This window comes from Pseudomonas sp. LPB0260 (genome assembly GCF_013388395.1).
In genome coordinates, this window is record NZ_CP058247.1 from 1,081,339 (window position 1) to 1,192,554 (window position 111,216).

The 111,216-nt window shown below is 68.2% G+C and carries 105 protein-coding genes (2 of these 105 cut by a window edge); 41 read left to right on the top strand and 64 right to left on the bottom strand.

The genetic code is table 11. The features are described 5' to 3' along the window. A protein-coding gene (locus LPB260_RS04625; RefSeq protein ID WP_208707465.1) for an acyl-CoA dehydrogenase crosses the window boundary here: on the bottom strand, nt 1-409 show its beginning. 770 nt of this gene lie to the left of the window's left edge; 409 of the gene's 1,179 nt are visible here — the first part of the coding sequence; it begins with the start codon at nt 407-409; its stop codon lies beyond the left edge, outside the window. A 191-nt stretch (nt 410-600) separates the two neighbouring features. Here LPB260_RS04625 and LPB260_RS04630 point away from each other — a divergent pair, with 191 nt between their 5' ends. From LPB260_RS04630 to LPB260_RS04675, 10 genes are all read left to right on the top strand, one after another. Further along, nucleotides 601-1,509, top strand: a complete 909-nt coding sequence (locus tag LPB260_RS04630) for a LysR family transcriptional regulator (protein ID WP_208707466.1) — start codon at nt 601-603, stop codon at nt 1,507-1,509. Between the two features lie 551 nt (nt 1,510-2,060). Next, a complete protein-coding gene (locus tag LPB260_RS04635) occupies nt 2,061-3,182 on the top strand; it encodes a Re/Si-specific NAD(P)(+) transhydrogenase subunit alpha (protein ID WP_208707467.1) in 1,122 nt (373 codons plus the stop codon). A gap of 14 nt (nt 3,183-3,196) precedes the next feature. Beyond that, nucleotides 3,197-3,511 carry an NAD(P) transhydrogenase subunit alpha gene (locus LPB260_RS04640; RefSeq protein ID WP_192328256.1) on the top strand — a complete coding sequence of 105 codons (315 nt, stop codon included), beginning with the start codon at nt 3,197-3,199 and terminating at the stop codon, nt 3,509-3,511. 2 nt (nt 3,512-3,513) lie between these two features. Continuing rightward, nucleotides 3,514-4,950 (top strand): NAD(P)(+) transhydrogenase (Re/Si-specific) subunit beta, encoded by a 1,437-nt coding sequence (locus LPB260_RS04645; RefSeq protein ID WP_208707468.1) that lies wholly within the window; start codon nt 3,514-3,516, stop codon nt 4,948-4,950. A gap of 415 nt (nt 4,951-5,365) precedes the next feature. Further along, the gene (locus LPB260_RS04650) at nt 5,366-5,581 is read left to right on the top strand and encodes a DUF1127 domain-containing protein (RefSeq protein ID WP_208707469.1); all 216 of its coding nucleotides are present in this window, start codon (nt 5,366-5,368) and stop codon (nt 5,579-5,581) included. Between the two features lie 251 nt (nt 5,582-5,832). Further along, nucleotides 5,833-6,039 (top strand): DUF1127 domain-containing protein, encoded by a 207-nt coding sequence (locus LPB260_RS04655; RefSeq protein WP_208707470.1) that lies wholly within the window; start codon nt 5,833-5,835, stop codon nt 6,037-6,039. Nucleotides 6,040-6,134: 95 nt separating this feature from the next. Next, a complete protein-coding gene (locus LPB260_RS04660) occupies nt 6,135-6,452 on the top strand; it encodes a DUF2388 domain-containing protein (RefSeq protein ID WP_208707471.1) in 318 nt (105 codons plus the stop codon). 159 nt (nt 6,453-6,611) lie between these two features. Beyond that, the gene (locus LPB260_RS04665) at nt 6,612-6,932 is read left to right on the top strand and encodes a DUF2388 domain-containing protein (RefSeq protein WP_208707472.1); all 321 of its coding nucleotides are present in this window, start codon (nt 6,612-6,614) and stop codon (nt 6,930-6,932) included. Further along, nucleotides 6,929-8,881, top strand: coding sequence for a DUF4105 domain-containing protein (locus LPB260_RS04670; RefSeq protein WP_208707473.1), 1,953 nt, complete (start codon nt 6,929-6,931; stop codon nt 8,879-8,881). Before LPB260_RS04665 ends, LPB260_RS04670 begins: the two co-directional genes overlap by 4 nt. 96 nt (nt 8,882-8,977) lie before the next feature. After that, a complete protein-coding gene (locus LPB260_RS04675; RefSeq protein ID WP_208707474.1) occupies nt 8,978-9,886 on the top strand; it encodes an AEC family transporter in 909 nt (302 codons plus the stop codon). A gap of 9 nt (nt 9,887-9,895) precedes the next feature. Here LPB260_RS04675 and LPB260_RS04680 read toward each other — a convergent pair whose 3' ends face one another. From LPB260_RS04680 to recC, 4 genes are all read right to left on the bottom strand, one after another. Further along, complete coding sequence (locus LPB260_RS04680; protein ID WP_208707475.1) at nt 9,896-10,669, bottom strand: ABC transporter substrate-binding protein; 774 nt, start codon at nt 10,667-10,669, stop codon at nt 9,896-9,898. Nucleotides 10,670-10,790: 121 nt separating this feature from the next. Further along, entirely contained in the window at nt 10,791-12,629 is a 1,839-nt protein-coding gene (gene recD / locus LPB260_RS04685; protein ID WP_208707476.1) for an exodeoxyribonuclease V subunit alpha, read from the bottom strand. 103 nt (nt 12,630-12,732) lie between these two features. Beyond that, nucleotides 12,733-16,440, bottom strand: a complete 3,708-nt coding sequence (locus LPB260_RS04690; protein WP_208707477.1) for a UvrD-helicase domain-containing protein — start codon at nt 16,438-16,440, stop codon at nt 12,733-12,735. Further along, on the bottom strand, nt 16,437-19,739 hold the full coding sequence (recC, locus tag LPB260_RS04695) for an exodeoxyribonuclease V subunit gamma (RefSeq protein ID WP_208707478.1): 3,303 nt from the start codon (nt 19,737-19,739) through the stop codon (nt 16,437-16,439). The genes LPB260_RS04690 and recC overlap by 4 nt, the downstream gene beginning before the upstream one ends. A 174-nt stretch (nt 19,740-19,913) precedes the next feature. Here recC and LPB260_RS04700 point away from each other — a divergent pair, with 174 nt between their 5' ends. The 4 genes from LPB260_RS04700 to LPB260_RS04715 all read left to right on the top strand — a co-directional run bounded on the left by LPB260_RS04700 (nt 19,914) and on the right by LPB260_RS04715 (nt 23,379). Then, a complete protein-coding gene (locus tag LPB260_RS04700) occupies nt 19,914-20,585 on the top strand; it encodes a haloacid dehalogenase type II (RefSeq protein ID WP_208707479.1) in 672 nt (223 codons plus the stop codon). A gap of 195 nt (nt 20,586-20,780) precedes the next feature. After that, entirely contained in the window at nt 20,781-22,427 is a 1,647-nt protein-coding gene (locus tag LPB260_RS04705; protein ID WP_208707480.1) for a Na/Pi cotransporter family protein, read from the top strand. A gap of 116 nt (nt 22,428-22,543) precedes the next feature. Continuing rightward, nucleotides 22,544-23,149 (top strand): RNA polymerase sigma factor, encoded by a 606-nt coding sequence (locus LPB260_RS04710; RefSeq protein ID WP_208707482.1) that lies wholly within the window; start codon nt 22,544-22,546, stop codon nt 23,147-23,149. Continuing rightward, on the top strand, nt 23,143-23,379 hold the full coding sequence (locus tag LPB260_RS04715; RefSeq protein ID WP_208707484.1) for a hypothetical protein: 237 nt from the start codon (nt 23,143-23,145) through the stop codon (nt 23,377-23,379). The genes LPB260_RS04710 and LPB260_RS04715 overlap by 7 nt, the downstream gene beginning before the upstream one ends. Nucleotides 23,380-23,413: 34 nt before the next feature. Here the strand turns inward: LPB260_RS04715 and LPB260_RS04720 are convergent, their stop codons facing one another. The 3 genes from LPB260_RS04720 to LPB260_RS04730 all read right to left on the bottom strand — a co-directional run bounded on the left by LPB260_RS04720 (nt 23,414) and on the right by LPB260_RS04730 (nt 28,229). Further along, nucleotides 23,414-25,987 carry a TRAP transporter permease gene (locus tag LPB260_RS04720; RefSeq protein WP_208707486.1) on the bottom strand — a complete coding sequence of 858 codons (2,574 nt, stop codon included), beginning with the start codon at nt 25,985-25,987 and terminating at the stop codon, nt 23,414-23,416. A 129-nt stretch (nt 25,988-26,116) separates the two neighbouring features. Continuing rightward, nucleotides 26,117-27,088, bottom strand: coding sequence for a TAXI family TRAP transporter solute-binding subunit (locus LPB260_RS04725; protein WP_208707488.1), 972 nt, complete (start codon nt 27,086-27,088; stop codon nt 26,117-26,119). Nucleotides 27,089-27,266: 178 nt separating this feature from the next. Continuing rightward, nucleotides 27,267-28,229 (bottom strand): NAD-dependent epimerase/dehydratase family protein, encoded by a 963-nt coding sequence (locus tag LPB260_RS04730; RefSeq protein WP_208707489.1) that lies wholly within the window; start codon nt 28,227-28,229, stop codon nt 27,267-27,269. A 156-nt stretch (nt 28,230-28,385) separates the two neighbouring features. On the opposite strand from LPB260_RS04730, the gene LPB260_RS04735 reads away from it, so the two are divergent. Beyond that, complete coding sequence (locus tag LPB260_RS04735; protein WP_208710049.1) at nt 28,386-29,498, top strand: DUF5924 family protein; 1,113 nt, start codon at nt 28,386-28,388, stop codon at nt 29,496-29,498. On the opposite strand, the gene LPB260_RS04740 is transcribed toward LPB260_RS04735, so the two are convergent. The 5 genes from LPB260_RS04740 to LPB260_RS04760 all read right to left on the bottom strand — a co-directional run bounded on the left by LPB260_RS04740 (nt 29,480) and on the right by LPB260_RS04760 (nt 32,904). After that, nucleotides 29,480-30,709: a nucleoside recognition domain-containing protein gene (locus tag LPB260_RS04740; protein ID WP_208707491.1), complete on the bottom strand. Its 1,230-nt coding sequence runs from the start codon at nt 30,707-30,709 to the stop codon at nt 29,480-29,482. The two genes, LPB260_RS04735 and LPB260_RS04740, sit on opposite strands and share 19 nt — an antisense overlap. Nucleotides 30,710-30,852: 143 nt before the next feature. Continuing rightward, nucleotides 30,853-31,017: a DUF1328 domain-containing protein gene (locus tag LPB260_RS04745; RefSeq protein ID WP_208707492.1), complete on the bottom strand. Its 165-nt coding sequence runs from the start codon at nt 31,015-31,017 to the stop codon at nt 30,853-30,855. A 76-nt stretch (nt 31,018-31,093) separates the two neighbouring features. Continuing rightward, complete coding sequence (locus LPB260_RS04750; protein ID WP_208707494.1) at nt 31,094-31,324, bottom strand: hypothetical protein; 231 nt, start codon at nt 31,322-31,324, stop codon at nt 31,094-31,096. Nucleotides 31,325-31,536: 212 nt separating this feature from the next. Continuing rightward, nucleotides 31,537-31,971, bottom strand: a complete 435-nt coding sequence (locus tag LPB260_RS04755; RefSeq protein ID WP_208707496.1) for a PA2169 family four-helix-bundle protein — start codon at nt 31,969-31,971, stop codon at nt 31,537-31,539. Nucleotides 31,972-32,067: 96 nt separating this feature from the next. Continuing rightward, the gene (locus tag LPB260_RS04760) at nt 32,068-32,904 is read right to left on the bottom strand and encodes a BON domain-containing protein (RefSeq protein ID WP_208707498.1); all 837 of its coding nucleotides are present in this window, start codon (nt 32,902-32,904) and stop codon (nt 32,068-32,070) included. 234 nt (nt 32,905-33,138) lie between these two features. Between LPB260_RS04760 and algB the strand changes: the two genes are divergently transcribed. Both algB and LPB260_RS04770 read left to right on the top strand, forming a co-directional pair. Continuing rightward, nucleotides 33,139-34,485: a sigma-54 dependent transcriptional regulator gene (gene algB / locus LPB260_RS04765; protein ID WP_208707501.1), complete on the top strand. Its 1,347-nt coding sequence runs from the start codon at nt 33,139-33,141 to the stop codon at nt 34,483-34,485. Continuing rightward, nucleotides 34,482-36,257 (top strand): KinB sensor domain-containing domain, encoded by a 1,776-nt coding sequence (locus LPB260_RS04770; protein ID WP_256625498.1) that lies wholly within the window; start codon nt 34,482-34,484, stop codon nt 36,255-36,257. The genes algB and LPB260_RS04770 overlap by 4 nt, the downstream gene beginning before the upstream one ends. Nucleotides 36,258-36,267: 10 nt before the next feature. Here the strand turns inward: LPB260_RS04770 and LPB260_RS04775 are convergent, their stop codons facing one another. Beyond that, nucleotides 36,268-37,044 carry an N-acetylmuramoyl-L-alanine amidase gene (locus tag LPB260_RS04775; RefSeq protein WP_208707504.1) on the bottom strand — a complete coding sequence of 259 codons (777 nt, stop codon included), beginning with the start codon at nt 37,042-37,044 and terminating at the stop codon, nt 36,268-36,270. Further along, nucleotides 37,041-37,634 (bottom strand): MarC family protein, encoded by a 594-nt coding sequence (locus LPB260_RS04780; RefSeq protein ID WP_208707507.1) that lies wholly within the window; start codon nt 37,632-37,634, stop codon nt 37,041-37,043. The genes LPB260_RS04775 and LPB260_RS04780 overlap by 4 nt, the downstream gene beginning before the upstream one ends. A gap of 192 nt (nt 37,635-37,826) precedes the next feature. Here LPB260_RS04780 and LPB260_RS04785 point away from each other — a divergent pair, with 192 nt between their 5' ends. Next, a complete protein-coding gene (locus tag LPB260_RS04785) occupies nt 37,827-39,245 on the top strand; it encodes a DASH family cryptochrome (RefSeq protein ID WP_208707509.1) in 1,419 nt (472 codons plus the stop codon). An 18-nt stretch (nt 39,246-39,263) separates the two neighbouring features. Here the strand turns inward: LPB260_RS04785 and LPB260_RS04790 are convergent, their stop codons facing one another. The 5 genes from LPB260_RS04790 to LPB260_RS04810 all read right to left on the bottom strand — a co-directional run bounded on the left by LPB260_RS04790 (nt 39,264) and on the right by LPB260_RS04810 (nt 43,827). Further along, entirely contained in the window at nt 39,264-41,195 is a 1,932-nt protein-coding gene (locus LPB260_RS04790) for a GGDEF domain-containing protein (protein WP_208707511.1), read from the bottom strand. Beyond that, the gene (locus tag LPB260_RS04795) at nt 41,192-42,073 is read right to left on the bottom strand and encodes an endonuclease/exonuclease/phosphatase family protein (RefSeq protein ID WP_208707514.1); all 882 of its coding nucleotides are present in this window, start codon (nt 42,071-42,073) and stop codon (nt 41,192-41,194) included. Before LPB260_RS04795 ends, LPB260_RS04790 begins: the two co-directional genes overlap by 4 nt. Before the next feature lie 23 nt (nt 42,074-42,096). After that, entirely contained in the window at nt 42,097-42,726 is a 630-nt protein-coding gene (locus LPB260_RS04800) for a thiol:disulfide interchange protein DsbA/DsbL (RefSeq protein WP_208707517.1), read from the bottom strand. Between the two features lie 155 nt (nt 42,727-42,881). Further along, complete coding sequence (locus LPB260_RS04805) at nt 42,882-43,490, bottom strand: cytochrome c (protein ID WP_208707519.1); 609 nt, start codon at nt 43,488-43,490, stop codon at nt 42,882-42,884. Between the two features lie 46 nt (nt 43,491-43,536). Continuing rightward, nucleotides 43,537-43,827: a cytochrome c5 family protein gene (locus LPB260_RS04810; protein ID WP_208707522.1), complete on the bottom strand. Its 291-nt coding sequence runs from the start codon at nt 43,825-43,827 to the stop codon at nt 43,537-43,539. 247 nt (nt 43,828-44,074) lie between these two features. Between LPB260_RS04810 and yihA the strand changes: the two genes are divergently transcribed. Further along, nucleotides 44,075-44,713, top strand: a complete 639-nt coding sequence (gene yihA, locus LPB260_RS04815; protein ID WP_208707524.1) for a ribosome biogenesis GTP-binding protein YihA/YsxC — start codon at nt 44,075-44,077, stop codon at nt 44,711-44,713. A gap of 312 nt (nt 44,714-45,025) precedes the next feature. Here the strand turns inward: yihA and polA are convergent, their stop codons facing one another. Beyond that, the gene (gene polA / locus LPB260_RS04820; protein ID WP_208707527.1) at nt 45,026-47,809 is read right to left on the bottom strand and encodes a DNA polymerase I; all 2,784 of its coding nucleotides are present in this window, start codon (nt 47,807-47,809) and stop codon (nt 45,026-45,028) included. Nucleotides 47,810-47,883: 74 nt separating this feature from the next. Here polA and LPB260_RS04825 point away from each other — a divergent pair, with 74 nt between their 5' ends. Both LPB260_RS04825 and LPB260_RS04830 read left to right on the top strand, forming a co-directional pair. Then, nucleotides 47,884-48,168 (top strand): DUF2782 domain-containing protein, encoded by a 285-nt coding sequence (locus LPB260_RS04825; protein WP_208707529.1) that lies wholly within the window; start codon nt 47,884-47,886, stop codon nt 48,166-48,168. A gap of 12 nt (nt 48,169-48,180) precedes the next feature. Next, on the top strand, nt 48,181-49,131 hold the full coding sequence (locus LPB260_RS04830; RefSeq protein WP_208707532.1) for a homoserine kinase: 951 nt from the start codon (nt 48,181-48,183) through the stop codon (nt 49,129-49,131). An 80-nt stretch (nt 49,132-49,211) separates the two neighbouring features. On the opposite strand, the gene LPB260_RS04835 is transcribed toward LPB260_RS04830, so the two are convergent. The 3 genes from LPB260_RS04835 to znuA all read right to left on the bottom strand — a co-directional run bounded on the left by LPB260_RS04835 (nt 49,212) and on the right by znuA (nt 53,262). Further along, nucleotides 49,212-49,898 carry an NrdJb gene (locus LPB260_RS04835; RefSeq protein ID WP_208707534.1) on the bottom strand — a complete coding sequence of 229 codons (687 nt, stop codon included), beginning with the start codon at nt 49,896-49,898 and terminating at the stop codon, nt 49,212-49,214. Nucleotides 49,899-49,939: 41 nt separating this feature from the next. Continuing rightward, the gene (locus LPB260_RS04840; RefSeq protein ID WP_208707537.1) at nt 49,940-52,081 is read right to left on the bottom strand and encodes an adenosylcobalamin-dependent ribonucleoside-diphosphate reductase; all 2,142 of its coding nucleotides are present in this window, start codon (nt 52,079-52,081) and stop codon (nt 49,940-49,942) included. 173 nt (nt 52,082-52,254) lie between these two features. Next, nucleotides 52,255-53,262, bottom strand: a complete 1,008-nt coding sequence (znuA, locus tag LPB260_RS04845) for a zinc ABC transporter substrate-binding protein ZnuA (RefSeq protein ID WP_208707538.1) — start codon at nt 53,260-53,262, stop codon at nt 52,255-52,257. Between the two features lie 66 nt (nt 53,263-53,328). On the opposite strand from znuA, the gene zur reads away from it, so the two are divergent. The 7 genes from zur (at nt 53,329) to LPB260_RS04880 (ending at nt 59,030) form a co-directional block, all read left to right on the top strand. Further along, nucleotides 53,329-53,814 carry a Fur family transcriptional regulator gene (zur, locus tag LPB260_RS04850; protein ID WP_208707541.1) on the top strand — a complete coding sequence of 162 codons (486 nt, stop codon included), beginning with the start codon at nt 53,329-53,331 and terminating at the stop codon, nt 53,812-53,814. Beyond that, complete coding sequence (gene znuC / locus LPB260_RS04855) at nt 53,811-54,614, top strand: zinc ABC transporter ATP-binding protein ZnuC (protein WP_208707544.1); 804 nt, start codon at nt 53,811-53,813, stop codon at nt 54,612-54,614. The genes zur and znuC overlap by 4 nt, the downstream gene beginning before the upstream one ends. Further along, nucleotides 54,607-55,395 (top strand): zinc ABC transporter permease subunit ZnuB, encoded by a 789-nt coding sequence (gene znuB / locus LPB260_RS04860; RefSeq protein ID WP_208707547.1) that lies wholly within the window; start codon nt 54,607-54,609, stop codon nt 55,393-55,395. The genes znuC and znuB overlap by 8 nt, the downstream gene beginning before the upstream one ends. 83 nt (nt 55,396-55,478) lie before the next feature. Continuing rightward, nucleotides 55,479-56,327, top strand: coding sequence for a PA5502 family lipoprotein (locus LPB260_RS04865; protein WP_208707550.1), 849 nt, complete (start codon nt 55,479-55,481; stop codon nt 56,325-56,327). A gap of 202 nt (nt 56,328-56,529) precedes the next feature. After that, complete coding sequence (locus LPB260_RS04870) at nt 56,530-57,537, top strand: methionine ABC transporter ATP-binding protein (protein ID WP_208707553.1); 1,008 nt, start codon at nt 56,530-56,532, stop codon at nt 57,535-57,537. Continuing rightward, nucleotides 57,537-58,202 (top strand): methionine ABC transporter permease, encoded by a 666-nt coding sequence (locus LPB260_RS04875; protein WP_208707556.1) that lies wholly within the window; start codon nt 57,537-57,539, stop codon nt 58,200-58,202. Before LPB260_RS04870 ends, LPB260_RS04875 begins: the two co-directional genes overlap by 1 nt. Nucleotides 58,203-58,259: 57 nt before the next feature. After that, nucleotides 58,260-59,030, top strand: a complete 771-nt coding sequence (locus LPB260_RS04880) for a MetQ/NlpA family ABC transporter substrate-binding protein (RefSeq protein ID WP_208707559.1) — start codon at nt 58,260-58,262, stop codon at nt 59,028-59,030. Between the two features lie 87 nt (nt 59,031-59,117). Here LPB260_RS04880 and LPB260_RS04885 read toward each other — a convergent pair whose 3' ends face one another. Then, the gene (locus LPB260_RS04885) at nt 59,118-60,008 is read right to left on the bottom strand and encodes a LysR substrate-binding domain-containing protein (protein WP_208707561.1); all 891 of its coding nucleotides are present in this window, start codon (nt 60,006-60,008) and stop codon (nt 59,118-59,120) included. A 112-nt stretch (nt 60,009-60,120) separates the two neighbouring features. Between LPB260_RS04885 and LPB260_RS04890 the strand changes: the two genes are divergently transcribed. Next, nucleotides 60,121-60,546 carry a VOC family protein gene (locus LPB260_RS04890; protein WP_208707565.1) on the top strand — a complete coding sequence of 142 codons (426 nt, stop codon included), beginning with the start codon at nt 60,121-60,123 and terminating at the stop codon, nt 60,544-60,546. 93 nt (nt 60,547-60,639) lie between these two features. Here LPB260_RS04890 and LPB260_RS04895 read toward each other — a convergent pair whose 3' ends face one another. The 5 genes from LPB260_RS04895 to LPB260_RS04915 are packed head-to-tail and all read right to left on the bottom strand — an operon-like array spanning nt 60,640 to nt 64,571. Next, nucleotides 60,640-61,275 carry an SCO family protein gene (locus LPB260_RS04895; protein ID WP_208707568.1) on the bottom strand — a complete coding sequence of 212 codons (636 nt, stop codon included), beginning with the start codon at nt 61,273-61,275 and terminating at the stop codon, nt 60,640-60,642. Between the two features lie 12 nt (nt 61,276-61,287). Continuing rightward, nucleotides 61,288-62,187 (bottom strand): heme o synthase, encoded by a 900-nt coding sequence (gene cyoE, locus LPB260_RS04900; RefSeq protein WP_208707571.1) that lies wholly within the window; start codon nt 62,185-62,187, stop codon nt 61,288-61,290. A gap of 25 nt (nt 62,188-62,212) precedes the next feature. Beyond that, nucleotides 62,213-63,274, bottom strand: coding sequence for a heme A synthase (locus tag LPB260_RS04905; RefSeq protein WP_208707574.1), 1,062 nt, complete (start codon nt 63,272-63,274; stop codon nt 62,213-62,215). Nucleotides 63,275-63,283: 9 nt separating this feature from the next. Beyond that, nucleotides 63,284-63,865: a hypothetical protein gene (locus tag LPB260_RS04910; RefSeq protein ID WP_208707577.1), complete on the bottom strand. Its 582-nt coding sequence runs from the start codon at nt 63,863-63,865 to the stop codon at nt 63,284-63,286. Then, on the bottom strand, nt 63,840-64,571 hold the full coding sequence (locus tag LPB260_RS04915; RefSeq protein WP_208707579.1) for an SURF1 family protein: 732 nt from the start codon (nt 64,569-64,571) through the stop codon (nt 63,840-63,842). Before LPB260_RS04915 ends, LPB260_RS04910 begins: the two co-directional genes overlap by 26 nt. Nucleotides 64,572-64,645: 74 nt before the next feature. Here LPB260_RS04915 and LPB260_RS04920 point away from each other — a divergent pair, with 74 nt between their 5' ends. Beyond that, complete coding sequence (locus tag LPB260_RS04920) at nt 64,646-64,849, top strand: twin transmembrane helix small protein (RefSeq protein ID WP_208707581.1); 204 nt, start codon at nt 64,646-64,648, stop codon at nt 64,847-64,849. Between the two features lie 5 nt (nt 64,850-64,854). On the opposite strand, the gene LPB260_RS04925 is transcribed toward LPB260_RS04920, so the two are convergent. The 4 genes from LPB260_RS04925 to coxB are packed head-to-tail and all read right to left on the bottom strand — an operon-like array spanning nt 64,855 to nt 69,048. Next, nucleotides 64,855-65,742, bottom strand: a complete 888-nt coding sequence (locus LPB260_RS04925) for a cytochrome c oxidase subunit 3 (protein WP_208707583.1) — start codon at nt 65,740-65,742, stop codon at nt 64,855-64,857. 11 nt (nt 65,743-65,753) lie between these two features. Then, on the bottom strand, nt 65,754-66,317 hold the full coding sequence (locus tag LPB260_RS04930) for a cytochrome c oxidase assembly protein (RefSeq protein ID WP_208707585.1): 564 nt from the start codon (nt 66,315-66,317) through the stop codon (nt 65,754-65,756). Between the two features lie 18 nt (nt 66,318-66,335). Continuing rightward, nucleotides 66,336-67,919, bottom strand: a complete 1,584-nt coding sequence (ctaD, locus tag LPB260_RS04935) for a cytochrome c oxidase subunit I (protein ID WP_208707587.1) — start codon at nt 67,917-67,919, stop codon at nt 66,336-66,338. A gap of 4 nt (nt 67,920-67,923) precedes the next feature. Next, the gene (coxB, locus tag LPB260_RS04940; protein ID WP_208707589.1) at nt 67,924-69,048 is read right to left on the bottom strand and encodes a cytochrome c oxidase subunit II; all 1,125 of its coding nucleotides are present in this window, start codon (nt 69,046-69,048) and stop codon (nt 67,924-67,926) included. Nucleotides 69,049-69,410: 362 nt separating this feature from the next. Here coxB and LPB260_RS04945 point away from each other — a divergent pair, with 362 nt between their 5' ends. Beyond that, entirely contained in the window at nt 69,411-70,067 is a 657-nt protein-coding gene (locus tag LPB260_RS04945) for a hypothetical protein (protein WP_208707591.1), read from the top strand. Between the two features lie 63 nt (nt 70,068-70,130). On the opposite strand, the gene LPB260_RS04950 is transcribed toward LPB260_RS04945, so the two are convergent. The 12 genes from LPB260_RS04950 to LPB260_RS05005 form a co-directional block, all read right to left on the bottom strand. Next, nucleotides 70,131-70,844, bottom strand: coding sequence for a carbonic anhydrase (locus LPB260_RS04950; RefSeq protein ID WP_208707593.1), 714 nt, complete (start codon nt 70,842-70,844; stop codon nt 70,131-70,133). A 277-nt stretch (nt 70,845-71,121) separates the two neighbouring features. Then, complete coding sequence (locus LPB260_RS04955; RefSeq protein ID WP_208707595.1) at nt 71,122-72,378, bottom strand: carbohydrate porin; 1,257 nt, start codon at nt 72,376-72,378, stop codon at nt 71,122-71,124. A 176-nt stretch (nt 72,379-72,554) separates the two neighbouring features. Then, a complete protein-coding gene (gene pgi / locus LPB260_RS04960; protein ID WP_208707597.1) occupies nt 72,555-74,219 on the bottom strand; it encodes a glucose-6-phosphate isomerase in 1,665 nt (554 codons plus the stop codon). Between the two features lie 50 nt (nt 74,220-74,269). Further along, on the bottom strand, nt 74,270-75,211 hold the full coding sequence (locus tag LPB260_RS04965; protein ID WP_208707598.1) for a carbohydrate kinase: 942 nt from the start codon (nt 75,209-75,211) through the stop codon (nt 74,270-74,272). A gap of 45 nt (nt 75,212-75,256) precedes the next feature. Continuing rightward, nucleotides 75,257-76,729: a mannitol dehydrogenase family protein gene (locus LPB260_RS04970; RefSeq protein ID WP_208707600.1), complete on the bottom strand. Its 1,473-nt coding sequence runs from the start codon at nt 76,727-76,729 to the stop codon at nt 75,257-75,259. A 33-nt stretch (nt 76,730-76,762) separates the two neighbouring features. Then, a complete protein-coding gene (locus tag LPB260_RS04975) occupies nt 76,763-77,866 on the bottom strand; it encodes an ABC transporter ATP-binding protein (protein ID WP_208707602.1) in 1,104 nt (367 codons plus the stop codon). A gap of 15 nt (nt 77,867-77,881) precedes the next feature. Then, the gene (locus tag LPB260_RS04980) at nt 77,882-78,715 is read right to left on the bottom strand and encodes a carbohydrate ABC transporter permease (RefSeq protein WP_208707604.1); all 834 of its coding nucleotides are present in this window, start codon (nt 78,713-78,715) and stop codon (nt 77,882-77,884) included. Between the two features lie 10 nt (nt 78,716-78,725). Further along, the gene (locus tag LPB260_RS04985) at nt 78,726-79,658 is read right to left on the bottom strand and encodes a carbohydrate ABC transporter permease (RefSeq protein ID WP_208707605.1); all 933 of its coding nucleotides are present in this window, start codon (nt 79,656-79,658) and stop codon (nt 78,726-78,728) included. Between the two features lie 92 nt (nt 79,659-79,750). Then, the gene (locus LPB260_RS04990) at nt 79,751-81,061 is read right to left on the bottom strand and encodes a sugar ABC transporter substrate-binding protein (protein ID WP_208707606.1); all 1,311 of its coding nucleotides are present in this window, start codon (nt 81,059-81,061) and stop codon (nt 79,751-79,753) included. A gap of 226 nt (nt 81,062-81,287) precedes the next feature. After that, a complete protein-coding gene (locus LPB260_RS04995) occupies nt 81,288-82,193 on the bottom strand; it encodes an AraC family transcriptional regulator (RefSeq protein ID WP_208707607.1) in 906 nt (301 codons plus the stop codon). A gap of 157 nt (nt 82,194-82,350) precedes the next feature. Continuing rightward, nucleotides 82,351-83,409: a PA0069 family radical SAM protein gene (locus LPB260_RS05000; protein ID WP_208707608.1), complete on the bottom strand. Its 1,059-nt coding sequence runs from the start codon at nt 83,407-83,409 to the stop codon at nt 82,351-82,353. An 87-nt stretch (nt 83,410-83,496) separates the two neighbouring features. After that, nucleotides 83,497-84,492, bottom strand: coding sequence for a bile acid:sodium symporter family protein (locus LPB260_RS05005; protein ID WP_208707609.1), 996 nt, complete (start codon nt 84,490-84,492; stop codon nt 83,497-83,499). Between the two features lie 97 nt (nt 84,493-84,589). Between LPB260_RS05005 and LPB260_RS05010 the strand changes: the two genes are divergently transcribed. Then, a complete protein-coding gene (locus tag LPB260_RS05010) occupies nt 84,590-85,381 on the top strand; it encodes a helix-turn-helix domain-containing protein (protein WP_208707610.1) in 792 nt (263 codons plus the stop codon). A gap of 16 nt (nt 85,382-85,397) precedes the next feature. On the opposite strand, the gene LPB260_RS05015 is transcribed toward LPB260_RS05010, so the two are convergent. Together LPB260_RS05015 and prlC are read right to left on the bottom strand one after the other, a co-directional pair. Beyond that, entirely contained in the window at nt 85,398-85,670 is a 273-nt protein-coding gene (locus tag LPB260_RS05015) for a YheV family putative zinc ribbon protein (RefSeq protein WP_208707611.1), read from the bottom strand. An 11-nt stretch (nt 85,671-85,681) separates the two neighbouring features. After that, nucleotides 85,682-87,730 carry an oligopeptidase A gene (gene prlC / locus LPB260_RS05020; RefSeq protein WP_208707612.1) on the bottom strand — a complete coding sequence of 683 codons (2,049 nt, stop codon included), beginning with the start codon at nt 87,728-87,730 and terminating at the stop codon, nt 85,682-85,684. Between the two features lie 136 nt (nt 87,731-87,866). Here prlC and LPB260_RS05025 point away from each other — a divergent pair, with 136 nt between their 5' ends. Then, complete coding sequence (locus tag LPB260_RS05025; protein ID WP_208707613.1) at nt 87,867-88,412, top strand: gamma carbonic anhydrase family protein; 546 nt, start codon at nt 87,867-87,869, stop codon at nt 88,410-88,412. A gap of 23 nt (nt 88,413-88,435) precedes the next feature. Further along, a complete protein-coding gene (locus tag LPB260_RS05030) occupies nt 88,436-89,083 on the top strand; it encodes an HAD family hydrolase (protein WP_208707614.1) in 648 nt (215 codons plus the stop codon). Between the two features lie 25 nt (nt 89,084-89,108). Here LPB260_RS05030 and LPB260_RS05035 read toward each other — a convergent pair whose 3' ends face one another. After that, nucleotides 89,109-89,339 (bottom strand): DUF1161 domain-containing protein, encoded by a 231-nt coding sequence (locus LPB260_RS05035; RefSeq protein ID WP_208707615.1) that lies wholly within the window; start codon nt 89,337-89,339, stop codon nt 89,109-89,111. Nucleotides 89,340-89,369: 30 nt separating this feature from the next. Continuing rightward, nucleotides 89,370-90,479: an aminopeptidase gene (locus tag LPB260_RS05040; protein ID WP_208707616.1), complete on the bottom strand. Its 1,110-nt coding sequence runs from the start codon at nt 90,477-90,479 to the stop codon at nt 89,370-89,372. 85 nt (nt 90,480-90,564) lie between these two features. On the opposite strand from LPB260_RS05040, the gene LPB260_RS05045 reads away from it, so the two are divergent. Then, nucleotides 90,565-90,987 carry a hypothetical protein gene (locus tag LPB260_RS05045; protein ID WP_208710055.1) on the top strand — a complete coding sequence of 141 codons (423 nt, stop codon included), beginning with the start codon at nt 90,565-90,567 and terminating at the stop codon, nt 90,985-90,987. A 13-nt stretch (nt 90,988-91,000) separates the two neighbouring features. On the opposite strand, the gene LPB260_RS05050 is transcribed toward LPB260_RS05045, so the two are convergent. The 3 genes from LPB260_RS05050 to LPB260_RS05060 all read right to left on the bottom strand — a co-directional run bounded on the left by LPB260_RS05050 (nt 91,001) and on the right by LPB260_RS05060 (nt 93,394). Beyond that, entirely contained in the window at nt 91,001-92,005 is a 1,005-nt protein-coding gene (locus LPB260_RS05050; protein WP_208707617.1) for an LLM class flavin-dependent oxidoreductase, read from the bottom strand. 198 nt (nt 92,006-92,203) lie between these two features. Next, nucleotides 92,204-92,419, bottom strand: a complete 216-nt coding sequence (locus LPB260_RS05055; protein ID WP_208707618.1) for a dodecin — start codon at nt 92,417-92,419, stop codon at nt 92,204-92,206. A gap of 87 nt (nt 92,420-92,506) precedes the next feature. After that, a complete protein-coding gene (locus LPB260_RS05060) occupies nt 92,507-93,394 on the bottom strand; it encodes a LysR family transcriptional regulator (RefSeq protein WP_208707619.1) in 888 nt (295 codons plus the stop codon). Between the two features lie 106 nt (nt 93,395-93,500). Between LPB260_RS05060 and trpB the strand changes: the two genes are divergently transcribed. Both trpB and trpA read left to right on the top strand, forming a co-directional pair. After that, nucleotides 93,501-94,712, top strand: coding sequence for a tryptophan synthase subunit beta (gene trpB / locus LPB260_RS05065; RefSeq protein ID WP_208707620.1), 1,212 nt, complete (start codon nt 93,501-93,503; stop codon nt 94,710-94,712). Then, nucleotides 94,709-95,518, top strand: a complete 810-nt coding sequence (trpA, locus tag LPB260_RS05070) for a tryptophan synthase subunit alpha (RefSeq protein ID WP_208707621.1) — start codon at nt 94,709-94,711, stop codon at nt 95,516-95,518. Before trpB ends, trpA begins: the two co-directional genes overlap by 4 nt. Before the next feature lie 180 nt (nt 95,519-95,698). On the opposite strand, the gene LPB260_RS05075 is transcribed toward trpA, so the two are convergent. The 6 genes from LPB260_RS05075 to LPB260_RS05100 all read right to left on the bottom strand — a co-directional run bounded on the left by LPB260_RS05075 (nt 95,699) and on the right by LPB260_RS05100 (nt 101,237). After that, nucleotides 95,699-96,184, bottom strand: a complete 486-nt coding sequence (locus tag LPB260_RS05075) for a redoxin domain-containing protein (protein ID WP_218281505.1) — start codon at nt 96,182-96,184, stop codon at nt 95,699-95,701. A gap of 95 nt (nt 96,185-96,279) precedes the next feature. Beyond that, nucleotides 96,280-96,864, bottom strand: a complete 585-nt coding sequence (locus LPB260_RS05080; RefSeq protein ID WP_208707622.1) for a hypothetical protein — start codon at nt 96,862-96,864, stop codon at nt 96,280-96,282. Further along, a complete protein-coding gene (locus LPB260_RS05085; protein WP_208707623.1) occupies nt 96,861-98,111 on the bottom strand; it encodes a peptidylprolyl isomerase in 1,251 nt (416 codons plus the stop codon). The genes LPB260_RS05080 and LPB260_RS05085 overlap by 4 nt, the downstream gene beginning before the upstream one ends. Nucleotide 98,112: 1 nt before the next feature. Further along, a complete protein-coding gene (locus LPB260_RS05090; protein ID WP_208707624.1) occupies nt 98,113-99,102 on the bottom strand; it encodes a phospholipase in 990 nt (329 codons plus the stop codon). Between the two features lie 166 nt (nt 99,103-99,268). Continuing rightward, nucleotides 99,269-100,180, bottom strand: a complete 912-nt coding sequence (pbpG, locus tag LPB260_RS05095; protein ID WP_208707625.1) for a D-alanyl-D-alanine endopeptidase — start codon at nt 100,178-100,180, stop codon at nt 99,269-99,271. Nucleotides 100,181-100,316: 136 nt separating this feature from the next. Continuing rightward, nucleotides 100,317-101,237 carry a LysR substrate-binding domain-containing protein gene (locus LPB260_RS05100; RefSeq protein WP_208707626.1) on the bottom strand — a complete coding sequence of 307 codons (921 nt, stop codon included), beginning with the start codon at nt 101,235-101,237 and terminating at the stop codon, nt 100,317-100,319. Between the two features lie 113 nt (nt 101,238-101,350). On the opposite strand from LPB260_RS05100, the gene betC reads away from it, so the two are divergent. From betC to LPB260_RS05115, 3 genes are all read left to right on the top strand, one after another. Next, nucleotides 101,351-102,859 carry a choline-sulfatase gene (gene betC / locus LPB260_RS05105; RefSeq protein WP_208707627.1) on the top strand — a complete coding sequence of 503 codons (1,509 nt, stop codon included), beginning with the start codon at nt 101,351-101,353 and terminating at the stop codon, nt 102,857-102,859. Nucleotides 102,860-102,937: 78 nt separating this feature from the next. Beyond that, nucleotides 102,938-103,861: a choline ABC transporter substrate-binding protein gene (gene choX / locus LPB260_RS05110; RefSeq protein ID WP_208707628.1), complete on the top strand. Its 924-nt coding sequence runs from the start codon at nt 102,938-102,940 to the stop codon at nt 103,859-103,861. A gap of 90 nt (nt 103,862-103,951) precedes the next feature. Further along, nucleotides 103,952-105,523, top strand: coding sequence for a SulP family inorganic anion transporter (locus LPB260_RS05115; RefSeq protein WP_208707629.1), 1,572 nt, complete (start codon nt 103,952-103,954; stop codon nt 105,521-105,523). Nucleotides 105,524-106,170: 647 nt separating this feature from the next. Here LPB260_RS05115 and aroE read toward each other — a convergent pair. Then, nucleotides 106,171-106,995: a shikimate dehydrogenase gene (aroE, locus tag LPB260_RS05120; RefSeq protein ID WP_208707630.1), complete on the bottom strand. Its 825-nt coding sequence runs from the start codon at nt 106,993-106,995 to the stop codon at nt 106,171-106,173. Next, complete coding sequence (hemF, locus tag LPB260_RS05125) at nt 106,995-107,915, bottom strand: oxygen-dependent coproporphyrinogen oxidase (RefSeq protein WP_208707631.1); 921 nt, start codon at nt 107,913-107,915, stop codon at nt 106,995-106,997. Before hemF ends, aroE begins: the two co-directional genes overlap by 1 nt. Before the next feature lie 192 nt (nt 107,916-108,107). Here hemF and LPB260_RS05130 point away from each other — a divergent pair, with 192 nt between their 5' ends. Next, on the top strand, nt 108,108-109,085 hold the full coding sequence (locus LPB260_RS05130) for an NADPH:quinone reductase (protein WP_208707632.1): 978 nt from the start codon (nt 108,108-108,110) through the stop codon (nt 109,083-109,085). A gap of 181 nt (nt 109,086-109,266) precedes the next feature. Here LPB260_RS05130 and LPB260_RS05135 read toward each other — a convergent pair whose 3' ends face one another. From LPB260_RS05135 to LPB260_RS05145, 3 genes are all read right to left on the bottom strand, one after another. Next, complete coding sequence (locus LPB260_RS05135) at nt 109,267-109,824, bottom strand: L-threonylcarbamoyladenylate synthase (protein WP_208707633.1); 558 nt, start codon at nt 109,822-109,824, stop codon at nt 109,267-109,269. Nucleotides 109,825-109,898: 74 nt separating this feature from the next. After that, entirely contained in the window at nt 109,899-111,005 is a 1,107-nt protein-coding gene (gene dprA / locus LPB260_RS05140; RefSeq protein ID WP_208707634.1) for a DNA-processing protein DprA, read from the bottom strand. Nucleotides 111,006-111,091: 86 nt separating this feature from the next. Next, nucleotides 111,092-111,216, bottom strand: partial view of a LysM peptidoglycan-binding domain-containing protein gene (locus tag LPB260_RS05145; protein ID WP_208707635.1) — the final stretch only. It continues 901 nt past the right edge of the window; only the last 125 of its 1,026 coding nucleotides appear in the window; the start codon falls outside the window, past its right edge; it ends in the stop codon at nt 111,092-111,094.

A 111,216-nucleotide genomic window follows, 5' to 3' on the forward strand; every position in this document is an offset into this window, starting at 1 on the left:
CGAAGCAGCCGATGTATTCGCCGCTGGCCAGCTTGGGCAGGTACTTCTGCCGGGTCGCCTCGTTGCCGAACTCGAAGATCGGCACCATCACCAGGGAAGACTGCACGCTCATCATCGAACGGTAGCCGGAGTCGATGCGCTCCACCTCGCGGGCGATCAGGCCGTAGCTCACGTAGTTCAGCCCGCTGCCGCCGTAGGCCTCGGGAATGGTCGCGCCGAGCAGGCCGGTTTCGCCCATCTCGCGGAAGATCGCCGGGTCGGTCTGTTCGTTGCGGAAGGCTTCCAGCACCCGTGGCGCCAGCTTGTCCTGGGCGAACTGCTGGGCACTTTCGCGCACCATGCGCTCTTCTTCGGTCAGCTGCTGGTCGAGCAGCAGCGGGTCGATCCAGTTGAAACTTGCCTTGGCCATGCCGGGAACCTCGAGTGGGGTCGGTGACGCCGCAGGACGAGCGCCGCTCGCCTGCAACAGAGATGGCATTGATCCTAGGCGCCAATGGCAGGCCGGGCAAACGAGTTATTCGCACGCTGTTGTGCGGTTTTATCACTTCGCGATAGTTTTGATCGCCTAAACCAGCAGAATAAAGTGAGAGGGCCGCACAGATGCGCCGCAAGATCCCCAGCACCGCTGCCCTGGTCGCCTTCGAGTCGGCCGCCCGCCACCAGAGCTTCACCAAGGCCGCCGAAGAACTTGCGCTGACCCAGAGCGCGATCTGCCGCCAGGTCGCCAGCCTCGAGGAATTCCTCAACATCGAGCTGTTCCGTCGCTCGCGGCGCGGGGTCAAGCTGACCGAGGCCGGGCAGTCCTATGCCCGGCGGGTGGCCTCACAACTGGATGCGGTGGAGCGCGACACCCTGGCGGTAATGGGCCAGCAGGGGGCGATGAGCATCGAGCTGGCGGTGGTGCCTACCTTCGGCACCCAGTGGCTGCTGCCGCGGCTGAAGGACTTCCAGCGCCTGCACCCCCAGGTCACGGTCAACCTGACCAACCGCACCCGCCCGTTCCTGTTCGCCGACACGCCGTTCGATGCGGCGATCTACTTCGGCGACGCCGACTGGTCCGGCACCGACTCGCACCTGCTGATGCGCGAGAACCCCATGCCGGTGTGCAGCCCGGCGCTGCTCGCCGGGCGCCAGCAGCTGAGCGCCGAGCGGATCGCCGAACTGCCCCTGCTGCAGCAGACCACCCGCCCCTATGCCTGGCGCCAGTGGTTCGGCTCGCTGGGAATGAACGTGGCCAGGGACCTCAGCGGGCCGCGCTACGAGCTGTTCTCCATGCTCGCCCAGGCGGCCATGCACGAGATGGGCGTGGCCCTGATCCCGCCCTTCCTGATCCAGCGCGAGCTGGCCGAGGGCCGTCTGGTGCTGGCCCTGGAACATGCCTGCCGCAGCGACAAGGCCTATTACCTGATGATTCCCGAGCGCAAGGTGGAATCCGCCGCGCTGCAGAGCTTTCGGGACTGGCTGGTGGCCGAGGCGCGACATTATGCCGCGGCCAGCGACCTGCGATAGGGCTTTGCGCCGGGACCGCGCATGTAGTTAGGCTCTTGGGCGGCGACATCCTGTTTGCCGATTGCGTCATCGTCGCCAGCGCGGGGCCGCTGGACTCGGACCTGCAGCATAGTTGACCCCGTAGTCAGCAAATACTGGCGCTACACTTCGCCCCACCGCTACCCTTGCCGATGTTCGATTTCCTGCACAGAAAGGCTCGTCCAAGCCCCGACGATTCTGGGCTGACGATAAACGGACAGGAAAATGTCGCGCTCAGACAGCCGCGCCCACGGCAATGTCGCCATTATCTGAAAAAAACCGCCTGTACCGTCTGAAAGGCCCAGCCCATCGGCTGGCGCTCGGAAATGCAGAACAGCTGGTCACGCTATGACCTGTAGTTATCGCAAGGTTTTGCTCCAGAACTTCTTGAAGGCCTGGTGCTTCGCCTGCAAAATGCCGCGCCCGCCCCTTGAGAAGCGACTGCTCGGGCGGTTTTGTGCTGATCCTCCCCAATGCCCGCGTGCCACCCGCAGTGCGCCGGTCCACTAAAAAGATCACGCAGGAGAAAAGAAGTGCACATCGGTGTTCCTCTCGAAACCCAAGCCGGTGAGACGCGGGTGGCCGCGACGCCGGAGACCATCAAGAAGCTGATCGGCCAAGGCCATCAGGTAACCGTACAGAGCGGCGCGGGGGTCAGCGCCAGCATTCCGGACAGCGCCTACGCGGCCGTCGGTGCCTCGATCGGCAGCGACGCAGCGGCGTTCGGCGCCGACCTGGTGCTGAAGGTGGTGGCGCCGAGCGAAAGCGAGCTGGCGCACATGAAGACTGGCGCGGTGCTGGTCGGCATGCTCAACCCGTTCAGCAACGAAACCATCGCGCGGATGAACGCCCGCGGCATCACCGCCTTCGCCCTCGAAGCGGCGCCCCGCACCTCCCGCGCGCAGAGCCTCGACGTGCTGTCGTCGCAGGCCAACATCGCCGGCTACAAGGCCGTGATGCTCGCCGCCAACCACTACCCGCGCTTCATGCCGATGCTGATGACCGCCGCCGGTACCGTGAAGGCCGCCCGCGTGCTGATCCTCGGCGCCGGCGTCGCCGGCCTGCAGGCCATCGCCACGGCCAAGCGCCTGGGTGCGGTGATCGAGGCCTCGGACGTGCGTCCGGCGGTGAAGGAGCAGATCGAGTCGCTCGGCGCCAAGTTCGTCGACGTGCCCTTCGAGACCGATGAGGAGCGCGAGTGCGCCCAGGGCGTCGGCGGCTATGCCCGGCCCATGCCGCAGTCGTGGATGGAGCGCCAGGCCAAGGCCGTGCACGAGCGCGCCAAGCAGGCCGACATCGTCATCACCACCGCGCTGATCCCGGGCCGCAAGGCACCGACCCTGCTGCATGAAGCCACCGTGCAGGAGATGAAGCCCGGTTCGGTGGTCATCGACCTGGCCGCGGCCCAGGGCGGCAACTGCCCGCTGACCGTCGCCGAGCAGGTGGTCATCCAGCACGGCGTGACCATCGTCGGCCACAGCAACCTGGCGGCAATGGTACCGGCCGATGCGTCGGCGCTGTACGCGCGCAACCTGCTGGACTTCCTCAAGCTGGTCATCGACAAGGACGGCCAGTTCCACCTCAACCTCGAAGACGACATCGTCGCCGCGTGCCTGATGTGCCGCGACGGCCAGGTCGTCCGCAACAACGGCTAAGGGGAGACGCGCACATGGATATGATTTCCGATGGCATCTACAACCTGATCATCTTCGCCCTGGCGATCTACGTCGGCTACCACGTGGTGTGGAACGTCACCCCGGCCCTGCATACCCCGCTGATGGCGGTGACCAACGCGATTTCCGCGATCGTCATCGTCGGCGCCATGCTGGCCGCTGCCCTGACCGTCACCCCGCTGGGCAAGGCCATGGGCACCCTGGCCGTGGCCCTGGCCGCGGTCAACGTGTTCGGTGGCTTCCTGGTCACCCGACGCATGCTGGAAATGTTCAAGAAGAAGGCGCCGAAAGCGGCTGCGGAGAAGCACTGACCATGAGCATGAACCTGATCACTGTTCTCTACCTCGTCGCCTCGATCTGCTTTATCCAGGCGCTCAAGGGCCTGTCGCACCCGACCACCTCGCGGCGCGGCAACCTGTTCGGCATGGTCGGCATGGCCATCGCCATCGTTACCACCGTTGGCCTGATCTACAAGCTCGGCGCCGAGCTGGCCACCGCCGGCATCGGCTACGTCATCGTCGGCCTGCTGATCGGCGGCAGCGTCGGTACCGTCATGGCCAAGCGCGTGGAAATGACCAAGATGCCCGAGCTGGTCGCCTTCATGCACAGCATGATCGGTCTGGCCGCGGTGTTCATCGCCATTGCCGCCGTGGTCGAGCCACAGTCCCTGGGTATCGTCGCCGCCCTGGGCGATGCGATTCCCTCCGGCAACCGCCTGGAACTGTTCCTCGGCGCGGCCATCGGTGCCATCACCTTCTCCGGTTCGGTGATCGCCTTCGGCAAGCTGTCGGGCAAGTACAAGTTCCGCCTGTTCCAGGGTGCACCGGTACAGTTCGCCGGCCAGCACATGCTCAACCTGGCGGTCGGCCTGGCGATCGTCGGCCTCGGCCTGGTGTACACCTTTACCGGTGACCTCACCTCCTTCGCCATCCTGGTGGCCCTGGCCTTCGTCATCGGCGTGCTGATCATCATCCCGATCGGTGGCGCCGACATGCCGGTGGTGGTGTCGATGCTCAACAGCTACTCGGGTTGGGCGGCGGCCGGTATCGGCTTCTCGCTGAACAACTCGATGCTGATCATCGCCGGTTCCCTGGTCGGCTCTTCGGGCGCGATCCTCTCGTACATCATGTGCAAGGCGATGAACCGCTCGTTCTTCAACGTCATCCTCGGCGGTTTCGGTGGCGCGGCGGATGCCGCCGGTCCTGCCGGCGCCCAGGAAGCCCGTCCGGTGAAGTCCGGCTCGAGTGACGACGCCGCCTTCCTGCTGACCAACGCCGACAGCGTGATCATCGTTCCCGGCTACGGCCTGGCGGTGGCCCGCGCCCAGCACGCGCTGATGGAGCTGGCGGAGAAGCTGACCCATCGCGGGGTCAACGTGAAGTACGCGATCCACCCGGTTGCCGGCCGTATGCCCGGCCACATGAACGTGCTGCTGGCCGAGGCCGAAGTGCCTTACGAGCAGGTGTTCGAGATGGACGACATCAACTCCGAGTTCGGCCAGGCCGACGTGGTGCTGGTGCTCGGTGCCAACGACGTGGTCAACCCGGCGGCGAAGAACGATCCGAAGTCGCCGATCGCCGGCATGCCGATCCTCGAGGCCTACAAGGCCAAGACCGTGATCGTCAACAAGCGCTCGATGGCCAGCGGCTACGCCGGCCTGGACAACGAACTGTTCTACCTGGACAAGACCATGATGGTCTTCGGCGACGCCAAGAAGGTGATCGAGGACATGGTCAAGGCAGTCGACTGACCCGCCGCCAGCACTCGATGAAAAAGCCCGGCCCCGCGCCGGGCTTTTTCATGCCTGAGGGTTTTTCTCAAGCATTTCATAGAGATACAGAGCCGCACCGTTTCAGGTGCCGTTTTGCGTAAAAGCTGAACTCCAGGTCAGGCACACATAGCAGTCAATTTGAAACTGTACCTATAGATAGTCGCTGAATATCAGCTTAAAAATCAGATGAATCCACTGCCAATTTCACATAAACACGATATTTCACTTACGGCCGTTACAGTTTTTACCAAAACAACTGCAACAGTTACAAAGCGAGCTATCTAATAGCCGAACAATCAGTATCAGCTGTGACTACTGATTTATTGGCCAGGAGCGGAAAATGGCCTCCAGTCAAAACACTCTCTAGACCCGCCACAAGCGGAAGGATGTCACCATGGAACGTACACTCAGTTCCGACCTGTTCTACGACAACAGCACCGCCAACGCCGCCGGTTCCCAGCCCCTGCGTCTGCTCGCCAACCTGCTGCTGTGGCAGCGCCGCATCGTCAGCCGCCGCCAACTGGCGCGCCTGGATGCCCGCCTGCTGGCCGACGCCGGCATCAGCGAAAGCCAGCGCCAGGCCGAACTGCGCAAGCCGTTCTGGCGCTAAGCGCCGCGGCGAATAGCCGACCGCGCTCGCAGACAAGACCCGCCCACGCTCAGCGTCGGCGGGTCTTGTCGTTTCAGGACCAGGCATCCGGCTGCGGCGGTACAGTTGGCGCGGCCACCAGCAGAACAGATTCAATCAGCGCAATACTGGACCAGTACAATTAAACCCCGCTGTAGCTGCAAAGCGCTCCTCCACGGCGCGACCATGGTGCTCCATACCCCACCCCCGCCGGACGCGGGAAGGTCAGCGCCATGGAGCACACATTCAGCAGCACCTCACCGACCCGCCAGACCAGTCAGCCGCAATGGCTCAGCCAGCTGCGCGCCGCCTTCGCCCTCTGGCAGCGCAACGCCCGTACCCGCCGGCAGCTGGCCGCCCTCGATGACCGCCTGTTGTCCGACGCCGGCATCTCCCCGAGCGAGCGGCGCGGCGAGCTGGACAAGGCCTTCTGGCATTGAGCCGTGGTGCGGCGGGGGCGTCGCTGGGCTAGGCTTAGGGCGATCGCACACAGTCGATCGCCGAGCCTGGCGACGACTTCTCGGGAGTCCGCACCATGAACCCCATTGCTCTATTCGGCCTGAGCGCGCTGCTGCTGATCAGCGGCGGTGCGGCGGCCTCCAGCTTCGTCGGCACCACCGATGCCATCGGCAATGCCCTGGTGGGCACCTTGGACGCCAGCTCGGATGCCACCTCCTCGTTGCGGGATGACAAGGTGGTACTCGACGCCCGCGACGACGCGGCCAGCTTCGTCGCCAGCGCCGGACAGATCCGCGGCGTGCACCTGGAAGCGGCTCTGGCGCACATCCGCCAACAGCACCCCACGCTGCTGGCCGATGACCTGCAACTGGCCAGGGCCATCCTCAGCCTCTGAATCCGCTTCGCCCCCCTCTCGGGCACCGCAGCAGCCGTGCCGCGATGCCTCTGGCCGGGCGACACGCATTCGGCTAGCCTTGCCGCCGCCAGGCTGGCGCTGGAACCGCGCCCGCCGCCCCGCGTCCAATAACCACCGCTCGCCTCCCGGAGATCCTCCATGCATCGCCCGCTGCTTGCCGCCTTTGCCTGCCTCGCCCTTTCCGTCGGCAGCGCCCAGGCGCAGACCCTGGTCGCCACCAGCAACATCCTGGTCCGCGCGCTGGATCGCAGCCTCGACTTCACCTCGGACACCACCACCTCGATCCGCGACATGAAGGTCGTGATCGAAGCCCGCGACGACGCCGCCAGCTTCGTCGCCAGCCAGGGCGCGATTCGCGGCGCCCATCTGCAGGCGGCGCTCGTCGCCATTCGCAGCCGCGTGCCCGAAGCCCAGGCCGCCTCCGACCTGGAGCTGGCCGAAGCCATCCTGGCGCAGTGAACATCCTGCGCGGCTGGCTGCTGGCCCTGACGCTGCTGGCCAGCGGCGTCGGTCACGCCGCGCTAAGCCTGGCGCTGGAGGGCGACGCGCTCGACAGCGGGCAGCGCCAGGCCAGCCTCGACCTGCTCAACGAAGCCGTCGCCGCCTTGCCCCCGCGCCTGCTTCAGGGGCTCGACCGCCGCGTGGCGGTGCGTTGGCGCGAGATGCCGCGACAGGTCTACGGTCGCGCCGGACGCTTCACCGGCATCGAGCTGAACGCCGCGCTGCTGCCGGCCCTGAGCGACGGCAGCGCTGCCCGCGCGTCCAGCGGGCGCAGCCACGGCACCCTGCGCCGCGAACTGCTGGCGACCCTGGTGCACGAGCTCGCCCACCTGTACGACCGCGCCCGCCTCTGGCCAGCCGCCGAACGCCGCCAGCTGCAACGCTGCCGCCGCCTCGCCGCCAGCCTTGGCCCGGTCGGCCAGCCAGCCGACTGCCGCGGCCAGGCGGCCCGGCGCTTCACCCTCAGCGACGATCCCTACCTGCTCGACCTGGCCGGCTGGCCGCAGCGGGTCGGCAGCCGCGGCCAGCGCGAGCGCGACAACGCCCAGCTGGCGCGTAGCCCGGATGTCTACGAGCTGCGCAATCCGCGCGAGTACGTAGCAGTGAACCTCGAGTACTTCCTCCTCGACCCCGGCTACGCCTGCCGCCGGCCCTCGCTGGCGCGCTACTTCCGTGCCCATTTCGCCTGGACGCCGCCGCACTCCCAACCCTGCGCCAACGGCTACGCCTACCTCAACGCCGGCCGCGATTTCGCCCGACAGCCCCTGGCCAGCCTGGACCCCGAGCGGGTCTACCAGGTCGACTACCTGCTCGCCGAGGCCAACCAGGCCTGGGCCAGCCGCTGGGGCCACAGCATGCTGCGCCTGGTGATCTGCGCCCCCGGCCGGCCGCGGGGGCCGGCCTGCCGGCTGGACCTCGACCAGCACCTGGTGCTGTCCTACCGCGCCTTCGTCGGCGACCTGCAACTGTCCACCTGGGACGGCCTGACCGGCGCCTACCCCTCGCGGCTGTTCGTCCTGCCCCTGGCCCAGGTGATCGAGGAATACACCAAGGTCGAGCTGCGCAGCCTCGCCTCGGTGCCGCTCAAGCTCGAGCGCGCGCAGCTGGAGGCGCTGGTCACCCGCGCCGCCGAGCAGCACTGGAGTTACGACGGCGACTACTACTTCATCGCCAACAACTGCGCGGTGGAGACCCTCAAGCTGCTGCGCAGCGGAATCCAGACCCCGGCGCTGCAAGCCTTCGACAGCATCCTGCCGAACGGCCTGCTCGACGGTTTGGTCGCGCGCGGGCTGGCCGAGCCGAGCGTGCTCGACAATCCGCGCGAGGCCCTGCGCCTGGGCTATCGCTTCGACTCCTTTCGCGAACGCTACCAGGCCATGTTCAAGGTGCTGGGCGAGCGCCTGCCGATCAGCCAGCGGCGGGTCGAGGACTGGCTGCAGCTGCCCGCCGCGGAGCGGCGCGCCTGGTTCGCCCGCGCCGACCTGCGCGCCAGCGCCGCCCTGCTGCTGCTGGAGCAGGCGGCCCTGCGCCGCCAGCTGCTGCTGGCCCAGGACCAGCTCAAGCAGCGCTATCTGGGCGAGCCCGGCAGCGCCGAGCCGAGCCTGCAGCGGGCCGGCGGCGCGCTGCAGCAGATCCTCGCCAACAGCGGCTTTCTCAGCCGCCCGGCGGAACTGCTCGACGGCGGCTACGGCCTGCCCCAGGCCGGCGAGTGGCAACGCCTGCAGACCGAGAGCCAGGCCCGCCAGCAACAGTTGCGCCGCCTCAGCGACGACCTCGACCGCGAGGTGCGCCAGTTGCTGGAGCCGGCGCTGCTGGCCGAACTGCAGGCCGCCGAGGCCAATCTGGGCGAACTGCGCAGCCGGCTGCGCGCCCTGCACGAGGCCGGCGGCGGCCTGCAACTGCCCTGAAGCCGGCCACCCTCACGGCCTGCCGCCAGCGACAGCGGCCTTGCGCCGCCGCGCGCCCCTGGCCAATATGGCCGCTTTTCTGCGGACGAGGCTGTCGTGCTGGAGTTGCTGCTGGCCCTGTGGCCCCTGTTTGCCTTGATCGTCGCCGGCTACTACCTGCGCCGCTGGGCGTTTCCCAACGAAGCCTTCTGGCCCGGCGCGGAGCGGCTGAACTACTTCATCCTGTTCCCGGCCCTGCTGTTCAGCAGCCTGGCCAACGCGCCGCTGGACAACCCGGCGCTGCCGCGCCTGGCCCTGGCGGTGATGCTCGCCCTGGGCATCGCCTGGCTGGCCCTGCTGCTCACGCGCCGTCTGCGCGGCTGGCGCGCCGCGCGTTTCGGCGCCTTTACCCAGGGCGCCCTGCGCTTCAACACCTACCTGGGCCTGGCCGCGGTGGCCAGCCTGTTCGGCCAAGAAGGCCTGACCCTGGCGGCGCTGATGCTGGCGCTGATGGTGCCGACGGTAAACGTGCTGTCGGTCTGGTCGCTGACCGCCGAGCGCGGCGTCAGCGCCCGCAGCCTGCTGCTGCCGATCCTCAAGAACCCGCTGATCCTCGCCTGCCTCGGTGGCGCCCTGGTCAACTTCGCGGGCCTCGGCCTGCCCGGCGGCACCGGGCGACTGCTCGGCCTGCTGGCGGCCGCCAGCCTGCCGCTGGGCCTGTTCTGCGTCGGCGCGGCGCTGAAGCCCGAGCAACTGGGTGGGGAGATTCCGGCCCTGGGCTGGAACAGCCTGCTACGGCTGCTGGCGATGCCGCTGCTGGCCTGGGCGGTGGCCTACGGCCTCGACCTGCCGGCCGTGGAAAGCAGCGTGCTGGTGCTGTTCTTCGCCCTGCCGACGGCGCCGACCGCCTATGTGCTGACCCGCCAGCTGGGCGGCGACAGCCAGCTGATGGCCGGCCTGATCACCCTGCAGACCCTGCTGGCGGCGGCCAGCCTGCCGCTGGTGCTGATGCTGCTGGCGGCCTGAACCCAGGGCTCAGCGTTGAGCCTGGCGGTCGCGGGCCTCGAGATAGCTCCCGAGCAGGCGTTGGAAGCGGTCGCCATCGCGAAACCGCGCCAGGCTCTTATTGATGGTCTGCAGCAGTTGCTCGGCGTGCGGGTGTTCACGCGAAACGATGACATGCAGGCTGGTCTCGCCGAAACTGCCCTGCGAGCGGCGAAAGCGGCTGGCGGGCTGACCGGTGGCGCTGAGCGCGGCGGCCCCAATGGGGCCATTGGCGATGAAGAAATCGTCGCGCCCGAGCAGCAACAGCCGGGCGCATTCGTTCAAGCCCTTGGGTGCATGACGAATCATCCGGCGCTGCTCGACCAGTGCCTGAATCGCAACGGGCAGTTGCCAGCCGAGCGGATAGCACAAGCGCGCGCCATTCAGGGTCGACAGGTCGTCGACCTCGTAGGCGGTGCCGGCCCGGCTGAACAGGTGCTGCCTGACCATCAGCAGCGGTTCGGAAAACAGGAAATGCTCGGCCAGCGCCTCAGAGCGTAGATAAGGGAAGGTGGCATCGTACTTGCCCTGCTGGGTCATCTGCAGACCGCGGCTCCAAGGCAGCCAATCGAGGCTGATGGCGACGTGCTCCTGGCCCAGGGCCTGCTCGACCATCTGCGTTAGCAGGCCCCCACCGGGCAGCTCCTGGCTGGTGAAGGGGGCATAGCCGTCCCCGGTGACTAGGCTCACCTTGTCGACCTCGGCCCACACCGCGCCGCAGAAACACAGACTCAACAAGCCGCTACACAGCACACGACCCCGCATAACCCTGCACTCCTCGAAACCATCGGGCAACGAACCCGCCAGCCGGCAGAGTCCGTTCGTATCGCTCGAGTGTACGCACCATTCCTCGCCGCCCCCATCGACCGAAGTGCTGATACTGCGATCAGTCGAACAAACCCAGCTGACCGGTGGCCACGACTGTCGACTCCTCTGCCGGGGTCGCGGGGCGCCGCGCCAGGCGCTCGGCCAAGCCCGCCGCCCGCTCGGCGCGGGTCGCTACCGCCTCGCCGAGGCGCGGGGCCAGACCCCAGATCTCCACCCGCTGCTTGGCCCGGGTGATGCCGGTGTAGAACAGGCTGCGGGTCAGCAGCGGGCTGGGCTGCTCGGGCAGCGCCAGCAGCACCTCGGTGAACTCCGAGCCCTGGCTCTTGTGCACCGTCATGGCGAAGGCGCTGTCGTGGCTGGGCAGGCGTGCCGGGGCGAAGGGGCGGAAGCCGTCCTCGCCTTCGCCCTCTCCTTCGAAGAAGACCCGCAGACCGTGCTCGCCGTGCAGGCAGATGCCAATATCGCCATTGAACAGGCCCAGGGCGTAGTCGTTCTGCCGCACCATCACCGGCCGCCCGACGTACCAGCGATCGCGGCTGGCGACCTGGGCGCGACGCTTGATCCGCGCCTCCAGCGCCTCGTTGATGCCGCTCACCCCCCAGGCCCCTTCGCGCTGGGCGCACAGGGCGCGGAAGGCATTGAAGGCGGCGAAGGCCGCGGCCGGATCGCCACTCCGCGCGGCGCCGAGAAAGGGCGCGTAGCCCTGCTCCAGGCGCTCGAGCAGGGCCTGCGGAGTCGGCTCGGCGATCCACGCCAGGTCGCCACGATTCTCCCGCAACAGGCCGAAGGTGCCGGCGACATCGCCGCCGTTGATCCGTCGCGCCAGTTCGCCGATGCCGCTGTCGCCGGCGAAGCGGTGGCTGTGGCTCAGCAGCACCACCGCATCGCCCAGGGCCGAGGTGGGTTGCTCCACCGCCACCTGCTGGCCGGTGATGCGCTCGAGCTCGGCCGCCGCCTGGGCATCGAAGCCGCGGCCCTCGCACAGTTCGGCGAACACCGCGCCGGCCTCCACCGCCGCCAGCTGGTCCTTGTCGCCGAGCAGGATCAGCCGGGCGCCGGGCGGCAGGGCATCGACCAGCTTGGCCATCAGCGCCAGGTCGACCATCGAGGCCTCGTCCACCACCAGCACATCCAGGGCCAGGGGGTTGCCGGCGTGATGGCGCACGGCAGGGGTATCACCACGGCTGCCGAGCAGGCGGTGCAGGGTGCGCGCCTCTTCCGGCAGGGCCGCCTTGATCGCCTCGTCAACCGGCAGCGCCGCCTTGGCGCCGCGGATCGCCTCGGCCATGCGCGCCGCGGCCTTGCCGGTGGGTGCGGCCAGGCCGATGGCCAGGCGCTGGTCGCCCTGCTCCAGCAGCGCGGCGAGCAGGCGCACCACGGTGGTGGTCTTGCCGGTGCCGGGCCCCCCGGAGATCACCGCCAGGCGCCGGCGCACCGCCTGGGCGGCGGCCAGGCGCTGCCAGTCGGGTTGCTGGCTGTTGAAGGCGAACAGCCGCGCCAGGCTCTCGCCCAGGCGGGCCTCATCCACCGCCGGGCGATCGCCGGCGCGGCTCAGCAGCTGCTCGGCCAGGCGCCGTTCGTAGGCGTGATAGCGCGCAAGATACAGGCGCTCGCCGTCGAGGATCAGCGGGGTGAAATCGCCCGCTGCGCCGACCAGGGACGAGGCCTCGAGGCGCTTGCGCCAGTCGTCCAGGGCCGGCAGCACGCAGTCATGCTCGGGCCAGGGCCGCCGGCCGGCCAGGCGCGCCAGCGGCAGGCACACGTCGCCCTCGTCCAGGGCGCTGCACAGCAGCGCCGCGGACAGCAGCACCAGCGGCTCGGCGTCGGCCTCGAGGCGCCGCAGGCTGTCGACCAGGGCGCGCTCCAGCGGGCCCAAAGGCAGGTCATCGAGGTTCATGCAACCCTCCTATCGGGTGCCGCGGGGCCGCTTGGGCGATGCACAGTGAAAACGCCTGCAGTGGTGCGCGCGGCGCACCCTACGGCTTGAATGCGCTCGGGCATCAGTGCAAACCCTCGAACAGTCGATCCAGGGCGTCCAGCAGGCTGTCGGCCGGGCGGGCGAAATACACCCCGGCCTGTGGCATGCCGCGCAGGAACAGGTAATAGGCGCCGCCGAGCTGGCTGTCGTCGAAGTCGGCCAGGCGCTGGCGCAGGAAGCGCCGCAGCGCCACCAGGTAGATCAGGTACTGCAGGTAGTAGTGCTCGCCGGCCAGGGCCTGCACCAGCCGCTCACCCTGGTAGTAGCTGGCATCCGGGCCGAGCCAGTTGGACTTGTAGTCGGCGATGTACCAGCGCCCGTCATGCTCGAAGGTCAGGTCGATAAAGCCCTTGAGGAAACCCTTGAGGTCGTCGAACTCCAGGCGCGCGGCGGCCTCGCGCATCGCCGTCGGCAGGCCATGGTCCGGGTCGGCGAGTATCGCCCGCAGGCGTTGCACCGACAGATTCGCCACCGGGAAGGTGAAGCCCAGCTCGGGCAGGCGCCGCGTCGGCTCCAGGGCGGACAGGCGCAGGCCGTTGCCGTCCAGGTCGGCGTCGAGCACCGTCTGCAGCTGCGCGATCGCCACCTCGCGCCAGTCACTGCTGATCCCGTGCCCGCTCAGCGCCGGCTCGACCAGCTCGCTCAGCGCGCCCTTGCCCCGCGCCCAGTCCTCGAGGATGGCGTGCAGGCAGGTGCCGGCACGGGCGCCGCGGGGGAAGGCGAAGAAGCCGCTGCCCGGCTCGCCGGCATCCGGCATGACCAGGCCGTCGCGGTCCGGCGCCTCCAGGTGCAGGCCGGCGGCCAGGCCGGAGAAACTGCCGATGCGCCAGGCACTGTGCAGGCTGCGCTGCAGGCTGGCCAGGCCCTGCGGGGCCGGCGCGCGGCGCTCGCCGGCGGCGCTGGCCTCCTGTTCGAGCAAGGGCTGCAGGGCCATCTTGCCGGCGCTGGCGGCGACCAGCGCCTCGAGCTCGCCGCGCAACGCCGCCGGGCCCAGCTGTTGCAGGTGCGCCGCCAGTTCGCCCAGGGCATCCTCGCCCGGCAGCTGGCGACCGTGCAGCAGCCAGGCCAGGGCGCTGCTGTGCAGGCCCTCCTCGCCGAGGCTGCCGTCCTTCTTCGCCTTGCAGTCCACCGGCCCCCAGTGCAGCCACAGGCGATCGCGGGCCCGGGTCAGAGCCACGTAGGTCAGGCGCAGGCGCTCGGCGAAACGCTCCTGGCGGGCGCGCTGGCGATGTTCGTCGAGCCGTTCGCCGCCGAGGTCGAGTAGCGGCGTGCCGTCGTCGGCGTGGCAGCTGATGTCCTCCTGCTTGCGCAGCAGGGCGCCGTCCCACAGGAAGGGGCAGAACACCAGCGGATACTCCAGGCCCTTGGAGGTGTGGATGGTGACGATCTGCACCCGCTCGGCATCGCTTTCCAGGCGCAGCAGGGCATCCTCGCCATGGGCCTCGGCGCGGCGCTGGTCGTCAAACCAGGCGAGCAGCTGCTCCAGGCCCGGGCGCTGCAGGCTCTCGGCCTGCAGCAGCTCGGCCAGGTGCAGCAGGTTGGTCAGGCGGCGCTCGCCATCGGCCAGGGCCAGCAGGCGTTCGGCCACCCGCTGCTCGTCGAGCCAGGCGCGGAAGGCGCGCATGAAACCCTGCTGCTGCCACAGCTGGTGGTAGCGTTCGGCGGCCTCGCGCTCCTCGTCCCAGGCCCGCGCGTCGTCCTGGCAGGCGGCCAGGTCGCGGGCGCTGCGGCCCAGCAGGCGGGTGGCCAGGGCATAGCGCAGGGCGCCCTCGCGGCCCGGTTCGGCATAGGCGGCGAGCACCGCGGCCAGGGCCTCGGCCTCCTCGCTGTGCCAGACGTTTTCCTTGCCGCGGCGCACGCTGGGCACCCCCCGCGCGGCCAGCTCGGCGGCCACCTCGGCGGCCTGGCGATGGCTGGCGACCAGCACGGCGATATCGCCGCCGGCCAGCGGAGTCCGCTTAAAGCTGCTGCGCCCCGCGATAGCTGCGTCAGGTTCTCGCACCAAGCTCGCCGTACCTTCAGTACTGTCTCGCTTGTCGCTGCGATCCTTCCTTGCTCTCACGGTGCTCGCGACGCTTTGCACGGACTCCGCAGGGTTCTCTTCTTCGAAATAAGCCTCGCCGCGGCCGCTGGCCGCCAGCACGGCGGCGATCCGCCGCGCCGTGTCGCGGGCCGCCAGGGCGCCGGCCTGGCCCTTGCCGAGGTGTTCGTCGTCCAGCCAGACCAGCGCCAGCGGCGCCGCCTGGTCCTCGTCCGGCAGCACCAGCCGCGGCCGCGGCCGCGGGCTGGCGCCGACCGGCGGATACTCCAGGCCCGGCTCGGCGAAGGGCATGGGGCGGTCGAACAGCTGGTTGAGCGCGGCGATCAGTTCGGGGGTGGAACGGTGGTTGGTGGCCAGGCTGTACTGGCGCGCCGCCTCGCGCCGCGCCTGCAGGTAGGTGGCCAGGTCGGCGCCGCGGAAGGCGTAGATGGCCTGCTTGGGGTCGCCGACGAAGCACAGGTCGCCGCCCTGGCTGCCGCCCGCGTCGCCGGCCGCGTCGGGGCTCGAATAGATGCGCCGGAAGATCTGGTACTGGATCGGGTCGGTGTCCTGGAACTCGTCGATCAGCGCCACCGGATACTGCGCGCGCAGGGTGCCGGCCAGGTGCTCGCCGCCCTCGCCATAGAGCGCCTGCTGCAGCTTGTTGAGCAGGTCGTCGAAGGCCAGCAGGCGCTGCGCCGCCTTGCGCTGCGGCAGCTGCTGGTTGAGCTGGCCGATCAGCCGCACCTGCAGGTCGATCAGCCGCTGCTCGGCCTGCGGGCGCGCCGCCTCCAGCGCCTCGCAGAGCCCCTGCAAGGCATCGCCCAGCGGGCTCGGCGGCAACGCCGCGCCCTTCTTGCAGGCCTTGAGCAAGCCCTCGCGGGACAGCCGCGGCAGCGCGTCGAGGCCGGCGAACAGCGCGGCGGCGTCGCTGAAATAGCCGTCCAGCGCCTGCTGCCAGGCGCCCAGCTTGGTCGCGTCGACCATGTTGCCCTTGAAGCCGTCGAAGGCCTTGAGCCGCTCCAGCCACTCGCCGCTGTCACGCTGCCAGGCGGCGCGCGCCTGCTGCCAGGCGGCGCGCAGGCTACCGAGGTCGCTGGATGCACCCGGCGCCGGCTCGATGCGCAGGTAGGGCTTGCCCAGGTGGCTGCGCAGGCGCTGGCGCAGGCGCTGCGGGGTGAGCTTGTGCTGCACCAGGAAGGCCGCCCACTCCGGTTCGGCCAGCGCCAGCTCATGGCGCCAGAGATCGGCGAGCAGGGCGTCGAGCACCTCGCGGTCGTCCTGGGTCAGCTCGTTGTCGAAATCGCCGCCGGCCTCGAAGGCGGCATCCTGCAGGGCGCGCTGGCAGAAGCCGTGGATGGTGAAGATCGCCGCCTCGTCGAAACCGTGCACCGCCAGGAGCAGGCGGCGGTGGCTGGCGTCATCCGGGTACTGGGCGTGCAGGCGGTTGAGCAGCTCGTCCGCGCCGGGCCCCTGCTCGTAGACCGCCAGCAGTTCGGCCAGGCGCCGGCGGATACGCTCGCGCAGCTCGGCGGTGGCCGCGGTGGTGTAGGTGACCACCAGGATCTGCGCCACCGACAGCCGCTTCTCCAGCAGCAGGCGGGCGTAGAGCGCGGTGAGGGTCCAGGTCTTGCCGGTGCCGGCGCTGGCCTCGATCAGCGAGCGGCCGGCGAAGCTGTCCTGCAGCAGGTCCAGGGTGGCGCTGCTCATGCGTCGTCCTCCTCGCCCTGCAGGGCATCCAGGGCCGGGCCGTAGAGTTGCTCGGCCAGGGCCTCGAAACGTTCGTCGAGCGGCTCGCGGTCGCGGAAGGCCAGGGCGTTCCAGGGGTCCTGGCTCTCGCCGGTCATGAAGTCGTTGCCCTGCCACATGAGCCGCGCCTCGCTGCGCGCCGCGTCGATCGGTTCCTTGCGCCCGGGCTTGCGCCATTTCTTGGCGAAGCCGTAGCTGCACTTGGCCAGCACCGGCAGCGGCTCGCACAGCGCCGACTTGTAGGCCTCCAGCCAGGGTTCGAGCAGCTGCCGGGCATCGGCCAGCGGCCCCAGGCGCCATTCGCTCTTGGGCGACAACAGGCGGCTGTCACGGGCGATGCCCGGGCTGGCGGCGCAGTTGAGCAGCAGGTGGCGCAGCCAGAACGGCGCCAGCTCCCAGGCGCCGAGATCGCGCAGGCGGTAGTCGAACAGGCCGTCGGGCGTGACCCCGTCGAGCCAGCCGTGGATGCGCACGCCCGCCAGTTCGAGGTCGACCAGCAGCGGTTGCGCCACGTCGTCGGGACGCTCGTCGAACAGGGTCGGGGCGAAGGCGCGGATCGGCCCGCGGATCTGCCCCCAATGGGCCTGGCCCAGCTCGCCCACCGGCAGCCAGCCCGAGGCGGCCGCCACCGCGCGTTCCTCGGCCTCGCTCCAGCCCCGTTCGATGGCCTGCAGCGCCAGCTGGCGCAGGCCATGGGTGCTGGTCCACTCGACGCTGAACGGCTCGTCGCCGGCCAGGGCTTCCTCGCTCTGCGCCAGGCGTAGGCCGAGGCGTTGCTCCAGCAGGTAGCGCGCCGGGTGCTTGAAGCAGTGGATCAGCTGGCTGGGCTCCAGGGTCAGCGGATCGCCGCCCGGCCCGTCCGGACCGGGCGCGGGCAGGGCGCTGGCGAAGGGCTCGGGCTGCGCCTGCACCGGCTCGCTGAGGCGCTGGGCGGCGCGGAACCACGACGCGGCGAAGCCGGCCCGGCGCCCGGCGGCGAAGTTGTCCGGGGCGAAGGGCTGCAGCGGGTGTTCGAGGGTGATGTGGGCACTGGCGGCGCCGCCGTCGGCGCACGCGGCGGTGAGGTCGACCACCTCCAGCAGCTCGCAGACCAGCACCGAGGGCGGCAGTTCGGCGTTGCTGCGCGGGTCGCGGCCGACGTAGCTCAGGTACAGGCCGCCGCGCGCCGAGAGCAGGGTCTCGAGCAGCAGGTAGCGGTCGTCCAGGCGCCGCGCGCGGTCGCCGCGCCGCGGCTTCTGGGCGATCAGGTCGAAGCCGGCGGCCGGAGTACGCCGCGGCAGGGCGCCGTCGTCCAGGCCGAGCAGGCAGACCTGGCGGAACGGCAGGCTGCGCATCGGCACCATGGTGCAGAAAGTCACCGCGCCGGAGAGAAAGCCCGAGGCGCCGCTGCCCTGCTCCAGCGCGGCGGTCAGCTGCTGGCGCACCAGGGCCAGCTCCAGCGGCCGCTCGATGCCGGCCGCCTCGGCCTGCTCGGCCAGCGCCGCGCAGGCCTTGGACAGCAGCAGCAGGGTATCGCCGGCCTCGCGTTCGTCGAACAGCGCGTCGACCAGCGCCACCAGGGTCTGCGCCCACTCGGCCAGCGGCCGCGGCCGCTGCAGGTCCCGGGCCAGGGCGGCGAGGCGCTCGACGAAGGCGGCCAGGCGCCCGAGCAGCTGGGCGCGCCCGCCTTCCAGGGCATCCAGCGGCCAGCTGTCGCCGAGCAGCGGCGCGCCCTCACCGGCCAGCTGCGGCGGGGCGGCGAAGCCCAGCAGCAGGCGGTCCAGGCCCTGGCGCCAGGTGAAGGCGGCATCGGCCGGCAGGCCGAGCTGGGCGCGGTGGCCGGCGTCGCGGCCCCAGCGCACGCCGGCCTCGCGCAGCCAGTCGCGCAGCAGGCTCAGGTCCTCGGCCTCGATGCCGGCGCGGCGGGCGAGGGCCGGCTGCTCCAGCCAGCCCAGCACTTCCTCCGCGGTGAAACGGCTGTCGGGCAGGGCGAGCAGGCCGAGGAAGGCCTCGATCAGCGGGGTTTCCGCGCGCAGGCTGCGGTCGGCCAGGGTGAAGGGAATATACGCCGCGCCACTGCGTCCCACGGCTTCGCGGGGGGCGCCGCCTCTGGCGGAGAAGACCGCCTCGATATAGGGGGCGTAGCGCTCGATGTCCGGGGTCAGCACCACCACCTGGTCCGGGGTCAGGGCCGGGTCGGCGGCGAAGCGGGTCAGCAGCTGGTCGTGGAGGATTTCCACCTCGCGCAGCGGCGAGTGGGCGATGTGCACCTCCAGCGAGCGGTCGTCCTCGCGCAGCAGCAGGCGCTCCTCGGGGGCGCGGGTGCGCAGGCGCAGGATGTCGTTCTGCAGGGCCTGCAGCAGGCTGCCATCGTGCAGGTCGGCGTCTTCCGAGTAGATGCCGGTTTCCTCGGCGCCCTCGCTGGAGGCCAGGGCGAACAGCGAATCGAAGAAGTCCCGGCCCTGCTTGCCCAGGCTGGCCAGCAGCGGGTGGCCGACGTCCAGGTACCAGTCGTCCGGGCTGGCCTCCGGCTGTTTCGCCAGCTCGCGGATGTCGCGGATCTCGCCCCAGGCCTCGCGACAGGGGTTGAGGGCGAACACCACCACTTGCGTGTGCCGCGCCAAACCGTCGAGCACGCGCAGGTGGTGTGGTGCCAAGGCGCTGATACCGAACAGCAGCAGGCGCTCGGGCAGCCCGGCGATGGGCTCATCGGCGTACAGGCGACGCAGCAGCTCCTCGAGCAGGCGGGCGCGGTGCGGGTGTCCATCGCGGGTCAGCTCGCGCCACAGCAGGGCCTGCCAGGCTTCGTCCGGGCCGAGGCCGAGCAACTCGTTGCGCTCCCAGGCGGCCAGCCAGTCGTCGCGGTACAGCAGGTACTGGTCGAACACGTCGGCGATCTTGCCGGCCAGCGACAGCCGCCGGCGCTCGTCGCCGCCCTCCAGGTAGTGCGCCAGGCGCGGCGCCTCGGCCAGCCGGGCCGGCTCGCACAGCCAGTCGTAGAGCCGCCAGGTCAAGGTGGCGGGGGAGAATGCCGACTGCTCCGGCAACTGGCCGAGCACCTGGCGCGACAGCTCCCAGACGAACTTGGCCGGCAGCTGCACGTCCAACTGCATGGCGATGCCCTGCTTGCGCGCCAATTCCAGGGTCAGCCAGCGGCCGATGCCCTGGCTCGGCACCACCACCTGGGCGGCGGCGAACGGCTCGCGCAACGGTTGCGCGAGCAGGGTGGTGGCCAGTTCGCCGAGGGTTTCCAGGTCGGGGGCATGGTAGAGGCTGAGCATCGGGCAGGGTCGCTTCCGTTCAATCGGGCTAGGTTACCAGTTCGCCCAGCGTGCCGGGGTCGGCCGACAGCTTGTGTCGCCGACCGACCACCCGCGATCTGCGACCAATGGCCAAGTGTCGCCTGCGGCTGACTCTGCAACCCTGAAGCCGGATTCACAACCGAGGTATTGCCCATGACTCCCTGCCTGGCCTTCGATGTCTACGGCACCCTGATCGACCCCAGCGACGTCACCCGCCAGTTGCGCACATGGCTCGGCGAGCAGGCCGAGGACTTCTACCAGCGCTGGCGCGACAAGCAGCTGGAATACAGCTTTCGCCGCGGCCTGATGGGCGCCTACGTGGACTTCTCCCAGTGCACCCGCGAGGCCCTGGCCTTCACCTGCGCCAGCAGCCAGGCGCCGCTCGACGCCCAGGCGCAACAGCAGCTGCTGGACGCCTGGTCGAGCCTGCCGGCCTTCGCCGACAGCGCTGCCGGCTTGCGGCAGCTGCAGCAGCAGGGCGCGCGCCTGTACGCCTTCTCCAACGGCAGCCACCAGGCGGTCAGCGCCCTGCTGCAGCAGGCCGGCCTGGCCGGGTATTTTCAGGATGTCGTCAGCGTCGAGGAGGTGCGCAGTTTCAAGCCGGACCCGGCGGTGTACCAGCACCTGCTGAGCCGCACCGGCAGCGCGGCCGAGGCCACCTGGCTGGTCTCCAGCAACCCCTTCGACGTGCTCGGCGCCGGCCATGCCGGGCTGCGCACGGCCTGGGTCCGGCGCAGCGCCAAGGCGCGGTTCGACCCCTGGGGCACAGAGCCCGATCTGCAGGTCGCCAGCCTGGAGGAATTGGCCGCGCGCCTGGCCGACTGAACATGCCGAACGGCGACCCGCGGCTGGCGCCGCGGCCATTCGCCGTCTACAGCTTAAGAAGGGGCCGGTAGAAAACCATCAAGGCCATATCAATCACCTGCCCGGCGTGTCCGCCACCGGTTCGAGGCCTTTGCCCAGGTGCGCCACATCCGGTTGTTGCCCGTATTTGGGCGACCCAAGACAGGGAGATGCACGATGCTGACCCTGCTCAATCTGTTATCGGCCGTCGCCCTGCTGATCTGGGGCACCCATATCGTCCGCACCGGCATCCTGCGGGTGTACGGCTCGAACCTGCGCAAGGTACTCAGCCACAACGTCAGCCGGCTGCCGATGGCCTTCGCCGCCGGGATCGGCGTGACCGCCCTGGTGCAGAGCAGCAATGCCACGGCCCTGCTGGTCACCTCCTTCGTCGGCCAGGGCCTGATGGCGCTGCCGCCGGCCCTGGGCATCATGCTCGGCGCCGACGTCGGCACGGCGCTGATGGCGCGGGTGCTGACCCTCGACCTAGGCTGGCTGTCGCCGCTGCTGATCACCCTCGGGGTGATCTTCTTCCTCTCGCGCCGGCAGACCCGCGCCGGCCAGCTCGGCCGTGTGAGCATCGGTCTGGGCCTGATCCTGCTGGCCCTGGAGCTGATCGTCAGCGCCGCCACGCCGATCACCCAGGCCCAGGGCATCAAGGTGCTGTTCGCTTCGCTGACCGGCGACCTGCTGCTCGACGCCCTGGTCGGCGCGCTGTTCGCCCTGATCTCCTACTCCAGCCTGGCGGCCGTGCTGCTCACCGCGACCCTGGCCGGCGCGGGCCTGATCAGCCTGCCGGTGGCCATCGGCCTGGTGATCGGCGCCAACATCGGCAGCGGCCTGCTGGCCTTCCTCACCGCCAGCCTGCAGACCCCGGCCGGCCGGCGAGTGGCCCTGGGCAGCCTGCTGTACAAGCTGATCGGCCTGCTGCTGGTGATCCCCATCCTCGGCACCCTGGTCGACTGGCTGGACAGCCTGGAGTGGAGGCCGGCGGAGCTGGTGATCGGCTTCCACCTGTTCTACAACAGCCTGCGCTGCGTGCTGATGCTGCCCAGCGTCGGGCCCATGGCGCGCTTCTGCAACTGGCTGCTGCCGGACCGCCCCGAGGACTCCGGCGTGGCCAGCCCGCGCCACCTCGACCGCACCGCCCTGGCGACGCCGAGCCTGGCCCTGGCCAACGCGGTGCGCGAGACCCTGCGCATCGGCGACCTGATCGAGACCATGCTGCGCCATCTGCTGGAAGTGCTGCGCAGCAACCAGCCGGCCCTGAGCAAGGAGCTCAGACGCCTGGACGACGATGTCGACGCGCTGTACAGCGCGGTCAAGCTGTACTTGGCCCAGGTGTCCCGCGACGGACTCGGCGAGCGCGACAGCCGGCGCTGGGCGGAGATCATCGAACTGGCGGTGAACCTGGAGCAGGCCGGCGACATTATCGAGCGCATGCTCGGCAAGGTGCAGAACCAGAAGACCGCCCAGCGCCACTCGTTCTCCGAGAGTGGCCTGGAGGAGCTGGCGACTCTGCACGCGCAGCTGATGGCCAACCTGCGCCTGGGCCTGAGTGTGTTCCTTTCCGGCGATGCCGAAAGCGCTCGCCAGTTGCTGCGCGAGAAGCGCCGCTTCCGCGCCCAGGAGCGGCGCCTGGCCCACGCCCACGTCGGCCGCCTGCACCGCCAGGTGGTGCAGAGCATCGAGACCAGCGCCCTGCACCTGGAACTGATCGGCGACATGAAACGCCTCAATTCACTGTTCTGCAGCAGTGCCTACGTGGTGCTGGAGGCCGGCGAAACCGGCGCGCTGAAAGCCGAGGAGCCCGTCGGCGAATAGCCGGCGCGCGGACCGAAGGTGTAACAAGGGCCGCTGCGTGCCCTCGAATATCAGGACGGGTCGAGTCCAGCCGTACCGCCCGCCCTCTGCGGCAGTGTCCTGCCCAGGAGGACCCGATGGACAACGAGCAAGAGCTGATCCGCGGCATGCAACGGGGCGACCCGCAAGCCTTCGAGGCCGCCATCCAGGCCCATCACCATTTTCTCGTGCTGATGGCCACGCCGCTGGCGGGTCCCGAGCTGGCCAAGGATGTGGCGCAGGAGACCTGGATCAAGGCCTTCGCCGCCATCGAACAATTCCAGGGCCGCTCCAAGCTGCGCACCTGGCTGGCGCGCATCGCCCTCAACGAGGCCCGGGCGATGCTGCGCAAATACAAGCGCGAGGTGACCTGGGACGCCTGGGGTGCCGACGGCGGCTCACCCATCGAGGGCCGCTTCAACCGCGATGGCAGCTGGACCCGGCCGCCGATCCGCTGGCACCACGACTCGCCGGAGGCCCTGCTGACCGAGGAAGAACTCTACCAGTGCATCCGCGAGCACCTGCACAAGCTGCCCCACGACCAACAATCGGTGGTGCTGCTGCGTGAGGTCGCCGGCCTGGACTTCAGCGAAATCGCCCAGTCGCTGAAGCTGGCCGAAGGCAACGTGCGCGTGCTGCTGCACCGCGGACGCCAGCGCCTGCACGCCATGCTGGAGCACTTCGAGGAGGTAGGCACATGCTGAGCTGCCAGGAAATGTCGGAACTGGGGTCGGACATCATCGACCGCCGCCTGGGCTGGCGAACGCGCCTGGCGGTGCTGATGCACACGCGCAAGTGCGATCGCTGCCAGCTGTATCTCGATCAGCTGCGGCTGACCTCGGAAACCTTGCGCCGACTGCCGCTGGACGACGAACGGGTGGACAGCGCGGCGATACTCGCCGCCAGCCGCAAGAACGCCGAGCCGGGCGCCTGAACCGGCGCCCCCTTGCGGGGCGCCGGGTTGGCACTCAGACGCCGCCGGCGCCAGGCGCAGAAGGCTGCCGCCGCCGGCGTTGCAGCCAGATCACCAGGCCGAACAGGGCGAAGCCCGGCAGCCACATCAGCTCCTTGGCCCAGCGCTCGGTCGGCGCCCGCACCACCAGGATCTGCTGGTCGAACTCCAGCCCCGCCTCGGCCGCCGGGCTGCCGAAGGCGACGCTGTCGATCAGCACCTTGTCGCCGTCCTCGTAGGTCAGCAGGCCCAATGCCTGCAGGCGCTCGGCGCCGCTGGCGCCGTCCGGCACCGCCAGCAGCAGGGCGAACTCGCGCGCATCGCCGACCGCATCCTCACCGCGAATGCGCAGGCGCAGCTGGCTGCCGGCCTCGACATCGCCCAGCGCCTGCTCCAGCTGCGCCGGCGGAATGTCGCGGTAGGGGTCGTGCAGCAGGTCCATCCAGAAACCCGGGCGGAACAGGGTGAAGGCCACCAGGAGGAGGAGCAGGCCCTCGTACCAGCGGCTGCGCACCAGGAAGAAGCCCTGGGTACCGGCGGCGAAGATCAGCATGGCGCAGGTGGCAACCAGGAAGATCAACAGGCCGTGCCAGAAGTCCACGTCGATCAGCAGCAGGTCGGTGTTGAAGATGAACAGGAACGGCAGCGCCGCGGTGCGCAGGCTGTAGTAGAAGGCGGTGATGCCGGTCTTGATCGGATCGCCCTTGGACACCGCGGCGGCGGCGAACGAGGCCAGGCCCACCGGCGGGGTGACGTCGGCCATGATGCCGAAGTAGAAGACGAACAGGTGCACCGCGATCAGCGGCACGATCAGGCCGTTCTGCTGGCCCAGGGTGACCACCACCGGCGCCAACAGGCTGGACACCACGATGTAGTTGGCGGTGGTCGGCAGGCCCATGCCCAGCACCAGGCTGAACACCGCGGTGAGCATCAGCATCAGCAGCAGGTTGCCCATAGACAGCAGCTCGACCAGGTCGGCCAGCACCAGGCCGACCCCGGTCTGCGACACCGCGCCGACGATAATCCCCGCCGCCGCGGTGGCGATGCCGATGCCGATCATGTTGCGTGCGCCGGCCAGCAGCCCTTCGCGCAGGTCGACCAGACCATCGATGAAGGTGCCGTGCTCGTGCAGGCCATCGGTGCGCATCCAGCTCAGCAGCGGGCGCTGGGTCAGCAGGATGATCACCAGCATGACGCTGCCCCAGAAGGCCGACAGGCCGGGCGACAGGCGCTCGATCATCAGGCACCAGACCAGCACCACCACCGGCAGCACGAAATGCAGGCCGGAAAGCAGCACCGCGCGGGTCTGCGGCAGGGCGTCGAGGGGCGCGTCCGGGTCTTCCGGCTCCAGCGGGGCGACGCTGGCGGCGACCTTCAGCAGGCCCAGGTAGACCAGCGCCAGTAGCGCGCCGATGCCCTCCAGGGCGTAGTCGCCGAGCGCCGGCTTGAGCCAGCCGAGGCCGTAGTACACCGCCAGGGACAGGCCGCTGATCAGCGCCGCGCCGAAGGCGAAGCCGGTCAGGCGACGCAGCCAGGGCTTGGGCTGGTGGCCGCCGATCGGCTGCAGGCCGAGCTTGAGCGACTCCAGGTGGACGATGTAGAGCAGGGCGATATAAGAGATCGCCGCCGGCAGGAAGGCGTGCTTGATGATGTCGACATAGGGCATGCCGATGTACTCGACCATCAGGAAGGCCGCGGCGCCCATCACCGGCGGCATGATCTGGCCGTTGACCGAGGACGCCACCTCGACCGCGCCGGCCTTCTCGGCGGAGAAGCCGGTGCGCTTCATCATCGGGATGGTGAAGGTGCCGGTGGTGACCACGTTGGCGATCGACGAGCCGGAGATCATCCCGGTCAGCCCGGAGGCGACCACCGCCGCCTTGGCCGGGCCGCCGCGCAGGTGGCCGAGCAGGCTGAAGGCCAGCTGGATGAAGTAGTGGCCGGCGCCGGCCCGCTCGAGCAGGGCACCGAACAGCACGAAGAGGAAGACGAAGCTGGTGGACACGCCGAGGGCGATGCCGAACACCCCCTCGGTGGTGATCCACTGGTGGTTGGCCAGGGCGGTGAAGCTCACCCCGCGATGGGCCAGCAGGCCGGGCATATAGGGACCGGCCAGGCTGTAGATCAGGAAGATCAGGGCGATGATCGCCAGCGGCGGGCCGAGGGCACGGCGGGTCGCCTCGAGCAGCAGCGGAATGCCGATGCAGGCGGTGACCAGGTCGGCGGTGGTCAGGCTGCCAGGGCGCTGGGCCAGGTCCTGGTAGAAGATGAACAGGTAGGCGGCGCTGGCCGCGGCGACCAGGCCGAGGGCGATATCCACCAGCGGTACGCGCTCACGGGGCGAACGCTTGAACGCCGGGAAGGCGAGAAACGCCAGCAGCAGGGCGAAGGCCAGGTGAATGGCCCGGGTCTCGGTGTTGTTGAGCACGCCGAAGTTGAAGATGAACGGCAGCGGCGAAGCGATCCACAGCTGGAACAGCGACCAGAGCAGCGCCAGGCCGGCGATCACCCGGGCCATGGCGCCCTCTGGGGTGCGCGCACCGACGTCCTGGGCGATCAGTTCTTCGGTGGACAGTTGCTTGTCATGCATGGGTGCAACCTGCATTCGGGAGGTGAAAAGAACGGCAAAACCCGCGGCCTGGCGGCGCGCGGGCTTGGTTCAAGCTTAGTCAAGATTGCCGCCCGGACGCTGCCGGGCGCGAGCGGGCGAGCGCTGCCGTTACAGCCAGCCGCGTTCCTTGTAGTAGCGCACGGCGCCTTCGTGCAGCGGCGCGGTGAGGCCGACCGTGATCATGTCCTCGGCCTTGAGATCGGCGAAGGCAGGGTGCAGGCGCTTGAAGCGGTCGAGGTTGTCGAACACCGCCTTGACCAGCTGGTAGACCACTTCCGGGTCGGCCTTGGCGGTGGTCGAGAGGACCGCCTTGCCGCCGATCGACGGGGTCGCGGCGTCATTGCCCTTGTACAGCCCGCCGGGGATCTCGGCCTTGGTGTAGTAGCTCTTCTCGGCCAGCAGCTTGTCGATGTCCGCGCCGGTCACCGGTACCAGCACGGCATCGGTGGTGGTGGTGGCTTCCTGGATCGCGCCGTTGGGATGACCGACGAAGTAGGTCATGGCATCGATGTTGTTATCGCCCAGGGCGGAGGCCTGCTCGGCCGGCTTGAGCTCTGCGGACAGGGCGAATACCGACTTGTCCCAGCCCTTCACGCGCATGATCTCTTCCAGGGTGTCGCGCTGCCCGGAGCCCGGGTTGCCGACGTTGACGCGCTTGCCCTTGAGGTCGTCGAGGCCGGCGATGTTGGCGTCGCGGCGGGCGAGGATGGTGAACACCTCGCTCTGCAGGGAGAACAGCGCACGAATGTCGTCCATCGCGCCCTCGGCCTCGAACGGGGCCAGCCCCTTGAGCGCCTTGTACTGGTGGTCCGACTGCATGACCCCGAGGTTGAATTCGCCGCTGCGCAGGCCATTGACGTTGGCCACGCCGCCGCCGCTGGCCGGGGCGTTGCACTTGATCCCGTGTTCAGTCGCGCCGCGGTTGACGAAGCGGCAGATCGACTGGCCTGCCACGTAATACACGCCGGTCTGACCGCCGGTGCCGATGGTGACGAACTTCTCCTCGGCCTGCGCCGCGCCGCCGAGGGTGATACCCGCGAGAGCAGCCGACAGGACCCATGCGAGGGGTTTGCCTTTCATGGGAATTCTCCTTTTTCTTGATTTCTGGGCCGGGCGCGCCTTCTGGGCGGCACCCGGAACCCAACAAGTCTAACCGCTCGGACAGAATTTGCACGGCCGCGGAGCGTCTAGCACGGCACCGGGCCATGCCCGGCAGTGCTCGCCGTCCGCCGCGAGGCGGGGCCGTCCCCCCGGACAATCAGCCCTGCGCCGCGATGCCCCGGGCCTGGAGAAACGCCACGAACGCCTGGCGACTGGTGTAACGCGGCGTATAGCCGAAGGCCTCCTTCAGTCGCCGATTGGCCAGCAGCGGTCGATAGCGCAGGAAATCCAGTTGCTCGACGCCATGGCGGCTCAGTCCCAGAGGCCTGGACAGGCGCCAGGCCATGCGCAACACCGCGGCCGGCAACGCCCGGTAGGGCTTGCCCAGCAGGGCGGCGATCTCGCGCAGCGACAGGGCGCCATCGCCGGCCAGGTTGTAGATGCCCTCGCACCCTTGCTCCAGACCCTGGCGAATGACGTTCACCACATCCTGATCCCAGATGAAGCCGAATCGACTGTCGTGCCCCTTCACCCCCAGCACCGTGCGCGTGCTGATCAGCTCGCCGACCCGGCTGTCGATGCGTTTGCCGAGGATGCTGCTGGGACGCAGGACCAACTGCCTGAGGCGCGGATGACGCGCCCGGGCGGTGGCCAGCAACAGCTCGATCTCGCGCTTGTGGCGGGCATGGGCGAACGCGCCATCGCCGCGCAGCGGCTGGTCCTCGTCGAGCCATTCGGCGCTCTGCGGACAGAAGCCATAGGCGGCACCGGAGCTGGTGACGGTCAGGTGCTCGACACCATAGGCCAGGGCCGCCTCCAGCAGCGCCTGGGTGCCGCCCACCTCGATGGCGTGCAGTTGCGCCTCGCTCATGGCCGCGGGTGGATTGACGACCGTGGCCAGGTGCAGGATGGCCTGCGGCCGGTAGTCGGCGACGCAGGCCCGCACCTGGGCGGGACGGCCGATATCCAGCCGCACCGGTTCGACATTGAGCTGCAGGCCCTGCAGGGTGACCGGGCGGATGTCGGCGGCGATCAGCATCCACTGCGGATGCTGGATGGCCAGATCGCTGAGCACCTGCTGGCCGATATAGCCCGCGGCGCCGGTGATCAGTACACGCATGCAACCTGCCCTCGCCCGAAAGTGATCTGCCGCACCCGCCGGATCGGCTCCGCGTGCTCACAGCATAGGTCAGGCCGTCGCCGTCCGGAGGTGGCGGATGCAGTATCCTTGGCCCGTCCGTCGCCCTTCGCCGTGAGCCTGCCCTTGCCACCGTCCATGCTCCACCGCGGCATCGCCAAGCTGCCGCGACTCATCGCCCTGATCCAGCGCCACCCGTGGCTGGTGGCGATCTTCGGTTTCGCCTCCGGCCTGGCCAGCTTCCTGCTGGTCGAGCGCCAGGCGCAGCTGGCCAGCGTGCTGGCCCTGGTGATGCTGGTCAGCTGGTTGTGGCTGACCCTGGAGAACCTGCTGCGCGCGAGCATCGCCCGTTGGTTCGGCCTCGAGCTGCCGCCGCCGCTGCTGCGCTACGCGACCCAGCTGATCCACCAGGAGAGCCTGTTCTTCGTCCTGCCGTTCTTCTTCATCACCACCACCTGGAACAGCGGTCAGGCGCTGTTCAGCGGCCTGCTCGCCGGCGCCGCGCTGGTGTCGATCATCGATCCGCTGTACTACCGCTGGCTAGCGCCGCGGCGCTGGCTGTTCCTGGCGTTCCACACCCTGACGCTGTTCGTCGTGCTGCTCACGGCGCTGCCGATCATCCTCAAGCTGACCACGGCGCAGAGCTACCAGCTGGCCCTGGCGGTGGCGGTGCTGCTGTCGTTCCCCAGCCTGTACGGCAGCATCAACGTGGCGCGCTGGTGGCGCGGCCTGCTGCTGCTCGGCCTGACCCTGGCACTCGGCGCCGGCGGCTGGCTGGCGCGCTTCTGGGTGCCGCCGGCGACCCTGTGGCTGACCGAGGTGGCGCTGTCCAGCGAGTTCGACGGCTACCGGCGCGCGCCGGGCAAGCGGGTCAAGCAGCTCGACCTCGAGCAGCTGCGCCGCCAGGGCCTCTACGCCTACGCCGCGATCAGCGCGCCGCGCGGCCTGGACGAGCGCATCTACCATGTCTGGCTGCACGAGGGTAAGGAGATCGAGCGCATCGCCCTGACCATCCACGGCGGGCGCAAGCAGGGCTATCGTGCCTGGACCCGCAAGCAGAACTTCCCCGGCGACGCCCTCGGTCGCTGGCAGGTCCAGGTCGTCACCGAGGCCGGGCAGATGATCGGCGTGCTGCGCTTCCAGGTCCTGGCGCCTAAGGCTGCCGCGCCGTCAGCCGCGCCCGTCGCGCCGACGGACGCGGCCCTGGAGGTCGATGAGCTGGCGCTGCCGGTTCAGCCGAAGAACCAGTAGCACACCGCGACGGCGGCGATGATCCCGCTGAGGTCGGCCAGCAGCGCGCAGCCCACCGCATGGCGCGCGCGCTGGATGCCCACCGCGCCGAAGTACACCGCCAGCACGTAGAAGGTGGTCTCGGTACTGCCCTGCACCGTGGCGGCCACCAGGGCCGGGAAGCTGTCCACGCCGAAGTTCTGCATGGTCTCGATGAGCATGGCCCGCGCCCCGCTGCCCGAGAAGGGCTTCATCAGCGCAGTGGGCAGGGCGTCGATGAAGCGGGTGTCCCAGCCGAGCGCCTGGACCAGCGCGCGCACCCCGTCGAGGCCCATGTCCAGGGCGCCGGAAGCCCGCAGCACGCCGATCGCGCAGAGCATCGCCACCAGATAGGGCAGCAGGCTCTTGGCCACGTCGAAGCCTTCCTTGGCGCCCTCGATGAAGTTCTCGTACACCGGCACCCGGCGCAGCGCCCCCACCAGCAGGAACAACAGGATCAGGCCGAACAGGGTCAGGTTGCCGAGCAGCGAGGACAACGCCGCGAGCGCCGTGGCGCTCATCCCGCCGAGCAGGGCCATGAAGCCGCCGAGCAGCAGCGCCCCGGGAATTAGGTAGGCCAGCACCACCGGGTCCCACAGGCGCAGGCGCTGCACCAGGGCCACGGCCAGCAGGCCGGCCAGGGTCGAGGCGCTGGTGGCCAGGAGGATCGGCAGGAACACCAGGGTCGGGTCGTCGGCGCCCTGCTGCACCCGGTACATGAAGATGCTCACCGGCAGCAGGGTCAGCGACGAGGTGTTGAGCACCAGGAAGAGGATCTGCGCATTGCTCGCCACGGTCTGGCTCGGATTCAGCTCCTGCAACGCGCGCATGGCCTTGAGGCCGATCGGCGTGGCGGCGTTGTCCAGGCCCAGGCCGTTGGCGGCGAAATTGAGGGTGATGAAGCCCAGCGCCGGATGGCCCCGCGGCACCTCGGGCATCAGCCGCGCGAACAGCGGACCGAGGGCGCGCCCGAGCAGATCGACCAGGCCGGCCTTCTCGGCGATGCGCAGGAAGCCGAGCCAGAGGGTCAGGGTGCCGAACAGCACCACCATCACCTCCACCGACAGCTTGGCCATGGCGAACAGGCTCTCGACCATGGCGGCGAACACCGCCGGGTCGTCACCGAGCAGCCAACGCGACAGGCCGGCCACCGCCGCCACCAGGAAAAAACTCAGCCACAGGCCATTGAGCATGATTCATCCCCCCAAACGATGCGGCGGATAATAGCGTGCCTGAGGGCTGCAGGAACGGGGACTGTACGTGGAGGGTGCTGGCGCGCACGAATGGCGCGCCATGGCGGGCAGGCAGGAGCCGGGCAGCGCCCGGCTGCGCGGGCTCAGCCGCGCGGACGGCGGCCGATGATGAAGGAGACGACGAACATCACCAGGAACACCACGAAGAGGATCTTGGCGATGCCGGTGGCGGCCCCGGCGATACCCCCGAAGCCCAGTACCGCGGCGACGATGGCGATGATCAGGAAGGTTATGGCCCAGCTAAGCATGGCGGTTCTCCTCTTGGCTTGTTGCTACTTCAGGGCGGGCCGGCGGTGCGCCATGGGCGGCGCCGCCGACGCCGGACTAGAACACCCAGCTGCGCTGGCGCGGCATTTCGCGCGGCTCGGGCAAGCGCCTGATGCGGTCCACCTCGGGCGCCTGGCGCACCGGCAACAGCGCGGCGCTCGGCTGTGGCCGCGACTGCCACTGTGGCCGGGTATCCAGGCTCTGTTCGCCGACCAGCAGCAGGATCAGTGCGGCGCCGGCCAGCAGGCCCTTGCCGATCAGGGCAACGGATAGGTTTCGGCTCGTCATCTTCAAGCTCCTTGTCGTCGGCGGGGGCTCGTTGCAGAGCAATCGTTGCAGCCGGCATGCCAGCCGCCTATAAAATAAAAGACAAACAAATTCAGATACTTATAAAAAATAGGGATCGGCGGAATCGGGCATCTTGCAGGATTGGCCGATGACCATCGGGCGTTTTGCACGATGGCCGGGCCGGCCGGGACCTCCCTGTCCCGGCCTGCGTCTCACTGCATCTCGTGCTTGAGGCCGCGCATGCGGTCGTGACAGGCGCGCACCTTGGGCATTTCCACCGCGATCAGCGCCTGCACATCCGTCTCGGCACATTCCAGGGCGTCCTCGAAGGCGTGCAGGATGCGATCCTCGGCCTCTTCCAACTGGGCCACGTAGGTCGCCTCCTCGTCGCTGGACAGGGTCGCCCGCGAGTCGGCATAGACCTGGCGCAGCTTGCCCAGCAGGGTGCCGCCGGTGGCCGGCGCCTCTTCATTGGCCGCGACCTTCACCGCCAGCGCCTCGATCATCTGCTGCTTGCTGCGCGACATGTCGCGGAACAGTGCCTGCAGGCGCACATCCTTGACCTCGTCGAGGGCGTGCTCGTAGAAACGCTGGCCGTCGCGGGTGATCTCGATCAGCTCGTTGAGTTGCGCGGTCTTGTTGCTCATGCTGTTTCTCCTGAGTGCTTGGGCGCCGCGCCAGGCGGCGCCGGTTTGCAGTCGCCGGCCGAGGGACGGCCGGCGCGAGTGATGGCGCGTGCCTGGTCAGCTGTCGACGCGCAGGGCGTCGGCGTCCACCCCGCGCACGCCGCGGATGTTGCTCGCGGTCTCGATGGCCAGCTGCTTCTCGGCATCGCTGAGCACCGTGCCGCTGAGGCTGACCAGGCCGTTGTCGGTGGCCACCGAGATGTTCAGGCCGTCCAGATTGCGGCTGTAGAGGAAGCTGGACTTCACCTTGCTGGTGATCCAGGTATCGCTGATCGCCGCACCGGCGTCCTCCACCGCATCCTCGACCTGGGCCGCACTGCTGTCGGCCCGGCTGACGCTGAGGTGGTTGAACACCTCGCGCACGCCCTCGGTGTTGCCGGCCAGGGCCCCGGCCAGCTCCTTGGCCGCCGGCGTCTGGGCGTTACCGCGCAGGGTCACGGCACCGTTCTCGGCGCTGACCTGGATGTCCAGACCCTCGGTGTTGCTGTTCCACAGCAGGCGCGACTTGACCGTGGCCGCCAGGGTGGCGTCGTCAAAGCGCTGGGCCAGGCTCGGCTTGCTGGCGTCCTTGGGCTCGACATCCGGGTCGACCCGCAGCTGGTTGTCGACCTCGCTGACGCCCTCGATACCCAGGGCCAGCTGCGTGGCCAGGTCGCGTTCGACCTCGCTTTCCACGGTGCCGGTGAGGGTGGCGCGCCCGTTCTCCACCTCGACCTCCAGGCTGAACGGATTGAGGTGACGGTTCAGTGCGTAGGCCGTCCAAATCGAGCCTTCCTGCCGTGCCTCGCTGAGCTGGCGAGTCATGTCACCGTCGCCGGCCTGGGCGAGCAGTGGCGTCAGGCCGAGCAGGCCGGCGGTGGCAGTGGCCAGGGCCAGGGATTTCAACTGATGCATGGCGGTTCCTCCATTTTGCTATCCATGTTCGGGCCGCTTGTGGCAGCCGCTACGGATAACATCGCAAGCCCTGTGCCAGCCTTGAACGAACACCAAAACCTATATTTATCAATACGTTAGTAAGCCATCCCTTGCTCCATCGACATGCAGATTGCAAGATTCCCCCTCGTGCACCGTGCAACTTGCAAGACGATCCCTGGACTAATCTGTTCACCCAGCCATCGGAGCAGGCACATGCAAGCAGCAGAACGACAGAACGGACGCATCCTCCTGGTCGACGACGAAGCGGCGATCCTGCGCACCTTCCGCTACTGCCTGGAGGACCAGGGCTACCAGGTGGCCACGGCCAGCAGCGCGGCCCAGGCCGAGGCCCTGCTGCAGCGCCAGGTCTTCGACCTGTGCTTCCTCGACCTGCGCCTGGGCGACGACAACGGCCTGGACCTGCTCGCCCAGATGCGCAACCAGGCGCCCTGGACCCGCGTGGTCATCGTCACCGCCCACTCGGCAGTGGATAGCGCGGTGGACGCCATGCAGGCCGGCGCCTGCGATTACCTGGTCAAGCCGTGCAGCCCCGAACAGCTGCGCCTGGCGGCGGCCAAGCAACTGGAGGTGCGCCAGCTGGCGGCGCGCCTGGAGGCGCTGGAGGGCGAGGTGCGCAAGACGCGCAACGAGCTCGACTCCAACAGCCCGGCGATGATGGCGGTGCTGGAGACCGCCCGCCAGGTCGCCGACACCGACGCCAACATTCTCATCCTCGGCGAATCCGGCACCGGCAAGGGCGAGCTGGCGCGCGCCATCCACGCCTGGAGCCCACGGGCGAAGAAGGCCTGCGTGACCATCAACTGCCCCTCCCTGACCGCCGAGCTGATGGAAAGCGAGCTGTTCGGCCACAGCCGCGGCGCCTTCACCGGCGCCAGCGAGAGCACCCAGGGGCGGGTCAGCCAGGCCGACGGCGGCAGCCTGTTCCTCGACGAGATCGGCGACTTCCCCCTGACCCTGCAGCCCAAGCTGCTGCGCTTCATCCAGGACAAGGAATACGAACGGGTCGGCGACCCGGTGACCCGCCAGGCCGACGTGCGCATCCTCGCGGCGACCAACCGCGACCTGGCGACCATGGTCGCGCAGGGCCAGTTCCGCGAGGACCTGCTCTATCGGCTCAACGTCATCAGCCTGACCCTGCCGCCGCTGCGCGAACGCCGCGAGGACATCCTCGACCTGGCCGAGCGTTTCCTCGCCCGCTTCGTCAAGGAGTACGCCCGCCCCGCACGCGGCTTTGCCGAGGAGGCCCGCGCCGCGCTGCTGGACTACGCCTGGCCGGGCAATATCCGCGAGCTGCGCAACGTCGTCGAGCGGGCCAGCATCATCTGCCCCGAGGAGCGGGTCGGCCTCGCCCACCTCGGCCTCGGCGAGCAACCGCCGAGCAGCGCGCCGCGGGTCGGCGCCGAGTTGAGCCTGGACGAACTGGAGAAGGCCCATATCGCCGCGGTGCTGGCGGACAGCGCGACCCTGGAGCAGGCCGCCAGGACCCTCGGCATCGACGCCTCGACCCTGTACCGCAAGCGCAAGCAGCTGGGCCTGTGAAGCTGCGCGGCCAGCTGTTCCTCGGCAGCAGCGCGCTGATCACCCTGGCCCTGCTCGGCCTGCTGCTGGGCATGTTCGGCGTGTGGCAGTTGACCAAGGCGCAGAGCCAGGCCATGACCCGCAACCTGGCGATCATCGAGGCCTCCCTCGGCCTGCGCCAGGAGATGGGCACCCAGGTGATCCTGATGCTCAGCGACACCCTCGACCGCGCGGCCCTGGAGGCCTCCAACCGGCGCTTCCAGGGCTGGCTCGACGAGGCCCGGGAGGGCGCGGTGAGCGCCAGCGACCGCCAGGCGCTGGATGCGATCGCCAGCGCCTACGCGCTGTTCGAGCGGTTGCTGGACCAGCCGCTGGCGGTGCGCCGCGGACTGCTCAACGACGACACCTTCGTCCAGGCCCTGCAGACCCTGCGCGATCGTATCAACGCGGTGCAGCAGCGCTACGTGGCGGCGGTGGACAGCGCCCAGCAGGACGCCCGGCGCCACGCCTGGCTGGTCACCGTGCTGCTCGGCCTGGTGGGGCTGGCGGTGCTGCTGCTCGGCTTCATCAGCGCCCACAGCTTTGCCCAGCGCTTCGGTGAACCGATCGAGGCCCTGGCGCGCGCCTCGGACCAGATCGGCCAGGGCGACTTCCAGGTCACCCTGCCGCTGTCGCCGATTGCCGAGCTGAGCGCCCTGAGTCGGCGCTTCGGCCTCATGGCCGAGACCCTGCGCCAGGTGCGCAACAGCAATGTCGAGGCGCTGCTGGCCGAGCAGCGGCGCCTGCAGGCGGTGCTCGACAGCATCAGCGACGGCCTGCTGATCGTCGACCGGCGCGGCCGCCTGGAACACTTCAACCCGGTCGCCCGGCGCCAGCTCGGCTGGCAGCAGGAGCAGCTCGGCCAGCCCCTCGGGCGGGCGCTGCAACACCCCGAACTGGATGAGCAGGTGCACCGGGTGCTGCAGGGCGAAACCCTGCGGCAGGCACCTGCCGACCTGGCGATCGAAGCCGGCGGCGAATCGCGCCTGCTGAGTTACAACCTGACCCCGGTGAGCCACGACCAGGGCCACCTGCTCGGCGCGGTGATGGTGCTGCACGATGTCACCGAGCAGCGCGCCTTCGAGCGGGTGCGCAGCGAGTTCGTGCTGCGCGCCTCCCACGAACTGCGCACCCCGGTGACCGGCATGCACATGGCATTCGGGCTGCTGCAGGAGCGCCTGCAGTTCCCCGCCGACTCGCGCGAAGCCGACCTGCTGCAGACCCTCGACGAGGAAATGCAGCGCCTGCTGCGCCTGATCGACGACCTGTTGAACTTCTCCCGCTACCAGAACGGCCTGCAGAAGCTCGAGCGCGCGCCCTGCGACCCGGGTGAGCTGCTCGGCCAGGCCCGTCAGCGTTTCGCCGAGCGGGCGCAACAGCGCGGCATCACGCTGACCCTGGAAGTGCCGCAGGGGCTGCCGCGCGTGCCGCTCGATCGCCTGCAGATCGAACGGGTGCTGGACAACCTGATCGGCAACGCCCTGCGCCATGGCCACAGCGGCGGCTGCATCCGCCTGCAGGCGCAACGCCGCGGCGAACGGCTGGAGCTGAGCGTCGAGGATGACGGCGAGGGCATTGCCTACGGCCAGCAGGCGCGCATCTTCGAGCCCTTCGTCCAGGTCGGCGGCAAGGCCGGCGGTGCCGGCCTCGGGTTGGCGCTGTGCAAGGAGATCGTGCAGCTGCACGGCGGGCGCATCGGCGTGCAGTCGCAACCGGGGCAGGGCGCGCGCTTCTACCTGGAGCTGCCGGTCTAGGCGCCGCGGCTCAGGCCTGCTCGTTGAGCAGCAGCAGCAACGCCGCCGTCTCGGCATCCGGCTCGCCGTCGTAGCGCTGCGGCCGGTATTTCATCTGGAAGGCCGCCAGCACGTTGCGGGTGGCCTTATCCAGCTCGCCGTGAGCGGGCACCTCGTAGCCCTGGCGCGCCAGCTGCGCCTGGAACCAGGCCACGCTCGGCAGGCTGTTGGCGAACAGCGCCCGCTGGCGCGCCAGCGCCTGGGCGTCCGGCCAGGGCAGCAGGCCGGCCTCGGCCAGGCGCTTCCACGGGAACAGCGGGCCCGGATCGACCTTGCGCTGCGGCGCCACGTCGCTGTGGCCGATGATGCTGCCGGGCGCCAGCTGGTGGCGCTGCACGATGTCCTTGAGCAGCGCGATCAGCGCATCGATCTGCTCCGGTGGATAGGCCTGCCAGGTGCGCCCGTCGGGGCCCTCGCTATAGCCCTGGTTGACCAGCTCGATGCCGATCGAGGTGCCATTGAGCCAGGTCCGCCCCTGCCATTGGCTCTGCCCGGCGTGCCAGGCGCGGCGGTCCTCGTCGACCAGCCGGTAGATGGTCGCCGGCGCATCGCCGATCAGGTAGTGGCTGCTCACCTCGCCCTCGGTCAGCAGGCGCAACGAGCGCGCCATGTCGGTCGAGGTGTAGTGCAGGATGACGTACTGCACCCGGCTGCTCTGGCCGAAGGCGCTGTACTGAGTATCGACGCGCGGGCCGTGGACGCAGCCGCCGAGCAGGGCCAGACAGAGGGCAAGACACAGCACTCTCATGGGCGGATGTGCAGCACGCTTTGCAGGTTGTCCAGCAGCATGTCGACGCTGAGCATGATCAGCAGCATGCCCATCAGCCGCTCCACCGCGGTCAGCCCGCGGGCGCCGAGAAAACGCTGCAGGAACGAGGCCTGCAGGAGGATGAAGGCGGTGGCCGCCCACGCCAGGACGACCGCCAGGTACAGCTCCCAGAGCGGCCCCTCGTGGGTGTTGCGCAGGGTCATCAGCACCGCCAGGGCCGAGGGCCCGGCCACCGCCGGCGTGGCCAGCGGTACCAGCATCGGCTCGCCGTCCGGCACGTCGCCGAGCAGGCCCTGGGGGCTGGGAAAGATCAGGCGCATGGCGATGACGAAGAGGATGATGCCGCCGGCGATCGCCGTCGCCTCGCGCGACAGGCCCAGGCCGCTGAGCACCTTGTCGCCGAAGGTGAGGAACAGCAGCAGCAGGGCCAGGGCGAACAGCAGCTCGCGGCCGGCCACCCACAGGCGGCGCTTGGGCGCGACGTTCTTCAGGGCGGCGATATAGATGGCGATATTGCCGAAGGGGTCGGTGACCAGAAAGATCAACGCGGCGATGCCGAAAATTTCCATGCTGCACTCCTTAACGCATCGCCACAGTTTAGTGACAAGCGCGGCGTCCGTCTGTCGGTAAAGCGTCCTTCAGCCGGCGGATCGGCCACGCCCGTCAGCCCGTGGCTGACAGGGCGGCAGCAGTGGGACAGAGTAGGGACGCCCCTGCAGTAGTTTCCCTTTGGGCTTTGTCAGGCTTGCGAGGACCCCGCTATGCACGCCCTGCTCTGGTTCAAACAGGATCTGCGACTCGACGACCACCCGGCCCTGCAGGCCGCCCTGAGCGCCGAACGCCTGCTGCCGCTGTTCGTCTTCGACCCGGCGCTGCTGCAGCCGGGCGAATACGGCATGCGCCGCCTCGGCGTGCACCGCACGCGCTTCCTCCTGGAGAGTCTCGCCGCGCTCAATGGCGCCTTGCGCCAGCGCGGCTCCCAGCTGCTGGTGCTGCCGGGCCGCGCCGAGCAGGTGATCCCCCGGCTGGTCAGCCGCCTGGGCCTGGACCGGGTGCTGACCCTGGAGGAGATCGCCCCGGACGAGCGCGCCCAGCTCGAGCGGGTGCAGCGTGGCCTCGGCGAAGTGCCGCTGCAACGACTGGAGGGTAACGGCCTGCTGCGCAGCGCCGAACTGCCCTGCGCGGTCGACCAGCTGCCGGCGGTGTACAGCCAGTTCCGTGAACTGCTCGAGCAGCGCCTGCAGGTGTTTCAGCCACAACCGGCGCCGAGCCGAATGCCGCCGCTGCCCGAAGGTGCCGAGGCGCTGTTGCAGCCGTTGCCCGGCCTGTCCCGGCTGGGCCTCGGCGAGCCGCTCAGCGTGCCGGCCAGCGCCTTTCCCTTCTCCGGTGGCGAAGCAGCCGGCCAGGCGCGGCTGCGTGACTACCTGTGGGACAGCCAGGCGGTGCGTCACTACCAGCAGACCCGCAACCAGCTGCTCGGCAGCGAGTACTCGTCGAAGTTCTCGCCGTGGCTGGCCAACGGCAGCCTGTCGCCCCGGCGTATCGTCGCCGAGCTGCGCCGCCATGAGGCCCAGGCCGGGCGCAACGACTCGACCTATGCGCTGTGGCTGGAGCTGCTGTGGCGCGAGTTCTTCCGCTGGACCCTGGTGCGCCACGGCGCCGCGCTGTTCCGCGCCGGCGGGGTGAAGGCCACCGAGCGCGCGCCGCGGCGGCTCGATCAGCGCTTCCAGCGCTGGTGCCAGGGGCGCACCGGCCTGCCGCTGGTGGACGCCAACATGCGCGAACTGGCGGCCACCGGCTTCATGTCCAACCGCGGCCGCCAGGTGGTCGCCAGTTATTTGATCAACGACCTGCAACAGGATTGGCGGCATGGCGCCGCCTGGTTCGAGGAGCACCTGCTCGACTACGACCCGGCCAGCAACTGGGGCAACTGGGCCTACCTCGCCGGGGTCGCCTGCGACCCGCAGCGCAGCCGGATGTTCAACGCCCTGCGCCAGGCCCGCGCCTATGACCGCGACGCCGCCTACGTCAGCCTCTGGCTGCCGGAGCTGCGCCACCTGCCCCCGCACCTGCGACACACGCCGTTCCTGCTGCCGCAGCGGCAACTGCAGGCACTGAACTATCCACGTCTGGAACAGATCCCGGAGACCTGGCGGCCCTACCTGCCGAAGGCCGCCTGACGCCGCAGGCGGCGTGCCTCAGCCGCGCTCGATGCGGTTGCGCCCGCCACGCTTGGCCCGGTACAGCGCCTGGTCGGCGCGCTCCAGGACCTGGTCGCTGCGCTCGCCCTCGGCGAATGCGCTGATGCCGGCCGACAGGGTGATGCCCACCCGCTCGCCGCGGAAGTGGAACGGGCAGCCCTGGATTCCCTCGCGCAGCGTCTCCAGCAGCTGCAGGCCGCCGTCGAGCGGGGTCGAGGGCAGCAGCAGGACGAACTCCTCGCCGCCGAAGCGGGCGATGAAGTCGATCTTGCGCAGGCGCTTGCGCAGCTCCTGGGCGATGATTTTCAGCACCTTGTCCCCGGCCAGGTGACCGTAGGCGTCGTTGATTCCCTTGAAGTGGTCGATGTCCACTATCGCCAGCAGCAGGTCGCCGCCGTAGCGCTGCCAGCGGGCCAGCTCCAGGTCCAGTCGCTCGCCCCAGGCGGCGCGGTTGGGCAGCCCGGTGAGCGGGTCAAGCAGGGCCTTCTGCCGCTGCTCTTCCAGGTGCTGGCGAAAGCCCTTGGCTTCCTCCTCCATGTGCGCCACCCGCTCGACCAGCGTCTGCAGCCGCCCGCCCACCTGCTGGTCGCGTTCATCGCGCTGGCGCTGGTACTGCTGCATGGTGTCGAGCAGGCCATTGAGGCGACTCTCCACCAGCTCCTTCAGGCTGCCCAGGTCGGTCGCCTGGCGCACGCTGCTGTGCAGGCCGTCGACCTGCTGGCGCAGTTCGCTGTCCAGCCCGCGCACCACGCTGAGGGACTCGGCGTAGTCCTCGTGGGCGTCCTGCAGGGAGCCCTGGAAGGTCGCCAGGCGCTCGTTGAGCTGTTTGAGATAGACCTCGAAGTCGCGCTGGCCGACATCGGCGATGGCCAGCATCAGCACGGCCAGGTCGTCCAGCACCGGCACCAGCTCGTAGAGGTTCAGGCCGGCGCGGATCCGCTCGCGCAGCAGGTCGGCCTGGGCCTGGTGACGCTCCGGCAGGGGCAGCTCATCCAGCAGGCCGAGCAGGCTCGCCTCGACACGCTCGGCAATGGCGCTGTAGCCGGGTTCGGGCGGCGCCGGCAAGGCATATTCGACATCCGCCACCGGCTCGCTTGGCGCGGGCTCCACCAGCCCGGCATCGGCTAGCTGCTCCGCTTCTGGCTCTGGCTCTGGCTCCACAGCCTGCGCGCCCGGCAGCAGGTCCGCCGGCGCGGGCAGGCTGTCCAGCGGCGGCAGGCCAGGCGTCCGTTCGGCCATGGGCGCGGCGTCTGCCTGTGCCGACGAGGCCACGGCTGCCGCCGGTGCGAGGGCCGCCGCGCCCGGCGGCAGTGCCTGGGGCGGCGCCTGCCGGGTTGCCGGCGCCTCGAGCGCAGGCGCAGCAGCGGCAGCGCCTGGCGCGGCGCCGGGCGCCAACGGCTCGCTGCCGTCACGTCCACCGAACCAGCGCTGCAGCAGGCCGGGCCGCGCGGGCTGGCCCTGGCTGCGCTCGGCCAGCGCCCGCTGCTGCAACTGCGCCAGCTCGGCGAGCAGCACCGGCAGCTCGCGCATCTGCCCGACGCGCGCGTCGAGGCCCTTGGCGAAGCGCTTCAGCGGCTTGTGCACCTCGCGCGGCAGGTCCAGCTCGAGCAGCGGCTCGACCAGCCCCGCCAGCGCGCCGGCGACCTGGGCGATGCGCTGCTGGCGCTGTTTTTCCGAGTCGAGCACCGCCCGTTCCAGGCGCGGCACCAGGGCCGCGAGGCCGACATCGATGTCGTCGCGGCGGAGGATCTCGCGCAGATCCTGCATGCATTGATCGACCGCCTTGTCGGCGCCCTCGGCGGCCAGGCTGCTGCGCACCAGGCCGCGGCGCATCAGGTCGAGGCGGGCGTCCCAGCGCCGCTCGAGTTTTTCCTGCTGCTCGAGGCTGGCCAGGTACTTGTCCTTCCAGCGCTGCGCGTCGTCGCTCATCTCAGGTCCCCCGCGCGGGTACCACTCAGCACCGGCGTGCGGCGCGACTCGGCACCGTTCGGCAGGCGAATCTCCACGGCCACCGGCAGGTGATCGGAGATCGGCAGCGACAGCACTTCGAAACGCTCCAGCTGCAGCTGCGGACTCAGCAGGATGTGATCGAGGCAGCGCTGCGGCCGCCAGCTGGGAAAGGTCGCCTCGAGCTGCGGCGCCAGCAGGCCTAGATCGCGCAGCGGCGAGTGCTGCAGCAGGTCGCGGGCATGGGTGTTCATGTCGCCCATCAGCACCTGGTGACGGTAGTCGCCGATCAGCTCGCGGATATAGGCCAGCTGGCGCGTGCGGGTGCGCGCGCCGAGGGCCAGGTGCATCATCACCACCACCACGGCATCGGGCCCCTCGCCGAGGCGCAGGAGCATCGCCCCGCGCCCGGGCGGCCCCGGCAACGGGTGGTCCTCCAGCAGGCTGGGGCGCAGGCGGCTGAGCACGCCGTTGCTGTGCTGGGCCAGGCGGCCGAGGTTGCGATTGAGCTGCTGGTACCAGTAGGGGAAGGCGCCGAGGTGGGCCAGGTGCTCGACCTGGTTGACGAAGCCGGAACGCAGGCTGCCACCGTCGGCCTCCTGCAGCGCCACCAGGTCGTAGTCGGCGAGCAGGGCACCGATGCGCTGCAGGTTGCCGGCGCGCCCGGGGTGCGGCAGCAGGTGCTGCCAGCCGCGGGTCAGGTAGTGGCGATAACGCTCGGTGCTGATGCCGACCTGGATATTGAAGCTGAGCAGACGCAGACGGCCGCCACTGGGCCAGTCGGCGGCAGGTGCGCAGCCCGGGTTGACCCGCGGATCACACAAGCCTGCCTGGCGTGCGTTGGACCATCTGCGCAACATGCTCGGCGCTCGCGGCGTGCCGCTTACTGCGCGGCACGCTCCTGGGCGATCAGGTGGTCAGCCACCTGCAGGGCCTGCTGCGGGCCGCCGGAGCTGCCGATATCGAAGCGGTACTTGCCGTTGACGATCATCACCGGCACGCCGCTGATCTGGTAGGCCATGGCCAGCTTCTTGGCCTTCTCCATCTGCCCCTTCACGGCGAAGGAGTTGTAGGTGCTGAGGAACTTGTCCTTGTCGACGCCCTGGGTGGCGAGGAACTCGGCCAATTCCTCGGGGGTGGCCAGCTTCTTGCCTTGCTTGTGGATGGCCTCGAACACCGCGTCATGTACCTTCTGCTCGACCTTCATGCTTTCCAGGGTGATGAAGGCCTGGCCGTGGACGTTCCACACGCCACCGAACAGCGCCGGCACGCGCACGAAGTTGACGTCCTCGGGCAGCTGCTCGACCCACGGATTGATGGTCGACTCGAACTGATAACAGTGCGGGCAGCCGTACCAGAACAGCTCGACCACTTCGATCTGCCCCGGCTTGGACACCGGCACCGGGCTGGTCAGCTCGACGTACTGCTTGCCGGCCTGGATCGGCTCGGCCTGAGCAGCCATGCCAAACAGGCTGGCGGTGGCGAGGGCGGCACTGAGAATCAGGTTACGCATGTGTGACTCCTTGACGATTGAGCGGCGCCCTGTGGCGACCAGCGTTCGACCCGCCGGGGCGGTTCCGGGTTCCAAGCATTGTAGCGGGGCGACAAACGAAAAAGGGTGGCCGAAGCCACCCTTTCCCTGTCACAGCATTGCAGGCTGTTTCCGCATCAGTGCAGGCCTTGCACGTAGCTGGACAGCGCTTCAATGTCCTTGTTGCTGAGCTTGGCCGCGATGCCGCGCATGATCTGGCTGTCGCCGTCATTGGTGCGGTTGCCCTCGCGGAAGTCGGTCAACTGCTTGGCCACGTAAGCCGCGTGCTGGCCGCCCAGCTGGGGGAAGCCGGCCGCGTCGAGGCCGGCGCCGTCCGGCGAATGGCAGCCGGTGCAGGCCGGCATGCCCTGGTCCAGCTTGCCGCCGCGGAACAGGGCTTCGCCCCGAGCCACCAGCTTCGGGTCCGCCGCGCCGACGCTCATCTTCTGGCTGGCGTAGTAGGCCGCGATGTCGGCCAGATCCTGCTCGCTGAGGTTGTCCAGCAGGCCGGTCATTTCCACCACGCCACGATTGCCGGACTTGATGTCGTTCAGTTGCTTGAGCAGGTAGCGCTCGCCCTGACCGGCCAGTTTCGGGAAGTTCGGTGCAGCGCTGTTGCCATCGGCGCCATGGCAGGCACCACACACGGCGACCTTGCCCTGACCGGCGGTAGCGTCACCGCCAGCGGCTTGGGCCAGGCCGGTGATGCCCAGGGTCAACAGCAGACTCACGAGTACTTTGTTCATCAGCTAATCCAACTACGGCTAAGAGAGAAAGAGTTTTGCGTCGGACCTACTCGGCCATCAATTCGATGACCGCCTGGTAGTCCTCTGCGGTGCAGTCCATGCACAAACCGCGGGGCGGCATCGCATTCAGACCATTGGTGACGTTCTGTACCAGTACGTCCATGCCCTTGGCCAGACGCGGCTCCCAGGCAGCCTTGTCACCCCGTTTCGGCGCCATCGGCAGTTGACCGTTATGACAGGCCGCACAGGCGCGAGCGTACACGGCCTCCGGGTCCTGAGCGGCCTGGACCTGGAGCGACAGCATCGACACAACGGCGGCTAGCACTATTTTTTTCATGAGATCAGCCTCATCGGGGAGGGGAACGGCCTGCTTTCTACGGGCAGATGATCTATCGCGTTCCCGTGAACACCTATCCAGCAGTTGGGACAAAGCGCACACAAAATCGCCGGCATTATATACTGGCGCCACTGAAACGGAAACGACGCCACTTGCCGCGCGCCGCTGCGCCCGGCAGGCTGCGCGCAAATGTCGCAAGGGCCACGCGCTGTCCCACCTCCCACGCCCGCCCTCAACGGATGCCCCGATGCAAGCCAAGAACCCCATTATCGGTCTGTGCCAACAGGCCAGCTTTCTCATCAGCGCCGCCAAGGTCGACCAGTGCCCGGACGACCTCGGCTATGAAGTGGCCTTCGCCGGCCGTTCCAACGCCGGCAAATCCAGCGCCCTGAATACCCTGACCCATGCCAGCCTGGCGCGCACCTCGAAGACCCCGGGGCGTACCCAGCTGCTGAACTTCTTCCGCCTCGACGACGAGCGCCGCCTGGTCGACCTGCCCGGCTACGGCTACGCCAAGGTGCCGATCCCGCTGAAGCAGCACTGGCAGAAACACCTGGAGGCCTACCTGGGCAGCCGCGAGAGCCTGCGCGGCCTGATGCTGATGATGGATATCCGTCACCCCCTGACCGAGTTCGACCAGATGATGCTGGACTGGTCGGGCGCCAGCCAGATGCCCATGCACATCCTCCTGACCAAGGCCGACAAGCTGGCCTTCGGCGCGGCCAAGAACGCCCTGCTCAAGGTCCAGCAGGAGATTCGCAAGGGCTGGGGCGAGCGGGTCAGCATCCAGCTGTTCTCGGCGCCCAAGCGCCAGGGCGTGGAAGAGGCCCAGGCGGTGCTGGCCAACTGGCTGGAGCTGGGCCAGACGGCCGCGGCCGAGGACTGAGCAGGCAGCCGGAGGGGCGCGGAGACTTTCTTGCGGACAAAAAAAACCCCGAGCTTCGTATGGGGAGGGAGAAGTTCGGGGTTTAAGGCTCTGAACCGCTAGGGCGGGGTTCAGATGTCTGCCAACACTTAACACAACATCAGGAGCATCGAAGGGCCTGTCGGCCATTCCTAGACTCTGACTGCCCGCGCAAACGCAAAGTTCAGGCGCTTTTTAAAATCTATTGGTAATAAAAACCCCAATAGTTGAGAGATTCTGATTCTAAAGAGCCCGCGCCCTGTGCCCCGGGCGCCGGCTCCACCAGCCCGGGGCTCAGTGCGCCTCGTCCCAGTTGTCGCCCACCCCGACCTCGACCAGCAGCGGCACGTCCAGCTCCGCGGCGCCGCCCATCAGCGCCTTGATCCGCTCGCCGACCTGCTCGACCAGGTCCTCGCGCACCTCCAGCACCAGTTCGTCGTGCACCTGCAGGATGACCTTGGCGTCCAGCGCGGACTCGCTCAGCCAGGCGTCCACGGCGACCATGGCGCGCTTCATGATGTCCGCGGCGGTGCCCTGCATCGGCGCGTTGATCGCCGTGCGTTCTGCGCCCTTGCGCAGGGCCGGGTTCTTCGCGTTGATCTCCGGCAGGTACAGGCGGCGACCGAACAGGGTCTCGACGAAGCCTTGCTGGGCCGCCTGCTCGCGGGTGCGCTCCATGTAGGCCAGCACCCCCGGATAGCGGGCGAAATAGCGGTCGATATAGGCCTGGGACTGCTTGCGGTCGACGCCGATCTGCTTGGCCAGGCCGAAGGCGCTCATGCCGTAGATCAGGCCGAAGTTGATCGCCTTGGCGCTGCGCCGCTGGTCCGTGCTCACCTCGTCCAGGGCCACGCCGAACACCTCGGCGGCGGTGGCGCGGTGCACGTCGAGGTCATGGCGGAAGGCGTCCAGCAGGCCGGCGTCCTTGGCCAGGTGGGCCATGATGCGCAGCTCGATCTGCGAATAGTCGGCGGCCAGCAGCTTGTAGCCCTTGGGCGCGACGAAGGCCTGGCGGATGCGCCGGCCCTCGGCGGTGCGGATCGGGATGTTCTGCAGGTTCGGGTCGCTGGAGGACAGCCGCCCGGTAGCCGCCACCGCCTGGTGGTAGCTGGTGTGGATGCGCCCGGTACGCGGGTTGATCTGCTCCGGCAGGCGGTCGGTGTAGGTGCTCTTGAGCTTGCTCAAGGAGCGGTACTGCATCAGCACCTTGGGCAGCTCGAAGTCCTGCTCGGCCAGCTCGGCGAGCACCGCCTCGGCGGTGGACGGCTGGCCCTTGGCGGTCTTGCTGAGAATCGGCAGGCCGAGCTTGTCGTAGAGGATCACCCCCAGCTGCTTGGGCGAGGCCAGGTTGAACTCCTCGCCGGCGATGGCGAAGGCCTGGCGCTCCAGCTCCACCAGCTTGTCGCCGAGCTCCTGGCTCTGCTGGCCGAGCAGCTTGGCGTCGACCAGCGCGCCCTGGCGCTCGATACGCGCCAGCACGGGCACCAGCGGCATCTCGATCTCGCGCAGCACCTTGGCCAGGGACGGCTCGGCCTCGAGTTTGGCCCACAGGCACTGGTGCAGGCGCAGGGTGATGTCGGCGTCTTCCGCCGCGTAGGGCCCGGCCTGCTCCAGGGCGATCTGGTCGAAGGTCAGCTGCTTGGCGCCCTTGCCGGCGATGTCCTCGAAACGCACGGTGCTGTGGCCGAGGTACTTGAGGGACAGGCTGTCCATGTCGTGACGGGTCGCGGTGGCGTCCAGCACATAGGATTCGAGCATGGTGTCGAAGGCCACGCCTTGCACATGGATCGGCGTGGAGGCGTTGGCCAGGACATTGATGTCGTACTTGGCGTGCTGGCCCACCTTGGCCTTGGTCGGGTCCTCGAGGATCGGCTTGAGCGCACTGAGCACCGCGTCGCGATCCAGCTGCTTGGGCACGCCCATGTAGGAGTGGGCCAGGGGGATATAGGCCGCCTCGTGGGCACTGACTGCGAAGGACAGGCCGACCAGCTGCGCCTGCTGGGGGTCGAGGCTGGTGGTTTCGCTGTCGAAGGCAATCAGTTCGGCGCCCTTGAGCTTGTCCAGCCAGGCCTCGAGCTGCGCCTGTTCGAGGACGATCTGGTAGTCCGACTCGACGGCGGCGGCCTCATCTGCCGCCGCGTCGGTTGGCGCGGCGAACAGGTCGCCGGCCGGCGCCGCGGCCTGCTCGGCCAGGCGCTTGTCCTGGCGCAGCAGCTCGTCCAGCCAGCTCTTGAACTCCAGCTCGGCGTACAGCTCGGCCAGCGCCGCCCGGTCCGGTTCGCCCGGGTGCAGGGCGTCGATCTCGATGTTCAGCGGCACGTCCAGCTTGATGGTCGCCAGCTCGTAGGACAGGTAGGCCATCTCGCGGTGCTCGGCGAGCTTGGCCGACAGCGTCTTGGCGCCGCGGATCGGCAGTTCCGCGACCTTGTCGAGGTTGGCGTAGAGCACGTCGAGGCCGCCGCCGAGGCCGACCAGCAGGCCCAGGGCGGTCTTCTCGCCGACCCCGGGGACACCGGGAATGTTGTCGACCTTGTCGCCCATCAGCGCCAGGTAGTCGATGATCAGCTCGGGACCGACGCCAAATTTCTCTTTCACGCCATCCACGTCGTAGACGCTTCCGGTCATGGTGTTGACCAGCGTAACGTGCGGGCAGACCAGCTGCGCCATGTCCTTGTCGCCGGTGGAAATCACCACGTCGCGGCCCTGGGCGGCGCCCTGCCGGGCCAGAGTGCCGATCACGTCATCGGCCTCCACCCCCTCGACGCACAGCAGCGGCAGGCCCAGGGCGCGCACGCTGGCGTGCAGCGGCTCGACCTGCACCCGCAGGTCATCGGGCATCGACGGCCGGTTGGCCTTGTACTCGGCATAGAGTTCGTCGCGGAAGGTCCCGCCCTTGGCGTCGAAGACCACCGCGAAGGGGCTGTCCGGGTACTGCTTGCGCAGGCTCTTGAGCATGTTCAGCACGCCCTTGACCGCGCCGGTGGGCAGGCCCTTGGAGGTGGTCAGCGGCGGCAGGGCGTGGAAGGCGCGGTACAGGTACGAGGACCCGTCGACCAGGACGAGAGGGGCTTGGCTCATGAGCAGGATCAACCTTTTCGGCGGGGGCAGCGCTAGAATGACTGCACCAATGACGACAAAAGGACAAGGTTATCATGCACACACTCAATCGCCTGATGCTGGCCTGCGTGCTGGCGCTTGGTTCCGTCGCGGTCCACGCCGAGGACCCGGTGTCCGGCGATCCGGACGTGACCATTCGCCAGGAGGGCGACAAGACCATCGAGGAATACCGGGTCAATGGCTTCCTCTATGCAATCAAGGTCACGCCGAAAGGCGGCAAACCCTACTTCCTGGTGCGTGCCGATGGCAGCGATGGCAACTTCGTGCGCTCCGACCATCCGGACATGCTGATTCCGGCGTGGGAAATCTTCAAATGGTAAAGCGATCCTGATATGTCGGTTTTCACCCCCCTCGAACGCCATGAACTGGAAGCCTTTCTCGCGCCCTACGGGCTCGGTCGCCTGCGCGACTTCCAGGGCATCGCCGCCGGTAGCGAGAACAGCAATTTCTTCGTCAGCCTGGAGCAGGGCGAATTCGTCCTGACCCTGATAGAGCGCGGCCCGAGCGGCGACCTGCCGTTCTTCATCGAACTGCTCGACGTGCTCCACGAGGCCGACCTGCCGGTGCCCTACGCCCTGCGTACCGAGGCCGGCGAGGCGCTGCGCGAGCTGGCGGAAAAGCCGGCGCTGCTGCAGCCGCGCCTGCCCGGCAAGCACATCACCCAGCCCAATGCGCATCACTGCGCGGAGGTCGGCAGCCTGCTGGCCCACCTGCACCTGGCCACCCGCGGGCGCATTCTCGAGCGCAAGAGCGACCGCGGCCTGGACTGGATGCTCGCCGAAGGCCCGAGCCTGGCCCTGAAGCTGCCGGAGGCCGACCTGCCGCTGCTGCGCGACGCCCTGGCCGAAATCGCCGCGCTCAAGGCGAGGATTCTCGCCCTGCCGCGGGCCAACCTGCACGCCGACCTGTTCCGCGACAACGTGCTGTTCGACGGCAACCACCTGACCGGGGTGATCGACTTCTACAACGCCTGCTCGGGGCCGATGCTCTACGACCTGGCGATCACCCTCAACGACTGGTGCTCGGAGCCCGACGGCAGCCTCGATCAGCCCCGCGCCCAGGCCCTGCTCGGCGCCTATGCCGCGCTGCGGCCGTTCGGCGCCGCCGAGGCCGAGCTGTGGCCAGCCATGCTACGTGTGGCCTGCGTGCGCTTCTGGCTGTCGCGGCTGATCGCCGCCGAGTCCTTCGCCGGCCAGGAAGTGCTGATCCACGACCCCAACGAGTTCCTCCGCCGCCTTGCCCAGCGCCAGCGGGTCGACCTGCCCCTGCCGTTCGCCCTGTAGCGGCCCGTAGGGTGCGCCCTGCGCACCGCTTGCCGGTTACGGTGTGACCGGCTCGCACGGCGCACCCTACGGCAGCTGCCTTAGCCGCACCGGGAATAGCCGCAATTGAGGCAGGTGGCGCAGCCCTCCAGCTGCACCACCGCTTGGGTCTGGCACTTGCCGCACAGCTGCGCCCCGGGTGGGAAGCCTTCGCCGGGTTCCACCGAGGCGGCGTCCTGGCTGGCCTGGTAGACCGCCCACTTCTCCGCCAGCAGGCGCCGTTGCTGCTCATCCAGCTCATGACCCTCGAGCAGGCCGATGGCGGTCAGGTGGCGCTCCAGCACCGCGCCGATCTCCGCCACCAGCGACGGCATGTAAACCCCACCGCGCTTGAGGTAGCCGCCGCGCGGGTCGAACACCGCCTTCAGTTCCTCGACCAGGAAGGTGCAGTCGCCACCCTTGCGGAACACCGCCGACATGATCCGGGTCAGCGCCACAATCCACTGGAAGTGCTCCATGCCCTTGGAGTTGATGAAGATCTCGAAGGGCCGGCGCTGCTCGTGGGGCGTGCCGGCGTTGAGCAGGATGTCGTTGATGGTGACGTACAGGGCATGCTCGAACAGCGGCGACTTGATCTTGTAGGTCACCCCGAACAGGGTTTCCGGGCGCTGCAGGGTCTCGTCCATCTGCACCGGGGCGGGCGTCGCCTCGACCTCGGCGGCCGGCGAGGGCGGCGCCTCGTCGACCAGCTGGAAGCCCGTGATGCGTTGTTCGATCTTCACCACCATGCTCTTCTCCGCCGGGCTGCCCAGGGTCGCTGCAGCGCCGCTCAGTACTTGCCGTAATAGCCTTCCTTCAGCGCCTCGAACAGGTTGGCGGCGCTGTGCAGCTGGCCGTCGTACTCCACCTGCTCGTCGCCCTGCAGTTCCACCTGGCTGCCATCCGCCAGTTCGAAGCGGTAGCGGGTGCGCGCCAGGTCCGCCTGCTTGACCAGCACCCCCTGGAACGCCGCCGGATTGAAACGGAAGGTGGTGCAGCCCTTGAGGCCCTGGCGCCAGGCGTAACGGTAGATGTCCTTGAAGGCCTCGAAGGGGTAGTCGGTGGGCACGTTGGCGGTCTTGGAGATCGACGAGTCGACCCATTTCTGCGCCGCCGCCTGTATGTCCACATGCTCGGTGGGGCCGATGTCCTCGCTGCTGACGAAGTAGTCGGGCAAGCGCTCGGCCGGGTCCTGCGAGCCGGGCATGGCCCGCGGGTTGACCAGGCTGCGGTAGGCCAGCAGCTCGTAGCTGAACACCTCGACCCGCTCCTTGCTCTTGCGCCCGGGGCGGATCAGGTTGCGCCAGTAGTGCTGGGCGAAGCTCGGCTCGATGCCGTTGGAGGCGTTGTTGGCCAGGCTCAGGCTGATGGTGCCGGTGGGGGCGATGGAGCTGTGGTGGGTGAAACGCGCGCCGCGCTCGGCCAGGGCATCCACCAGCTCCGGCGCCTGCCCGGCCAGATGCTGCATGTAGCGCGAGTAGCGCGCATGCAGCACCCGCCCGGGCAGGCGGTCGCCGACCTTGTGGCCATCGCGGGCCAGCTCCGGGCGCAGCCGCAGCATCTGCGCGGTCACCTCGAACTCCTCGGCCAGCAGCGGCGCCGGGCCCTTCTCCTCGGCCAGCTCGAGCGCCACCTGCCAGCCGGTCAGGGCCATTTCCCGCGCCACCTCCTCGGTGAATGCACAGGCCTCGGCGCCGCCGTAGCGCAGCTTGAGCAGCGCCAGGGTCGAGCCCAGGCCGAGAAAGCCCATGCCATGGCGGCGCTTGCCGAGGATCTCGGCGCGCTGTTCGGCCAGCGGCAGGCCGTTGATCTCCACCACGTTGTCCAGCAGGCGGGTGAAGATGCGCACCACCCGGCGGAAAGCGTCCCAGTCGAAGCGCGCCGCGGCGCCGAAAGGGTCGAGGACGAAACGGGTCAGGTTGACCGAGCCGAGCAGGCAGGAACCGTAGGGCGGCAGCGGTTGTTCGCCGCAGGGGTTGGTGGCGCGGATATTTTCGCACCACCAGTTGTTGTTCCACTGGTTGACCCGGTCGATGAGGATGAAACCCGGCTCGGCATAGGCGTAGGTGGCGGCCATCAGCTGGTCCCAGAGCTCGCGAGCCGGCAGGCTGCCGTGGACCTTGCAGGCCACCCGGCCTTCGTCGTCAACGCAGTAGCCCTGCTGCAGCGGCCAGTCGCGCCAGCGCACCTGGGCCGGATCGTCGAAGTCGAGGTCGGCGCGCTCCTTGGGATGCACCGGGAACAGCAGCGGCCAGTCGGCGTCCTGCTCGACCGCCTGCATGAAGTCGTCGCCGACCAGCAGGCTCAGGTTGAACTGGCGCAGGCGGCCGTCCTCGCGCTTGGCCTCGATAAACGCCTGCACGTCCGGGTGGGCGATGTCGAAGGTGGCCATCTGCGCGCCACGCCGGCCGCCGGCCGAGCTGACGGTGAAGCACATCTTGTCGTAGATATCCATAAACGACAGCGGCCCGCTGGTCTGCGCCCCGGCTCCGGAAACCCGGGCGCCGCGCGGGCGCAGGGTGGAGAACTCATAGCCGATGCCGCAGCCGGCCTTGAGCGTCAGCCCGGCCTCGACCAGGCGACCGAGGATCGCCTCCATCGAGTCCTCGAGGGTCGCCGATACCGTGCAGTTGATGGTCGAGGTGGCCGGCTTGTAGGCCTCGGCACCGGCGTTGGCGACGATGCGCCCGGCCGGGATGGCGCCGTGGCGCAGCGCCCAGAGGAACTCCCGGTACCAGTGCTCACGCCGCTCGGGCTGCTCCACCGCCGCCACGGCGCGGGCGATGCGCTGCCAGCCGTGGTCGATGCTGGCGTCCAGCGGCTTGCCGTGCCCGTCGCGCAGGCAGTACTTCTGCGCCCAGATGTCCAGCGCGGCGGCCTGCAGGGGAATGTCAGGGGCCGTCGTCGCTGGGGACTTGCCGCGCTTGGCCATGTGCGGTCCTCCCGTCGCCGAGCCGAGCGACCCGGTGCGGGATCGACCGCCCCGACCTGTCGGCAGCCGGCGGGCGAACAGCAGGGTCGCTGACCTTTACCTTAGCCCCTGCGCGACCGCCGCGACGTTGTTCGGCCCGCCGGCAGCAGTTCCAGGCCAGGCGCCAGGCGGCGCTACAGCGGCTCGAGGCAACCGGCGAGGGTCTCGCCCAGCTGCGCCAGCAGGCGCTCGTAGCCGCTTGCGTCGACCGCCAGGCTGCCGCCCATGCCGTCCAGCTCGGCCAGGGTCACCGGCAGGCCGGCGCTCAGGGTTTCGGCCAGGCGCGGGCGCAGCGGCGGTTCGCTGAACACGCAGGCCGGTCCGCTCGCCTTCAGCCGTTCGCGCATCGCCGCCACATGGCGGGCGCCGGGCTGCACCTCGCCGGAGACGCTGAACACCCCGGCATGCTCCAGGCCATAGGCGGCCTCGAAGTAGTCGTAGGCCTGGTGGAAGACGAAGTAGGGCTTGCCGCGCACGCCACTCAGGCGCGCGCGCAGACGCTCATCGAGGGCCGCCAGGCGCTGCTCGAAGCCGGCGAGATTGCTCTGGTAGCGCGCGGCGTTGGCCGGGTCGGCGGCAGTCAGGTCGGCGGCCATGCGTGCGGCGATCACCCGGGCATTGGCCGGCAGCAGCCACAGGTGCGCATCCAGGCTGCCGGGACGGTGGGCGTGGTCGTGCTCGTCCGGCTCGGCCTGATGCTCTGGTTCGTGCCGGCCATGTGCATGCTCTGCATCGTCATGCCCGCCATGCCCCTCGTGTCCGTGGTGCTCATCGTGCTCATCGTGTGCGGCGTGCTCGTCACCGAAATGCCGCAGCTGCATCCCGGACAGGTCCTGCACCGCGACGCTGGGCTTGTCCCGCGCCTCCAGCACCCGCGGCAGGAAGCTCTCCAGGTCGGCACCGACCCAGTACAGCAGCTCCACCTTGCGCACCTGGCGCACGTCGGAAGGCCGCAGGGCGTAGTGATGCGGCGAGGCGCCCGGCGGCAGCAGCACCTCGGGCTTGCCGACACCGTCCTGGACGGCGGCGGCGATCAGCTGCAGCGGCTTGATCGAGGTCAGCACGCGGACCTCGGCCTGCACCGCAGCACTGAACGAGAGGAGGACACACAAGAGGCTGGCAGCTGAGAGTAGACGCGACACGAAGAACACCCGGGCAGGAAGAAACAGGTAATATAATAACGTCTCCCAGCCAAGGCGTCGCCGCCCATGATCCTCACTCCGCTGGCCTCACGCCCCCACGACCACTCGCGCTGCGTCAGCCAGGCCCTGGCCGAGGCCGAGAGCATCTGCACGCGCCAGGGCCTGCGCCTGACCGCTCTGCGCAAGCGCGTACTGGAGCTGGTCTGGCAAAGCCACAAGCCGCTGGGTGCCTATGACATCCTCGCTGTGCTGAGCGAGGAAGACGGTCGCCGCGCCGCGCCGCCGACCGTGTACCGCGCCCTGGACTTCCTCCTCGAGCACGGCCTGGTGCACCGCATCGCCTCGCTCAACGCCTTCGTCGGCTGCAACCGGCCGGAGCACGCCCACCAGGGCCAGTTCCTCATCTGCCGCCAGTGCCACGCGGCGATCGAGCTGGAACAGACGGCGATCAGCCAGGCCATCGTCGGCGCCGCCGCCGACGTGGGCTTCAGCGTGGAAGGCCAGACCGTGGAAGTGGTCGGGCTGTGCAGCGGATGCCGGGAGGTCGAATGAGCGATGCGCTGATCCGCCTCGACGGCGTGGGGGTCCGCTTCGCCGGGCAGGCCGTGCTGCATGACGTGCGGCTGAGCGTCGAGCCCGGACAGATCGTCACCCTGATCGGCCCCAACGGCGCCGGCAAGACCACCCTGGTGCGCGCCGTGCTCGGCCTGCTCAAGCCCGAGACGGGCAGCGTCTGGCGCAAGCCCAAACTGCGTATCGGCTATATGCCGCAGAAGCTGCACGTCGACGCCACCCTGCCGCTCAGCGTGCTGCGCTTCCTGCGCCTGGTGCCGGGGGTCGATCGCGCCAGCGCCCAGGCCGCGCTGGCCGAGGTCGGGGCCGGCCAGGTGCTCGACAGCCCGCTGCAGGGCATCTCCGGCGGTGAGCTGCAGCGTGTGCTGCTGGCCCGCGCGCTGCTGCGCAAACCCGAGCTGCTGGTGCTCGACGAGCCGGTGCAGGGCGTCGACGTCGCAGGCCAGGCCGAGCTGTACCGCCTGATCACCCGCCTGCGCGACCGCCACGGCTGCGGCGTGCTGATGGTCTCCCACGACCTGCATTTGGTGATGAGCACCACCGACCAGGTGGTCTGCCTCAATCGTCACGTCTGCTGCTCCGGCCACCCGGAGCAGGTCAGCTTCGACCCGGCCTTCGTCGAGCTGTTCGGCCAGGACGCCAAGAGCCTGGCGGTCTACCACCACCACCACGACCACGAGCACGACCTGCATGGCGCCGTGGTCAAGGAGCCGGGCGGCCTGAGCATCCAGGGCCCGCTCAAGCCGCACGTCCACGGAGATGGCTGCAACCATGGCTGATTTTCTGCTCAACGCCCTGCTCGCCGGCCTGGCCCTCGCCCTGGTCGCCGGCCCCCTGGGCTCCTTCGTGGTGTGGCGGCGCATGGCCTATTTCGGCGACACCCTGTCCCACGCCGCGCTGCTCGGCGTGGCCCTGGGCCTGATGCTGGACGTCAGCCCGACCCTGGCGGTGACCGTCGGCTGCGTGCTCCTGGCGGTGCTGCTGGTGACCCTGCAGACCCGCCAGCCGTTGGCCTCCGACACCCTGCTGGGGATCCTCGCCCACAGCACCCTGTCCCTCGGCCTGGTGGTGCTGAGTTTTATGCGCGAGGTGCGCATCGACCTGATGAGCTACCTGTTCGGCGACCTGCTGGCGGTCGGCCCGAGCGATCTGGCCTGGATTCTCGCCGGCAGCGCCCTGGTCCTGCTGGCCCTGGCGCTGCTCTGGCGCCCGCTGCTGGCGATCACCGTGCACGAGGAGCTGGCCCGGGTCGAGGGCCTGCCGGTGGCCGCGATCCGCCTGAGCCTGATGCTGCTGATCGCCGTGGTGATCGCCGTGGCCATGAAGATAGTCGGCGTGCTGCTGATCACCTCGCTGCTGATCATTCCCGCGGCCGCCGCCCAGCGCCACGCCCGCACCCCGGAGCAGATGGCCCTGGGCGCCAGCCTGCTGGGCGTCGTCGCGGTGTGTGGCGGGCTCAGCCTGTCCTGGTTCCAGGACACCCCGGCCGGCCCCTCGATCGTGGTCAGCGCCGCCAGCCTGTTCCTGCTGAGCCTGGCCTGGCCGCGGCGCACGGCCTGACGGCGGCGCATGATACGGTTTGGTGCCGCCCGGTCAGGGGGTGTAGAATTGCGCACTTTTTGCGCAACCCGAGACTCGCAGCAATGAAGTCGTTCGCCTCACGTTGTCTAGCCCTGGTCGCGGCGTCCTTGCTGCTCGCCGCCTGCCAGCAGGCCCCGCAGGTCGCCGCGCCGCCGACCGACGAACTGGTCAGTGCCTTTCGCCAGCTCGACCACAGCCTGGCCGCTGGCCAACTGGACGCCGCCGAGGGCCAGCTCGCGGCCCTGCAGCAGCGTGCCAGCGGCGACACCCGCCTGGAGCAGTATCAGCGCCAGCTGGCCGAAGCCTACCTGCAGCGCGGCCAGCAGGCCCTGCAGAGCGGCGACCTGGATCGCGCCACCAAGGCCTTGAGCCACGCCCGCAGCCTGATGCCCCAGGCGCCGGCCCTGACCACCGGCCTGGATGGCGCCATCACCCAGGCCCGGGATGCCGAACTGGATGCCGCCGACCGCGCCCACAGCGCCGCCGAACAGGCCGCGGCGCGCGCCGAGGAAGCCCGCCAGGAACAGGCCCGCCAGCTGCGCCAGGCCGCGGAGCGGCAAGCCGCCGCCATCCAGGCGACCCAGCTGCCGAACACCCCGACCCCACCGAGCCCGCCCCAGGCCCGGCTGATCGATCCGAACGCCGCCAGCACCCCGGTGCCGCTGCCGATGCTCGACCGCCAGGACAACGACAGCCTGCGCGATCTGCTCGACCAGGTCGCCGAGGACGTGGTGACCTTCCGCTGCACGGTCAGCATCGAAGTGCGCCAAGCCAAGGACTTCCACTGGGTCGCCGCCCTGCTCAACGCGCGGGTCAAGCGTCTCGACCCGACCTTCAGCCCGCGCCTGACCCAGGTGGTCAAGCCGGCGCAGACGCCGCAACTGGTGCTCAGCCCGACCCGCCGGCCTTAGCCAATCGCTGCGCAGGCACGGCCGGGTTCGCCCGGCCGTTTGCATTGGCGCTGACTAGACTGCTTCGGGCGGCCCACCTCATTAATTCAATTCAGCTATATCCATAGGCCTATAAAGATTTTTGCGGCCTAAACAGCGACGGGTAGACTAGCCGGCCTTTCCGGCCTACCCGCCCGTTCGACGAACCCAAAAGGTTTCCCGCGTGATCGAATTCCAGTCAGTCCACAAGGCGTACCACGTCGCCGGACGCGCCATTCCGGCCCTGCAGCCGACCGACCTGCACATCGCCCGCGGCGAGGTGTTCGGCATCATCGGCCATTCCGGCGCCGGCAAGAGCACCCTGCTGCGCCTGATCAACCGCCTGGAGGAACCCAGCGGCGGGCGCATCGAGGTCGACGGCGTCGACACCACCGCCCTGGATGCCGACGGCCTGCGGCGCTTCCGCCAGCGCGTGGGGATGATCTTCCAGCACTTCAACCTGCTGTCCTCCAAGACCGTGGCCGACAACGTCGCCTTGCCGCTGAAGCTGGCCGGCGAGCTGTCGCGCAGCGCGATCGACCAGCGCGTCGCCGCCCTGCTGGCCCGGGTCGGCCTGCAGGAGCACGCGGGCAAGTACCCGGCGCAGCTGTCCGGCGGGCAGAAGCAGCGGGTCGGCATCGCTCGCGCCCTGGCCACCGAGCCGAAGATCCTGCTGTGCGACGAGGCCACCAGCGCCCTCGACCCGCAGACCACCGCCTCGGTGCTGCAGCTGCTGGCCGAGATCAACCGCGAACTGGGCCTGACCATCGTGCTGATCACCCACGAGATGGATGTGATCCGCCGGGTCTGCGACCGCGTGGCGGTGATGGACGCCGGCCAGGTAGTCGAGCTGGGTCCCGTGGCCGAGGTGTTCCTGCACCCGCAACACCTCACCACCCGGCGCTTCGTGCTGGAGTCCGAGCATGTCGACGAGCACGAACAGCACGACGACTTCGCCCATGTCGAAGGCAGCATCCTGCGCCTGACCTTCCAGGGTGAAGCCACCTACGCGCCGCTACTCGGCACCGTGGCCCGGGAGACCGGGGTGGACTACAGCATCCTGGCCGGGCGCATCGACCGGATCAAGGACACGCCCTACGGCCAGCTGACCCTGGCCCTCACCGGCGGCGACCTGAACGCCGCGCTGGCGCGCTTCGAAGCCGCCGACGTGCACCTGGAGGTGCTGCGCTGATGGACACCCTGTTCCCCAACGTCGACTGGCCGGAAATCTGGCAGGCCAGCCTGGACACCCTGAGCATGCTCGGCGGCTCGCTGCTGTTCACCGTGCTGCTCGGCCTGCCCCTGGGCGTGCTGCTGTTCCTCACCGGGCCACGGCAGATGTTCGAGCAGAAGGCCCTGTACGGCGTCATCTCGCTGCTGGTCAACGTGCTGCGCTCGGTGCCCTTCGTCATCCTGCTGATCCTGATGATCCCGCTCACCGTGCTGGTTACCGGCACCTCCCTGGGCGTCGCCGGGGCCATTCCGCCGCTGGTGGTGGGCGCCACGCCGTTCTTCGCGCGCCTGGTGGAAACCGCCCTGCGCGAGGTCGATCGTGGCATCATCGAGGCGACCCAGGCGATGGGCGCCAGCACCCGCCAGATCATCCTCAACGCCCTGCTGCCCGAAGCCCTGCCGGGCCTGATCGCGGCCATCACCGTCACCGCCATCACCCTGGTGTCCTACACCGCCATGAGCGGCCTTATCGGCGGCGGCGGCCTCGGCGACCTCGCCGTGCGCTACGGCTACCAGCGCTACCAGCCGGACGTGATGCTGGTCACCGTGGTGCTGCTGCTGATCCTCGTGCAGATACTGCAAAGCACCGGCGACAAGCTGGTGGTGCATTTCTCCCGTAAATAGAACGGCAGCCGCGCGGCCATCCGCCGCCGCCTGCACCTTTCCCACAAGGAGTCGATCATGAAAAAACTGCTAGTAGCCGCCGCGGCCTTCGCCGCCCTCTCCGCCCAGGCGGAAAGCCTGAGCGTCGCCGCCACCGCGGTGCCCCACGCGGAAATCCTCGAGTTCGTCAAACCGGCCCTGGCCGCCGACGGCGTCGAGCTTCAGATCAAGGTGTTCACCGACTACGTGCAGCCCAACGTGCAGGTGGCGGAGAAGCGCCTGGACGCCAACTTCTTCCAGCACCAGCCGTACCTGGATGAGTTCAACAAGAGCCGCGGCACCGAACTGGTCGCCGTCGCCGGCGTGCACGTCGAGCCCTTCGGCGCCTACTCCAGCAAGATCAAGAGCCTCGATGCCCTGCCCGAGGGCGCCCAGGTGGTGATCCCCAACGACGCCACCAACGGCGGCCGCGCCCTGCTGCTGCTGCAGAAGGCCGGGGTAATCACCCTCAAGGACGCCAGCAACATCCTCGCCACGCCCAAGGACATCGCCGAGAACCCCAAGGGCATCAAGGTGCGTGAGCTGGAAGCGGCCACCCTGCCGCGCGTGCTGAACCAGGTCGACCTGGCGCTGATCAACACCAACTACGCCCTGGAAGCCAAGCTCAACCCGACCCAGGACGCCCTGGCCATCGAGGGCAGCGACTCGCCCTACGTCAACATCCTGGTCGCCCGCGCCGACAACAAGGACGGCGCGGCCCTGCAGAAGCTGGTCAAGGCGCTGAACAGCGCCGAAGTGAAGGCCTTTATCGAAGAGAAGTACCAGGGCGCCGTGGTGCCGGCGTTCTAAGCCGCACGCACGTCCCACACCACCAGGAGCCCGCCGCGTGCGGGCTCTTTCATGTCGGCCACTGCACAATGGTGCGCTCGGCGCACCCTACTCTGAAGCGTAGGGTGCGCCACGCGCACCCGCCTCACCGCGCAGGCAGTCCAGCAGACACTCCAGCGCCGGCTGGCGCTGCGCCCGGCGCATCACCGCGACCAGTTCACGGTGGAAGGTCAGCGGGCCCAGGTCGATCACCCGCAGCCGGATCGTCCGCTGCAGCCACAGGCCCGCGCGCGGGATCAGCGACACCCCCAAGCCGCACTCGACCATCCGCACGATGGCCTCCAGCTCGTCCAGTTCCAGCGCCTCGCGTACGTTCAGGCGCTGTTCGCGCAGGAACTGGCTAACCCGCCGGCCGCCGAAGGAGCTGCGGTCGTAGCGCACGAAAGGCTGCTCGGCGAGCAGGCGCAGGGGCTCATCGCCCTCGACGTCCAGGGGCGCGATCAGCACGAAGGGCTCCCGCGCCAGGCTGACTTGCAGCAGCTCCTTGGGCAGCTCGAAGGGCGGCCTGATCAGCAGCGCCAGGTCCAGCTCGCCGGCATCCACCTGGCTCAGCAACTGCAACGACACGCCCGGCACCAGCTTCAGCTCGACCCGCGGAGCGGCGGCGCGAAAGCGCGGCAGGGCCTCGGGCAGCAGGCCGGTCTGCACCGTGGCGATGGCGCCGACCCGCAGCTCGCCCTGCCACTGCGCCAGTGCGGTGGGCAGCGCCATCTGCGCATAGAGCGCGAGGATCTGTTCGGCCAGGGGCAGGGCGTGGCGACCGGCGGCGTTGAGCACCGCGGCGCGGCCGCTGCGGTCGAACAGGCGCACGCCGAGATGCTGCTCCAGCACGCGCATCTGCGCGCTGACCGCCGACTGGGTCAGGCCGATGTGCTGGCCGGCGGCGGCGAAGGTGCCGTGGCGGGCGACCATCAGAAAGGTTTTCAGCTCACGCAGCATCGATGCCTCGACTGATCGATTTTGTTTGTGCTTGCGCGCAAGGATATTCGCTTTTAATCAGTTTCGTCGTTACTAGAATGGGCAGCACACCTAGCCGACAAGGAGCCACACCATGCCACTCGCCCCCTTTCATCTGGCCATCCCCGTACATGACCTGGCCGCCGCCCGGCATTTCTACGGCGAGGTATTCGGCTGCGCCGAAGGCCGCAGCAGCGAGCAATGGGTGGACTTCGACTTCTTCGGCCACCAGCTGGTGATCCACCAGGCGCCGAAGATGGCCTATCAGGAAGCGGCGCACAGCAATCCGGTGGACGGCCACGACGTGCCGGTGCCGCATTTCGGCGTGGTGCTGGCGTGGGACGACTGGCAGCGGCTGGCGCAGCGGCTGCAGGCCAAGGGCACGCGCTTCGTCATCGAGCCCCATGTGCGCTTTCAGGGCCAGGTCGGCGAGCAGGCCACCCTGTTCCTCCTCGACCCCTGCGGCAATGCCCTGGAGTTCAAGGCCTTCAAGGACATCGCCCAGCTGTTCGCCAAGTAGCCACAGCCAAGCTGCCGACAGCGCAGACGGAACCCTCCGCCGCTGCCGTACATACGGAGCGGCGGAGGGATTCGTCCAGTAGGCGGGATGGAATCAGCCGGCAGGCTTGAGCAGCTCGGGCAGTTGCACGGCGAGCTTCTGGTTGTTCAACGGTGCGCGGATGAAACCACGCTGGGTGCCATCCGGGCCGAGGATCACCAGGTTGCCGCTGTGGCTGACGGTGTAGTTCTCTTCGCTGGTGTCGGCCGGGATGTAGGGAATGCTCACCGCGTTGGCCAACTTCTGGATGGCCTCCGGCTCGCCGGTCAGGCCGATGAAGTCGGCGTCGAAATAGCCCAGGTACTTCTTCAACTGCTCCGGGGTATCGCGGTGCGGGTCGACGCTGACCAGCACCACGCGCAGGTTGGCCCGTGCCTCCTCGGGCAACAGGCCGCGCAGCTGGCGCAACTCGGCCAGGGTGGCCGGGCAGATGTCCGGGCAGAAGGTGTAGCCGAAGAACAGCAGACTCCACCGGTCCCTGAGCTGGTCGAGCTCGAATGCCTGACCGTCCTGGTCGACCAGGCTCAGCTCCGGCAGGTTGCGGCTCTGCGGCAGCAGCACGATGCCGGCGTCGAGCAGGGCGGTGGGGTCGGCCTGGCCCTTGGCGGTGAGCACCTTGTTGACGGTCAGGCCGAGGATCAGGGCGACCAGGGCGACGAGGATGAAGACGGTTTTCTGGGTTCGAGTCATGACACCAACGGTTTACAGGTTGAGCAGCAGGTAGTGATCGACCAGCAGGGCGATGAACAGCAGGAACAGGTACCAGATACTGTACTTGAAGGTGTTGATCGCCGCGTGCGGCCGGCTGTCACGGTACAACACCCAGGCCCAGTGGAGAAAACGCGCGCCCAGGCCGATGGCACAGACCAGGTAGAGCAGGCCGCTCATGTGGATGGCGTAGGGCAGCAGGGTCACCGCGAACATCACGCAGGTGTAGAGCAGGATGTGCACCTTGGTGTAGTGCTCGCCGTGGGTCACCGGCAGCATGGGGATGTCGGCCTTGGCGTACTCGGCCTTGCGGTGGATGGCCAGGGCCCAGAAGTGCGGCGGGGTCCAGGCGAAGATGATCAGCACCAGCAGCAGCGGCTCGGCGGACAGCTGGCCGGTCACCGCGACCCAGCCGAGCAGCGGCGGCGCGGCGCCGGCCAGACCGCCGATGACGATGTTCTGCGGCGTGGCGCGCTTGAGAAAGCCGGTGTAGATCACCGCATAGCCGAGCAGCGAGGCCAGGGTCAGCCAGGCCGCCAGCTGGTTGGTGAAGCTCAGCAGCAGCGCCAGGCCGGCCACCGCCAGCACCAGGGCGAAGCTCAGGGCCGCGGCCGGCGAGACGCGGCCCTCGGCCAGCGGGCGCTTGTGGGTGCGGGCCATGATCGAATCGATGCGCCGATCCACCACGTGGTTGACCGCCGCCGCCGCGCCGGCGCACAGGCCGATGCCCAGGTTGCCGAACAGCAGCACCTGCCAGGGCACCCCGGCGCGGGTGGCGAGGAACATGCCGACCAGCGAAGTGATCAGCATCAGCACCACCACCCTGGGCTTGGTCAGCTCCAGGTAGTCGCGCCAGCCGGCGTGGACATGCTGCTTGCGCAATAGAGTAGCCATCGGCGTTTCTCCTCGATCGTTCTTGTTATTCGCTTGGCAGCGCGTTCAAACCGACGCTGCCCGGTTGTCCGTCGCGCTGCGGGCGGGGCGCGGCGGCCCTCGCCGTCAGCGCGAGGTACAACCGCTGATTGATTAGTACCAGGCACAACAGCAGCAGGGCGCCGCCGGCGTTGTGCGCCACCGCCACCGCCAGCGGCAGGTGCAGCACGACGTTGCTGACGCCCAGGGCGAGCTGCACGCCCAGCGCCAGCAGCAGCAAGCCGGCCAGGCGCGACAGGCCGGCGGCGCGCAGGCGCCAGGCCAGCAGCAGCAATACCAGGGTGACGACCAGGGCGCCGAGACGGTGGGTCATGTGGATGGCGGTGCGGGCGTCGCTGTCGAGCTGGCCTCCCAGGTAGTTGGGGCCGATGTGCTGGGTCAGGTGGAAACCGTTGGCGAAATCCATCGCCGGCCACCATTGGCCGTGGCAGGTAGGCAGATCGACGCAGGCGACCGCCGCGTAGTTGCTGCTGACCCAGCCGCCGAGGGCAATCTGGCCGATCACCACGGCCAGGGCGACCGCCGCCAGTGCGCGCAGCCCCGCAGGCGGCCGAGGCCGCCGCGCGGCCGTGCCGGACAGGCGCAGGGTCAGCAGGAACAGCAGGCTGAGGGTGGCGAAACCGCCGAGCAGGTGGGCGGTGACCACCTGCGGCCACAGCTTGAGGGTCACCGTCCACATGCCGAACGCCGCCTGCAGGGTGACCAGCCCCAGAAGCAGCAACGGCAGCTTCAGCGGCTGGCCCGGTGTGCCGCGACGGCGCAGCGCCTGCACGGCCAGGGCGAGGATCACAAGGCCGAGGCTGCCGGCGAAGTAGCGATGCACCATTTCGTACCAGCCCTTGGCCACTTCCAGAGGCGCCTCGGGGAAGCGCGCCTCGGCCAGGGACTGGCTCTGCTCGCTCATGGGCACGCCGAGGAAGCCGTAACAACCGGGCCAGTCCGGGCAGCCGAGGCCGGCGTGGCTGAGCCGGGTATAGGCGCCGAGCATGACCACCAGCATGGCCAGCAGGGTGGCGAACAGGGCCAGGCGGTATCCGGGTTTGCGCATCGTGAATCCTTAGCCGATTTGCGAGATCTTCAGCAGATAGCGTAGGTCGTCGAGGATGCCTTTGCCCTTGCTGCGGCTGTCATAGCGCAACACCAGATTGCCGTGGGGGTCGACTATCCACAGCTGGGCGCCGGCGCCCTCACCGGCTGTCCGCGCGTGGGCCGCGGGCTGCAGGGCATAGCGCGCCAGCTGCGGGTACTCGCGGCGCAGCCTGGCATCGTAGTCGGCCTCCAGCGCCTGGCCGCTGGCCAGGGCGTGGGTGGCGCGCGGAGCGTCGCGATTGAGGCCGATATGGATCTGCCGGGCGAGGAACACCAGTTGCTGACAGTCCGCGGCGCAGGCATCCGGAGTGGTCACCAGCAGCTGCCAGCGGCTTTCCTCGGCCGCCACGCCCAGGTCGGCGCGGGTCAGGCCGTTGCCGATCAGCTCGCCGTGGTAGCTGCGGCTGTCCGGCACCCAGAAACGCCACTGGTACATGGCACTGGCCAGGATCATCGGCCCGATGACCACGGCCAGCAGCAGGACCAGTTGCAGGCGGCCGCGCCGACGGCGGCTGGTTGAGGCGTCAGGCATGGCGATGGCTGGGTTCATGGCGAGTCTCCCGCGCGTTATGCAATCCGAAATAGATGAACAGGCCGAGCAAGGTGGCCGCCAGGGCGAACCACTGCACGGCATAGCCCAGGTGCTTGTCCGGGCTCATGGCAACCACCGGCCAGTCGACCTCGAAGGCCGCCGGCCCGGGTTCCAGGCGCAGTTCATGGCCCAGCCCGGCGCGCCCGAGGCGCTGCCACAGCGCCTGGGGCTCGACCTGGGTGATCAGTTTTGGCCAGCCCTGAACCGGCGCGTCCTGTTGCAGCAGGAAGGGTTCGCCCAGGGGTACATAGGCCCAGGCGGTCAGGCTCAGGGTGTCGTCAGGGGTGGCGAACGTCGGCGCGACGCGGCGATCGGGCCAGGGCAGCCAGCCGCGATTGAGCAACAGCCACAGGCCGCTGGCCTGGTCGTAGAAGGGCTGCAGGACTTCCACCCCGGCCTGACCACCACGGATGCGGTTGTCCAGCAACAGGGCGTGCTCGCCATCGAAGCGCCCACGCAGGCTGACCCGGGTATAGGCCCAGTCCTGCCGCTGCGCCAGCTGATCGACGCTGAGCGGCGCGGCGAGCCGGCGAGCCTGCTGCGCGTCGAGCAGCGCGCGCTTGTCTTCGGCCCGCGACAGTTGCCAGGCACCCAGGCCGAGCAGCAGCGGCAACAGCGCCAGGACCACCAGGCTGGGCAGCAGGCCGGGACGGAAGCCGTTCATGGGCACCCCGCAAAAGCACCGATCAAGCTGGGTATACTGGGTCTAACGTGCATTTCCCTTCCCCGGAGTCCCACATGCTCAAGGCCGCGATCATCCTCCTGCTGCTGGCCACCATCGCCAGCCTGTTCAGCGGCCTGTTCTTCCTGGTCAAGGACGAGGGCCGCAGTTCGCGCCTGGTCAACGCGCTGACCCTGCGCGTGACCCTTACCGCGCTGACCGTCGGCCTGATCGCCTGGGGTTTCTACAGCGGCCAACTGATTCCCCAGGTCACCTGGTAAGGCCGTCACAGCACATAGACGAAGACGAACAGGCCGATCCAGACCACGTCGACGAAGTGCCAGTACCAGGCGGCGGCCTCGAAGCCGAAGTGCTGCTCGGGCGTGAAGTGACCGCGCAGGATGCGCACCAGCATCACCGTCAGCATCAGCGCCCCCAGGGTCACGTGGGCGCCGTGAAAGCCGGTGAGCATGAAGAAGGTCGCGCCATAGATGCCCGAGCCCAGGGTCAGGCCCAGCTCGGTGTAGGCGTGCACGTACTCCTCGACCTGGAACACCAGGAAGGCCAGACCCAGAATCACCGTGAGGGCGAGCCACAGGGTCAGCGGCTTGCGCTGGTTCTTGCGCAGGGCATGGTGGGCGAAGGTCAGGGTGAAGCTGGAGGTCACCAGCAGCACGGTGTTGAGCAGCGGCAGCCCCCAGGCGCTGATGACGCCGCTGGGCGCCGGATAGAGCTTGGGGTCCGGGGTATTGAGCAGCGGCCAGCTGTATTCGAAACCCGGCCACAGCATGTTGGCCACGCCCTTGTCGCCTTCGCCGCCGAGCCACGGACCGGCAAAGGTGCGCACATAGAACAGCACGCCGAAGAAAGCGGCGAAGAACATCACCTCGGAGAAGATGAACCAGCTCATGCCCCAGCGGAACGAACGGTCCATCTGCGCGCTGTACATGCCGGCGCGGCTTTCCTTGATCACGTTGCCGAACCAGCCGAACAGCATGTAGGCGAGGAACAGGCTGCCAATGAAGAAGATCAGCGGACCGCTGGAGTCCGCCCGCTCGGCCTTCATGTCGTTGAACCAGGTGCCGACCCCGTAGACCGAGATCAGCAGGCCCAGGGTGGCGATGATCGGCCATTTGCTCTGGGCCGGAACATAGTACTGCTCGTGACTCGACATTGTTGTTCTCCTTATGGAGCCGTCCGGGCAAGGTCCACCTGGGCGACAGGCGGTTTGCGCGCAGTGATATCGAACAGGGTGTAGGCCAGGGTCAGGTGATGCACGTCCTCGGGGAGATCCCTGTCGACGATAAAGCGCACCGGCATCTCGATCCGCTCGCCGGGTTGCAGCACCTGCTGGGTGAAGCAGAAACATTCGGTCTTGTGGAAATAGGCGGCGGCCTTGGACGGTGCCACGCTGGGCACCGCCTGGGCGGTCATCGGCTTGTCGGTGGGGTTGTAGGCGATGAACAGCATCTGGTTGCTGGCCCCGGGATGGGTCAGCAACTCGTCGTCCAGCGGTCGGAACTCCCAGGCCATGCCGGCGGCGTTGGTGGCGAGGAACTGCACCCGCACCTGGCGCCGCTCATCCGCCACCTGGGCGCCGTCGTAGGCCCCGGCGGTCTTGCCGTTGATGCCGAAGGCCTGGCACATGACGTCGTAGATCGGCACCAGGGCGAAGCCGAAGCCGAACATGCCGACCACCACGGCCAGTAGGCGCAGGACCAGACGGCGAGTGCCGACGATGTCGCTCATGGCAGCCTCTCCCCGTCCCTATTTCACATCCGGCGGCGTCTGGAAAGTGTGGTAGGGCGCCGGTGACGGCACCGTCCACTCCAGGCCCTCGGCGCCGTCCCAGGGCTTGGCCGCGGCCGGCTTGCCGCCGCGGATGCACTTGATGACGATGAACAGGAACAGCAACTGGGTGGTGCCGAACATGAAGGCACCGATCGAGGAGACCATGTTGAAGTTGGCGAACATCATGTTGTAGTCGGGAATGCGCCGCGGCATGCCGGCCAGGCCGACGAAGTGCATGGGGAAGAACGCCAGGTTCATGCCGACGAAGCTCATCCAGAAGTGCAGCTTGCCCAGGGTCTCGTCGTACATGTGCCCGGTCCACTTGGGCAGCCAGTAGTAGGCCGAGGCGAAGATGCCGAAGATCGCCCCGGGCACCAGCACATAGTGGAAGTGCGCCACCACGAAGTAGGTGTCGTGGTACTGGAAATCCGCCGGGGCGATCGCCAGCATCAGGCCGGAGAAGCCGCCGATGGTGAACAGGATGACGAAGGCCACGGAGAACAGCATCGGCGTCTCGAAGGTCATCGCGCCCTGCCACATGGTGCTGGCCCAGTTGAACACCTTCACCCCGGTGGGCACGGCGATCAGCATGGTGGCGTACATGAAGAACAGCTCGCCGGTCAGCGGGATGCCCACGGTGAACATGTGGTGGGCCCAGACGATGAACGAGAGGAAGGCGATCGAGGCGGTGGCGTAGACCATCGAGGTGTAGCCGAACAGCGGCTTGCGGGCGAAGGCCGGGATGATCGCGCTGACCGCACCGAAGGCCGGCAGGATCATGATGTACACCTCGGGGTGGCCGAAGAACCAGAACACGTGCTGGAACAGCACCGGGTCTCCGCCGCCGGCGGCGCTGAAGAAGCTGGTGCCGAAGTGGATGTCCATCAGCATCATGGTCACGCAACCGGCCAGCACCGGCATCACCGCGATCAGCAGGAAGGCGGTGATCAGCCAGGTCCAGACGAACAGCGGCATCTTCATCAGGGTCATGCCGGGGGCACGCAGGTTGAGGATGGTGGCGACCACGTTGATCGCCCCCATGATCGAGCTGATGCCCATCAGGTGCACGGCGAAGATGAAGAAGGTCACCGACTCCGGCGCGTAGGTGGTCGACAGCGGCGCATAGAAGGTCCAGCCGAAGTTCGGCGCACCGCCGGCGCTGAACAGGGTGCTGACCAGCAGGCCGAAGGCGGCCGGCAGCAGCCAGAAGCTGAAGTTGTTCATCCGCGGCAGGGCCATGTCCGGCGCGCCGATCATCAGCGGAATCATCCAGTTGGCCAGGCCGACGAAGGCCGGCATCACCGCGCCGAAGACCATGATCAGGCCGTGCATGGTGGTCATCTGGTTGAAGAATTCCGGCTGCACGATCTGCAGGCCGGGCTGGAACAGTTCGGCGCGAATCACCATCGCCATGGACCCGCCGAGCAGGAACATGGCGAAGCTGAACCACAGGTACATGGTGCCGATGTCCTTGTGGTTGGTGGTCAGCACCCAGCGCATCAGACCCTTGGCCGGGCCATGGTGGTGGTCAGTATGACCGTGATCGATCACTGCACTCATGTCCTTACTCCTGAGCCTTTTTGAACGCGACGATGTCCTGCGGGGTGACCATGTCACCGACCTTGTTGCCCCAGGCGTTGCGTTCGTAGGTGATGATGGCGGCGATGTCGACTTCCGACAGTTGCTTGCCGAAGGCGGCCATGGAGGTGCCCGGCTTGCCGTTGACCACTATGTCGATATGGTCCTGGGCCGGGCCGATGGCGATGGGCGAGCCCTTGAGCGCGGGGAACATCGGCGGCAGGCCTTCGCCGCCCGCCTGGTGGCAGGCCGCGCAACTGGTGTTGTAGGCCTTCTCGCCGCGGGCCATCAGCTCGTCCTGCGTCCAGACCTTGCTGGTCAGCTCCTTCTCGGCGGCGGCGGCCTGCTGGCGCTCGGCCAGCCAGGCGGCGAAGTCCTCCTTGGACTTGGCCTCCACCACCACCGGCATGAAGCCGTGGTCCTTGCCGCACAGCTCGGTGCACTGGCCGCGGAAGATGCCGGGCTCGTCGATGCGGGTCCAGGATTCGTTGACGAAGCCGGGGATGGCGTCCTTCTTCACCGCCAGCGCCGGCACCCACCAGGAATGGATGACGTCGGCCGAGCTGATCAGGAAGCGCACCTTGGCCCCCACCGGCACCACCAGCGGCTCGTCGACCTCGAGCAGGTAGTTCGGGCCTTTCTTCGCCTGGTTGTTGATCTGTGCCTGGGGCGTGGTCAGGTTGCTGAAGAACTCGACGTCCTGGCCCAGGTACTTGTAGTGCCATTTCCACTGGTAGCCAGTGACCTGGATATCCAGCTCGGACTCGCTGCTGTCGTAGATGTCGATCAGGGTCTTGGTCGCCGGAATGGCCATCACCACCAGAATCGCCAGCGGCACCACGGTCCAGAGGATCTCCACCGTGGTGCTCTCATGGAAGTGCGCGGGTTCCTGGCCGTTGGAGCGGCGATGGACCAGCATCGACCAGAACATGGCGCCGAACACCAGCACGCCGATGGCGACGCAGATCCAGAAGATGGTCATGTGCAAGTCGAAAACTGAGCGGCTGACCTCGGTGGCCCCGGGCGCGATGTTCACGCCCCACTCGGCCTGCGCCGAGCCGATTGCCAACCACAGCAGGAGGCCCATCCAGACTCGTGGATGTCGCATCATTGCGGGTTCCCCTTATGGTTCTTGTTATCCCGCCGGCGGAGCCTGCGGCAAAGGGATCGACTGCCATAACTGCTGGCGACTACTGTCGAAACCTCTCCGTGCCGAAGCCCGTCCGGTTCCATCAGATAAAGCCTTTCGCGTTCGAGTATAGACGGCGACTTCTAGCTGGCAACGCGCAAGCGAAAAAGTCCGAAGCCGCGCAAGCCTTGTCCTAAACGCCACGCGCGACCACGGCGGGCGTCAATCCGCCAGCGAGAGATATAGCGTGCTCGCATAAGCATTTAAGAATTATGACAATTGCATCTTAGCTGGCCCGTCCAGCCAGCTATGGTTCTCGCCCATGACCCACCTCAGGAGTTGTCATGAACACTGCCGCCTTGCGCGAACTTATCCAGCGCGCCCACCAGCACGAAGCCAGCAGCGGTCAACTGGCGCGCCAACTGCACGGCCAGCTCGAACGCCTGCACCCCTCCATACGCCTACCCAGCCAGGACGCCCTCGGCGTACTGACGCGCTTCGTCAGCGCTTATATCGAGCAGGTACCGGACATGCTGGACGCGGCCAGTCAGGTCGCCCGGGAAGCCGGCATAGAGGCGCCAGTCAAGCCGGTGCTGAAGGTGGCCGAGCAGTTTTTTCTGCAACCGCCGGCACTGATGGAGGGCCACGAAGGGCTCGATGGGCTGCTCGACGAGGCCTACCTGGCCCACCGCCTGATCGAGGAGGTCAACGACCGCTACAGCAGCCACCTGGGCCAGCCGCTGATTCCGCTGGACACCACGGTGGCCAACCTGATCGCCCACCAGCTGATCGGCGAGCCCTTCGCCAACCAGCTGGACGAGGCCGTGCACCACGCGGTGGACGGCATGCTCGACGAGGACAGTTTTACCCAGGCTTCGGTGCGCGCCTTTCGCGAGCGCCTGAGCGACCCGCACACCGAGGCGGCCTGGGAGCGCTGGCCCTGCCTGTCGCGGCAGCTGGGTGTGGAGTTGCAATTGGATCAGACCCGCGCCGCAAGCTGATCGATCCTTGGGGCGAATTCCGACGGCGCGGGCGCTTGCCGCCCCGCCGTCGGCATGCAGCATTCAGCTCTGGAGATAACGTGCCCGCGGCGTCGCCATTGGCAGCGGGCCCTCGTCGATCGCGCGGAACTCGCCCTTCTCCGCATCGTAGGCCCTGATCGCGCAGGTCTCGATGTCATACACCCAGCCATGGATGAACAGCTGACCGCTGGCCAGCCGCGCGGCTACCGCGGGGTGGGTGCGCAGGTGGTCGAGCTGGGCCACGACGTTCTCCTCGGTGAGGATCTCCAGGGTGTTGTGATCGGCGCAGCCGCAGTTTTCCGCCACCACCGTCTTGGCCACCTCGGCATGGCGCAGCCAGGCCTTGACCGTCGGCATGCGCTCCAGGGTCTGCGGGTCGAGCACCGCCTTCATCGCACCGCAGTCGGAGTGCCCGCAGACGATGATGTGATGCACGCCGAGGGCCATCACCGCGTATTCGATGGCGGTGGATACCCCGCCCATCATCTGCCCGTACGGCGGCACCACGTTGCCGACGTTGCGGGTGACGAACAGGTCGCCAGGATCGCTCTGGGTGATCAGGTCGGGGACGATGCGCGAGTCCGCGCAGGTGATGAACATGGCGCGCGGCGCCTGGGCGTGGGCGAGCTTCTTGAACAACGCCTGCTGCTGTGGGAAGACATCCTGACGAAAGCGTCGGAAACCCTCGACGATATGGCGGAGCGCATCCTCGGCGCTTTCCGCCGCGCCGCTGTTCTGCTGTTCTTGCTTATCCATTTGGCCTACCTCGAAAAAGCTGTGGGGACGCATCGACATGGCCCGGCCAGCATGCCGGGCGAGCGACGGCGAACCTTTACTGGACTTTCGTCGCGCATTTCGGGTCACCACTCACCCGGCCAATAGTGGTCTGAAAGCGCGGAGTCGATCGGCTGCCGCCAGCGACAGGCCGTCCGGAAGAGGCGCGCTGCCCTCTCCTGGACGGGGGTCGGTGCGCGTATCTAGGCGCGCAACGAGCGCTGCCACCTGGCCGCAGCGACCCGCAAGCAACCGCCGATCACCACCAGTACTCTACCTGTACGCCGAAGTTGGAGCCATGCCGCGCACTGCCGAACACGCCGCTGTCGGACAGCGCCGAGCCGGCCGCCATTGCGTTGGCGGCATCCTGGGCCGCCTGGTTCCAGGTCGCGTAGGTGTAGTACAGGCGCAGCTCCGGGCGGGTCCAGAAGCCCGGACCCGCCGGCGACCAGGTCGGCGCCACGGTGAACTTGCTCAGCTTGCGCGTGCCGCCGCTGGCATCGACCTGATCAAAGCCCAGCTCGCCGACCAGCTTGAACTGCTCGGTGAAGGCGTAGCTGGTACGCCCGCCGACCGACAGCCAGTTCTCGTCGTCCTGGTTGGCGCGCTCGTCCTTCTGGTACACCACCAGGAACTGGCCACCCAGGCGCGGGGTGATCTGCCAGTCGAAGTGCTCCACCAGGCGATAGCGCTTGGCGCTGTCATCGAGCATCACGTCGCCGGTCGAGCCCAGGGCGGTGCCCGGGCCGGGACCGTACTGCAGGGCGAAGGTGTTCTTGCCGCCGAGACCAAGGAAGTCCTGCTGCTTGTGCTGGGCGGTGATCGACCAGCCGCTGTGGGCGCCTTCGATGTGGCGCGGCTTGTCGATGAAGCTCAGGCCGAATTCCAGCTCGCCATTGGGGTTGGTGTCGAAGCCGGCGACGTTGAAGTCGTGGCGGTTGATGTATTCCTTCTGGAACACGCTGTCCTTGCGCGAGAAGGCGTAGCTGTACTTCAGCCCGCCCAGCTCGTAGTTCTCGATGCCGGCGCCGGTGGCGCTCTGGTTCCAGTAGAAGAAGTCGCTGATATGGATGTCGTTGCGCTTGTAGAAGCGCCGCCCGGCCCACAGCGAGCCGCCGTTCAGCGCCGGTACCTTGCTCCACTCGACGAAGGCCTGGTTCATCCGCGTGAAGCCATGCTCGCCGGTGAATGTCGGGGTATGCCCATATTCGTTGAAGAACTGCGCCATGCCCTCGACGCTGAGCACAGAGCCATCGTCCAGGGTCAGCAGGTCCTGACGCAGGTCCAGCTCGGCGTACTGCTCGCACTCGTTGCCGAGGCGGAACTTCGACAGCGCGCCGGGCAGCTGGAAGCACGACTGGCGATCACCGTCGGAACTGCCGGCGCCGCTGCGCACATAGCCGCTGAACTCCAGGGCCTGGGCCTGGGGCAGAACCAGCGCCAGGGCGAACAGGTAGGGGGCGCCACGCGCAGCACTGACTAGCGGCGATGACTGAGGCTTGAGACTGGTCTTCATGGTTGCTCCTGATTGTTTTTATTGTCTGAAATGCTGCGGATAACCGCCGCGGCAGCGGGTTCTTGCGAAACATTCGGGCGCACACTCCCCCTGCCGAGCGACGAATCGCTCGGCGATGAGGGTCCATGAGGTTTGGGGGCGGCGCTGCCCTTCAGGTCGGCCTGGACGACGAGCCGTCAGCCACGGTGACGACCGCGGAAGAAGTCGATCAGGCCCTGGGTGGAGGGGTCCTCGGCCGGCCCCGGCTCGCTGCTGAGCAGGCGCGAGTAGACGTTCTTGCCCAGCTCCTTGCCCAGCTCCACGCCCCACTGGTCGAAGGCGTTGATGCCCCAGATGGCACTCTGGGCGAACACCTTGTGCTCGTACAGCGCGACCAGGGCGCCCAGGCGGCGCGGGCTGACCCGCTCCATCACCAGGGTGTTGCTCGGGCGGTTGCCGGGGATCACCTTGTGCGGCGCCAGGCGCTGCACCTCGTCCTCGTCCAGGCCCTTGGCACGCAGTTCCGCCTCGGCTTCGGCCTGGGTCTTGCCGAGCATCAGCGCCTGGCTCTGCGACAGGCAGTTGGCATACAGCCACTGGTGGTGGTCGGCCACCGGGTTGTAGCTGACCACCGGCACGATGAAGTCGGCCGGGATCAGCGCGGTGCCCTGGTGCAGCAGCTGGTGGTAGGCGTGCTGGCCGTTGCAACCGACCCCGCCCCAGATCACCGGCCCGGTGGCACAGGGCACCGGGCGGCCATCCTGCAGCACGCGCTTGCCGTTGGACTCCATGTCCAGCTGCTGCAGGTGCTTGGTGATGTTTCGCAGGTAGTGGTCGTAGGGCAGGATCGCCTGGGTCTGGGCGCCCCAGAAATTGCCGTACCAGATGCCCAGCAGGGCCATGAGCACCGGCATGTTCTGCTCGAACGGGGCGTTCTGGAAGTGCTCGTCCATGCGGTAGGCGCCGGACAGCAGCTCCTTGAAGTTGGACATGCCGATGGACATGGCGATCGGCAGGCCGATGGCCGACCACAGCGAGTAGCGACCGCCGACCCAGTCCCACATCGGCAGGATGTTCTCCTCGCGGATGCCGAAGGCCACCGCCGCCGGCACATTGCTCGACACGGCGATGAAGTGGCGGTGCAGTTCGCCCTCGGTGCCGCCCTGGGCCAGGTACCAGCTGCGCGCGGCCTGGGCGTTCTTCAGGGTTTCCAGGGTGCTGAAGGTCTTCGAGGAGATGATGAACAGGGTGGTTTCGGCGCGCAGCTTGGCTGCCAGCTCATGGAACGAGCTGCCGTCGATATTGGCCAGGTAGTGGCAGCGCACGCCGCGCTGGGCGAAAGGCAGCAGCGCCTCGGAGACCAGCTGCGGGCCGAGGAAGGAGCCGCCGATGCCGATGTTGACCACGTCGGTGATGGGCTTCTCGCTGTAGCCGCGCCACAACCCGTCATGCACCTTGCCGACCAGTTCGGTCATCTGGTGCAGCACCCGGTGCACCTCGGGCATCACGTCGACGCCGTCGACCAGCACCTTGTCGCCGATCGGCCGGCGCAGGGCGGTGTGCAGGGCCGGGCGGCCCTCCGAGGCGTTGAGCCGTGCGCCGTCGAACAGCGCGCCAATCGCCTGCCGCAGGCCACACTCTTCGGCCAGACGCACCAGCAGGTCGCGGGTTTCGCGGGTGATCAGGTTCTTCGAGTAGTCGAGGAACAGCCCGCAGTCGTTCAGGGAAAACTCGGCGAAGCGCTGCGGCTGCTCGGCGAATGCGTCGCGCATGCTGAACTCGGCAAAGCACTCGCGGTGCGCGGCCAGGCCCTGCCAGGCGGGCAACTGGGTGACATCGTGGGAAGGCTGAGGGTGCGGCATGTCAACTCCTGGAAAGTTATTGGACGAAAGGCTTGAGGCCCCGGCGCGGCTCAAGGCTGTTCCAGTTCATGGGCGTAAGGCAGGTCCGGCCCGATTCGCGAGCAGGTCACCGCGGCCGCGCGCACGGCGTAGCCGAGCATCGCCTCGATATGCCTGTGCGACAGCGTGGCCAGCGCCTGCGGGCTGTCCAGGCCGTGGCGGCTCAGGTAGGCCAGCAGTGCGGCCTGGAAGGTGTCGCCGGCGCCGACCGTGTCGCGCGTGTCCACCGCCTGCGCCGGCACCGCCCAGCGCCCGTGCTGGCGACTGTGCACGCTGGCGCCATCGCTGCCGTGGGTGAGGAACACCAGCTGGCAGCGCTGGCTTAGCCACTGGCTGACCACGTCCTCGGGCCGGCGCTGCGGATAGAGCAGGGCCAGGTCTTCCTCGCTGACCTTGATCAGGTGCGCCTGAGCGGCGAAGGCCTCGACGCGCTGGCGCCACAGCTCGATGCTGGGCTCGACGCCGAGGCGCACATTGGGGTCGAGGCTGATCAGCCGCCGATCGCTCTCGCGCCGCACCAGTTCGAACAGGGTATCGGCGACAGGCGTCACCACCAGGGAGTAGGAGCCGACATGAATACCGCGCACCCGTGCCTCCAGCGCCGGCAGATGCTCGAGACCCAGCATGCGATCGGCACAGCCCTCGCCGCGAAAGCTGTACTGCGGCACGCCCTGGGCGTCGACCGCGACCATCGCCAGGGTGGTCGGCGCGTCGCTGGGCACCAGGTAGGCGTCGCTCACGCCTTCCTCGTGCAACACCTTGCGCAGGCGCTCGCCGAGAAAATCCGTGGAAATACCGGCGAACAGCGCCGAATCGGCGGCCAAGCGGCGCAGGCCGACGGCCACGTTGAACGGCGAACCGCCGGCAATCGCCTGCAGCTCTAGCTGACTGCTGCGCGCGCCTTCGTCCAGGCTGAAGACATCGAACAAAGCCTCGCCACATACCAGATACATAACTGACTCCTTATCAGGGGAAGGCGCCTTCGCGGGCATGGGGGGTTAGGCGAGCAGGGCCTGCAGGGTGGCGCTCACCCCTTGGCTGCGCAGGCTCTCGAGATTGCGCTCGAAGGCGGCGACGAAGGCCGGGGAGGCGGCCAGTGCGCTGCCGAAGATCGTCTCCTCACCCAGTACCCGGGCGGTCAGCTGCTGGTCGTCATCGATCAGCGCCTGGCAGTGCTCGGCGCGTGGGTCGACGATCCGGTACTGCTCGCCGTTCTCGTCGACACCCTTGAGGTACAGCGCCCAGGCCGCCACCACCAGGGCGCCACGCTCCAGCGCGGCGCCGTCTTCGAGCAGCCGGTTGAGGGTCGGCACGATGAATTTGGGCAGTTTCGACGAACCATCGGAGCAGATCCGCTCCAGCTGATCGGCGATGGCCTGGTTGCAGAAACGCTCGATCAGGGTGTCCTTGTAGGCTTCCAGGTCGATGCCCGGCACCGGCGCCAGTTGCGGGGTCACGTCCAGGTCCATGAAGGTGCGCACGTAACGCCGCAGCAGCGGGTCGTTCATCGCCTCGTGGACGAAGCGATAGCCCTGGAGGAAGCCCAGGTAGGTGAGCGCCAGATGACTGCCGTTGAGCAGCTTGATCTTCATCTCCTCGTAGGGCGTGACGTCGTCGGTGAACTGCACGCCGACCTTCTCCCAGGCCGGCCGGCCGTTGACGAACTTGTCCTCCAGCACCCACTGGGCGAAAGGCTCGCAGACCACCGGCCAGGCGTCCTCGATGCCGTGGCGCTCGGCCAGTTGCTGGCGGTGCGCATCGCTGGTCATGGGCGTGATGCGGTCGACCATGGCGTTGGGAAAGCTGACATTGGCCTCGATCCAGGCGGCCAGCTCGGGGTCGGCCAGATTGGCGAAACTGAGCAGCGCCTTGCGCGTGACCGTGCCGTTGTGCGGCAGGTTATCGCAGGACATCAGGGTGAACGCCGGGGTGCCGGCGGCGCGGCGCCGAGCCAATGCCGCACAGAGGAAGCCGAAGACGCTGCGCGGCGCCTCGGGATGGGCCAGGTCGTTCTGGATGTCCGGCAGCTCGGCGAGGAACTCGCCGCTGCTGTCGTCCATGCAGTAGCCGCCTTCGGTGATGGTCAGCGAGACGATACGGATCGCCGGATCGGCCAGCTTGTCGATCAGCGCCTGGGGCGAATCCTCGGCCAGCAGCATGCCGCTGATGGCGCCCACCACCTGCACCGCGTTGCCCGCCTCGTCGCCCAGCTCGACCAGGGTGTAGAGGTAGTCCTGGGCGGCCAGGACATCGCGCATGGCGCGGTCGGCGCCGCGCAGGCCGACGCCGCAGATGCTCCAGTCGAGGGCCTCGCCCTGGTTCATCAGGGCCTCGGTGTAGTACGCCTGGTGGGCGCGATGGAAACCACCGACACCGATGTGGACGATGCCCTGCTGGGTGGTGTCGGCACGGTACGCGGGCAGCGCGATAGGCGCCGCCAACTGGTCAAGGTGCTGGCGATTGAGTTTCATCTGTGCATTCCTGGATGGGTCTGGCGGGCGGCCTCAGGCCGCCTGCTGGAGTCGTTTGGCAATGGCCTGGCCATCGGCGTCGAACAGGTGGCAGTGGGCCGGGTCGAAAGCCAGCTCCAGGACTTCGCCGGCGCGCGGGGCGAAATCGCCACGTACGCGGATGGTCAGCATCTCCCCGGAGGCGCAGCGCACGTGGCAGTAGGTATCGCTGCCCAGGCGCTCGCTGACATCGGCGGTGACCCGCAGCTGGCCCTGGCCGGCCGGCACGATGTCGAAGTGCTCGGGACGCACGCCCAGGGTCACCGCGCTGCCCGCGGCCAGGCCGGCGGCGGCCAGCGGCAGGCTCAGCTGCGCGCCGCACTCCAGCTTCACTTCGCAGGCGGCAGCGTCGACCTTGGCGGTCTGGCCCCGCAGGAAGCCCATCTTCGGCGTGCCGAGGAAGCCGGCGACGAACAGGTTGGCCGGATGGTGATACAGCTCCATGGGCGAGCCGACCTGCTCGACGCGCCCGCCGTTGAGCACCACCACCTTGTCGGCCAGGGTCATGGCCTCGACCTGGTCGTGGGTCACGTAGATCATGGTCGCCTGCAGCTCCTGGTGCAGACGCGCCAGCTCCAGGCGGGTCTGCACCCGCAGGGCCGCGTCGAGGTTGGACAGCGGCTCGTCGAACAGGAAGATCTTCGGATTGCGCACGATGGCGCGGCCGATGGCCACGCGCTGGCGCTGGCCGCCGGAGAGCTGCTTGGGCTTGCGCTCGAGCAGGGGCTTGAGCTCGAGGATGGCCGCGGCGTTGTCGACCTTCTCCTGCACCTCGCGCTTGTCCACGCCGGCCAGGTCGAGGGCGAAGGACAGGTTCTTGCGCACGGTCATGTGCGGGTACAGGGCGTAGGTCTGGAACACCATGGCCAGGTCGCGCTTGGCCGGGGCCGTGTCGGTGATGTCCTTGCCATCCAGTTCGATGGTGCCGCTGGTGACTTCCTCCAGCCCGGCGATCAGTCGCAGCAGGGTGGACTTGCCGCAGCCGGACGGCCCGACGAACACGACGAACTCGCGGTCGCGTACGTCCAGGTCGATGCCCTTGATGATGGCGGTGCCGTCGAAGCCTTTTTTCAGGTTGCGAATCTTCAAATCTGCCATGGGGAAATCCTCTTGTTACTTGACTGCGCCGAAGGACAGGCCGCGTACGAGTTGTTTTTGGCTGATCCAGCCGAAGATCAGGATGGGCGCACAAGCCAGGGTCGAAACCGCCGAGAGCTTGGCCCAGAACAGGCCTTCCGGACTGGAGTAGGAAGCGACCAGCGCGGTCAGCGGGGCGGCGGCCGAGGAGGTCAGGTTGAGCGACCAGAACGCCTCGTTCCAGCACAGGATCAACGACAGCAACATGGTCGAGGCCAGGCCACCGCGGGCGATCGGCAGCAGTACGCGGCCGATTTCCTGCAGGGTGGTGGCGCCGTCCAGGCGAGCGGCTTCGAGGATGTCGACGGGGATGTCCTTGAAGTAGGTGTAAATCATCCAGACCACGATCGGCAGGTTGATCAGGGTGTAGATGACGATCAGCGCGATGCGCGAATCGAGCAGGCCCAGGCTCTGGCAGATCAGGTAGATCGGCATCAGCACGCCCACCGGCGGCAGCATCTTGGTCGACAGCATCCACAGCAGCGTGCGCTTGGTGTGGCGGCTCTCGAAGAAGGCCATGGAGTAGGCCGCCGGCACCGCGATGAGCATGCACAGCAGGGTCGCCACGGAGGAGATCAGCAGCGAATTCCAGGCGAAGCTGAAGTAGTCGCTGCGCTCGTTGATCAGCAGGTAGTTCTCCAGCGTCGGCATGAAGACGAACTGCGGCGGCGTGGCGAACGCGGCGATTTCGGTTTTGAAGCTGGTAAGGATCATCCACAGGATCGGGAAGAAGATCAGCGCGGCGATAGCCCAGGCCGAAGTACCCACCAGCACACTCTGCAGGCGACGGGATTGTTTAAGCGTCAGCATGATCAAGGCCTCATTGCTGGTTGGTGAGGTTCTTGCCGATCATTCGGATCAGCACGATCGCCGCCAGATTGGCGATGACCACCGCGATCAGCCCGCCCGCCGATGCCATACCGACGTCGAACTGCAGCAGCGCGTGGTTGTAGATCAGGTAGGCCAGGTTGGTGGACTCGAAGCCCGGACCGCCACTGGTGGTGGTGAAGATTTCGGCGAACACCGAGAGCAGGAAGATCGTCTCGATCATCACCACCACGGCGATAGGCCGGGCCAGGTGCGGCAGGGTCAGGTGCCAGAAGATCGCCAGGGAGCCGGCGCCGTCGAGACGCGCGGCCTCTTTCTGGTCCTGGTCCAGCGACTGCATGGCGGTCATCAGGATCAGGATGGCGAACGGCAGCCACTGCCAGGACACGATGAAGATGATCGACAGCAGCGGGTACTGGGCCAGCCAGTCCACCGGTTCGGCGCCGAAGAACTTCCAGATCGCCGCGAGGATCCCGGAGACCGGATGCAGGATCAGGTTCTTCCACACCAGTGCACTGACCGTCGGCATGATGAAGAAGGGCGAGATCAGCAGCACCCGCACCACGCCCCGGCCCCAGAACTCGCAGGCTTCCAGCAGCGCGGCGATCAGCACGCCGAACACCACGCTGATCAGCAGCACGCTGCCAACCAGCAACAGGGTATTGAGTGCACCCGGCATGAAGCCGGCGTCGCTGAGGAAGTACTCGAAGTTCTCCAGACCGACGAACTGGTTCTCGCCGGGATACAGCAGGTTGTAGCGAATCAGCGAGAAATAGATGGTCATGCCCAAGGGCACGATCATCCACAGCAGCAGCAGGGCCACCGAAGGGCTGACCAGAAACCAGCCCGGCTTGAGCGCGCAGCGCTTGCCGCTGACCGGCGCGGGCGCACTTTTCAGGTGCGTATCGAGGGTCGAAGTAGTCATGGCGACTCCGTGTAGATTCGGCGAGAACGGACGGTCGGACACCGGCCTACGGGGCAGTAAGCGCGGTGCCAGGACGGTCTAGGTGAGGTGGGCTACTTGGGATAGCCCGCGCGCTTCATTTCGCGCGCCGTGGACTGCTGGGCCGCCATGAGCGCCTGGTCGACCGACATGTGGCCGGTAAGCGCTGCAGTGAACTGCATGCCGACCTGGGTGCCGATGGCCTGGAACTCGGGAATGGTGACCAACTGGATACCCACATAGGGCACCGGCTTGAGGGTCGGATCGGTCGGGTCGGCCCGCTTCAGCGACTCCAGGGTGACCTTGGCGAACGGTGCGGCCGCCATGTAGGCGTCGCTGTAGGTCGAGGCGCGGGTGCCCGGCGGCACGTTGGCCACGCCATCGGTGTCGGCGACCAGCTGGGCGTAGGCCTGGGACGTGGCCCAGGCGCTGAAGAGCTTGGCCGCCGCCTTGGAGTTGGAACTGGTGGGGATGCCCAGCGCCCAGGAATACAACCAGGCCGAACCCTTGTCGGTGACCTGCTGCGGCGCGCGGCTGAAGCCGACCTTGTCGGCGACCTTGCTCTGGCTGGTGTCGGTGACGAAGGAGCCGGCCACGCTGGCGTCGACCCACAGCGCGCACTTGCCGCTGTTGAACAGCGCCAGGTTCTCGTTGAAGCCGTTGCTGGAGGCGCCCGGCGGGCCGAACTGCTTGAGGGTATCGACGTAGAAGTTGAGCGCCTGCTTCCATTCGCTGCCGGTGAACTCGGGCTGCCACTGCTCGTCGAACCAGCGCGCGCCGTAGGCGTTGGCCACGGTGCTGATCAGCGCCATGTTCTCGCCCCAGCCGGCCTTGCCGCGCAGGCAGATGCCGTACTGCTCCTGCTCCGGCTTGTGCAGGGCCGCGGCGAACTCGCGCATCTGCTCCCAGGTCGGTTGCTCGGGCATGCTCAGGCCGGCCTGCTCGAACAGGTCGGTGCGGTAGTAGGTGATCGAGCTTTCGGCGTAGAACGGCAGGGCGTAGAGCTTGCCGTCGACCGACAGACCTTCGCGTACCGAGGGGAACACGTCGTCGAGGGCGTAGTCGGCCGGCAGGTTGGTCATCGGCTCCAGCCAGCCTTTCTCGCCCCACAGCGCCGCCTCGTACATGCCGATGGTCAGCACGTCGAACTGGCCGCCCTTGGTGGCGATATCGGTGGTCAGGCGTTGGCGCAGGACATTCTCTTCGAGCACCACCCACTTCAGGTTGATCTGCGGGTTCTGCTCTTCGAAGGTTTTGGCGAGCCGCTGCATGCGGATCATGTCGCTGTTGTTGACCGTGGCAATGGTCAGGTTTTCGGCGGCGTGGGCAGACACCGAGAGGGACAGGCAGGAAACGGCAACTAATGCTGTAGCTAATTTGTTCATTGTTTTGAACTCCCCTCCTGCATCGCCGAAGCGACCGGAGATCGATATTGTTTTTGTATTAGTCGACCTGCATTACACCTCTACGTAAAACCTCGAACAAAGCCTCGACTGCACCTCAACCAATACTTTTTTGCACTGAAACGAGCGCGCGCAAACCCCGAAATCAGGCTCAATGCCTCTGAAACCAGGTCTGTAGCGGGGATAGTGGCGCTAGCGACTGACCGAATCAGTACAGGTTCTGCTCGGTCAAGCGCTGGACCACCAGCTTGCGGTAGTCGGACGGGGTCACCCCCTTGAGCTGCAGGAAGCGTCGGTTGAAGTTGGAAATATTGCTGAAGCCGGACTCGAAGCAGATATCGGTCACCGGCATGTCGCTCTTGCTCAACAACTCGCAGGACTTGCTCACCCGCAGGCGATTGACGAACTCGACGAAGCCGCGCCCGGTGGCCTGCTTGAAGAAACGCGAGAAGTAGGTCGGGGTCATGCCCAGATACTCCGCCACCTCTTCCTGGCTCAGGTCCTGGGCGTAACGCTGGAAGATGTAGTCCACCGCCCGGTTGATGCGGTCGACGTGCTGCTCGTCGGCAGGCTGGTCGGGGAGCCGGCCGGAGAGCAACTGGTAGTCCTCGCAGGCCGCCAGCAACTCGAGGAGGATGAAGAAGTGACCGAGCCGGGTCGCACCCTCGGAGTCGGCGATCTTCTGCAGCAGCTGCCGCGCCTCGCGAATGCAGCGCGGGTCGCGAAACTCGATGCCGAACTGCGCCCGCGCCAGCAGCGGCGCCAGGCTCTTGAGCTCGTCGAACACCGCGATACCGCTGTCCAGCACCTTGTCGGTGAAGTTGACCAGCATGTCGCGCTGCTCGAAGTGCTCGCCCTCTTCGACCTGGCTGATCCAGTTGTGCGGCAGGTTGGGCCCGGTGAGGAACAGGCTGTGCGGGGAAAAGTTGCCGATGTAGTCGCCGATGAACACCTTGCCGGAGCTGGCGACTATCAGGTGCAGCTCGTACTCCTTGTGGAAATGCCAGCGCACCAGCGGCGACGGAAAACCATGCTGACGATAGATCAGCGAGTGGCCTTCGTGGTCATCCATCAGTTCGAAGGAGGGTTCGGGTACGCGCAGATAACGGGTCATGGTTCGTGGTAGCTTCGTGGTGGCCCAAGTGGCACAGCTGGCGGGCTGCTGCTCGGCCTCGGCAACGCTGGATGGCAACTCCCGTGCGCCACGCAGCTCGTCAGCCTCATCCATTAATTTAAGCACATCCCTTCACCGGACCAATGCACCATGGCGTTCACAGCAGCGCCAGCTGTCCACCCGGCGGGCAGAAGCGCGAGCAGTCCAGGTCGAAGCCTTCGCGACCTTGCAGGCCGAGGCGCCTGCTGGCCACGGCGAAGCGTTGCGCCAGCAGCTGTGCGAATGCCCCCTCGCCGCGCATGCGCGCGCCGAAACGACTGTCGTACAGCTCGCCGCCGCGGCTCTGGCGCACCAGGCTCAGCACATGCTCGGCGCGCTGCGGGTAGTGCGCCTGCAACCACTCCGCGAACAGCGGCGCGACCTCGCGCGGCAGGCGCAGGAACATGTAGCTCGCGCGCTGCGCGCCGGCCTCCTTGGCCGCCTCGAGCAGGCGCTCGAGCTCCATGTCGTTGATCATCGGGATCATCGGCGCACAGAGCACCCCCACCGGTATGCCGTTGTCGCGCAGCACGCGGATCGCCCGCAGGCGAGCCGCCGGCGCCGCCGCGCGCGGCTCAAGGGTGCGCTTGAGCTGGTCATCCAGGGTGGTCAGGCTGATCATCACCGCCACCAGGCGCTGGCGCGCCAGCTCGATCAGCAGGTCGAGGTCACGCAGGATCAGCGAGCCCTTGGTGACGATGGTCAGCGGATGACGGTGATCCAGCAGCACCTGCAGGGTGCGCCGGGTCAGCTGTTGCTGGCGCTCGATCGGCTGGTAGGGGTCGGTGTTGGAACCCAGGTTGATCGGCGCGCAGACGTAGCCGGGCTTGGCCAGTTGCTGTTCGAGCAGGCTCGGCGCGTTGGTCTTGGCGATCAGCCGGGTCTCGAAATCCAGCCCCGGCGACAGGTCCCAGTAGGCATGGCTGGGCCGCGCGTAGCAGTAGATGCAACCATGCTCGCAGCCGCGGTAGGGGTTGATCGAGCGGTCGAAGGGCAGGTCCGGCGACTGGTTGCGGGTGATGATGCTCTTGGCCATCTCCACCCGCACCTCGGTGGCACGGCTGGGCGGCACTTCCTGCAGCCAGCCGTCGTCCTCGGCCACCGAGCGGCTCGGGGCGAAGCGATTGGCGGGGTTGCTGGCGGTGCCGCGGCCTCGCGGCGGCAGGGGAACGGACATGGCGCGACTCCGACGGAATACTGTACAAAAATACAGTTATTCAGTCGTTTCACCAAGTGTCCGTCGTCGCCGTCGCCCGCCAGCCGCTCAGGACGCCCGAGTCGCGCCCAGAGCCGCGTCGAGCGGCCGTTTGGCGTAACGCTGGGCCAGCACCGCACAGACCATCAGCTGGATCTGGTGGAACAGCATCAGCGGCAGGATCAGCAGGCCCAGCGGGCCGCCGGCGAACAGCACCTGGGCCATGGGAATGCCGGTGGCCAGGCTCTTTTTCGAACCGCAGAAGAGGATGGTGATACGGTCTTCCTGGTCGAAGCCCAGCCACCTGCCGAGCAGCTGGGTCAGCAACAGCATCAGCGCCAGCAGCACGACGCAGGCCAGCGCCAGGGCGAGCAGCTCAAGCGCTGCTACCTGCTGCCAGATGCCCGCCACCATCGCCTCGCTGAACGCGGCGTAGACCACCAGCAGGATCGAGCCCTGGTCGATGTACTTCAGCCAGTCCTTGTTGCGCCCGACCCAGGCGGCGATCCAGCGTCGGGCGACCTGCCCGGCGATAAAGGGCACCAGCAACTGCAGGGTGATCTTGCCGATGGCGTCCAGGGTCGAGCCACCGCCGCCCTGCACGTCGAGCAGCAGCGCCACCAGCAGCGGGGTAAGGAAGATGCCGAACAGGCTGGAGGCCGCCGCGCTGCAGATCGCCGCCGGGATATTGCCACGGGCCAGGGAGGTGAAGGCGATGGCCGACTGCACCGTGGCCGGCAGGGCGCAGAGGTAGAGCATGCCCAGGTACAGCTGCTCGCCGACCAGCGGCGACAGCAGCGGCTTGAGCGCCAGGCCGAGCAGCGGGAACAGCACGAAGGTGCAGGCGAACACCAGCAGGTGCAGGCGCCAGTGGGCGGCGCCGGCGACGATCGCCTCGCGCGACAGCTTGGCGCCATGCAGGAAGAACAGCAGGGCGATGGCGGCATTGGTCAGCCAGCCGAAGGCCACCGCCGCCTGGCCACTGACCGGCAGCAGGGAGGCGGCGGCGACCACCGCGATCAGGGTCAGGGTGAAGTTGTCGGGCAACAGGCGGGAACGGGCCATGGCGATGAGTCCGAAGCAGGAATACGGGGCTTGCCACGCTGGGCACGCCCACACTACCTTGGCCACTGGATGCCGACTAACGCCATCGGGGCAGATAATGTCGCCAAACGGACAACCTCCACTGCCCGAACGGCAGATTCCCGCACTGCACCAGCTGCCACGGCCGCTCTACGCGCGCAACGAATCCCTGCCGCGCCAGGTCGGCACCGCCTGGCACAGCCACCCCTGGGTCCAGTTGTCCTATGCCATCGAAGGGGTGCTGCACGTGCACACCAGCGCCGGCAGCTTCGTCGCCCCACCGCAGCGGGCGATCTGGGTGCCCGCCGGTCTGGAGCACGGGGTGATCAGCTCGGCCAATACCGAGATGCGCAGCCTGTACCTGGACACCACCGTCACCGCCTGGGCACCAGAGCAGTGCCGGGTGCTGGAAATCGACCGGCTGACCCGCGAGCTGATCAACCGCTTCTGCGCCGGCCCGGTGGAATACGACGAACTGGGCGCGGACGGCCGTCTGGCCCAGGTGCTGCTGGATCAGCTGCGCGGCGCCGCGGAAGTCGGCCTGTCCCTGCCGCTGCCGCGCGACCCGCGCCTGCAGCCCATGTGCCGCCAGCTGCAGGCGCAGCCGGACGATGGCCGCAGTCTCGGCCAGTGGAGCGCCGAGCTGGCGCTGTCGGAGAAGACCCTGAGCCGCCTGCTGCTGCGCGACACCGGGCTGACCTTTCGCGCCTGGCGCCAGCGCCTGCGCCTGCTCGCGGCGCTGACCCCGCTGGAGCGGGGCCAGCGGGTCACCGACGTGGCCCTGGCCAGCGGCTACGACTCCACCTCGGCCTTTATCGCCGCCTTCCGCCAGCAGTTCGGCCGCACCCCCGGCGAATTCTTTCGCGACTAGCGGCGCGGCCGGGCGGCTAGTCCTTGGGCTTGTTCAGCTTGGGGTTGGGGAAGAACTGCACGGCCTTGACCTTGGGATCGGCGGCCTTGGGTTTCAGCGCGCTGACGTTGACCCGGGTCGGCAGTTCCTTGGGCACCGAGTTGCCGCGCTCGTCCAGGGTGTCGGCGTAGCCGCAGCTGACGCACTCGCGGTGCGGCACGCCGTCCTCGTCCCACATCTTGATGGTGTCCATCTCGCTGCAGGCCGGGCATACCGCACCGGCGATAAAACGTTTGGTGGAGATGCTCATGGTCGATCCGCTTACGCGGCCTCCTGGCTCAGGCCGAGGTGACGGAGCAGGGCGTCGATGCGCGGCTCGCGGCCGCGGAAGTCGACGAACAGCACCATGGGTTCCTCGGAGCCGCCGCGGGCGAGGATCGCCTCGCGGAACGCGCGGCCGGTGTCGCCGTTGAACACGCCCTCTTCCTCGAAGCGCGAGAAGGCGTCGGCCGACAGCACCTCGGCCCACTTGTAGCTGTAGTAACCGGCCGCGTAGCCACCGGCGAAGATGTGCGCGAAGCCGTTGGCGAAACGGTTGTAGGCCGGCGGACGCAGCACCGAGACCTCGTCGCGCACGCCCTCGAGCACCTGCAGCACGCTGCGGCCGTCGCCGTGGTGGGCGTGCAGCTCGAAGTCGAACAGCGAGAACTCCAGCTGGCGCACCATCATCAGCCCGGACTGGAAGTTCTTCGCCGCCAGCATCTTGTCCAGCAGGTCCCGGGGCAACGGCTCGCCGCTTTCGTAATGGCCGGAGATCAGCGCCAGGCCTTCCGGCTCCCAGCACCAGTTCTCCATGAACTGGCTGGGCAGCTCGACCGCGTCCCAGGCCACGCCGTTGATGCCCGAGGCACCGGCCTGCTCGACGCGGGTCAGCAGGTGGTGCAGGCCGTGGCCGAACTCGTGGAACAGGGTGGTGACCTCGTCGTGGGTCAGCAGCGCCGGCTTGCCGGGCGCGGCCGGGGTGAAGTTGCACACCAGGTTGGCCACCGGGCTGATCAGCTCGCCGCTGGCGCCGCGGCGCTTGTCGCGGGCGCCGTCCATCCAGGCGCCGCCGCGCTTGTGGGCGCGGGCGTAGAGGTCGAAGAAGAAGCGCCCGACGTGCACGCCGTTCTCCTTGATCTCGAACAGGCGCACGTCCGGGTGCCAGGTGTCGAAGCCGGAGAGCTCCTCGATCTGGATGCCGTAGAGCTTCTCGACGATGGCGAACAGGCCGCCGAGCACCTTGTCGATGGGGAAGTAGGGCCGCAGGATTTCCTGGGAAATGCTGTAGCGCTGCTCGCGCAGCTTCTCGGCGTAGTAGCCGACGTCCCAGCTCTGCAGGTCCGCGCAGCCCTGCTCGGCAGCGAAGGCGCGCAGCTCGTCCAGGTCCTGGGCGGCGAAGGGCTTGCTGCGCACGGCCAGGTCGCGCAGGAAGCTCAGCACCTGCTCGCTGGACTCGGCCATCTTGGTCGCCAGGCTCAGCTCGGCGTAGTTGGCGAAGCCGAGCAGCCGGGCCAGTTCCTGGCGCAGGTCGAGAATCTCCTGCATCACCGGGCCGTTGTCGTGCTCGCCGGCGTTCGGCCCCTGGTCGGAGGCGCGGGTGCAGTAGGCGGCATACAGCTCTTCGCGCAGCGCGCGGTCGTCGGCGTAGGTCATCACCGCGTAGTAGCTGGGGAACTCCAGGCTGATCAGCCAGCCGTCCAGGCCCTTGGCCTCGGCCGCCTGTTGCATCTGCGCCTTGGCCGACTCGGTCAGGCCGGCCAGCTGGGCCTCCTCGGTGACGTGCTTGGTCCAGGCCTGGGTGGCATCCAGCAGCTGGTTGGAGAAGCGGCTGCCGAGCTCGGCGAGCTTGCTCTGGATGGCGCCGAAGCGCTGCTTGTCGGCCTCCGCCAGGTCGATGCCGGACAGGTGGAAGTCGCGCAGCGCGTGCTTGAGGATGGTCTGCTGGGCCACCTCGAACCGGGCGGCGGCGGGGCTGTCGGCCAGGGCCTGGTAGGCCTGGTACAGCGCGCGGTTGTGGCCCAGTTCGGTCCAGTATTCCGACAGCTTGGGCAGGCAGGCCTCGTAGGCCTGGCGCAGTTCGGCGCTGTTGCACACCGCATTGAGGTGGCTGACCGGGCCCCAGGCGCGCCCCAGGCGCGCATGCAGCTCATCGAGCGCCAGCACCAGGCCGTCCCAGCTCGGTGTGCCAGACTGTTGCTTGAGCAGCTCGGCGATGGCCGCGCGACTGTCGGCGAGGATGGCATCTATCGCCGGCTCGACGTGCTCGGGACGGATGGCGGAATAGGGTGGCAGGTCGAAGTCTTGCAGCAGGGGGTTGTTCGCAGTCACGACTGAGTCACCTGTAACCAAGAGGAATTCATGCTGTGCCCGGCGCTGGCAAAAAGCCTGCAAAGCCGGGTTTCAGCGGATTTGCCGGCTATCTTAATTACAATCACCGCTCACCGCAGCTCAAGAGGTTTCTATCGTGGCGATTCGCAGTTACCAACAGTTCACCCCGCAACTCGGCGAGCGGGTGTTCGTCGACGCCTCCGCCGTGATCCTCGGCGACGTGGAGATCGGCGACGACAGCTCGGTCTGGCCGCTGGTGGTGATCCGCGGCGACATGCACAGCATCCGCATCGGCGAGCGCTCCAGCGTGCAGGATGGCAGCGTGCTGCACATCACCCACGCCGGGCCGTTCAACCCCGGCGGCTATCCGCTGAACATCGGCGACGACGTGACCGTCGGCCACAAGGTCACCCTGCACGGCTGCAGCGTCGGCAACCGGGTGCTGATCGGCATGGGCAGCATCGTCATGGACGGCGTGGTGATCGAGGACGAGGTGGTGCTCGGCGCCGGCAGCCTGGTGCCGCCAGGCAAGCGCCTGCAGAGCGGCTACCTGTACGTCGGCAGCCCGGCTAGGCAGGCCCGCCCGCTGACCGAGCAGGAACGCAGCTACTTCCGCTACAGCGCCGACAACTACGTGCGCCTGAAAGACCAGCACCTGATGGAAGGCTTTTCCTCCAACTGATCCCGCCCCGCACAAGGTTGTCCATGCACTACCAGAACCTCCTGTTCGACCTCGACGGCACCCTGACCGACCCGCGCGAGGGCATCACCCGTTCGGTGCAGCACGCCCTGGCGCGGCTGGGCATCGACGAGCCTGATCTGGCCAGCCTGGAGCACTTTATCGGCCCGCCGCTGCTGCAGTGCTTTATGCACAGCTATAACCTGGATGAGGCCACGGCCTGGCAGGCGGTCGGCCATTACCGCGAACGTTTCAGCGAGGTCGGCCTGTACGAGAACCGCGTGTTCGACGGCGTCGACGCCCTGCTCACGGCCCTGGCCGCACAGGATCGTCGCCTGTATATCGCCACCAGCAAGCCGACCCTGTTCGCCGAGCGGATCGCCGCGCACTTCGGCTTCGCCCGGCACTTCCAGGCGATCCATGGCAGCGAACTGGACGGCACGCGCACCGACAAGGCCGAACTGATCGGCCATCTGCTGCGGGTGGAGGACCTGAACCCGGCGGCCACGCTGATGATCGGCGACCGCAAGCACGACCTGATCGGCGCGCGGCGCAACGGCCTGGACGCGGCGGCGGTGGGTTATGGCTTCGGCAGCGCCGAGGAACTGCAGGCCGAGGCGCCGACCTACCACTTCGCCACCCTGGACGAACTGCGCCGGGCCTTCGCGGCCTAGGTGCCGTCGCTTTGGCTGGCCGGGCTCAGCCGTTCTTCTGGTAGATGATCTTCCTGGTGCCGTTGTCGCAGCTGCCGACCACCATGCTCGGGTCGTGCACCTCGTCGTTGGTCACGATCTCCAGGGTGTAGCTGGCCACCCCGGCGGCCTGGATCTTCACCTCGATCTCCTGCTTCAGCTCCTCGCAGGGCTTGGGCGCCGCCCAGCTGGCCGCGCTCAGCAGGCCGAGCAGCAAGACCACGATGCATCTGTTCATGGCACGGCACCTCTCTCGTTCGGACGATTCCTAGGGTTGGACCGCCGGCGCCGACGACCGGTTCTGTCCGGCGGCCGCCAGGGCCTGCAGCGCCTCGCTGCGTTTTTCTGGCGACAACTCGCCAAGCAGGGCGACGCGCCTGTAGAACGCCGGCCAGTCGCCGCCGACTTCGCCGAACAAGCGGGCGAAGGCCGGCACCCAGCGATCATAGAGGCCGAACGGCAGCAGCTTGGCGTTGTTCAGTGGCCCCTCGATCCAGGCATCGTAGCGGCCCACGCCGCCCCACTGGCGCTCGCGCAGCGTCCGGTAGTCGCGGCGCAGGCGTTCGAACTCGGCCTGCTTGGCGGTGCGCATGGCCGGCGCCGGCAGATCCCTGGCATACAGGGCGCGCAGGCGCTCGCGACTGGCCAGCACCAGTTCGGTGAACTGCGCGCGCTGCTGCTCCGATTGCGCATTCACCGCGGCCAGCCCCCGCGCCGCACGCCACTGACGCAGGCCCTCGTACTCGACGAAGCTGGCGAAGGACTCGTTGAACGCGGTGTCGTCGGCCACGTACAGCTGCTGGTGGGCCAGCTCATGGAAGATCACCGCCACCAGGCGCTCGTCGCTCCAGGCCAGCATGGTGTTGAGCAGCGGGTCGTCGAACCAGCCCAGGGTCGAATAGGCCTCGACGCCACCGATATAGGTGTCCAAGCCCTGATGGCGCAGCAGCGCCGCGGCCCCGCGGGCGCGGCCCTGGCGGTAGTAGCCGCGGTAAGCGACGCAACCGGCGACGGGAAAACAGTGCAACTCGGGCTCGACCGAGAACTCGGCGGTGGCGAACAGGTTCCACAGCACATAGGGCCGCTGCACATCGGCATACAGGCGATAGCTCCGATTGTCCGGCAGGCCCAGCGCGGCACTGGCGAAACGGCGCGCCTGCAGCGCCAGGGCCAGGCGCTCGCGCAGCGCCGCGGCGGTGGCGGGGTCGGCCAGCAGGGCCTCGACGGGCTGGCGCGCGCGCAACAGCTCGAGCTGGCCGCGGGCCAGCTGGGCGTAATAGTCCAGGGTGCTGCAGCCGCCCAGAAGCAACGCCGCCAGCAGCGGAACCCAGCGCCAGGCGGACGAGTCGATAAGGAAGAGGGCAGAGGCGCGCGTCATGCCGTCACGCTAGCGCATCGGCGCCACTGCCTCCAGTTCGGGATCGGCGTAGGCTGGTTCCATGACCCCCTTTTCGGAGAACCCCATGCGTCGCTTCGCCCTGATCGCCAGCCTGTCCCTGCTCGGTGCCTGCGCCTCACCGCTGCCGCCCCACGACCCGGGGCAGGCCTGGGTCGAGCTGTACAGCCCGGCCAGCGACCTGTTGATGGCCGACGAGCTGGACGGCAAGCGTCTCCGCGACGGCCGCTACTTCCAGGTATCGCCGGGCGCCCACGAGCTGATCAGCCGCTTCCAGTTCGATGTACCGGGTGGCGGTAACGGCTCCGACATGATGTCCGAGCCGATCCAGCGCACCTGCGAGATCCGCGTGCGCTACGCCGACTTCGCCGCCGGCAAGCGCTACCGCCTGGAGGCGCGCTCCATCATGTACAACGCCCAGGCCTGGTTGTACGACGACCAGCGCAACGTGCTGGCCCGTGGCCGGGTGCTGCGCTGCGGCACCTTCTAGCCGGTAAGGCGCGCTATGCGGCCTGGCGCAGTTCGGCCAGCAGTTCGAAGGAGCGCAGGCGATCATCGAAGTCGTAGAGGTCGCCGGTGAAGATCAGCTCGTCGGCGCCGGTCTGTTCCAGCAGCACCTCCAGCCGGGCTCGCACCTTCTGCGGGCCGCCGATCACCGCCAGGCCGAGGAAGTCGCCCACCGCCTGCTTTTCATGGGGCAGCCAGAGGCCATCCATGCTCGCCACCGGCGGGCGCTGCACCAGGCTCTGGCCACGCAACAGCGCAAGCACGCGCTGGTAGGCCGAGGTCGCCAGGTACTCCGCCCGCTCGTCGCTGTCGGCGGCCACCAGGGGCACGCCGAGCATCACATAGGGCCGCTCGAGCACCGCCGAGGCCTTGAAACTGTTGCGATAGACGCGAATGGCCTCGTGCAGGTAGCGCGGCGCGAAGTGCGAGGCGAAGGCGTAGGGTAGGCCCATCTCGCCGGCCAGCTGGGCGCTGAACAGGCTGGAGCCGAGCAGCCAGAGCGGCACCTGGGTGCCGCTGCCGGGCATGGCGATCACTCGCTGGTCCGCCGAGCGCGGGCCCAGGTAGCGCTGCAGCTCGGCGACATCCGCGGGGAAATCGTCGGCGCTGCCGGAGCGCTCGCGGCGCAGGGCCCGGGCGGTGAACTGGTCGGCGCCCGGAGCTCGACCCAGGCCCAGCTCGATGCGCCCCGGATAGAGGGTGGCAAGGGTGCCGAACTGTTCGGCGATCACCAGCGGCGCATGGTTGGGCAGCATCACCCCGCCCGAGCCGAGGCGGATGCTGCTGGTGCCGGCGGCCAGGTAGCCGAGCAGCACCGCGGTGGCCGAACTGGCGATGCCGTCCATGTTGTGATGCTCAGCGACCCAGAAGCGGCTGAAGCCAAGGCGCTCGGCGTGCTGGGCCAGCTTCAGCGAGTTGCCCAGGGCCTGGGCAGGATCGCCGTCGTCGCGGATCGGTGCGAGGTCGAGAATGGAAATCCTGGTCTGTGCTAGTACGCTCATCGGCCCGCCTGGTCGTAGACACCTGCTGATCGGCGCCGGGGCGGCGCCAATACCCGAGTGTAATAGTGGGGCTTGATGACGAAATTCCAAGGGCAGGCGACCAGTCGAGCGCTTGCCGCCGAGCGGCTGCGTTCGCCGCCGCAGGCTTCGGGGCCCTCGGTGGGCCCACTCCGCGCCTCGCCCGACCAGGCAGAAAACTCAACTATCGGCGATGCGGAAACCGACCTTGAGGGTCACCTGATAGTGACCGACCTTGCCATTGTCGATGTGGCCGCGGGTTTCCACCACCTCGAACCACTCCAGATTGCGAATGGACTTGGCGCACTCGGCCAGGGCGTTGTTGATCGCCTCGTCGGAACTGATGGGCGACGAGCCGACTATCTCGATCTTCTTGTAGGTGTGATGGTTCGACATGGCGATTCCTCCTCTGCGCGATAGTTAAACGCTAGACGAGAAGTGCCGGCCGTGCGGTGCGGATTCGGCAGTGGCAGGCTGCAGCGCTCACCCACCCAGCTCGCCACGCAACCACTCGGCCAGCTGCCGTGCGCGCCCATCCAGCTGCCGCGCCGGCACCCACAAGGCCAGCCGTGCCGGCGTCTCGACGAAGCCCCAGGGCGCGACCAGGCGGCCGCTGGCCAGGTCGTCGGCCACCAGCTGCTGCGGGGCGATGGCCACGCCCAGGCCGGCGGCGGCCGCCTCCAGCAGGTAGTAGAGGTGCTCGAAGCCCTGGCCCAGTTTCAGCGCGGTCGAATCCAGGCCGCTGCTGGCCGCCCAGCTCGGCCAGGCCTGGGGCCGCGAGCTGGTGTGCAGCAGTGGCTCGTTCAGCAGCGCCGCCGGCGATGCCTGGCGCAGCTCGGCGAAGCGCCCGTAATGCGGACTGAGCACCGGGCCGATGCGCTCGGCGGCCAGTTCGAACACCTGCATGTCCGCCGGCCAGGGCGGCTCGGCGAACAGCAGGGTGGCATCGACGCCGGCACGGCGCGGGTCCAGCTCGCCCTCGCTGGCCGACAGCTGCAGGCGCAGCTCCGGCAACTCGCGCTGCAGGCGATCCAAACGCGGAATGAACCAGCGTGCCAGCAGGCTGCCGGGGCAGGCGAGGACGAAGGGCGCCTCGGCCCGCCCCTGCTGCAGCTCGGCGCACACCGCGCGCAGGCGGGCGAACGCCTCGCCGCTGGCATCGCGCAGGCGCAGCCCGGCATCCGTGAGTTTTAGGCCGCGCCCTTCCTTGACGAACAGCGCCAACCCCAGGTGTTCTTCCAGCGCCCGGATCTGCCGGCTGACCGCACCGTGGGTTACATGCAGCTCGTCCGCCGCCAGGCTGACGCTCTGCAGGCGCGCCGCCGCTTCGAAGGCGCGTAGGGCATTGAGTGGGGGAAGCTCCTGACTCATATGTGAGATTTCCTGACATGTCCAGGCGATCTTATCGCTTTTATGATCGGTCCCACAGCCTTATCCTCTGCCCATCGCCCATTCGCACGCTCCCCAGGAGAACGCCATGACCTCTTTGACCACCGGCCCCGACGCCAACGGCCTGTTCGGCTCGTTCGGCGGCCAGTACGTCGCCGAAACCCTGATGCCGCTGATCCACGAACTGGCCGCCGAGTACGAGAAGGCCAAGCAGGACCCGTCATTCGCCGAGGAACTGGCCTACTTCCAGCGCGACTACGTCGGCCGGCCCAGTCCGTTGTACTTCGCCGAGCGCCTGACCGAGCACTGCGGCGGGGCGAAGATCTATCTCAAGCGCGAAGAGCTGAACCACACCGGCGCGCACAAGATCAACAACTGCATCGGCCAGATTCTCCTGGCCCGGCGCATGGGCAAGAAACGCATCATCGCCGAGACCGGCGCCGGCATGCACGGCGTGGCCACCGCCACCGTGGCCGCGCGCTTCGGCCTGGAATGCGTGATCTACATGGGCACCACCGATATCGATCGGCAGCAGGCCAACGTGTTTCGCATGAAGCTGCTCGGCGCCACCGTCATTCCAGTCGTCGCCGGCACCGGCACCCTCAAGGATGCGATGAACGAGGCCCTGCGCGACTGGGTGACCAACGTCGACAGCACCTTCTACCTGATCGGCACCGTGGCCGGCCCACACCCCTACCCGGCCATGGTGCGCGACTTCCAGGCGGTGATAGGCAAGGAGACCCGCGACCAGCTGCAGGCCCAGGAAGGCCGCCTGCCCGATTCCCTGGTTGCCTGTATCGGCGGCGGCTCCAACGCCATGGGCCTGTTCCACCCCTTCCTCGATGATGCCAGCGTGAAGATAGTCGGCGTCGAAGCGGCCGGTTACGGCATCGAAACCGGCAAGCATGCCGCCAGCCTGAACGGCGGGGTACCGGGCGTGCTGCACGGCAACCGCACCTTCCTGCTGCAGGACGACGACGGCCAGATCATCGACGCCCACTCGATCTCCGCCGGCCTCGATTACCCCGGCATCGGCCCGGAGCACGCCTGGTTGCATGACATCGGCCGCGTCGAATACACCTCGGTGACCGACGACGAGGCCCTGGCCGCCTTCCACCAGTGCTGCCGCCTGGAGGGCATCATCCCGGCCCTGGAAAGCGCCCACGCCCTGGCCGAAGTGTTCAAGCGCGCGCCCTCGCTGCCCAAGGATCACCTGATGGTGGTCAACCTGTCCGGCCGTGGCGACAAGGACATGCAGACCGTGATGCACCATATGAGCGAACAGGAGAAGCACGCATGAGCCGCCTGCAGAGCCGCTTTGCCGAGCTGAAACAGCAGAACCGCGCCGCCCTGGTGACCTTCGTCACCGCCGGCGATCCGAACTACGACGCCTCCCTGGCGATCCTCAAGGGCCTGCCGGGTGCCGGCGCCGATGTGATCGAACTGGGCATGCCCTTCACCGACCCCATGGCCGATGGTCCGGCGATTCAGCTGGCCAATATTCGCGCCCTGGCGGCCAAGCAGAACCTGAGCAAGACCCTGCAGATGGTCCGTGAATTCCGCGAAGGCGAGCAGAACACGCCGCTGGTGCTGATGGGCTACTTCAACCCCATTCACAAGTACGGCGTCCAGCGCTTTATCGCCGATGCCAAGGACGCGGGCGTCGATGGCCTGATCGTGGTGGACCTGCCGCCTGAGCATAACGCCGACCTCTGCGACCCGGCCCAGGCTGCCGGCCTGGACTTTATCCGCCTGACCACCCCGACCACCGACGATGCGCGCCTGCCTATAGTGCTGGGTGGCAGTTCGGGCTTCGTCTACTACGTCTCGGTGGCGGGCGTCACCGGCGCCGGTTCGGCCACCCTGGAGCACGTGCAGCAAGCGGTGGCGCGGCTGCGCCGGCATACCGAGCTGCCGATCAGCATCGGCTTCGGCATCCGCACCCCCGAGCACGCGGCGACCATCGCCCGCCTGGCCGACGGCGTGGTGGTCGGCTCGGCACTGATCGACCAGATCGCCAACGCCCAGGACGACAAGCAGGCGGTGGACGGCGTACTCGACCTGTGCCGCCAGCTGGCCGAAGGGGTACGCGGCGCGCGGGGCTAAGACACGCCGACAGGCACAAGAAAGCCGCTGCTTCCCTTGGGAGGCAGCGGCTTTTTCATGTCGGCCGTTCTGTTGCTGGGCAAGCAAGCGTTGTCCACCCTACCCAGCCATCGCGTTCGCCGAGGCTGGCAACTCGCCCAACGCTTTCCCGCGAACGCCACCCGGCTCGCGCCTGCCGATCTAGCTGGGCTCAGCAGCCTCGGCCAGCAACATGGCGATCTCCGCGCCGAGTGCCAGGTCGCTGACCTTGCCGAAATGCTGCTGGCGGATGTAGCCCTCTGCATCGATCAGAACCAGCGTGGGCGTGCCCTGCATCGCATAGTCGCGCATGGTGCATGGCACCGATCCCTGCGGGTCCGGCAAGTCGACGGCGACCGGAAAGTTGATGCGGTATTCGTGCAGGAAGGCAGCCAGGGAAGTCGGGGTCATGGCCTGGTGGTGCTCAAATACCGTATGCAGGCCGATCACGGCCACCTGCTCCGGGGAGAAGGTGGCGTGCACCCGCTGCGCCTGGGGCAGGCCTTCGCTCACGCAGCCCGGACAGAGCATCTGGAAGGCTTCCAGAACGATTACCTTGCCGCGCAGGCCCGCCACGCTCGGCGCCTGCTGAGTATTGAACCAGCGCTGCACCTGCCACTCGGGTGCAGGCATAAGTGAGTGGGTCATGGCGGACTCCCGTACAGGCGACAACAAGAGGGGACAGCTGTAGGTATAGACCTGCGCGCCGGCACCAGCCGCGTCCGCCCCATCCACAGGGCAGACTAGGGCACGCCCTGCAGCAGTTCCGGCGCCTCGCGCTGCAGTTTGCGCTGGAGCATCTCCAGCTGTTCCAGGGCGGCGCGGGCCTCGTCCAGCTCGGCGGCATTGCGCTCGCCCGACTGCGCCGCCTGCTCGATGCGCTCGCGGATGGCCGGGATCTGTTGCACGCCGCCGACGTAGGCCTGGATCTGCGCGCGGCTGTGCTGGTCTTCGAAGGCCTGGTACTGCGCCGGATCGGCCAGCACCGCCGGCGATGGCGTGGGGCGCGGTTCGAGCTCGCCCAGGGCCGGGCTGCGCGGGTCGCCGCGTTCGAGCATGAGCTGCATCAGCAGCTGGGCCTCCAGCGGATCGAGGCCGGGCGGAAGCGGCGCCTCGGCAGGCGGCTGCTCCGCGGCGGCGCTGACTGTCGCGGGCGCCTTGGCGGCAGCGGGCGCCGCCACGACAGGCGCCGGCGGGACGAGCTCGGGCGTTTGCACGGCCTGGGCCGGCGCGGGCTGGCGAACCGGCGCCGCCCCTGGCGCCAACCAGAGGGTCAGGGCCACGGCGCCGGCACAGCCGAGCAGCGCCGCACCCAGCCAGCGCTTCACAGGCCTTCCACCCGGGCCTCGTCCAGCAATGCCTGCAGACGCGCCTGGAACTGCGCGGCCAGCTGCTGCTTGGCCACCGCCTGGTTGACCTCGTAGCGCACGCTGGGGTCGCTCAGGGGCAGCTGGCGATCCTCACGTGCACGCACCTGGACGATCTCGAAGGCGCCGTCGATCAGCATCGGTTGGGACAGGGTGCCGGCCTTCTGCAGCAGGGCGGTCTTGCGCAGGAAGTCCAGCTGGCCGTCCTGCGGGCGGATCAGGCCGAGATCGCCGGCTGGCTCACGGTCCTTGTCAGCGGCCAGGGAGTAGCGGCGCACCGCCTCGTCGAAGGCCAGGCCGGCCTGCAGTTCGGCGTAGACCCGGTCGGCGCTGGCCTGGTCGGCCAGGCGGATGTGCGCGGCCTGCACCTCGGCGACGTTGCGGTATTGCCCCAGGTGGCGGCGGTAGTAGGCCTCGGCCTCGGCATCGCTGACCTGGCGCGCCAGCTGCTTGAGGCTCTCGGTTTCGTGGTGGAAGTCGTTGTGCAGGCCGATCTGGTGCAGGTACTGGTGACGGATCAGCTTGTCGCGCACCAGCTGTCGCAGGCCCTCGCGCTCGGCCACGTCGAAGCCCTGCCCGGCCAGCTGGTACCAGAGGTAGTCGCGCAGCACATGCTGACGCACCTGCTCGGCCAGGTAGGCGAGGTTGCCCTGCTGCAATTCCACTCGGCCCTGGACATTGTCGCCCTGGTACAGCGCCAGCAGGTCGAGGCGCCGCTCCGGCTGGCCGGGGAACTGCCAGGCGATCAGCGCCACCTCGGCCGCCTGCGCCTGCTGCGCCGCGCTCAGTTGCAGGCTGTCGAGCACCACGCCCTGCTGCGCGGGCGCCAGCACCTGGCGCAGCTGCCCGGCACTCAGTGGTTGCGGCTGGCGCAGGAAGGGCCGCACGTCATGCTCGAAGCGGCGGCCATGGACCTGCTCGATCAGGTTGGCCGCCTCGACCTCGACCAGGCCATCCAGCTCGGTGCGGTAGTTCGGCAGCAGCTCGGCCTCGACCACGCGGGCCAGCAGGCGATTCTCCACCAGGCCGCGGCGCAGCTGCGCCGGGTCGGTGTTGAACTTGATCCGGGTCAGGGCCCGTTCGAGCAGCTCGATGCTCTTGCCCGGCAGGCGTTCACCGTCGACGCGCAGATCCTGCGCGGCCAGGGCCGGCAGGCCAATGCCCGCCAGCCCCAGCACGATCAGGGCACGGCTCAGGAAAGCCGCCACCTCAGAGCCCGCCCTGGCCGTAGAAGCTGTTCGCCCCCTTGGTCAGCACGTTGACGGTCAACGCGATGGACTCCGGAATCAGCGACTTGGCCACGCGCAGACGCGTGGCGTAGCTGGTGTCGTAGAGCGGCTCGGGATGCTGGTAGGCGACCTGGGCGGTCTGCGTCAGCAGGTCGCGCAACGGCTTCTGCGGATCGTAGCGGCCGACCAGGTTGGCCACCGCCGCCGGGTCGTTGAGGCGCTCGCGGAAGTAATGGTCGTCGACCCAGCCTTCCCAGCCGGAGTGGCCGTTGCCCGAGGTGACCCAGGCGTGGTGCGGCTGGGCCACGTCGCCGGTGGCGTGCAGCGAATAGCCGATGGTCTGCAGCGAGGGCGCGGTCTTGAACTGGTCGAACCAGTACTTGGCCAGGTTGTCGATCGGCTGGAAGGCGGCGGTCTGGAAGTCGCCGTAGTGCTCCTGCCAGTTCGAGCGGCTGCCCTGGCGGTAATGCGCCTCGGTGCTGTCGAAGTCGCTCTTCTTCAGCTCGCGGTTGTACAGGTAGACCATGGCGTACCAGTCGACGTCGCCGCTCCAGCTGCCGTCCACCTTGCGGTAGCGGTAGTCGTAGCCGCCATGGTCGTTGCCGTGGCTGTCGCCCTGGCGGGCCATGTTGATGAAGTGCCAGTAGGAGGTGTAGTTGACGATGGAAGCGGCGGCGCCGCCCACCGGGGCGTGCTCGTAGCCGATCCACCAGCCGCCGAGGCGGGTGTCCTTGAAGTCGTCGACATCGTAGGCGGCCTGGCCGAGGATCTCGCCGGCGCGGGCTTCGCTGCCGGCGGCGCCGACATAGAACTGGTAGGCGCGGCGCATCTCGGCGCTGGCCGAACCTGAGTTCATGAACGCCAGGGCATCCTTGACGATGTTCTTGTGGGTGGGTTGCGACCAGGCGGCCGCCTGACCGGCGCAGCAGGCCAGGCCTAGACCAAGGGCCAGGGTGGAGATCGTTTTCATGGGCAGGGCGCTCTTTTGTTGTTGGAGTCGAGCATTGCTAACCGGCGCCGATGGCAAAACCATGACAACGCCGGACTCCAACTAAAGCGCAGTCGCTATTGGCCCATCTACCCAACTAAGGTTGGGACGGTCTAGACCAGACGGGCTTGTCGACCAACGGGCGGGGTTACTGCGCCACCTGCAGACGGCGCTCCGCCTGCTTCTGCTTGCGGTAGCTGAGCGCCGCCGCCGGCACCGGCGATACCCGGCCGGTTTCCAACCATTTCTTCAGGCGGTTGGCGTCGGCCATATGGGTGTACTTGCCGAAGGCATCGAGCACCACGAAGGCCACCGGGCGCTTGGCCATGACGGTGCGCATCACCAGGCAGTGGCCGGCCTTGTTGGTGAAGCCGGTCTTGCTCAACTGCACGCTCCAGTCGGCCTTGCGCACCAGGGCGTTGGTATTGCGAAAGCCCAGGCTGTAGGCGGGCTTGCGAAAGGCCACGGTCTTCTCCGTGGTGGTACTGAGCTCGCCGATCAGCGGGTACTCCAGGCTGGCCTTGAGCAGGCGCACCAGGTCCCGGGCGCTGGAGACGTTGCGCTCGGACAGGCCGGTGGGCTCGACGAAGCGGCTGCTGCTCATGCCCAGGGCCCTGGCCTTGGCGTTCATCGCCGCGATGAAGGCCGCGTAGCCGCCCGGGTAATGGTGCGCCAGGCTGGTGGCGGCGCGGTTCTCCGATGACATCAGGGTCAGCAGCAGCATGTTGGCTCGGCTGATCTCACTGCCGATGCGTACCCGCGAGTACACCCCTTTCATGTGCGGGTTGTCGCGGATGGTGACTGACAGGACCTCGTCCATGGGCAGCTTGGCATCCAGGCTGACCATGGCCGTCATCAGCTTGGTCACCGAGGCGATCGGCACCACCAGATCGGGGTGGCTGGAATACAGCACCTCGTCGGTCTTCAGGTCGACCAGCAGGGCGCTGCCGGCGGCGAGTTCCTGTTGGCGGGGGAGTTTCTGCGCGGCAAGGCTGTTCGATGCAACTACAACGCAGCTGCAGATCAGCAGCAGGCTTACTATCGAATGACGGATTTTCACGAATGGCTTCACTGGGTTGAATGGAGGACGGCGAAACCCCGGGTTTCGCCCCAGCAAGTATAGGGAATCCCTCCGCCGCCTTGGAGGATCGGCCCACCTTCCGTCGCCTCGATGCACGCCAGCGACGCCCGCCTGATCAGCCGGGCCGACCCTCGCTGGCCAGCTCCGCCTGCAGCCAGTCGACGAACAGCGCGGTCAGGCGCTGGCGCCGCTTGCGTTCGGGCAGCACCACGTAATAGCCGAACTCGGTATGGGCCACTTCGCTGCACACGCGGCACAGCAGGTTCTGCTCGAGCAGCTCGTCGACCAGGTGGCGCCAGCCGATGGCCACGCCCTGGCCGGCGATGGCCGCCTGGATCAGCAGGGTGTAGTTGTCGAAGCGCAGGCTGCCGGGGTTCGGCGCCTCGGCGATGGCCAGGGCGCGAAACAGGCCGTTCCAGTCCAACCAGCGCGAGCGGCTGTCCGGGCGCAGGTGCAGCAGCGGCAACTGCGCCAGGGCCGCGGGCGGCAAGGGCGGCGGGCGCTCGCGCAGCAGCTGCGGGCTGCACACCGCAAAGGCTTCCTCGGCGAACAGCAGGTGGCACTCGCCATGCTTGAAGCGGCCGTCACCGAAGGCGATGGCCACGTCGATCTCCGGGGGCAGCACGCCGAGGTCGCGATTGGTGGTGATCAGGCTGACGTCCAGCTCCGGGTAGCGCTGGTTGAAACGGTGCAGGCGCGGCATCAGCCAGTAGGCGGCGACGGCGAAGTCGGTGGCCACCTGCAGCACCTCGTGCTGCGGCTGGGCGGTGACCGCCGCCAGGCCGTCATCCAGGCTCTGCAGGCCATCGCGCACATGGCGCAGCAGCAGCTCGCCGGCCTCGGTAAGGACGATGCCGCGGTAGACCCGGTCGAACAGGCGGGTCGCCAGCTGCTGCTCGAGGCGCTTGATCTGCTGGCTGATCGCCGGCTGGCTGCTGCCCAGCTCGCTGGCCGCCGCGGTGAAGCTCAGGTGGCGCGCGGCGGACTCGAACACCAGCAGCGCGTCCAGGGACAGCCCATCGAAGTGTTTAAACATAAGCAGAGCTTATCCGAGTCATGTATTCCCAGCGGGTTTACCCGCTAGCCTTGAGGCGTGATGATCGAACCAGCAATTTCGCATAAATCCCTCATATGGAATACAGGCTCGCCATGAAACGTCCGAACATCCTCTTCATCATGGCCGACCAGATGGCCGCGCCGATCCTGCCGCTGCACGATGCCGCCTCGCCGATCAAGCTGCCCAACCTGATGGCCCTGGCCGCCGAAGGCGTGCTGTTCGATTCCGCCTACTGCAACAGCCCGCTGTGCGCGCCGTCGCGCTTCACCCTGGTCAGCGGCCAGTTGCCCAGCAAGATCGGCGCCTACGACAACGCCGCCGACTTCCCCGGCGACGTGCCGACCTATGCCCACTACCTGCGCCGCCAGGGCTACCGCACCGCGCTGTCGGGCAAGATGCACTTCTGCGGTCCGGACCAGCTGCACGGCTACGAGGAACGCCTGACCAGCGACATCTACCCGGCCGACTACGGCTGGGCGGTGAACTGGGACGCGCCGGAGGAGCGCCTGAGCTGGTACCACAACATGTCCTCGGTGCTGCAGGCCGGCCCGTGCGTGCGCACCAACCAGCTGGACTTCGACGAGGAGGTGGTGTTCAAGGCCCAGCAGTACCTCTACGACCACGTGCGCAGCAACGCCGACCAGCCGTTCTGCCTGACGGTGTCGATGACCCACCCCCACGACCCCTACACCATCCCCGAGGAGTTCTGGAACCTGTACCGCGACGAGGACATCCCGCTGCCCAGCCAGACCATCGACCAGGCCGAACAGGACCCGCACTCGCAGCGCATCCTCAAGGTCATCGACCTGTGGGGCAAGCAGATGCCCGAGCAGAAGATCAAGGATGCCCGCCGCGCCTACTTCGGCGCCTGCAGCTATATCGACGCGAACATCGGCAAGCTGCTGAAGACCCTCAAGGACTGCGACCTGGCCGACGACACCATCATCGTCTTCTCCGGCGACCACGGCGACATGCTTGGCGAGCGTGGCCTCTGGTACAAGATGCACTGGTTCGAGATGTCGGCCCGGGTGCCGATGCTGGTGCACGCCCCCAAGCGCTTCGCCGCGCGGCGGGTGAGCCAGTCGGTATCGACCATGGACCTGCTGCCGACCCTGGTGGAACTGACCGGCGGCAGCCTCGAACCGGGCCTGGCCCTGGACGGCCGCTCGCTGCTGCCCCACCTGCAGGGCGAGGGCGGGCACGACGAGGTGCTCGGCGAGTACATGGCCGAGGGCAGCATCGGCCCGCTGATGATGATCCGCCGCGGCGAGTGGAAGTTCGTCTACTCCGAGGTGGACCCGCTGCTGCTGTTCAACGTCGCCAACGATCCCCAGGAGCGCGAGAATCTGGCGCAGTCGCCCGACCACCAGGAGCTGCTCGACGCCTTCGTCGAAGAAGCGCGCGCGCGCTGGGATGTTCCGGCGATCCACCAGGCCACCCTGGCCAGCCAGCGCCGCCGGCGCCTGGTCGCCGAAGCCCTGACCCACGGCAAGTTGAAGAGCTGGGACCACCAGCCGATGGTCGACGCCAGCCAGCAGTACATGCGCAACCACATCGACCTGGACGACCTGGAGCGGCGCGCCCGCTATCCCCAGCCCTGAGTCATTGGCCCAGCCGGGGGCGGCAAGAGCCGCTCCCGGGTTCTGACGACACGAACAGCGAACATGCGGAGAAGAACCATGAAGAAGACCACCACCCTGGCCGGCGCCCTGCTCCTGGCCAGCGCCGCCCTGCAGGTCCAGGCCGAAGACGCCAAGTGCGCCACGGTGAAGCTCGGCGACCCGGGCTGGAGCGATATCGCGGTGACCAACGGCATCGCCAGCTTCCTGCTCGAGGGCCTCGGCTACAAGGCGCAGAGCCAGACCCTGGCGGTGCCGATCATCTTCGCCGGCCTGCAGAAGGGCCAGGTCGACGCCTTCCTCGGCAACTGGATGCCGGCCCAGCAGAGCAACTACGACAAGTTCGTCGCCAGTGGCGAGGTGGCCAAGCTGGCGCAGAACCTGGACGGCACCGAGTACACCCTGGCCGTGCCGAGCTACGCCTACGAGGCCGGCGTGAAGACCTTCGCCGACCTGGACAAGCACGCCGAGAAGTTCGGCCACAAGCTCTACGGCATCGCCTCCGGCTCGCCGGCCAACGAGTCGATCCGCCAGATGATCGAAGCCGACGAATTCGGCCTGGGCGACTGGAAGCTGGTGGAATCCAGCGAGCAGGCCATGCTGGTGCAAGTCGGCCGGGCGGTGAAGCGCAACGAGTTCGTGGTGTTTCTCGGCTGGACCCCGCACCCGATGAACGTCAACTACGAGATGCAGTACCTGCGCGGCGGCGAGAAGTACTTCGGCGAGAGCGGCAGCGTCAACACCCTGGCCCGCAAGGACTACGCCAGCCAGTGCCCGAACGTCGGCAAGCTGCTGAGCAACCTCGCCTTCACCCAGGAGATGGAGAACAGCATCATGAACCAGGTGCTGAGCAAGCAGGCGAGCAACGCCGAGGCCATCAAGGCCTGGCTCAAGGCCAACCCGGCGGTGCTCGACGGCTGGCTGCAAGGGGTGACCACCCGCGACGGCGGCGACGCGCTGGCCGCGGTGCAGGCGCGCCTCTAAAGCGCTCGGTAGACTTGGCGTAGGGTAGGCTTCGGCCTACCCTTGTCGCACGTGGTGGGCCGCAGCCCACCCTCGCAAAGAACCACACCCATGCCGTTACCCAGCCGCCAGACCCTGCTGCCCTTCCTCAGATGGCTGCCCAACACCAGCCGCCGCAGCCTCGGCAACGACCTGCTGGTCGGCCTCAGCGGCGCCATCCTGGCCCTGCCACAGTCCATCGCCTACGCCCTGATCGCCGGCCTGCCGGCCGAATACGGCCTGTACGCGGCCATCGTGCCGGTGATCATCGCCTGCCTGTGGGGCTCGTCCTGGCACCTGATCTGCGGGCCGACCGCGGCGATCTCCATCGTCATCTTCACCAGCGTCAGCCCCTTCGCCGCCCCGGGCAGCGAGGAGTTCATCGCCCGGGTGCTGCTGCTGACCTTCGTCGCCGGGCTGTTCCAGTGGCTGCTCGGCCTGCTGCGCTTCGGCGCCCTGGTCAACTTCGTCTCCCATTCGGTGGTGCTCGGCTTCACCCTCGGCGCCGCAGTGGTGATCGCCCTGGGCCAGCTGCCCAACCTGCTGGGCATCGAGGTGCCGGGCCAGAGCACGGCCCTGGCCACCCTGCTCAACCTCGGCGAACACCTGCTCGACAGCGACTGGCGGGCCCTGGCCCTGGCCCTGTTCACCCTCGGCGTCAGCCTGCTGATCCGCCGGCTGTGGCCGCGGGCGCCGGCCCTGCTGCTGGGCCTGGTGGCCGGCAGCCTGCTGGTGCTGCTGCTGCCGCAGCGGCTGACCGCCGGCATCGCCCTGGTCAGCGCCTTCGAGGGCAGCCTGCCACCATTCAGCCCGCTGCGCCTGGAGCTCTCCAGCCTGCTGCAGCTGCTGCCGGCGGCGGTGGCCTGCGGCATGCTCGGCCTGGTCACCAGCCTGTCGATCGCCCGCGCCCTGGCCGGCAAGTCCCAGCAGTTCCTCGATGCCAACCAGGAGGTACGTGCCCAGGGCCTGTCCAACCTGGTCGGCCCCTGGTTCAGCGGCTACCTGTCGGCCGGCTCCTTCACCCGCTCGGCGCTGAACCTGCAGGCCGGCGCCCGCTCGCCCCTGGCCGGGGTGTGCTCGGCGCTGCTGGTGGCGCTGTTCGCCTTTTTCGGTGCGCGGCTGATCGCGCTGATCCCGCTGCCGTGCATGGCCGCCGGCATCCTGCTGATCTGCTGGGGACTGATCGACGTCGCCGGGGTGCGCGCGCTTTACCGGGTCAGCCGCGCCGAGTTCCTGGTGATGGCCCTGACCCTGCTGGCGACCCTGCTGCTGGAGCTGCAGACGGCGATCTACGCCGGAGTGCTGGCCTCGCTGTTCTTCTACCTCAAGCGCACCTCGCAGCCGCGGGTGAAGATGTGGCAGGAGGACGAGGAGGAACTGCTGCGGGTCGAGGGCTCGATCTTCTTCGGCGCCTGCCACTACCTGCAGCAGCTGCTACAGCGCACCCGAAAAGGGCGCGTGGTCATCGACGCCCACCACGTCAACTTCATCGACTATGCCGGGGTGGAGATGCTCCATCAGGAGGCGCGCCGCCTAAAGGCGCAGAACCGCTTCCTGATCATGCGCCGGGCGCGGCCCCAGGTGATCGAGGAAATCCACAAGCTGGAAGGCGCCGAGCGCTGCCCGGTGCTGTTCGAGGACTAAAGCGTAGGGTGCGCCATGGCACCAGAGCCGGCGCCAGCCCTGCCACCCGTACCACTGCTTCGGTGCGCGGGGCGCACCCTACGGAGTAAGGCCAGCGGCCGCACGGTGCCGCGCGCGGCCCCAGGTGATCGAGGAAATCCACAAGCAGGAAGAGGCCGAGCGCTGCCCGGTGCGCGTCGAGGACTAAGTCGTAGGGTGCGCCATGCGCACCAGACCGACGCCAGCCCTGCCAACCGTACCACCGCTTCGGTGCGCGCGGCGCACCCTACGGAGTCAGGCCAGCGGCCGCACGGTGCCGCGCGTGGCCCCAGGTGATCGAGAAAATCCACAAGCTGGAAGAGGCCAAGCACTGCCCGGTGCGCGTCGAGGACTAAGTCGTAGGGTGCGCCATGCGCACCAGAGCCGGCGCCAGCCCGGGCGCCCGTACCACCGCTTCGGTGCGCGCGGCGCACCCTACGGAATCGACCCAACGTCCACACGGTGCCGCGCGTGGCCCCAGGTGATCGAGGAAATCCACAAGCTGGAAGAGGCCAGCACTGCCCGGTGCGCGTCGAGCGCTAAGGCGTAGGGTGCGCCATGCGCACCAGAACCGGCGCCAGCCCTGTCACCGGTACCACCACTTCGGTGCGCGGGGCGCACCCTACGATTCAGGCTAGCTGCAGCTGGCGACGCAGCTCGGCGAGCACCGGCGCGCTGTCCGGGCGCACGCCGCGCCACAGGCAGAAGGCCTCGGCGGCCTGTTCCACCAGCATGCCCAGGCCATCCAGGGTCCGCGCGGCGCCGTGCTCGGCGGCCCAGCGGTTGAAGGCGGTGGCCTGCCTAGCGTACATCATGTCGTAGCAAAGCGTATGGCCGGGGGCGATCAGGCTCGGCGCGATCGGCGGCAACTCGCCGGCCAGGCTGGCCGAGGTGCCGTTGATGATCAGGTCGACCGGCGCGTCGAGCCAGTCGAAGCCGCTGGCCACCAGCGGTCCCAGGTCGGCGAACTCGCTGGCCAGTTGCTCGGCCTTGGCCACCGTGCGGTTGGCGATCACCAGCACCGCCGGCTGCTGCGCCAGCAGCGGCTCGAGCACGCCGCGCACCGCGCCGCCGGCGCCGAGCAAGAGGATGCGCTTGCCGCGCAGTTCGCAGCCGGCGTTGACGGTCAGGTCGCGCACCAGCCCGGCGCCGTCGGTGTTGTCGCCGAGCAGACTGCCGTCGTCGCGCTTCATCAGGGTGTTGACCGCACCGGCCCGGCGCGCCCGGTCGCTCAGCGCGTCGGCCAGCTGGAACGCCTGCTCCTTGAACGGCACCGTGACGTTGGCGCCCCTGCCTTCGACGAAGAAGGCCCGGGCGAAGCCGGCGAAGTCGTCCAGCGGCGCCAGCAGCGCCTCGTAGCTCAGCTGCTGGCCGGTCTGGGCGGCGAACAGACGGTGGATCAGCGGCGACTTGCTGTGGCCGATGGGGTTGCCGAATACACCGTAGCGGTCCATCAGCTCGCTCCCAGCTGCAGCCAGTCGCGGTCCTGCAGGAAGTACGCGGTCAGGCGTTCCTCCTCGCTGCCCGGCTCGGCCTTCCAGTCATAGCCCCAGCGCACCTGGGGCGGCAGCGACATGAGAATCGACTCGGTGCGCCCGCCCGACTGCAGGCCGAACAGGGTGCCGCGGTCGTAGACCAGATTGAACTCGACGTAGCGGCCACGGCGGAACGCCTGGAACTCGCGCTGGCGTTGGCTAAAGGGGGTGCTCTTGCGCCGCTGCACGATCGGCAGGTAGGCCTCCAGATAGGCATCGCCGATGGCGCGCATAAAGGCGAAGCTGGTGTCGAAGTCCCATTCGTTCAGGTCATCGAAGAACAACCCGCCGATACCTCGCGGTTCGTCGCGGTGCTTGATGTGGAAGTAACGGTCGCACCAGGCCTTGTAACGCGGGTAGACACCCTCGCCGAAGGGCGCGCAGGCGGCCTGGGCGACCCGGTGCCAGTGCACGCAGTCTTCCTCGTTGGCGTAGTAGGGGGTCAGGTCGAAGCCGCCGCCGAACCACCAGACCGCCTCCTCGCCCTCTTTCTCGGCGATGAAGAAGCGCACGTTGGCGTGGGAGGTGGGGATATGCGGATTGTGCGGATGGATCACCAGGGACACGCCGAGCGCCTCGAAGCCGCGCCCGGCCAGCTCCGGGCGATGGGCGCTGGCCGAGGGCGGCAGGCCGCTGCCGTAGACGTGGGAGAAGTTCACCCCGCCCTTCTCGATCAGCGCGCCGTTCTCCAGCACCCGCGTGCGGCCACCGCCGCCAGCGGGGCGCTGCCAGGCGTCCTCGATGAAGTCGGCGCTGCCGTCTTCGGCTTGCAGGGCTGCGCAGATACGGTCTTGCAGGTCGAGCAGATAGGCCTTCACGGCCTCAGTACGGTCACTCACGGCGGCACCTTGAAAAACGAGTCAGGCCGGCAACGCGCGGCGCTGTCGGCGAAATCGGCGGGCAGCATAGCATTTGCCACCGGGGCCCCGCAGTTGACGCCGGTCAATAGGGACGATTGGATAGGTGCCCACGCCAGCGCCCGGCGGCATCATGCTCGGGTTGCGCGATCCCCTTATGCACAGGAGCCTGATATGGCCAAGCGAATCCAGTTCAGCCGCCACGGCGGCCCCGAAGTCCTCGAGTACGGCGACTACCAGCCAGCCGCGCCCGGCCCCCACGAGGTGCGGGTGCAGAACCAGGCGATCGGCCTGAACTTCATCGACACCTACTACCGCAGCGGCCTGTATCCGCCACCGGCGCTGCCGTCCGGCCTGGGCACCGAGGGCGCCGGCATCGTCGAGGCGGTGGGCGAGGGGGTCAGCCAGTTCCAGGTCGGCGACCGCGTGGCCTACGCCACCGGCCCGCTCGGCGCCTACAGCGAGCTGCACGTGCTGCCGGCCAGCAAGCTGGTCAGGCTGCCGGAGGCGATCAGCTTCGAGCAGGCCGCCGCCGTCATGCTCAAGGGCCTCACGGTGCAGTACCTGCTGCGCCAGACCTTCGCCCTGCAGGGCGGCGAAACCATCCTGTTCCATGCCGCCGCCGGCGGCGTCGGCTCATTCGCCTGCCAGTGGGCCAAGGCCCTGGGGGTCAAGCTGATCGGCACCGTCAGTTCGCCGCAGAAGGCCGCGCGGGCGATGGAGCAGGGCGCCTGGGCGACCATCGACTACAGCCACGAGAACGTCGCACAGCGGGTGCTGGAGCTGACCGACGGGCAGAAGTGCCCGGTGGTCTACGACGGCGTCGGCAAGGACACCTGGGAGACCTCGCTGGACTGCGTCGCCCCGCGCGGCCTGCTGGTCAGCTTCGGCAACGCCTCCGGCGCGGTCACCGGGGTCAACCTGGGCATCCTGGCGCAGAAGGGCTCGCTGTACGTCACCCGCCCGACCCTGGCCGGCTATGCCGATACCCCGGAGCGGCTACAGGCGATGGCCGACGAGCTGTTCGCCATGATCACCAGCGGCCAGCTCAAGGTGGAGATCAGCAGCCGCCACGCGCTCAAGGACGCCGCGCAGGCGCAAGCCGCCCTGAGCGCGCGGCAGACCACCGGTTCGACCATTCTGCTGCCGTGAATCCGTAGGGTGGGTTAGGCGCCCCAACTGGTTTCACCGGCACAGTCAAATGCCTGCCGCGCCGTAACCCACCATGGCCATCTGCGGCGCCTGAATGGTGGGTTACGCAGCGCCCACACACCGCACAACTGTCGATTTCGTGGCAATGCGCTGCTGACCCGCCCTACGCAAGCGGAAACCTTCAGGACGGGCGGATCACCTCGCCACTGCGCAGGTCACGGATCAGGCTGGGATTGCTGCGCCCGCCGAGGGCGCCGCCGAGCACCTGGTCCAGCTGCCGCGGGAAATACTGCTCGACCCGCAGGCGGCTGCGTGCCGCCGGGCGACCGCTCGGGTTGGCCGAGGTCGACACCAGCGGGCCGGTGAGGGCGCAGAGCCGGCGCACCAGGGGATGATCGCTGACCCGCAGGGCCACGCTGGAATGGCGCCCCGTGATCCACTCCGGCAGGCGCTGCTGGTGCGGCACCAGCCAGGTGTTCGGTCCCGGCCAGCTGCTGGCCAGGCGTTCCTGCCAGACGTCCGGCAGGTCCTCGAGGAGGAAATCGAACTGCTCGATGCAATCGGCCACCAGGATCAGGCCCTTGTCCATCGGCCGCTGCTTGAGGGCCAGCAGGCGCGCCACCGCCAATTCGTCCCAAGGATCGCAACCCAGGCCCCACACCGCCTCGGTCGGGTAGGCGATCAGCCCGCCCTGGCTCACCACCCGCGCCGCCTGCTGCACCTGCCAGTCGCTGGTCATCCACTGCCCTCCACCGATCCACTTGGAGGCAGTGTATCCACGCCTGCCGTCCCCTGCGCAACCCTGCGCGCACCTCAGCCGGCGCGGCCGATCCAGCGCCCCCCTTCGCAAGCGATGCGTCCCTCCAGCTCCAGCTCGGTCAGCGCCGCCAGCACCTTGGACAACGGCCAGCCACTGGCCGCGGCCAGCGCTTCGCTGCTGTGCGGCGCCGCGTGCAGCAGGTCGAGCAGCGGATGAGCCGGCTGCGCCACCGGTGCGGCCGCGAGCGCAGGCACGGCCTGCCAGCCGCGCAGGGCCTCGAGGATGTGCTCGATGCTTTCCACCAGGGTGGCGCCTTCGCGGATCAGCTGGTGACAGCCGCGCGCCCCCGGGTGATGGATGGAGCCGGGGATCGCATAGACCTCGCGGCCCTGCTCAGCGGCCAGGCGGGCGGTGATCAGCGAGCCGCTGGAGGGGCTGGCTTCGACCACCAGCACGCCGAGGGACAGGCCGCTGATGATGCGGTTGCGCCGGGGAAAGTTGCCGGCCTGGGGCGGGCAGTCCAGCGGCAGCTCGGAGACCAGCGCACCGCCGCCCTCGATTATCGCCGCCGCCAGTCTGGCGTGGCGTGCCGGGTACATCTGCTCGAGGCCGGTGCCGAGCACCGCGACGGTCTTGCCGCCGACATCCAGCGCCCCCTGATGGGCCGCGCCGTCGATCCCCAGGGCCAGGCCGCTGGTGATCACGAAACCGCCGGCGGCCAGGCTGCGGGCAAAGCCCTGTGCGGTATCCAGGCCGGGGCGCGAGGCGCGACGGCTGCCGACCATAGCCAGCTGCGGCTGCTCGAGCAGACCGGGATCGCCGGCGACGAACAGCAGCGGCGGTGCATCGCTCAGTTCGGCGAGCAACCCCGGATAGGCCGGATCGTCCCACATCAGCAGGTGTTGGTCCTGGCTCTCCAACCAGGCCAGGGCGGCGCCGGCCCGTTCACGCACCTCGCTGCTGCGCCGCGCCTCGGCGCTGGCCGCCGGCAGGCTCAGGGCCCGCCAGGCGCTGGCCGGCGCACTGAGGGCGGCCGAGGCCGTCCCGAAAGCCGCCAGCAGCTTGCGAAAACGCCGCGGGCCGAGCTCCGGCAGGCAATGCAGGCGCAAGCGGGCTTCGAGTTCGGCGGGGGAACGGCAATGGCTGATGCGCTGCGACATATTGATCATCCTTGATCGGTCGCGCCGCTCAGGCGGCAGGAAAATGGCAGGCAGAAAAAAGCCCCGCGAGTGCGGGGCTTTCGGCGTTACGGGTTGCGGACCTTGTCCAGCACCGCGAGCTGGCGGGTGGCGCCAAGGACCAGACCATAACTGAGCTTGTCGTAGGTGCGGAACACCATCAGCAGGCCGGCGCGCTCATCGGGAATCTTCA

What these genes read in the sequence shown, in the direction of transcription:
- LPB260_RS05115 (WP_208707629.1), top strand. Translation starts at nt 103,952, where the DNA reads ATGCCGTTACCCAGCCGCCAGACCCTGCTGCCCTTCCTCAGATGGCTG.
- LPB260_RS04730 (WP_208707489.1), bottom strand. Translation starts at nt 28,229, where the DNA reads ATGCGTGTACTGATCACCGGCGCCGCGGGCTATATCGGCCAGCAGGTG.
- LPB260_RS04800 (WP_208707517.1), bottom strand. Translation starts at nt 42,726, where the DNA reads ATGCGTAACCTGATTCTCAGTGCCGCCCTCGCCACCGCCAGCCTGTTT.
- LPB260_RS04840 (WP_208707537.1), bottom strand. Translation starts at nt 52,081, where the DNA reads ATGGCCAAGCGCGGCAAGTCCCCAGCGACGACGGCCCCTGACATTCCC.
- LPB260_RS04665 (WP_208707472.1), top strand. Translation starts at nt 6,612, where the DNA reads ATGCATCGCCCGCTGCTTGCCGCCTTTGCCTGCCTCGCCCTTTCCGTC.
- LPB260_RS04740 (WP_208707491.1), bottom strand. Translation starts at nt 30,709, where the DNA reads ATGCTCAATGGCCTGTGGCTGAGTTTTTTCCTGGTGGCGGCGGTGGCC.
- LPB260_RS04895 (WP_208707568.1), bottom strand. Translation starts at nt 61,275, where the DNA reads ATGACTCGAACCCAGAAAACCGTCTTCATCCTCGTCGCCCTGGTCGCC.
- LPB260_RS04825 (WP_208707529.1), top strand. Translation starts at nt 47,884, where the DNA reads ATGCACACACTCAATCGCCTGATGCTGGCCTGCGTGCTGGCGCTTGGT.
- LPB260_RS04700 (WP_208707479.1), top strand. Translation starts at nt 19,914, where the DNA reads ATGACTCCCTGCCTGGCCTTCGATGTCTACGGCACCCTGATCGACCCC.
- LPB260_RS05130 (WP_208707632.1), top strand. Translation starts at nt 108,108, where the DNA reads ATGGCCAAGCGAATCCAGTTCAGCCGCCACGGCGGCCCCGAAGTCCTC.
- LPB260_RS04990 (WP_208707606.1), bottom strand. Translation starts at nt 81,061, where the DNA reads ATGAACAAATTAGCTACAGCATTAGTTGCCGTTTCCTGCCTGTCCCTC.
- cyoE (WP_208707571.1), bottom strand. Translation starts at nt 62,187, where the DNA reads ATGGCTACTCTATTGCGCAAGCAGCATGTCCACGCCGGCTGGCGCGAC.
- yihA (WP_208707524.1), top strand. Translation starts at nt 44,075, where the DNA reads ATGCAAGCCAAGAACCCCATTATCGGTCTGTGCCAACAGGCCAGCTTT.
- LPB260_RS04930 (WP_208707585.1), bottom strand. Translation starts at nt 66,317, where the DNA reads ATGAGCGACATCGTCGGCACTCGCCGTCTGGTCCTGCGCCTACTGGCC.
- LPB260_RS04965 (WP_208707598.1), bottom strand. Translation starts at nt 75,211, where the DNA reads ATGTATCTGGTATGTGGCGAGGCTTTGTTCGATGTCTTCAGCCTGGAC.
- LPB260_RS05030 (WP_208707614.1), top strand. Translation starts at nt 88,436, where the DNA reads ATGCACTACCAGAACCTCCTGTTCGACCTCGACGGCACCCTGACCGAC.
- LPB260_RS05045 (WP_208710055.1), top strand. Translation starts at nt 90,565, where the DNA reads ATGCGTCGCTTCGCCCTGATCGCCAGCCTGTCCCTGCTCGGTGCCTGC.
- LPB260_RS04980 (WP_208707604.1), bottom strand. Translation starts at nt 78,715, where the DNA reads ATGCTGACGCTTAAACAATCCCGTCGCCTGCAGAGTGTGCTGGTGGGT.
- znuC (WP_208707544.1), top strand. Translation starts at nt 53,811, where the DNA reads ATGAGCGATGCGCTGATCCGCCTCGACGGCGTGGGGGTCCGCTTCGCC.
- LPB260_RS04955 (WP_208707595.1), bottom strand. Translation starts at nt 72,378, where the DNA reads ATGAAGACCAGTCTCAAGCCTCAGTCATCGCCGCTAGTCAGTGCTGCG.
- LPB260_RS04645 (WP_208707468.1), top strand. Translation starts at nt 3,514, where the DNA reads ATGAGCATGAACCTGATCACTGTTCTCTACCTCGTCGCCTCGATCTGC.
- LPB260_RS05015 (WP_208707611.1), bottom strand. Translation starts at nt 85,670, where the DNA reads ATGAGCATCTCCACCAAACGTTTTATCGCCGGTGCGGTATGCCCGGCC.
- LPB260_RS05100 (WP_208707626.1), bottom strand. Translation starts at nt 101,237, where the DNA reads ATGTTTAAACACTTCGATGGGCTGTCCCTGGACGCGCTGCTGGTGTTC.
- LPB260_RS04715 (WP_208707484.1), top strand. Translation starts at nt 23,143, where the DNA reads ATGCTGAGCTGCCAGGAAATGTCGGAACTGGGGTCGGACATCATCGAC.
- LPB260_RS04785 (WP_208707509.1), top strand. Translation starts at nt 37,827, where the DNA reads ATGCACGCCCTGCTCTGGTTCAAACAGGATCTGCGACTCGACGACCAC.
- LPB260_RS04975 (WP_208707602.1), bottom strand. Translation starts at nt 77,866, where the DNA reads ATGGCAGATTTGAAGATTCGCAACCTGAAAAAAGGCTTCGACGGCACC.
- LPB260_RS05050 (WP_208707617.1), bottom strand. Translation starts at nt 92,005, where the DNA reads ATGAGCGTACTAGCACAGACCAGGATTTCCATTCTCGACCTCGCACCG.
- LPB260_RS04865 (WP_208707550.1), top strand. Translation starts at nt 55,479, where the DNA reads ATGAAGTCGTTCGCCTCACGTTGTCTAGCCCTGGTCGCGGCGTCCTTG.
- LPB260_RS05010 (WP_208707610.1), top strand. Translation starts at nt 84,590, where the DNA reads ATGTCGCCAAACGGACAACCTCCACTGCCCGAACGGCAGATTCCCGCA.
- LPB260_RS04910 (WP_208707577.1), bottom strand. Translation starts at nt 63,865, where the DNA reads ATGAACCCAGCCATCGCCATGCCTGACGCCTCAACCAGCCGCCGTCGG.
- LPB260_RS04725 (WP_208707488.1), bottom strand. Translation starts at nt 27,088, where the DNA reads ATGAAAGGCAAACCCCTCGCATGGGTCCTGTCGGCTGCTCTCGCGGGT.
- LPB260_RS04835 (WP_208707534.1), bottom strand. Translation starts at nt 49,898, where the DNA reads ATGGTGGTGAAGATCGAACAACGCATCACGGGCTTCCAGCTGGTCGAC.
- LPB260_RS04735 (WP_208710049.1), top strand. Translation starts at nt 28,386, where the DNA reads ATGCTCCACCGCGGCATCGCCAAGCTGCCGCGACTCATCGCCCTGATC.
- LPB260_RS05135 (WP_208707633.1), bottom strand. Translation starts at nt 109,824, where the DNA reads ATGACCAGCGACTGGCAGGTGCAGCAGGCGGCGCGGGTGGTGAGCCAG.
- aroE (WP_208707630.1), bottom strand. Translation starts at nt 106,995, where the DNA reads ATGGACCGCTACGGTGTATTCGGCAACCCCATCGGCCACAGCAAGTCG.
- choX (WP_208707628.1), top strand. Translation starts at nt 102,938, where the DNA reads ATGAAGAAGACCACCACCCTGGCCGGCGCCCTGCTCCTGGCCAGCGCC.
- LPB260_RS04650 (WP_208707469.1), top strand. Translation starts at nt 5,366, where the DNA reads ATGGAACGTACACTCAGTTCCGACCTGTTCTACGACAACAGCACCGCC.
- LPB260_RS04885 (WP_208707561.1), bottom strand. Translation starts at nt 60,008, where the DNA reads ATGCTGCGTGAGCTGAAAACCTTTCTGATGGTCGCCCGCCACGGCACC.
- dprA (WP_208707634.1), bottom strand. Translation starts at nt 111,005, where the DNA reads ATGTCGCAGCGCATCAGCCATTGCCGTTCCCCCGCCGAACTCGAAGCC.
- LPB260_RS04630 (WP_208707466.1), top strand. Translation starts at nt 601, where the DNA reads ATGCGCCGCAAGATCCCCAGCACCGCTGCCCTGGTCGCCTTCGAGTCG.
- LPB260_RS04950 (WP_208707593.1), bottom strand. Translation starts at nt 70,844, where the DNA reads ATGGATAAGCAAGAACAGCAGAACAGCGGCGCGGCGGAAAGCGCCGAG.
- LPB260_RS04880 (WP_208707559.1), top strand. Translation starts at nt 58,260, where the DNA reads ATGAAAAAACTGCTAGTAGCCGCCGCGGCCTTCGCCGCCCTCTCCGCC.
- polA (WP_208707527.1), bottom strand. Translation starts at nt 47,809, where the DNA reads ATGAGCCAAGCCCCTCTCGTCCTGGTCGACGGGTCCTCGTACCTGTAC.
- LPB260_RS04775 (WP_208707504.1), bottom strand. Translation starts at nt 37,044, where the DNA reads ATGAGAGTGCTGTGTCTTGCCCTCTGTCTGGCCCTGCTCGGCGGCTGC.
- ctaD (WP_208707587.1), bottom strand. Translation starts at nt 67,919, where the DNA reads ATGAGTGCAGTGATCGATCACGGTCATACTGACCACCACCATGGCCCG.
- LPB260_RS04805 (WP_208707519.1), bottom strand. Translation starts at nt 43,490, where the DNA reads ATGAACAAAGTACTCGTGAGTCTGCTGTTGACCCTGGGCATCACCGGC.
- recD (WP_208707476.1), bottom strand. Translation starts at nt 12,629, where the DNA reads ATGAACCTCGATGACCTGCCTTTGGGCCCGCTGGAGCGCGCCCTGGTC.
- LPB260_RS04660 (WP_208707471.1), top strand. Translation starts at nt 6,135, where the DNA reads ATGAACCCCATTGCTCTATTCGGCCTGAGCGCGCTGCTGCTGATCAGC.
- zur (WP_208707541.1), top strand. Translation starts at nt 53,329, where the DNA reads ATGATCCTCACTCCGCTGGCCTCACGCCCCCACGACCACTCGCGCTGC.
- recC (WP_208707478.1), bottom strand. Translation starts at nt 19,739, where the DNA reads ATGCTCAGCCTCTACCATGCCCCCGACCTGGAAACCCTCGGCGAACTG.
- LPB260_RS04920 (WP_208707581.1), top strand. Translation starts at nt 64,646, where the DNA reads ATGCTCAAGGCCGCGATCATCCTCCTGCTGCTGGCCACCATCGCCAGC.
- LPB260_RS04905 (WP_208707574.1), bottom strand. Translation starts at nt 63,274, where the DNA reads ATGCGCAAACCCGGATACCGCCTGGCCCTGTTCGCCACCCTGCTGGCC.
- LPB260_RS04680 (WP_208707475.1), bottom strand. Translation starts at nt 10,669, where the DNA reads ATGCGGGGTCGTGTGCTGTGTAGCGGCTTGTTGAGTCTGTGTTTCTGC.
- LPB260_RS04795 (WP_208707514.1), bottom strand. Translation starts at nt 42,073, where the DNA reads ATGTTGCGCAGATGGTCCAACGCACGCCAGGCAGGCTTGTGTGATCCG.
- LPB260_RS05060 (WP_208707619.1), bottom strand. Translation starts at nt 93,394, where the DNA reads ATGAGTCAGGAGCTTCCCCCACTCAATGCCCTACGCGCCTTCGAAGCG.
- LPB260_RS04705 (WP_208707480.1), top strand. Translation starts at nt 20,781, where the DNA reads ATGCTGACCCTGCTCAATCTGTTATCGGCCGTCGCCCTGCTGATCTGG.
- LPB260_RS04780 (WP_208707507.1), bottom strand. Translation starts at nt 37,634, where the DNA reads ATGGAAATTTTCGGCATCGCCGCGTTGATCTTTCTGGTCACCGACCCC.
- LPB260_RS04890 (WP_208707565.1), top strand. Translation starts at nt 60,121, where the DNA reads ATGCCACTCGCCCCCTTTCATCTGGCCATCCCCGTACATGACCTGGCC.
- LPB260_RS05000 (WP_208707608.1), bottom strand. Translation starts at nt 83,409, where the DNA reads ATGTCCGTTCCCCTGCCGCCGCGAGGCCGCGGCACCGCCAGCAACCCC.
- LPB260_RS04995 (WP_208707607.1), bottom strand. Translation starts at nt 82,193, where the DNA reads ATGACCCGTTATCTGCGCGTACCCGAACCCTCCTTCGAACTGATGGAT.
- LPB260_RS04830 (WP_208707532.1), top strand. Translation starts at nt 48,181, where the DNA reads ATGTCGGTTTTCACCCCCCTCGAACGCCATGAACTGGAAGCCTTTCTC.
- LPB260_RS05005 (WP_208707609.1), bottom strand. Translation starts at nt 84,492, where the DNA reads ATGGCCCGTTCCCGCCTGTTGCCCGACAACTTCACCCTGACCCTGATC.
- algB (WP_208707501.1), top strand. Translation starts at nt 33,139, where the DNA reads ATGCAAGCAGCAGAACGACAGAACGGACGCATCCTCCTGGTCGACGAC.
- coxB (WP_208707589.1), bottom strand. Translation starts at nt 69,048, where the DNA reads ATGATGCGACATCCACGAGTCTGGATGGGCCTCCTGCTGTGGTTGGCA.
- LPB260_RS04750 (WP_208707494.1), bottom strand. Translation starts at nt 31,324, where the DNA reads ATGACGAGCCGAAACCTATCCGTTGCCCTGATCGGCAAGGGCCTGCTG.
- LPB260_RS05035 (WP_208707615.1), bottom strand. Translation starts at nt 89,339, where the DNA reads ATGAACAGATGCATCGTGGTCTTGCTGCTCGGCCTGCTGAGCGCGGCC.
- betC (WP_208707627.1), top strand. Translation starts at nt 101,351, where the DNA reads ATGAAACGTCCGAACATCCTCTTCATCATGGCCGACCAGATGGCCGCG.
- LPB260_RS04970 (WP_208707600.1), bottom strand. Translation starts at nt 76,729, where the DNA reads ATGAAACTCAATCGCCAGCACCTTGACCAGTTGGCGGCGCCTATCGCG.
- LPB260_RS05055 (WP_208707618.1), bottom strand. Translation starts at nt 92,419, where the DNA reads ATGTCGAACCATCACACCTACAAGAAGATCGAGATAGTCGGCTCGTCG.
- LPB260_RS04985 (WP_208707605.1), bottom strand. Translation starts at nt 79,658, where the DNA reads ATGACTACTTCGACCCTCGATACGCACCTGAAAAGTGCGCCCGCGCCG.
- LPB260_RS04925 (WP_208707583.1), bottom strand. Translation starts at nt 65,742, where the DNA reads ATGTCGAGTCACGAGCAGTACTATGTTCCGGCCCAGAGCAAATGGCCG.
- trpA (WP_208707621.1), top strand. Translation starts at nt 94,709, where the DNA reads ATGAGCCGCCTGCAGAGCCGCTTTGCCGAGCTGAAACAGCAGAACCGC.
- LPB260_RS05075 (WP_218281505.1), bottom strand. Translation starts at nt 96,184, where the DNA reads ATGACCCACTCACTTATGCCTGCACCCGAGTGGCAGGTGCAGCGCTGG.
- LPB260_RS05040 (WP_208707616.1), bottom strand. Translation starts at nt 90,479, where the DNA reads ATGACGCGCGCCTCTGCCCTCTTCCTTATCGACTCGTCCGCCTGGCGC.
- LPB260_RS04690 (WP_208707477.1), bottom strand. Translation starts at nt 16,440, where the DNA reads ATGAGCAGCGCCACCCTGGACCTGCTGCAGGACAGCTTCGCCGGCCGC.
- LPB260_RS04945 (WP_208707591.1), top strand. Translation starts at nt 69,411, where the DNA reads ATGAACACTGCCGCCTTGCGCGAACTTATCCAGCGCGCCCACCAGCAC.
- LPB260_RS04720 (WP_208707486.1), bottom strand. Translation starts at nt 25,987, where the DNA reads ATGCATGACAAGCAACTGTCCACCGAAGAACTGATCGCCCAGGACGTC.
- LPB260_RS04810 (WP_208707522.1), bottom strand. Translation starts at nt 43,827, where the DNA reads ATGAAAAAAATAGTGCTAGCCGCCGTTGTGTCGATGCTGTCGCTCCAG.
- LPB260_RS04790 (WP_208707511.1), bottom strand. Translation starts at nt 41,195, where the DNA reads ATGAGCGACGACGCGCAGCGCTGGAAGGACAAGTACCTGGCCAGCCTC.
- znuB (WP_208707547.1), top strand. Translation starts at nt 54,607, where the DNA reads ATGGCTGATTTTCTGCTCAACGCCCTGCTCGCCGGCCTGGCCCTCGCC.
- LPB260_RS04875 (WP_208707556.1), top strand. Translation starts at nt 57,537, where the DNA reads ATGGACACCCTGTTCCCCAACGTCGACTGGCCGGAAATCTGGCAGGCC.
- trpB (WP_208707620.1), top strand. Translation starts at nt 93,501, where the DNA reads ATGACCTCTTTGACCACCGGCCCCGACGCCAACGGCCTGTTCGGCTCG.
- LPB260_RS04710 (WP_208707482.1), top strand. Translation starts at nt 22,544, where the DNA reads ATGGACAACGAGCAAGAGCTGATCCGCGGCATGCAACGGGGCGACCCG.
- LPB260_RS04655 (WP_208707470.1), top strand. Translation starts at nt 5,833, where the DNA reads ATGGAGCACACATTCAGCAGCACCTCACCGACCCGCCAGACCAGTCAG.
- LPB260_RS04760 (WP_208707498.1), bottom strand. Translation starts at nt 32,904, where the DNA reads ATGCATCAGTTGAAATCCCTGGCCCTGGCCACTGCCACCGCCGGCCTG.
- LPB260_RS04755 (WP_208707496.1), bottom strand. Translation starts at nt 31,971, where the DNA reads ATGAGCAACAAGACCGCGCAACTCAACGAGCTGATCGAGATCACCCGC.
- LPB260_RS05090 (WP_208707624.1), bottom strand. Translation starts at nt 99,102, where the DNA reads ATGAAAACGATCTCCACCCTGGCCCTTGGTCTAGGCCTGGCCTGCTGC.
- LPB260_RS04640 (WP_192328256.1), top strand. Translation starts at nt 3,197, where the DNA reads ATGGATATGATTTCCGATGGCATCTACAACCTGATCATCTTCGCCCTG.
- pgi (WP_208707597.1), bottom strand. Translation starts at nt 74,219, where the DNA reads ATGCCGCACCCTCAGCCTTCCCACGATGTCACCCAGTTGCCCGCCTGG.
- LPB260_RS04745 (WP_208707492.1), bottom strand. Translation starts at nt 31,017, where the DNA reads ATGCTTAGCTGGGCCATAACCTTCCTGATCATCGCCATCGTCGCCGCG.
- LPB260_RS04915 (WP_208707579.1), bottom strand. Translation starts at nt 64,571, where the DNA reads ATGAACGGCTTCCGTCCCGGCCTGCTGCCCAGCCTGGTGGTCCTGGCG.